General features: G+C 41.5%; 91 protein-coding genes (2 of these 91 cut by a window edge). 69 read left to right on the top strand and 22 right to left on the bottom strand.

Annotation, left to right across the window (positions count from 1 at the left end; genetic code table 11):
• The 4 genes from ACFOSV_RS06015 to rlmF form a co-directional block, all read left to right on the top strand.
• Positions 1-46, top strand: the 3' portion of a protein-coding gene (locus tag ACFOSV_RS06015; RefSeq protein WP_377904407.1) for a M14 family zinc carboxypeptidase. 1,436 nt of this gene lie to the left of the window's left edge; 46 of the gene's 1,482 nt are visible here — the last part of the coding sequence; its start codon lies beyond the left edge, outside the window; the stop codon is at positions 44-46.
• Between the two features lie 84 nt (positions 47-130).
• On the top strand, positions 131-862 hold the full coding sequence (locus tag ACFOSV_RS06020; RefSeq protein WP_377904409.1) for an SIMPL domain-containing protein: 732 nt from the start codon (positions 131-133) through the stop codon (positions 860-862).
• A gap of 38 nt (positions 863-900) precedes the next feature.
• Positions 901-1,422: a CIA30 family protein gene (locus tag ACFOSV_RS06025; RefSeq protein WP_377904411.1), complete on the top strand. Its 522-nt coding sequence runs from the start codon at positions 901-903 to the stop codon at positions 1,420-1,422.
• Positions 1,423-1,441: 19 nt separating this feature from the next.
• Complete coding sequence (rlmF, locus tag ACFOSV_RS06030; protein WP_377904413.1) at positions 1,442-2,380, top strand: 23S rRNA (adenine(1618)-N(6))-methyltransferase RlmF; 939 nt, start codon at positions 1,442-1,444, stop codon at positions 2,378-2,380.
• Positions 2,381-2,422: 42 nt separating this feature from the next.
• On the opposite strand, the gene ACFOSV_RS06035 is transcribed toward rlmF, so the two are convergent.
• The 10 genes from ACFOSV_RS06035 to ACFOSV_RS06080 form a co-directional block, all read right to left on the bottom strand.
• Positions 2,423-3,550: a glycosyltransferase gene (locus ACFOSV_RS06035; RefSeq protein WP_377904415.1), complete on the bottom strand. Its 1,128-nt coding sequence runs from the start codon at positions 3,548-3,550 to the stop codon at positions 2,423-2,425.
• A complete protein-coding gene (locus ACFOSV_RS06040; protein ID WP_377904417.1) occupies positions 3,526-4,686 on the bottom strand; it encodes a glycosyltransferase family 4 protein in 1,161 nt (386 codons plus the stop codon). Before ACFOSV_RS06040 ends, ACFOSV_RS06035 begins: the two co-directional genes overlap by 25 nt.
• Positions 4,673-5,578 carry a class I SAM-dependent methyltransferase gene (locus tag ACFOSV_RS06045; RefSeq protein ID WP_377904419.1) on the bottom strand — a complete coding sequence of 302 codons (906 nt, stop codon included), beginning with the start codon at positions 5,576-5,578 and terminating at the stop codon, positions 4,673-4,675. Before ACFOSV_RS06045 ends, ACFOSV_RS06040 begins: the two co-directional genes overlap by 14 nt.
• Positions 5,579-5,581: 3 nt before the next feature.
• On the bottom strand, positions 5,582-6,706 hold the full coding sequence (locus tag ACFOSV_RS06050; protein WP_377904421.1) for a glycosyltransferase family 4 protein: 1,125 nt from the start codon (positions 6,704-6,706) through the stop codon (positions 5,582-5,584).
• 71 nt (positions 6,707-6,777) lie between these two features.
• Positions 6,778-8,199 (bottom strand): O-antigen ligase family protein, encoded by a 1,422-nt coding sequence (locus ACFOSV_RS06055; protein ID WP_377904423.1) that lies wholly within the window; start codon positions 8,197-8,199, stop codon positions 6,778-6,780.
• Positions 8,190-9,125: a glycosyltransferase family 2 protein gene (locus ACFOSV_RS06060; protein WP_377904425.1), complete on the bottom strand. Its 936-nt coding sequence runs from the start codon at positions 9,123-9,125 to the stop codon at positions 8,190-8,192. The genes ACFOSV_RS06055 and ACFOSV_RS06060 overlap by 10 nt, the downstream gene beginning before the upstream one ends.
• Positions 9,109-10,398: an oligosaccharide flippase family protein gene (locus tag ACFOSV_RS06065; RefSeq protein ID WP_377904427.1), complete on the bottom strand. Its 1,290-nt coding sequence runs from the start codon at positions 10,396-10,398 to the stop codon at positions 9,109-9,111. Before ACFOSV_RS06065 ends, ACFOSV_RS06060 begins: the two co-directional genes overlap by 17 nt.
• 12 nt (positions 10,399-10,410) lie before the next feature.
• Positions 10,411-11,478 (bottom strand): exopolysaccharide biosynthesis protein, encoded by a 1,068-nt coding sequence (locus tag ACFOSV_RS06070; protein WP_377904429.1) that lies wholly within the window; start codon positions 11,476-11,478, stop codon positions 10,411-10,413.
• Positions 11,478-14,066 carry an SLBB domain-containing protein gene (locus tag ACFOSV_RS06075; protein WP_377904431.1) on the bottom strand — a complete coding sequence of 863 codons (2,589 nt, stop codon included), beginning with the start codon at positions 14,064-14,066 and terminating at the stop codon, positions 11,478-11,480. Before ACFOSV_RS06075 ends, ACFOSV_RS06070 begins: the two co-directional genes overlap by 1 nt.
• Positions 14,067-14,194: 128 nt before the next feature.
• Positions 14,195-15,199 (bottom strand): radical SAM/SPASM domain-containing protein, encoded by a 1,005-nt coding sequence (locus tag ACFOSV_RS06080; protein ID WP_377905304.1) that lies wholly within the window; start codon positions 15,197-15,199, stop codon positions 14,195-14,197.
• A gap of 145 nt (positions 15,200-15,344) precedes the next feature.
• Between ACFOSV_RS06080 and gldB the strand changes: the two genes are divergently transcribed.
• Entirely contained in the window at positions 15,345-16,358 is a 1,014-nt protein-coding gene (gene gldB, locus ACFOSV_RS06085) for a gliding motility lipoprotein GldB (protein ID WP_377904433.1), read from the top strand.
• Here the strand turns inward: gldB and ACFOSV_RS06090 are convergent.
• From ACFOSV_RS06090 to nth, 3 genes are read right to left on the bottom strand one after another with little or no spacing between them, the layout of a single operon-like run.
• Positions 16,321-17,541 (bottom strand): glycosyltransferase family 4 protein, encoded by a 1,221-nt coding sequence (locus tag ACFOSV_RS06090; RefSeq protein ID WP_377904435.1) that lies wholly within the window; start codon positions 17,539-17,541, stop codon positions 16,321-16,323. The two genes, gldB and ACFOSV_RS06090, sit on opposite strands and share 38 nt — an antisense overlap.
• Positions 17,538-19,316 (bottom strand): asparagine synthase (glutamine-hydrolyzing), encoded by a 1,779-nt coding sequence (asnB, locus tag ACFOSV_RS06095; protein ID WP_377904437.1) that lies wholly within the window; start codon positions 19,314-19,316, stop codon positions 17,538-17,540. Before asnB ends, ACFOSV_RS06090 begins: the two co-directional genes overlap by 4 nt.
• A 3-nt stretch (positions 19,317-19,319) precedes the next feature.
• On the bottom strand, positions 19,320-19,988 hold the full coding sequence (gene nth / locus ACFOSV_RS06100) for an endonuclease III (RefSeq protein ID WP_377904439.1): 669 nt from the start codon (positions 19,986-19,988) through the stop codon (positions 19,320-19,322).
• 129 nt (positions 19,989-20,117) lie between these two features.
• On the opposite strand from nth, the gene ACFOSV_RS06105 reads away from it, so the two are divergent.
• Positions 20,118-21,236, top strand: a complete 1,119-nt coding sequence (locus tag ACFOSV_RS06105; RefSeq protein WP_377904441.1) for a P1 family peptidase — start codon at positions 20,118-20,120, stop codon at positions 21,234-21,236.
• Positions 21,237-21,273: 37 nt separating this feature from the next.
• Here the strand turns inward: ACFOSV_RS06105 and ACFOSV_RS06110 are convergent, their stop codons facing one another.
• Positions 21,274-21,585, bottom strand: a complete 312-nt coding sequence (locus ACFOSV_RS06110) for a 3D domain-containing protein (RefSeq protein WP_377904443.1) — start codon at positions 21,583-21,585, stop codon at positions 21,274-21,276.
• A 210-nt stretch (positions 21,586-21,795) separates the two neighbouring features.
• On the opposite strand from ACFOSV_RS06110, the gene ACFOSV_RS06115 reads away from it, so the two are divergent.
• The 44 genes from ACFOSV_RS06115 (at position 21,796) to ACFOSV_RS06330 (ending at position 67,591) form a co-directional block, all read left to right on the top strand.
• Positions 21,796-22,155 (top strand): cupin domain-containing protein, encoded by a 360-nt coding sequence (locus ACFOSV_RS06115; RefSeq protein WP_377904445.1) that lies wholly within the window; start codon positions 21,796-21,798, stop codon positions 22,153-22,155.
• A gap of 14 nt (positions 22,156-22,169) precedes the next feature.
• On the top strand, positions 22,170-23,699 hold the full coding sequence (locus ACFOSV_RS06120; RefSeq protein ID WP_377904447.1) for an amidase: 1,530 nt from the start codon (positions 22,170-22,172) through the stop codon (positions 23,697-23,699).
• A gap of 150 nt (positions 23,700-23,849) precedes the next feature.
• Positions 23,850-25,076, top strand: a complete 1,227-nt coding sequence (locus tag ACFOSV_RS06125; protein WP_377904449.1) for a S8 family peptidase — start codon at positions 23,850-23,852, stop codon at positions 25,074-25,076.
• Between the two features lie 123 nt (positions 25,077-25,199).
• Complete coding sequence (locus ACFOSV_RS06130) at positions 25,200-26,009, top strand: peptidylprolyl isomerase (RefSeq protein ID WP_377904451.1); 810 nt, start codon at positions 25,200-25,202, stop codon at positions 26,007-26,009.
• A 34-nt stretch (positions 26,010-26,043) separates the two neighbouring features.
• Entirely contained in the window at positions 26,044-27,432 is a 1,389-nt protein-coding gene (locus tag ACFOSV_RS06135) for a sulfatase family protein (RefSeq protein ID WP_377904453.1), read from the top strand.
• 35 nt (positions 27,433-27,467) lie between these two features.
• Positions 27,468-28,157 carry a hypothetical protein gene (locus tag ACFOSV_RS06140; RefSeq protein WP_377904455.1) on the top strand — a complete coding sequence of 230 codons (690 nt, stop codon included), beginning with the start codon at positions 27,468-27,470 and terminating at the stop codon, positions 28,155-28,157.
• A 54-nt stretch (positions 28,158-28,211) separates the two neighbouring features.
• A complete protein-coding gene (locus ACFOSV_RS06145; protein ID WP_377904457.1) occupies positions 28,212-29,000 on the top strand; it encodes a hypothetical protein in 789 nt (262 codons plus the stop codon).
• Positions 29,001-29,088: 88 nt separating this feature from the next.
• Positions 29,089-30,159 (top strand): DUF3500 domain-containing protein, encoded by a 1,071-nt coding sequence (locus ACFOSV_RS06150; RefSeq protein ID WP_377904459.1) that lies wholly within the window; start codon positions 29,089-29,091, stop codon positions 30,157-30,159.
• Positions 30,146-30,763 (top strand): DUF6434 domain-containing protein, encoded by a 618-nt coding sequence (locus ACFOSV_RS06155; protein WP_377904461.1) that lies wholly within the window; start codon positions 30,146-30,148, stop codon positions 30,761-30,763. Before ACFOSV_RS06150 ends, ACFOSV_RS06155 begins: the two co-directional genes overlap by 14 nt.
• Positions 30,764-30,890: 127 nt before the next feature.
• Complete coding sequence (locus ACFOSV_RS06160; RefSeq protein WP_377904463.1) at positions 30,891-32,795, top strand: adenylate/guanylate cyclase domain-containing protein; 1,905 nt, start codon at positions 30,891-30,893, stop codon at positions 32,793-32,795.
• A 253-nt stretch (positions 32,796-33,048) separates the two neighbouring features.
• Positions 33,049-34,692 carry an arylsulfatase gene (locus ACFOSV_RS06165; RefSeq protein WP_377904465.1) on the top strand — a complete coding sequence of 548 codons (1,644 nt, stop codon included), beginning with the start codon at positions 33,049-33,051 and terminating at the stop codon, positions 34,690-34,692.
• Between the two features lie 35 nt (positions 34,693-34,727).
• Entirely contained in the window at positions 34,728-37,184 is a 2,457-nt protein-coding gene (locus ACFOSV_RS06170; protein ID WP_377904467.1) for a CehA/McbA family metallohydrolase, read from the top strand.
• A gap of 47 nt (positions 37,185-37,231) precedes the next feature.
• Positions 37,232-38,926, top strand: a complete 1,695-nt coding sequence (ggt, locus tag ACFOSV_RS06175) for a gamma-glutamyltransferase (protein ID WP_377904469.1) — start codon at positions 37,232-37,234, stop codon at positions 38,924-38,926.
• Positions 38,927-39,056: 130 nt separating this feature from the next.
• Positions 39,057-40,376 (top strand): APC family permease, encoded by a 1,320-nt coding sequence (locus ACFOSV_RS06180; RefSeq protein WP_377904471.1) that lies wholly within the window; start codon positions 39,057-39,059, stop codon positions 40,374-40,376.
• Between the two features lie 31 nt (positions 40,377-40,407).
• Entirely contained in the window at positions 40,408-41,286 is an 879-nt protein-coding gene (locus ACFOSV_RS06185) for a dioxygenase family protein (protein WP_377904473.1), read from the top strand.
• A gap of 4 nt (positions 41,287-41,290) precedes the next feature.
• Positions 41,291-43,324 carry a S9 family peptidase gene (locus tag ACFOSV_RS06190; protein ID WP_377904475.1) on the top strand — a complete coding sequence of 678 codons (2,034 nt, stop codon included), beginning with the start codon at positions 41,291-41,293 and terminating at the stop codon, positions 43,322-43,324.
• A 59-nt stretch (positions 43,325-43,383) separates the two neighbouring features.
• A complete protein-coding gene (locus tag ACFOSV_RS06195) occupies positions 43,384-45,402 on the top strand; it encodes a S9 family peptidase (RefSeq protein WP_377904477.1) in 2,019 nt (672 codons plus the stop codon).
• Between the two features lie 105 nt (positions 45,403-45,507).
• Positions 45,508-45,951 carry a nuclear transport factor 2 family protein gene (locus ACFOSV_RS06200; protein ID WP_377904479.1) on the top strand — a complete coding sequence of 148 codons (444 nt, stop codon included), beginning with the start codon at positions 45,508-45,510 and terminating at the stop codon, positions 45,949-45,951.
• A gap of 36 nt (positions 45,952-45,987) precedes the next feature.
• Positions 45,988-46,722: a hypothetical protein gene (locus tag ACFOSV_RS06205; RefSeq protein ID WP_377904481.1), complete on the top strand. Its 735-nt coding sequence runs from the start codon at positions 45,988-45,990 to the stop codon at positions 46,720-46,722.
• Positions 46,719-48,539: an ion channel gene (locus ACFOSV_RS06210; RefSeq protein ID WP_377904483.1), complete on the top strand. Its 1,821-nt coding sequence runs from the start codon at positions 46,719-46,721 to the stop codon at positions 48,537-48,539. The genes ACFOSV_RS06205 and ACFOSV_RS06210 overlap by 4 nt, the downstream gene beginning before the upstream one ends.
• Position 48,540: 1 nt before the next feature.
• Positions 48,541-50,376: an ion channel gene (locus tag ACFOSV_RS06215; RefSeq protein WP_377904485.1), complete on the top strand. Its 1,836-nt coding sequence runs from the start codon at positions 48,541-48,543 to the stop codon at positions 50,374-50,376.
• A 1-nt stretch (position 50,377) separates the two neighbouring features.
• Positions 50,378-51,166 carry a DUF6090 family protein gene (locus ACFOSV_RS06220; protein ID WP_377904487.1) on the top strand — a complete coding sequence of 263 codons (789 nt, stop codon included), beginning with the start codon at positions 50,378-50,380 and terminating at the stop codon, positions 51,164-51,166.
• A gap of 86 nt (positions 51,167-51,252) precedes the next feature.
• Positions 51,253-51,909 carry a DUF6090 family protein gene (locus ACFOSV_RS06225; protein ID WP_377904489.1) on the top strand — a complete coding sequence of 219 codons (657 nt, stop codon included), beginning with the start codon at positions 51,253-51,255 and terminating at the stop codon, positions 51,907-51,909.
• Positions 51,910-52,701 (top strand): DUF6090 family protein, encoded by a 792-nt coding sequence (locus tag ACFOSV_RS06230; RefSeq protein WP_377904491.1) that lies wholly within the window; start codon positions 51,910-51,912, stop codon positions 52,699-52,701.
• On the top strand, positions 52,702-53,505 hold the full coding sequence (locus ACFOSV_RS06235; RefSeq protein ID WP_377904493.1) for a DUF6090 family protein: 804 nt from the start codon (positions 52,702-52,704) through the stop codon (positions 53,503-53,505).
• Positions 53,498-54,211 carry a DUF6090 family protein gene (locus ACFOSV_RS06240; RefSeq protein ID WP_377904495.1) on the top strand — a complete coding sequence of 238 codons (714 nt, stop codon included), beginning with the start codon at positions 53,498-53,500 and terminating at the stop codon, positions 54,209-54,211. The genes ACFOSV_RS06235 and ACFOSV_RS06240 overlap by 8 nt, the downstream gene beginning before the upstream one ends.
• Positions 54,208-54,975, top strand: coding sequence for a DUF6090 family protein (locus ACFOSV_RS06245; RefSeq protein ID WP_377904497.1), 768 nt, complete (start codon positions 54,208-54,210; stop codon positions 54,973-54,975). Before ACFOSV_RS06240 ends, ACFOSV_RS06245 begins: the two co-directional genes overlap by 4 nt.
• Positions 54,972-55,742 carry a DUF6090 family protein gene (locus ACFOSV_RS06250; RefSeq protein WP_377904499.1) on the top strand — a complete coding sequence of 257 codons (771 nt, stop codon included), beginning with the start codon at positions 54,972-54,974 and terminating at the stop codon, positions 55,740-55,742. The genes ACFOSV_RS06245 and ACFOSV_RS06250 overlap by 4 nt, the downstream gene beginning before the upstream one ends.
• Positions 55,743-55,865: 123 nt before the next feature.
• Complete coding sequence (locus ACFOSV_RS06255) at positions 55,866-56,594, top strand: DUF6090 family protein (RefSeq protein WP_377904501.1); 729 nt, start codon at positions 55,866-55,868, stop codon at positions 56,592-56,594.
• On the top strand, positions 56,587-57,327 hold the full coding sequence (locus ACFOSV_RS06260; protein ID WP_377904503.1) for a DUF6090 family protein: 741 nt from the start codon (positions 56,587-56,589) through the stop codon (positions 57,325-57,327). The genes ACFOSV_RS06255 and ACFOSV_RS06260 overlap by 8 nt, the downstream gene beginning before the upstream one ends.
• A complete protein-coding gene (locus tag ACFOSV_RS06265) occupies positions 57,311-58,054 on the top strand; it encodes a DUF6090 family protein (RefSeq protein WP_377904505.1) in 744 nt (247 codons plus the stop codon). The genes ACFOSV_RS06260 and ACFOSV_RS06265 overlap by 17 nt, the downstream gene beginning before the upstream one ends.
• 131 nt (positions 58,055-58,185) lie before the next feature.
• On the top strand, positions 58,186-58,716 hold the full coding sequence (locus tag ACFOSV_RS06270) for a VOC family protein (RefSeq protein WP_377904507.1): 531 nt from the start codon (positions 58,186-58,188) through the stop codon (positions 58,714-58,716).
• A 112-nt stretch (positions 58,717-58,828) separates the two neighbouring features.
• Complete coding sequence (locus ACFOSV_RS06275; protein WP_377904509.1) at positions 58,829-59,551, top strand: hypothetical protein; 723 nt, start codon at positions 58,829-58,831, stop codon at positions 59,549-59,551.
• A 2-nt stretch (positions 59,552-59,553) separates the two neighbouring features.
• A complete protein-coding gene (locus tag ACFOSV_RS06280; protein ID WP_377904511.1) occupies positions 59,554-60,276 on the top strand; it encodes a hypothetical protein in 723 nt (240 codons plus the stop codon).
• Complete coding sequence (locus tag ACFOSV_RS06285; RefSeq protein ID WP_377904513.1) at positions 60,273-61,028, top strand: DUF6090 family protein; 756 nt, start codon at positions 60,273-60,275, stop codon at positions 61,026-61,028. Before ACFOSV_RS06280 ends, ACFOSV_RS06285 begins: the two co-directional genes overlap by 4 nt.
• Complete coding sequence (locus ACFOSV_RS06290; protein WP_377904515.1) at positions 61,025-61,747, top strand: hypothetical protein; 723 nt, start codon at positions 61,025-61,027, stop codon at positions 61,745-61,747. The genes ACFOSV_RS06285 and ACFOSV_RS06290 overlap by 4 nt, the downstream gene beginning before the upstream one ends.
• On the top strand, positions 61,744-62,511 hold the full coding sequence (locus ACFOSV_RS06295; protein WP_377904517.1) for a hypothetical protein: 768 nt from the start codon (positions 61,744-61,746) through the stop codon (positions 62,509-62,511). Before ACFOSV_RS06290 ends, ACFOSV_RS06295 begins: the two co-directional genes overlap by 4 nt.
• A 2-nt stretch (positions 62,512-62,513) precedes the next feature.
• Positions 62,514-63,239, top strand: coding sequence for a DUF6090 family protein (locus tag ACFOSV_RS06300; protein ID WP_377904519.1), 726 nt, complete (start codon positions 62,514-62,516; stop codon positions 63,237-63,239).
• Positions 63,236-63,934, top strand: a complete 699-nt coding sequence (locus ACFOSV_RS06305; RefSeq protein WP_377904521.1) for a hypothetical protein — start codon at positions 63,236-63,238, stop codon at positions 63,932-63,934. Before ACFOSV_RS06300 ends, ACFOSV_RS06305 begins: the two co-directional genes overlap by 4 nt.
• The gene (locus ACFOSV_RS06310) at positions 63,931-64,629 is read left to right on the top strand and encodes a DUF6090 family protein (RefSeq protein ID WP_377904523.1); all 699 of its coding nucleotides are present in this window, start codon (positions 63,931-63,933) and stop codon (positions 64,627-64,629) included. The genes ACFOSV_RS06305 and ACFOSV_RS06310 overlap by 4 nt, the downstream gene beginning before the upstream one ends.
• On the top strand, positions 64,626-65,324 hold the full coding sequence (locus ACFOSV_RS06315) for a DUF6090 family protein (RefSeq protein WP_377904525.1): 699 nt from the start codon (positions 64,626-64,628) through the stop codon (positions 65,322-65,324). Before ACFOSV_RS06310 ends, ACFOSV_RS06315 begins: the two co-directional genes overlap by 4 nt.
• A gap of 7 nt (positions 65,325-65,331) precedes the next feature.
• Positions 65,332-66,075, top strand: coding sequence for a DUF6090 family protein (locus tag ACFOSV_RS06320; protein ID WP_377904527.1), 744 nt, complete (start codon positions 65,332-65,334; stop codon positions 66,073-66,075).
• Between the two features lie 48 nt (positions 66,076-66,123).
• Entirely contained in the window at positions 66,124-66,834 is a 711-nt protein-coding gene (locus tag ACFOSV_RS06325; RefSeq protein WP_377904529.1) for a DUF6090 family protein, read from the top strand.
• A gap of 1 nt (position 66,835) precedes the next feature.
• A complete protein-coding gene (locus ACFOSV_RS06330) occupies positions 66,836-67,591 on the top strand; it encodes a DUF6090 family protein (RefSeq protein ID WP_377904531.1) in 756 nt (251 codons plus the stop codon).
• Between the two features lie 168 nt (positions 67,592-67,759).
• On the opposite strand, the gene ACFOSV_RS06335 is transcribed toward ACFOSV_RS06330, so the two are convergent.
• Positions 67,760-68,716, bottom strand: a complete 957-nt coding sequence (locus ACFOSV_RS06335; RefSeq protein WP_377904533.1) for a hypothetical protein — start codon at positions 68,714-68,716, stop codon at positions 67,760-67,762.
• 352 nt (positions 68,717-69,068) lie between these two features.
• On the opposite strand from ACFOSV_RS06335, the gene ACFOSV_RS06340 reads away from it, so the two are divergent.
• From ACFOSV_RS06340 to ACFOSV_RS06400, 13 genes are all read left to right on the top strand, one after another.
• On the top strand, positions 69,069-69,806 hold the full coding sequence (locus tag ACFOSV_RS06340) for a LytR/AlgR family response regulator transcription factor (RefSeq protein ID WP_377904535.1): 738 nt from the start codon (positions 69,069-69,071) through the stop codon (positions 69,804-69,806).
• A gap of 20 nt (positions 69,807-69,826) precedes the next feature.
• The gene (locus ACFOSV_RS06345) at positions 69,827-71,305 is read left to right on the top strand and encodes a sensor histidine kinase (RefSeq protein WP_377905306.1); all 1,479 of its coding nucleotides are present in this window, start codon (positions 69,827-69,829) and stop codon (positions 71,303-71,305) included.
• 97 nt (positions 71,306-71,402) lie between these two features.
• Positions 71,403-72,134 carry a DUF6090 family protein gene (locus ACFOSV_RS06350; protein WP_377904537.1) on the top strand — a complete coding sequence of 244 codons (732 nt, stop codon included), beginning with the start codon at positions 71,403-71,405 and terminating at the stop codon, positions 72,132-72,134.
• Positions 72,131-72,895: a hypothetical protein gene (locus ACFOSV_RS06355; RefSeq protein ID WP_377904539.1), complete on the top strand. Its 765-nt coding sequence runs from the start codon at positions 72,131-72,133 to the stop codon at positions 72,893-72,895. The genes ACFOSV_RS06350 and ACFOSV_RS06355 overlap by 4 nt, the downstream gene beginning before the upstream one ends.
• Positions 72,892-73,629, top strand: coding sequence for a DUF6090 family protein (locus tag ACFOSV_RS06360; protein WP_377904541.1), 738 nt, complete (start codon positions 72,892-72,894; stop codon positions 73,627-73,629). Before ACFOSV_RS06355 ends, ACFOSV_RS06360 begins: the two co-directional genes overlap by 4 nt.
• Before the next feature lie 102 nt (positions 73,630-73,731).
• Complete coding sequence (locus ACFOSV_RS06365) at positions 73,732-74,394, top strand: DUF6090 family protein (RefSeq protein ID WP_377904543.1); 663 nt, start codon at positions 73,732-73,734, stop codon at positions 74,392-74,394.
• Between the two features lie 131 nt (positions 74,395-74,525).
• Positions 74,526-75,059, top strand: coding sequence for a DsrE family protein (locus tag ACFOSV_RS06370; protein WP_377904545.1), 534 nt, complete (start codon positions 74,526-74,528; stop codon positions 75,057-75,059).
• Between the two features lie 215 nt (positions 75,060-75,274).
• Positions 75,275-75,460 (top strand): hypothetical protein, encoded by a 186-nt coding sequence (locus ACFOSV_RS06375; RefSeq protein WP_377904547.1) that lies wholly within the window; start codon positions 75,275-75,277, stop codon positions 75,458-75,460.
• 156 nt (positions 75,461-75,616) lie between these two features.
• The gene (locus ACFOSV_RS06380) at positions 75,617-76,081 is read left to right on the top strand and encodes a hypothetical protein (RefSeq protein ID WP_377904549.1); all 465 of its coding nucleotides are present in this window, start codon (positions 75,617-75,619) and stop codon (positions 76,079-76,081) included.
• 226 nt (positions 76,082-76,307) lie between these two features.
• Complete coding sequence (locus ACFOSV_RS06385; protein WP_377904551.1) at positions 76,308-77,024, top strand: DUF6090 family protein; 717 nt, start codon at positions 76,308-76,310, stop codon at positions 77,022-77,024.
• Positions 77,025-77,032: 8 nt separating this feature from the next.
• Entirely contained in the window at positions 77,033-77,713 is a 681-nt protein-coding gene (locus ACFOSV_RS06390; RefSeq protein WP_377904553.1) for a DUF6090 family protein, read from the top strand.
• 199 nt (positions 77,714-77,912) lie between these two features.
• On the top strand, positions 77,913-79,226 hold the full coding sequence (locus tag ACFOSV_RS06395) for a polysaccharide deacetylase family protein (protein ID WP_377904555.1): 1,314 nt from the start codon (positions 77,913-77,915) through the stop codon (positions 79,224-79,226).
• Positions 79,227-79,357: 131 nt separating this feature from the next.
• Positions 79,358-80,107, top strand: a complete 750-nt coding sequence (locus ACFOSV_RS06400; protein ID WP_377904557.1) for a hypothetical protein — start codon at positions 79,358-79,360, stop codon at positions 80,105-80,107.
• 144 nt (positions 80,108-80,251) lie between these two features.
• On the opposite strand, the gene ACFOSV_RS06405 is transcribed toward ACFOSV_RS06400, so the two are convergent.
• The 4 genes from ACFOSV_RS06405 to ACFOSV_RS06420 all read right to left on the bottom strand — a co-directional run bounded on the left by ACFOSV_RS06405 (position 80,252) and on the right by ACFOSV_RS06420 (position 86,515).
• Positions 80,252-81,727 (bottom strand): hypothetical protein, encoded by a 1,476-nt coding sequence (locus ACFOSV_RS06405; RefSeq protein WP_377904559.1) that lies wholly within the window; start codon positions 81,725-81,727, stop codon positions 80,252-80,254.
• A 1-nt stretch (position 81,728) separates the two neighbouring features.
• On the bottom strand, positions 81,729-83,915 hold the full coding sequence (locus ACFOSV_RS06410) for a hypothetical protein (protein WP_377904561.1): 2,187 nt from the start codon (positions 83,913-83,915) through the stop codon (positions 81,729-81,731).
• Positions 83,916-83,980: 65 nt separating this feature from the next.
• The gene (locus ACFOSV_RS06415) at positions 83,981-85,309 is read right to left on the bottom strand and encodes an adenylate/guanylate cyclase domain-containing protein (protein WP_377904563.1); all 1,329 of its coding nucleotides are present in this window, start codon (positions 85,307-85,309) and stop codon (positions 83,981-83,983) included.
• A 3-nt stretch (positions 85,310-85,312) separates the two neighbouring features.
• Complete coding sequence (locus ACFOSV_RS06420; RefSeq protein ID WP_377904565.1) at positions 85,313-86,515, bottom strand: FIST signal transduction protein; 1,203 nt, start codon at positions 86,513-86,515, stop codon at positions 85,313-85,315.
• A 397-nt stretch (positions 86,516-86,912) separates the two neighbouring features.
• Between ACFOSV_RS06420 and ACFOSV_RS06425 the strand changes: the two genes are divergently transcribed.
• Complete coding sequence (locus tag ACFOSV_RS06425; RefSeq protein WP_377904567.1) at positions 86,913-87,617, top strand: DUF6090 family protein; 705 nt, start codon at positions 86,913-86,915, stop codon at positions 87,615-87,617.
• A 62-nt stretch (positions 87,618-87,679) separates the two neighbouring features.
• Here the strand turns inward: ACFOSV_RS06425 and ACFOSV_RS06430 are convergent, their stop codons facing one another.
• On the bottom strand, positions 87,680-90,715 hold the full coding sequence (locus tag ACFOSV_RS06430) for a WD40/YVTN/BNR-like repeat-containing protein (RefSeq protein WP_377904569.1): 3,036 nt from the start codon (positions 90,713-90,715) through the stop codon (positions 87,680-87,682).
• A 450-nt stretch (positions 90,716-91,165) separates the two neighbouring features.
• Here ACFOSV_RS06430 and ACFOSV_RS06435 point away from each other — a divergent pair, with 450 nt between their 5' ends.
• Entirely contained in the window at positions 91,166-91,468 is a 303-nt protein-coding gene (locus ACFOSV_RS06435; protein WP_377904571.1) for an EthD family reductase, read from the top strand.
• A gap of 157 nt (positions 91,469-91,625) precedes the next feature.
• Here the strand turns inward: ACFOSV_RS06435 and ACFOSV_RS06440 are convergent, their stop codons facing one another.
• Together ACFOSV_RS06440 and ACFOSV_RS06445 are read right to left on the bottom strand one after the other, a co-directional pair.
• Positions 91,626-93,257: a M28 family peptidase gene (locus ACFOSV_RS06440; RefSeq protein ID WP_377904573.1), complete on the bottom strand. Its 1,632-nt coding sequence runs from the start codon at positions 93,255-93,257 to the stop codon at positions 91,626-91,628.
• A gap of 18 nt (positions 93,258-93,275) precedes the next feature.
• Positions 93,276-96,563, bottom strand: coding sequence for a S41 family peptidase (locus tag ACFOSV_RS06445; protein WP_377904575.1), 3,288 nt, complete (start codon positions 96,561-96,563; stop codon positions 93,276-93,278).
• A gap of 284 nt (positions 96,564-96,847) precedes the next feature.
• Here ACFOSV_RS06445 and ACFOSV_RS06450 point away from each other — a divergent pair, with 284 nt between their 5' ends.
• From ACFOSV_RS06450 to ACFOSV_RS06465, 4 genes are all read left to right on the top strand, one after another.
• Complete coding sequence (locus tag ACFOSV_RS06450; protein ID WP_377904577.1) at positions 96,848-100,735, top strand: sensor histidine kinase; 3,888 nt, start codon at positions 96,848-96,850, stop codon at positions 100,733-100,735.
• A 111-nt stretch (positions 100,736-100,846) separates the two neighbouring features.
• A complete protein-coding gene (locus tag ACFOSV_RS06455) occupies positions 100,847-104,104 on the top strand; it encodes a sensor histidine kinase (RefSeq protein WP_377904579.1) in 3,258 nt (1,085 codons plus the stop codon).
• A 6-nt stretch (positions 104,105-104,110) separates the two neighbouring features.
• Positions 104,111-111,121, top strand: coding sequence for an ATP-binding protein (locus tag ACFOSV_RS06460; protein ID WP_377904581.1), 7,011 nt, complete (start codon positions 104,111-104,113; stop codon positions 111,119-111,121).
• Positions 111,108-115,343: the 5' portion of an ATP-binding protein gene (locus ACFOSV_RS06465; RefSeq protein ID WP_377904583.1), read on the top strand. The gene runs 3,390 nt beyond the window's last position; 4,236 of the gene's 7,626 nt are visible here — the first part of the coding sequence; it begins with the start codon at positions 111,108-111,110; the stop codon falls past the right edge of the window. Before ACFOSV_RS06460 ends, ACFOSV_RS06465 begins: the two co-directional genes overlap by 14 nt.

A 115,343-nucleotide genomic window follows, 5' to 3' on the forward strand; every position in this document is an offset into this window, starting at 1 on the left:
CCTCAATGAACCTACTGAACAGACATTTATGCAGCGAGTGTATTAATGTTAAATAAAGTTTCCAAAGAAGAAAGACCCGTCTATTGGCGGGTTTTTTGTTTTCACTATTTTAGTCCAAACTGCAGAAAATATGAAAAACAATGCCTCTCCTTTTTTATTCGCTTTGGCGATCGTGGTTTCATCCATTATTCTGGGATATGCCGTAATCAACCGAAACCAACCTCAGGGCACCATCAATGTAACAGGACTCGGTGAAAGCAATTTCACATCAGACCTGATTGTCTGGGAGGGTAATTTTAGCAGGGAAAGTACCAATTTGCAAAACGCCTACTCTGATCTAGACCGAGATCGCAAAGCAGTAGAAGCCTATTTAAATTCAAAAGGAATTGATAGCAATCAAATTGTATTCAATGCAGTTTCTACCAATCAGCAGTATCGCCAGAATTATTCAGACGATGGAAGGTACTTGGGGCAAACCTTTACCGGCTACCAACTCAGCCAATCCCTAAAAATCGAATCCAAGGAGGTAGAGAAAGTGGAGAAAATATCTAGAGAAGTGACAGAGCTCCTGAATCAAGGAATTACATTTTATTCCCAAGCTCCACGATATTATTACACCGAATTGGAGTCGCTGAAACTTGAAATGATAGCCAAGGCTACTGAAGATGCACGAATCCGCGCGGAGCGAATCGCTGAAAACTCCAAAGGAAAGCTAGGCGACTTAATTTCTGCAAACATGGGTATTTTCCAAATTACTGGGCAAAACTCAGGGGAGGATTATTCTTGGGGTGGCACTTTCAACACTGCGGATAAAAACAAAACAGCATCCATCACGATGAAATTGGTTTTCGAAGCCGATTAATCATTCGAACAATTTGGCTTCCATAAGATTAAACCTTTGTGAAAACATTGCTCCTTCTTACTCTTATGCTTAGTCCTCTTGTTCTCGTAGACTTTTCAAATGATCCTGAAACATCCAGATGGTACATTGTGGACGATGGAGTAATGGGAGGCAGGTCCCAAGGTAATTTTTCTATTACAAAAAAAGGAGTGGCTGTCTTTGAGGGAACCGTGTCATTGGAAAACAACGGGGGATTCTCTTCGCTACGTTATCGACTTCCAAAAACTCAGGAAATCACTCAAAAATCTGCGAAACTCTATTTGAAAGGTGATGGGAAAAACTATCAATTTCGAATTAAACGATCCTCCCGAGATTACCATTCCTATATCTTTGATTTCCAAACAAGTGGAGAATGGGAAGAGGTAATAGTACCACTGGAAAAGATGTATCCAGCTTTCAGAGGAAGGAATCTCGCAATGGAAGACTACCCAGCGGATCAAATTGAGGAAATCACATTTCTGATTGGGAATAAAAAGCCAGAATCCTTTCGGCTTGAAATTTCCAAAATCGAATTATTCTAGGCAAATACTATCTTTGGGCATGCCCTCTGGAAAAAAGCCCACTCAAAATAAACTACACCCAAGAAACCTCCATAATTCTCGCTACGATCTGCAAGCGCTAGTGGAAGTTTTACCCGAGCTCAAGCCCTATATCTTCACGAACCAATACGAGACCGAGACCATTAATTTTTCGGATCCGAAAGCCGTCAAAGCACTAAACAAGGCATTACTAAAAAAACACTATTCCATCAATTTCTGGGACATCCCTGATGGATTTCTCTGCCCACCCATCCCTGGGCGTGCTGACTATTTGCATTACCTAGCTGACCTTCTATTTCCCAAAACACCTCACCTTCCGAAAAATTCAAAAATCAAAATTCTGGATATAGGAACCGGGGCAAACATCATCTATCCACTTCTAGGCCAAGCAATCTATGGATTGAAATTTGTAGCTACTGAGACGAATGCGTCTGCCCTAGCCAATGCGCAGGAAATCATTTCAAAAAACCCGAATCTTGAAAAATATATCGAAGTGCGAAAGCAGGACTTTGGTCACCAGATTTTTAAAGGAGTGGTAAAGGACAATGAGCGTTTTGAAGCAGTGATGTGTAATCCGCCTTTTCATAAATCGGCAGAAGAGGCTATGGAAGCAAGCTCACGCAAAGCCAAAAACCTCTACAATGATCCCAAAGCCAAATTGAACTTTGGTGGAGGCCCAGAGGAACTATGGTGTCCGGGTGGGGAATTTACATTCATCAAAAATATGGTGAAGGAAAGCTTGGTCTATCAAAATCAGATTCTTTGGTTTACTTCCATCGTATCCAAGTCAGAAAACATCATCCCTATTGAGCGGGTCATGCAGCGGAGCAAGGTAAATTATTTTAAATGGGTAGAAATGGCTCAGGGAAATAAGAAAAGTCGATTTATCGCCTGGACCTTTCAAAGTAAAAAGGATCAGAAGGAATGGATTACTCCTTAATCTAGAATAGACACAATTAAATTGTATCAAATATTTCTTATCCTATTTTTCGCGACTGAGCTGCTGAAAGACCTCGATATACTGTTCGGTCACATAATCCCAATCGTACTTCTTGGTCAGGCCATTTCGGGCCGAAGCACGCAATCGGGCTAATTCATCTTCACTTTTTTCTGACTTATCCACAACCTCAGTGACAGCACTAGCCATCTTTGCAAAATACCAACCATGCTTCCCGTTTTGTAACATTTCCTGATTGAAGGGAGTATCCAAGGCTAAAATCGCACAACCATACCCTAAAGCCTTCAACATGGCTGGGTTTGTTCCTCCATATTCATGTCCATGAAAATATGCGAAGCAATGTGAATACAAAGCTGCCAGTTCATTCGGATCATTCACATAGCCGGTAAAGATCAATCTAGGGTCCTTCAGGTTCTTCAATCGATTGGCCCATGGATCATCAAAAGGAACATCCCCAACGACCACTAGTTTTCGCGCAGTATTTGAAGCCAAAAAACCTTCGATGATTAAATCCGCATTATTGTCCGGAACCAGCCTCCCCACAATCAAAAAGTAGTCTCTCGATTTTAGACCCCAATGCTTAATCGGCTTCTCTGCGACATCTTCTTTGGGATTAGCTCCATAGGCGATCACCTTCGAGTCGGTCTGAAACTCGCGCAAATACACCCGACGCATTTCTTCCGAATCATTGATAACTTGATCATAAAGCCGGGTCGACATCTTTGAAGCCCAGTAGAAATATTTGCTTCCAAAGCCTTTCCACTTTGGCCTCAGCCACTCCAAACCATCTACATTGATGGCTGTGGGTTTCCCAAAAAGCTTGGAGAAAATCCCAAAAGGGCCATTACCACTATTGACAACGAAAATGACATCTACATCCGAAAAGCAAGCATGAAGCATGGAGCAAAATGTGTGAGTCAACTGGGTCAAACTCTTTTTCTCAATAGCAGGAGTATAAATACATTCGATACCATTTACATACCTTGGCCGATCGGAAAAAAGAGCCCTATGATTATACACTCTGACATGAATTCCTCGACTCACTAAACGTTCACCTAGCTCCTTAATCATAGTATCATAGCCACCGTAGACGTAAGGATACCCTTTAGCCCCCATGATAGCCACCTTTAGCTTTTTATCAGGTGTCTCCATAGATGGTCTATCGTTTCTTTCACAAAATTCTCTTCGCTGTATTCCCTCAAAACTCGTTCGCGTCCCGCTTTTCCAAAGGATTTTCTTAATTCTACGGACTTGATCAACTTACTAAGTGCATTCCGCGCTGCTGAGACATCTCCCATGGGAATAATAAATCCGGTAAGGCCTTCCTCTACCATTTCACTTGCTCCGCCTGATGCGGTCGCCACCACGGGCTTAGCTGCCGCCATAGCCTCCAAGATTACTGTCGGAAAAGAATCTGGTAAAATAGATGGAAGCACAAAAATATCCGTTGCATTCAAAATAGCTGGAATGTCCTCGCGGAAACCCAAATTGAAAATGGTATTTGATAATCCTTCATCTCGAATGATATTTTCAATGGATTCTTCTATTGATTCATAGCCTGGAAAAGGATCACCAACCATTAAAAACTTACAGTGTGGATAAGTCTTGTGAAGTTCCTTTGCAATGTCCACGAAAAATAGTTGCCCCTTGCCAGGATTTATTCTTCCAATCATCGTAATGACTAAGTTATCCACATCGATATTTAATTCTTCAATGGGCAAATAATCGTCCCTAAAGAACTCAGAATAAGGAATTGCATTGTGGATAACTCTAGGTTTGGCGATTTTCAACTTCGATTTCCAGTGTTTTTTAACAGCTTCAGATACTACCACAGGAGCGGGAGTACTTTTATCCAATAATCTTCGCAAAAAGCTGACTAATACCCGGGGACCTGGAAGTATTTCATGGATATGCCAGATATGGGGAATTCTTTTTTGGCTCGCCCAATAAGCCCCAACTACCACGGCTAGAGTATTGGAGTACACCAGTTCAAATTCATATTTCTTATCCAATTCATTCAAGAACTGATACGCCTTGCGATTCATCTGCCACCGGTTATGGAGACCAGATGGACTTAAATATTTTCTTCTGAGAATCCCCAAGTTTTGGATAAAAAAAGTAATCCCAGATTTCTCTAACTCATCGCTAATTGGACCTGGACCAGTAAGAATTACTATTGGATACAACCCTTCGGATTGGTAGATTCTAAGAACTTGCAAAATGATTTTACCAGAACCATAAAGCTCAGAAGAGCTTTGAAGAAAAAGTACATTTCTAGTTTTGGTCATTAGCTTGAAGATAAATACCCAAGATTCCTCCGCGGTTAAAAAGACAGGCACCTAACTCCAAAAGTAAGGCCAAAGGAGTCAAGCAAATAACCATAACTAACAAGAATGGATTTTTTTTCCCTTTCAGGGCAAGAATCAAATTCCCTTTATATCCACCAAGCGCAAGCAGTGCTTGCAGCATTCCAAGAAGACCGAGGTGGATGGAAAATTTACGGCTTGCTACTTTGTGAAAACCAATCTCTGCTAATCCATTCAGCAAGATGGGCTCAGTCCAGTGAGTCAAATGCTTTGGAATATCCCAATGCATCCAGTTTTTCCCGGCTATTCCAGCCTGCCATGAATTTTTCCTAGGAACCTCCAGATACACCATTCCATTCTCAGCCAAGTTTTCATTGAGGAGTTCTTTCAAAAGATGAAGCGGATCTGGCAAATGCTCCAAAACATGATTGAGCGAAATCAAATCAAAGGGTGCACCCATGACCTTGCCTTTATCATAAAATTCCGAAAGCACTTTTACCCCATACTTATCTCGGGCAAAATTAGCCCGATCAGCGGCCGTCTCTATTCCTAATCCGACCCAGGATCTTTGCTTTGCCACCCAAAGAAATTGCCCCTTTCCACTCCCAAAATCCAAAAGGCTGGGACTGGTCGATTTCAAGAGTTTCTCAGCTTTTTTCAAAACTCTCCTTGCCTCTCGGAATATAATTCGTTCAAATATTGACTTTCGATTATCTACGACCGCATACACCGCATCTTCATAAAGCGCGTCAGCATCCACTTCTTGGGAAAAAAAAGTCCAGGTAGTTTCACATAAAGTACAGGTGACAAGGCTATTCTCCTGAGGAGATCCGGAAGGTTTTTGGGAACAAACAGGACAAAGAATTTGCCTCATAAATTAATGCGCAGCCGACAAAATTCGCTGCTGAAAAGCTCGAATAAATTTCTCTGGACCAAACTCCTTACTACGCTCCAAGCCTTTTTTCTGGAGCGTATCGCGTAAAATCTGATCTTGGCTCAAAAGTATCATTTTTTCGCTCAAATCGGCAACATCCCCCGTTTGGGTCACCAATCCTGCGCCCCCTGCGACCTCCACCAAAGCCGGCTGATCAGAATGGATCACCGGGACTCCTTCGGCCATCGCTTCCAGTACGGGTATCCCAAAACCTTCATTTTCTGAAGGAAAAACATAACCAAATGCCGCAGAATACAAGGCTTTTACTTGAGCATCTGTCACAAACCCAGGTAAGACGACCTTTTCCACCAAGCCTAGTTCTTCCACCAATTTTTTAACCACGGGAAGGTCGTTCATTTGTACGCTTTGCCCAGCGCCACCGGCTAAAACTAGCTTAAAGTTTGATCGAGTATTTTTGAGCATTTCAGCAAAGGCCTTGACTAAAACAGGAAGATTTTTTCGCTTATCGAAAGTGCCGATATGTAAAAAGTATTCTCCCTTTTTCAAGGTTTGACTTGCCAAAAATTCAGCATCTATTGCATCTCCAAGGGTCTTTTGACTTTGATAAATCACGGTAACTGGATGATTTAATTTCAGATGTTTTTGAAGGGCACGTTTAGAAAATTCTGTAGTCGTAATGATTTCTGTCGGCTCTTTCAGTCCCTTTTTTACCAGATTCAAAAAGTACTTTCTCCACCACACCGGATAGTTTTGCGGCATTTCCCAGAAGAAAGCATCATGAATCACCGTCATCCTTCTGCATGGCAAAGCTGCTGCAGGTGACACGAAATCAGGACAAATCAAAAGATCCGGCTGATGTTTCTTGACCAAATCAGGAAGCTGAAATTCCTTCCAGCGGAAATAATCCAAATGGTAATTCAATCGCTGGATTTTGTTTTTTGGAAAGCGGTAAGTAGAGTCTTGAGCCTGGATATCAGGATCATGGGTGAATATCCACTCGATATCTGGATGCGGATAGGCCGAAGACGCATTGGCCAGCTCTAGCATGTAGGTCTTGATTCCCGTGGTGGCTACGTTGAGGTATTGGAGATCGAGGAGAACTTTCAATGGAATGGATTTTTCCAACCTGTGCATCAAACTTTACAAAAAAATAAAGACAACCCACAGATGTGTTTAAGCTAAGTTATGGATTGTGAAAGATTTACCAATCTTTTCTCCTGTAAAACCAAGCGACTATAGGCGTTCACAGAGTATCCCATCATCCACCAGGTCAGCCAGGAAACATAGGTATAAAGCTCGGCATTGGCCGTGAAAAGCGGGAGAAGTAAGCCAACTTTTACTGCTGCTGCCACAAAGGCCAACCTCGCCTCCATGACATCATCAGTGCGATAAAAAACACGCAAGCTCAATACGATACCTGAGAAAAGAATAAAGATATATAGAAACATACCTAGCCAGCCAAGCTGCACACCGTAGATCAAAAACTGGTTTTCTCCGCCAACTCTAAGCTCGGTATTTACTGCACCTGAATTTCCACTCGTGGCCAAACCTATCCCCAGCGGATTGGCAAACATGGAGTCCAAAGCCAAAACCCATTCGATAACGTGTCCAATACTGGAGGTATTCTGAAAAGTAATCGTATCCACCACAAAATAGAAAAACTCAGTTGAGGCAAAGAACAACACATAAACCACAAAAGAACAAAGTGCCAAAAAACCGGCTGCGATCAACCTATAGAGCCCGAAAACCAAGGCCAGAAAGAAAATCATAATAAAAAAGGCTCCAAACGCCGCTCGGGAAGCAGAAAAAACCAAACTCCCCAACGAGCAGAGCATGATCAGAAGATAAAACCAATGGTGTGACTTTTTGGTAGTTAAGTACCAAATCAAACCTGAGGCGAAGCCCATCAATACCGAGCTTGCCATCTCCAGGGGATCAGAAAAGAAACTCGCCAAACGCATGGTCACAGCCTGTGTTTCGAAGGTCCAAGTCAGTCCAAAATTCCCTGATGGCTCAATATCATTAATTGCTTGATTGTAAAGTGCGTAACCCGTCAATTGCTGCAAATGGGTGTTGAGAACAAAGTTTTCCAGCAAGTTGACCGCAAAAGCTCCAATGGCTATCACAAAAATGATTACAAATATTCGTTTCAGTTCGAGAGTTGAAAAAGTAGTGTTCCTTCCCAAAAAATAGACCACGGCAGGCATCAGGATACTCTTAAAATAAAGTGCCTTATTCACAAAACTTGCCCCTCCCAAAGGCAGGAGCAAATACAGAAAGGTCAAACTTAGAAAGGCCAAAATAGCCCAATCGGTGACTTGAAAGCGAAGGGGGTAGTCCTTCAAGTTTTTTTGATAAAACAGAAAAGTCAAGAGCGCGATCAATAAAGTAACCTCCTTGATCACCTGAAAGACCGTCACCAAATCGGGAGACCGGCTCGCCAGATGAATAACGCTGAGACTCGTGATATAAAAAGGAAGGTAGGCAGCCAAAAAAAAGATGAAATAGGCCCACTTCCCTTTGAATACCATCTCTTGGGCAGCCCAAAGAAATCCTATGCCAATGGCAGCAGCAAATATGAAAAGAAATATTATCGCCATTCTTTTACCTCAAGAAGGGTATCGGTGAGTCCGTCTCGGAAACCATTAAATACAGCATTCAACTTTTTAAACCGACCTCTCAAACAAAAATAAACCATCCAAGCCAAAAACCTGAAGCTGTGGTAAATGACAGCTAAGAAATAATGTGCTCCACCTGAATGCTTCCTAATCAAGTAGAATTGATTCCGCGCATGAAAGTAAAACACCCGGGGCGAAAGTGTACCCTCAGACCCTTTTTGCTTTGAAGAAGCTCCTGCTTCATGATAGATTTTTGCAGCTTCGCAAAGGGCAATTTCAAATCCTGCTTTGCGAATTCGAAGAGACCAATCCACATCCTCAAAATAGGCGAAGAAATTATCATCTAACGTCCCAACCGCTTCTAACGCTTTTTTGGAAATCAATAAAGCACATCCAGTAGCCCAATCCAAGTTGTTAGATTTTATCTCATATCCATCCAGTTTTTTTCGATCTCCCAGAGTCATTGCACGACAGAATAGGGAGTTCCATTTTCCTCCTGCCGACCAAATTTTACCTCGATCATGGAGAAAACAAATCATCGGTTGGACTACTCCCAAATTTGGGTCTGACTGCATGGTTTCCATCATTTTCTTCAGGAAATCTGGCTCCACAAGGGTGTCATTATTCAGCAAAAGTACATGGCTGAAAGCCTGGTCTAGGGCTGCCTGTATTCCCAGATTATTTCCTCCAGTAAAACCCCTATTTTTTCGACTTTGGATCAGTTCTATCTCAGGAAATGCTGATTTGAGCACTTCAGCCTCCTTGTTTTGCGAAGCATTATCCACCACAAAAACCTGAAAGTCCGGGAAGTCAACTTTGCGCAGCGAATCCAGGCAGGACCGGGTAAAGTCAAGGCCATTCCAATTCACCAAAATAATGGCTACGCGTACATCAAGTGTAGAATCCACGAATCAAGGCAGGGTTTCGTCGATAAATCAGAATCAAGCAAATCACTAGCACTACAAACTCAGTGCTGATGATGGCATAGCAAAGGCCTATTCCTCCGAAAATCGACGTGAGAATAGAAGACACTACGATCATATACAAGCACATCATCCAGGAGGCTTTAAAAAGCAAATCTTTCAAATCTGCCACCAATAGCATCACTACATTTCCAACATTTAAGCAAGCCATAAATGGCACAGCGGACAAAATCTTCAAATACACAACCGATTCCTCGAGCTTTTCTTTGGCCAGAACCTGAATAATCCATTCAGCCATAAAATAGGTACTGAAACTGATGAGCGCCCCAATGAGTAAAACCCGTAAATACACGTTTTTCAGAAAGCGATAAAAGGAATGGGGGTCACTTTGATAAAGCTTGGCTGAATTTGGATACACAGCCTGAATAATCAAGGCTGGAAATAGGCGCAAAACCATTACAACCCGCTCTGCCAAACTATACATTCCCAAGGTCTCTGCAACAGAAAAGAAGCTCAAAATAATCAGTCCTCCATTGATAGAAATATGGCTAGCTAGATTGCTGAAAAAGAATAGGACGTTCGACTTAAGGCTTTTGAAAATGGAGGAGAAATCAGGTCTATAAAACTTGATTTCCAGAATCTGATGAATATAAAACAGCAGAAAAAGATTGATGGCAAGCCCGAAAGCACCTAGCATAAAATTGATCCATTTACTTTGCTCAGGGCTATGAATGAATAGCACTATGCCCATCAAAAAAAGTAGTTTGCTAAAGATATTAGCGATACTAATCAGCTTCATTTTCTCCATGCCTTGGAAAAACCAAAGTGGCAAAGTCGCTTCCGAGAATAGTAGCAGCACGGAGTACGCTAGGATCATTTGGTACTCCTTGAAAAGATCGAGTCCAAAAACTGCGACAAAGACTCCAAGGGCACACAAGGAGGCTAGTAGTACCTTGCCGGAAAAGACATTCGAAACCACATGAGACAGTGCATCTTTATTTTTCTGATTGACTGCGACATCCTTTGGGGCACTGAGGTTGTACCCAAAACCCACTACGATATTGAGCAGGATAATCACCGATAGCGCTAGGTTCACCAATCCAAACTGATCCACGCCGATACTCTGAATGAGCAATGGCATAGAAATGATGGAAATCAGAACATTCGATGACTGGATAATCGCCAAAAAGAGAAAATTCTGAATCGAACGATTTCGGATCAGATTGCTAAAGGATAAAAAGGAGATTTTCTCAAACATGGCAGCTCATGATTAGCTTTCCTGCACATGCTTTTGGAAGAGTCTTCGGAAGTAGAGGAATACCACCGCAAATAGACCTGTAAGAATGGAGCCTAGCACCATGCCTTTGACTAGTCGGGTTTCGGTTCGTGGCAAAGGTAGCCGTGGTGAGTCGATCACCTGAATCAAAGGTGAATTATTCCGATGATTGACCTTTGCGATTTCTAGATTCTTCACGATTTCACCATACACAGCTCCAGTGGCCTGTACATCAATTTGACGCTTTTTGCTTTCGACCGTCCCTGAAGATAACAAGGGGTTCGCATTTGGGATTCGATCGGATGCCATCGCGTACTGCTCCATGCTTTGATCCAAAATTCTTCGAACGCTATCTGCTTGAGTTTGTAAAATTTCTAGGTTTTCGCCTGTCTTTTTGGTCTTCGTTTCAAAATAAAAGGCATTGACTTTTTCTACCAGGGTCTCATTAAAGACCTTTGCAAAAGTCTCGTCTTTAGACGAAATAGATACCTGCAAAATAGTGAGCTTTCGATCGGGCTTGGTCACTCCGAGCTGATAGTCCCGGATGAGTTTTGACACCTCTTTGACCACAGAATCTTGAGAAACGGTAAAATTCTCTCGAGGAACTGAAAAATCCATGGACGGGATATCCACTTTGCTGGCCCACTTTTTATCGAGTTTCTCAAAAGCCACAAACCGATCAATCAACAGCTCATTCTCATCAAAAGGACTCAAAAGCGTCTCGGAGAGCATTCGATCTGATTTGTAAAGCTCCATGATATTGTCTCCCTGAAAAAGCCCAGAAGTTCCTCCCAGCGAACCGAGATTTACCCCGACCAAAGAGGCTAAACCTGCCATTTGCCCTCTTCCTCCTGAGTCACCTTCTTCTAGCACAAATGAAGTTTCGGCATGAAAAACCGGCTTTTTGAAGATCGAATACAATGCTCCCAGGCCCAGACCTAAAATTCCTGCAGCCAGAAGCAACTTCCATTTACCTAGGAAAAAGCGAACCCACTCCTCAAGATTTTTTACTACCTGCTTGAGTGTAAATTGATTGTCCGAAAAATGCTTTGATGTCGCCATTACCAGTTGATTTGTGAAATGACCAATCCTAAAGTTGCTAGCCCAGTGGTGATCCCGACAATTTCTCCAAGACGAAGAGGTACTTTCGGACCCTTGGTGGGCACAATGACTTCAGCTCCGGGCTCCACAGGTGGGAAGTTTCTAATGCCCAAGAATCCCTTCGTGCGCTTCACTGCTCCATTTGCATACACTACGTAGGTTTGCTTGCGGTTTGCTCTTCGCTCAAAACCTCCCGCTCCATTGATATAGTGCTTCAGACTCTTGCCTGCTTCGTGGCGGACAGTGGTAGGATACACCACGTCTCCTCGCATGCGCACCGTCTGGAGCAGCTTTGGCACAGATAAAATATCTCCTTCTTCCAAAATCAAATCGTCTTCAGAACCCGGGTTTTTCATAATAGCTTCAAGGTCTATGGCCACGGCTTCAGTTTCTTTAAGCTTTACAGCAAATCCAGGGGTTTCTGCCGCGATTTGATCCAAGGACTCTTTTTTGCTTTCAGCAAGCTGATTATCTACGGGAGAGGATGCCACGGGATATTCTTGTCGCAATCTTTTCAAAAGCTCATCCTGAGCCTCAGAATTATTTGGAGCTGATTCCAAAAGCATTTGAAGCTCGTCCAGATTTCGCTGGCGCCGCACCTGTTCGGACTGGGTGTTGAAAAATTCCGTTCGTCGGATCAATGCTGCTCCTTTAGCATAGGCAAATTGATTTAAGCCACCTGAGCGCCTTACCAAATCTGATATTCGTTCATTAGCACTTTCTATAGCAAAAATCCCAGGAGAATTCACTTGGCCTTCCACTGCCACAAGTTTCTGCATGGAATAATTAGCCCGCTTTCGAATGATCACCTGATCAAAAGGTCGAAGCGAAATACTGGATTCTGTGGTTTTCAAATCTAGCCTAACCTGCGTTGGAATGATTTCAGAAAGTGTCCCCAAATCCTGATCTTCCAATCTTCTGGCGATTTCCAGATCGTTAGCATTGGCAGATTCTTGCAGGCCTCCGGCCAAAACGATCAATTCCTCAGTCTTCATTCCTTCAGAAAAAGGGTAGATCCCAGGTCTTTTTACCTCACCCAAAACCTGTACATATTGTTCATCCTTAATATCATAGATACTGGATATACGCACCACATCCTCACGTTTCAAAGAAATATCTGAAACCGTGCCGTTCAAAAGTCCATCCAGATCCACCTGAATCATTTCAGTACTGAGATCCTCATTGGTTCTAAGGATACTTGCCTGCGTGCGGTAAGCATCACCACGAAGTCCTTCAGCCTTCTCTATCAGCCCTTTCACAGTTAGGCCATCGCTCAGTGCAAAGGTCCCCGCTCTATAAACCGCTCCTGTGATTTGAACTCGATTAGTGTAGCGATCCAGGATTCTTCCCACGGTGATTTCATCCCCACCCTGCAGTAAAAAAACATTAAACTGGTCTTGATATACATTTGAAATGGATCGCTCATTTTTGGTGATTCTAGAGATCGTTACCTGATCTTGAAATGCGATATCCGTAAATCCTCCCGCATAGTAAATCAAATCCTGGAAAGTATCACCGTCCTGGATTTCAAAAGTCAAAGGTCGCTTTACTTCACCATTGATTTTGGCTCGAGAAATAAAAGGTGGTACCAAAATCACATCTTGATCTTGCAATCTTAAATCTAGACTCGCCTCTCCCTTAATGAGCAAATCATACACATCTACCTCAGCCAAAAGTTGGTTATTTCGGAGGACTTTAATTTTTCGCATGGATCCGTTCATATTCGGACCACCTGCTGCATAAAGCGCATTAAAAACTGAACTGAAAGCGCTAAGTGTAAAAGTCCCTGGAAGTCTTACCTCTCCCAAAATATTCACTTGAATTGTTCGTACATTCCCTAAAGAGATCTGTAGGAATGTATTTGGATTACTTCCGGAAAGGCCAGTGTAATAACGCGAAACACGGTTTTTTATAATACCAGTGGCTTCTTCAATGCTTTTGCCCGAAACGGAAATTGAACCAATATTATCCAAAAGTATAAAGCCGTCTGGATTGACGGTGGCTTCGTAATACTGCTCAGATTGACCGTAGATATCTACATAAAGTAGATCCCCTGGGCCTAGAATATAGCTTTTAGGGGTGGCTTGATTCAAACTGGGCTCGAAAGTCAGATTTCTTCCAGATTGATAAAAAAGAGAACTTCCGAAGATCTGAGCCTCCTCCTCACTCAGTGGCTTGGCTGTTCGAGAATTAAAAAAGTCCTCTTCAATTTCTCGCATTCCAAGTTGACTGCGGGAATCACGATTAGAAATTCGGCTATTTCTTTTGAAACCAAATCCGTCCAATTCGAGCTCTTTCAGTCTCTCTCGCAGTTTTTCCGCCTGAATTGGAGGCATTCCTCCTTCCTGCTGGGCTCTTTCCAAAAACTCCTCTGGAGTTAGTCCGGCCTGAGCCGCTCGATTAATCAGGTTTTCAACCTCTTCATCACTCATGGTATCCACATTGATTTCTGAAAAATCAGCAGATTCCTGAGCAAAAGCTTCAGGAGTACTTAGTACGCAAAAAGCTAGAAAGGCAAAAAAACACCAAAAACGTAGTATATAAGGCATATTTATAAGCCGGTATGATTATCTACCGGGTGTTTGTAGATCGTTTGCAAAGTTTAAAAATCCATCTAATTCTGAATTCTACCAAATTTGGTTCCAAAAACCTCCAAATTAACTAAGTCTTGAAGGTACTATTCGGTGCAGTTTCGGCAAATATCGATCTCTGTTCGATCAGAGAGAAGTTGATTTCTAAACTGAAAATAGGGTACTGAACGCCAAATTTCCCTCAAGGTCATTTGGTCCAGCCCTCCCATCACATGGCTGGCATCCTTGTCAAAGCAACAAGGGACAATTTTGCCATCCCAAGTTGAAACAGCCCCCTGCCACATCCTCCAGCATTTATTTTGGATTTTCTTCTTGAGTCGCCAGGTTCCGTCACCATTAGGAAGATAGCGCGAATATCCGAGATCACTGGGTATAAGCTCCGAACCGTTTTGGTAATCGTAGATTTGAGTCGTTTTGAGCTGGAGCTCGTCCACGCCCATTTCCTCTGCCCAACGCTTCAAATCAGGTAGTTCATGTTCATTTTGTCCCGTAACTAGAAACTGGAGGACGACCCGAGGATAAGTCATTTTTCTTTCTTTTCTATGCTGCAAAAGGAGCTTTAGCCCCTTTTCCACCTTTTCTAAGTTTCCACCAACCCTGTACTTTTCATACACCTCCTGCGTCAACCCATCCATGGAGACGATCAGTTGCTTCAATCCGCTATCCAAACAAGCTTGGACATTTTTCTCGTCGAGATAGTGGGCATTGGTGGAAGTTGAGGTAAAGATTTTACTTTGATCCGCCGTTTTCACCATTTCAAAAAATCGAGGATTTAGAAAAGGCTCACCCTGAAAATAAAGATGCAGCCAAGTCAAGTGTTTCTTTCCTTGCTGGATTACCTGATCGTACAGGTCATTCTGGAGCATTCCGGTGGGTCGTGTAAAAGATCGCAGTCCAGAAGGGCATTCCGGGCAACGGAGATTACATGAAGTGGTGGGCTCGACACTAAGGGTGGTGGGCATACCCCAAAGAATGGGTTTTTGAAGCAATCGAGATAGCTGAAAAGAAAGACCCAATTGAGCATAATTAACCACCTTTCTTATGGTCAAATACCGCGCAAATGCCAAAAATGTCAGCCATTGATTTTTCACAGGAGTAAATAACGCAAGAGCAAGAGGATTAAAAAAATGTGATTTCAAATGTCATCTCCATTGTTTTTGGCGTTAGAAAGCTTTAAACGACATTGGAGGAGAAACTCAAGATTCCTTACTTTCGCTTTCCTAAAGCCAAATTTTAATGAAGCCATTTCGATCCACTTTCAGTAAAATTCTTCCCTTTTCACTGCTACTTATCTTCTCCTGCGGGCCTGAAGAGCAAAAATGCGAATTGGACGAAGAGATTTTGTCAAGTGATTTAGAGGTTCAAATTACACGATTGGAAGATGATTTTTTCACGGCAAATACCCCTGAGGATTTTTTCTTTCTTATGGAAAAACATCCAGAATTCACGTCCATTTACCTACAGCCTGAGCTTTATCTCAATCAGGACTCTTTGGTCAGCTCCCTGATTCAAGTGCATCAGGACTCGGCTATGCTGGAACTTTACAAGGCGGTGAAGACAGAAATTCCCGATCTAAGTCAAGTGGAAAAAGATCTGGAAAACGCATTCAAATACATTCAGTTTTACTTCCCCTATTTTATTCCTCCAAAAGTCTATTCCTTTGTCAGCGGGTTTAATTCCGATTTGGTGATTACTCCCGAATTGATTGTAATTGGACTGGATTACTTTCTACCCATCACTCATCCATTTCAGCCGGACTTACCGCGCTATATGGCCGATCGCTATGACATTCCGTATTTGGTACCCATGATTGTAACGGCCATGTCCTCTCAATTTAACGAAGTGGATCTAAGTGATCAGTCTCTCCTTGCGGAAATGGTTTATTATGGCAAGGCCTATCATTTTACCAAGAGTATCCTGCCCTGTACTTCCGAAGGCCTGATCATCGGATACACCGAGGATGAAGTCGGAGAAATTTATGCCAATGAGGAATACATCTGGGCACACTTTGTGGAAAACGAACTACTGTACGAAACAAACCCCTTTGAAATCCAGAAATATCTTGGCGAGGCTCCTAGCACAGATGCCATAAGTACCAAGGCCCCAGGTCGAATCGGTAGGTGGCTGGGCTGGAACATTGTGGATGACTACCAAATTTCAAATGATGTGAACCTGGCAGACCTTATGGCAGAAAAGGATACGGAGAAAATCTTCAGGCAATCCGGATATAGGCCTCGCGGGCTGGAGTAAGAGGATATTTCTCTGGCTCTAGAATATATAAAAGTCGCTCCACAGCGATTTGATGAGTAAAAAATTGTCTTGATAACTTCAAAGCATTCTGCTGCATGGCTTGAAGCCGTTTTGGGTCACATTCCACCTCCTCAAGCTTGAGATAAAGTTTTTCCCATTTCCTATGGAAAACAGAAAAACCAAGTTCATTCTGCTTCACCAGCCTATGCACCCACCCCTTGTGATTAATGAGAATGGCCTTACCCGCGGCCAAAGCGTCGAAAAATTTATTGGGTGAATTCGTACTCAAAACAGGCAAATCTGCAAAAGAAATCCAGGCGAAATCAGCCATACCCAACACCTCATTTACCTTTGCCTTCGACCCAAAAGGAATAAAATGTACCCTTGAGAGTCCCCTTTCTTCGGCCATGCGCTCTAGACTTTCCTTTTCGCTCCCTGCTCCCATTATCAAGAACTGCCAAGCCTTGCCTTCAGCCTGTGCATAATCTGCAAAATCTAAGAGTTCTTCTACAGCATTCACTCGACCAATAGCTCCTGTGTAAGCGATCGTCAATTGCTTTTCCAATCCATATTTTTTCAGGACATCATCGCGTTTTTCTTGCGGGAAAAAAGTTTCAGGATTTGAAAAATTTGGGATTAAATGAACGGATTGCTCGGGACAGGTTTGATGAATGTGATTTACCATACCTGGAGAAAGCCCAACTAATTGAAGCGCGTTTTCATAAATCCTTTTTTCCTGCCTTTTCAGATAGTTAATCAAGAGGGGATGGCGTATGACACCCACTTGAATTGGGGCCTCTGGCCAAAGGTCACGAACTTCAAAGATGTAGGGTACCGCAAACTTTTTCTTTGCCCAAAGGCCAATCCAACCCGTGGTCAAAGGAGTGGACGAGATGTAAAAAAGATCTGCTCTGGGAAGTTTTCGAAGGAGGTTTTTTGCTAGTCTTACAAAGCTCAGGAAGGCAAAAATTCTGCGTATAAATCCAAATTCCTGGGTATAGGATACTGGGAGATAATGGACAGTAAAGCCATTCATCCGCTTCAAATCATATTTCTCTCCTCCACCGGAAATCACCTCCACCTCGTGGCCAGCCTCAGCAAGCCCCTTGGCGAGATAGTAAGATCTCGTAGCTCCCCCTTCTTCTGGCGTTCTGAAATATTGATGGATGTAGATGATTTTCATGCGTTTCGCAAGTTCACCCATTCTGCCAAAAGAAATAAATTATATAGCATCAAAAAATCCGATTTAACGAATTTTTCTGGGGTTTGAGTAATTTGAAAAATTTCATCGGCCAGGTCCTTTTGGTGACTTTGACCAAACTTTTTAAGGATAGAAAAAACTCGCTTTGCTACTGGTCCTCCATCTAGAAACCACTCCAATAGAGGAAGTCCAAAGCCCAGTTTAGGCCTATTTGAAATTTCCTCCAAACCATGCTGATTTAAGAGCTCATGAATCCATTTTTTCTCAGTGAGCAAGTCCTCATTTTCCACTTTTCTCCAAAAATCAACCAAATCCGAATCGAGATATGGTGACCGCCCCTCTATTCCATGTGCCATCAGGGATTGATCTTGAATTTTCAAAATATCCTCGACTAGATAGACTTTTCGATCAAAGTCTAGAGCACGTTTATATGGCGGTAGGTTTTTGACAAAAAATCGATCAACATACTCGTAAACCTCTTTTGGCACTGGTCTCAGTCCAGAAAAATTGAGGAACGTATGATTTTCGCTTGACTTGATGCTCTTAAAAAACTTGGAATACTCTCTTGGTAATGGCAGATTTTGCATGAACGGTTTGGCCCACAGCAACCAATCCTTATGCGCGAGATAAGTTTGAAATGCCGAGTGCCGCCTGTAACCTCCCCAAAGCTCGTCTGCTCCTGCACCTGAAATTAAAACTTTGATGCCTTTCTCTTTGGCTTTTTTCCCCAAAAACCAGAGCAAAAACCCAGCAGAATCACCCACGGGCTGATCTACACTCGCGAGAAATTCGTCCCACTCGGAAAGGAAGATTTCCTGTGTAATAGGAACAGACACCAAATCACACGGAAACTGCTGAGCAAAGGCTTTGCTATACTTGGCATCTTGATATTTGCCCTGATATTTTGGTTCTACTTCCAAAGTGAATGCTGGAAGTCGCTCACCAGTTTCTTTGTGCCAAATCGCATAAAGCAAACTGCTATCTGCACCTCCACTGAGTAGCATCCCTGCTGGTACATCTGCCTGAATCTGGCGAGTGACCGCATGCCTGAGTTTCTCTTCAAAGGTCTCCAAAGTCAAGTCTACTTTCGGGCTCTGAGTTTCAGGCAAAGGATCGAAACGAAAACTGAGATGATTCTGTATGCTACTAAATTGACCCGGTCTCCAGTTTTTTATTCCATTGAAAAAAGAGTGCCCATGTCTCGGAGCCCGCAAATACGAATAGTTTGAGAAAGACCTGGGGTCCACAGGAATGCCAAAGACCTGGGCGATCCCACTAGCTGTGGAAGAGATACAAAGGGTATCAATATCCTGTTTGAAATAAAGAGGTTTTTCACCGCTTGGATCTCTTGCGGTAAGGATGGATTTATTGACCACATCAACTAAGATGAAGGAGAACATACCTTTCAGTCGAGACATACCTTTTTCCCCAAAGGATCTTAGCCAAACCAATAAAACCTCGGTATCCGAATCCGAAACAAAGGTATGGCCCATGGTAGTCAGGAGTGCTTTAAGTTCTTTTGAGTTGTACAGCTCTCCATTCCAAATCAGGAATGCATGCTGATCAGAAGTCCAAAAAGGTTGATCTGCGGTCGGGCTGGGATCAGATACTCTTAGCCTATTCACCCCAATCCAGATCCCCGGCCAAGGTGAAAGGGAGGCTTCCTGATCAGGACCTCGATGCCTTCCTGCTTCCAAAAGAATCTGTATGTTTTCCTCCTTAGCCTCTTTGCCCCAGAGCAGGTGAATTCCACACATGGGCTATGCTTTTTTTGATTTTAGATTCACCCCTTGATTTTTTTCAAAATACCTACAGAGATGGGTGATGCTACATTCTTGGCACTTTGGTGTTCGCGCTAGACAAGTATATCGCCCGTGAAGAATCAGCCAGTGATGTGCCACATGCACATATTGTTCTGGAATATGCCGAATGAGTTGCTTTTCTACCTCCAACGGGGTTTTAGCTGTTTGGGTAACCAATCCAAGCCTTTTAGACACCCGAAAAACATGAGTATCCACGGCCATATTGGGCTGATTCCAAACCACAGAAGTGATCACATTGGCTGTTTTTCTACCCACTCCGGGAAGCTTGACCAATTCCTCCACCGTAGAAGGAACTTGACTATTAAAGTCTTCCACCAGCATTTTCCCCAGACCCAAAAGGTGTTTGGTTTTATTATTCGGATAGGAAATGGACTTGATATATGGGAAAAGCTCATCAAAATGAGAGCTCGCCAAGTGTTCTGGAGTAGGAAAATCCCGAAAAAGTGCCTCCGTGACAATATTCACTCGCTTGTCCGTGCATTGGGCCGAAAGCACCACTGCGACCAAGAGCTGGAAAGGGTCATCATATCTCAACTCGGTTTCTGCTACGGGCATGTTTTCGGAAAAGTGATTGATAAATGCGGCGTAGCGCTCTTTTTTAAGCATTATAGAGAAAATTAGTTAAGAGGAAGTGAAGATAAAAAAAATCCGATTTTGAACAGGTAATCCTGAAGTATTTAAACTTGGAAATCCTAGATTTTAGTTTTTTTCACAAAATCAGATTAAACTGGATTCATGAAAGCTCATCAATTCCTCCTCCTTTTTTTGATTTTTATGCCACAGCTAAGTATGAGCCAAGAGAGGCCGAGAGACCTCGGTATTCCTTTTGGCATTCTTCCCGTCGGAGACCTGAACTCAATAACAGATGTCAGCGGGGTGAAAGTAGGTCACTTCACCAAAGTGGAGGGCGAAAACATTCGCACTGGAGTTACAGCCATTCTCCCGCATGGAGATAATATTTTTCAGCAAAAAGTACCTGCCGCGGTCTTTGTCGGCAATGGCTTCGGCAAATTAGCTGGGACTACGCAGGTGATGGAATTGGGAAATATCGAAAGTCCCATTATCCTGACCAACACACTAAGCGTAGCTGCAGGGATGGAAGGAGTAATTCGATACACCCTTTCACAAAGCGGAAATGAGAGCGTAGGTTCTGTGAATGCCCTAGTGGGAGAAACCAACGACGGCTACCTGAATGATATTCGTGGCATGCACATTTCTCCAGATGAAGTCATTCAAGCCATTTCTTCCGCTCAGTCGGGTCCAGTGAAAGAAGGAAATGTGGGGGCTGGCACCGGAACCGTATGCTTTGGCTGGAAAGGTGGAATAGGTACTTCGTCAAGAAAACTTCCCGAGTCTCTTGGCGGATATACTGTAGGTGTTTTGGTGCAAACCAATTTCGGGGGCAATCTTCAAATCGCAGGAGTGCCAGTGGGTGAAAAACTGGGTAAATACCCTTTCCGAGATGCGCTGGAAAAAGCGGATGGGAGCTGTATGATCGTGATTGCCACCGATGCCCCAGTTTTGGATCGAAACCTGGAAAGAATGGCCAAACGGGCAATGATGGGCCTAGCAAAAACAGGAGGAATAGCATCCAATGGTAGCGGAGATTATGTGATTGCTTTCAGCACAAATGAAGGATTGCGAATACCTTATGGAAACAAGGGACTAATAAACTTCAACGAACTTCCCAATGAGGCCATGACCCCACTGTTCATGGCCGTAATCGAGGCCACAGAAGAGGCAATCATCAACTCATTGTTTGCAGCAGAATCAATGACCGGAAGAGATGGAAATTCTGTTGAGGCATTGCCAAAGGAGTACATTTTAAACTTGATAAACCTAAAAAAGGAATAATCAATTTGAAAGCAATTGATAAGAGTTTTTAAGGCTACTACTTGCGATTGGGAATCCAGCGAATTGTTACCTCTTGGACGCCCCATTCTCTCGCCTTTTGAAGATCTTCTCCCATATAGATATCAATCCTTTTGGTATATCGACCACGCATTTTGTCCATAACTAGAAAACTGCCCTCCAGCCCATCAATTTTCACCTCATGTCCATGGTTCAAACCAGAATCGAGCAAATCTCGGGAAACAGCAATCGCCAGCATACCCGGTTTTAAGGTATCTCCCCAAGCTGCAATGTTGGGTTCGCTATCCGTTTGAGCCTCTAGCGAATTGTATGCTGAGGCCTTTACAACCATTGTGCGTTCTTTCGGGCGACAATAAACTATTGTGCAAAGCAATAAGGCAAATGGAAAAAAATGTACTTTGATTTTTCTGATCAGATTCAAACTCAAACTTTTTGTTAACTCCCTTCAATATACATGGAACTGTAGTCGAAGCCCAGTCCTAGATTTATATTCCTTTTCAAAATTTAAACTAAATTCGGATGATCCACATATTTAATTCTCATGAATAAAGTCAATCTCAACGAAAAATTTGATCTAATCAAAGAGCACTGGACTCCCAAAATCATTGGAGAACTCAATGGCCAAGATGTGAAACTCGCCAAAGTAAAGGGAGAATTTGTTTGGCATGATCACAAGGGAGAAGATGAGCTTTTTTTGATTATCAAAGGAACACTTCGGATCGAGTTTAGAGACCGTACGATTACACTAAATGAAGGGGAAATGCTCATAATCCCGAGAGGCGTAGAACATAATCCGATTGCTGAAGAGGAAGTTTGGCTACTTCTTTTCGAACCGCAGGGCACCAAACATACGGGAGATGTGATGACGGAAAAGACGGTTCAAAAATTCGAGAGGATCTAACTTCTTCTACTGCTATGAAAAAATCTACTCAGCTTTTGTCTCTCATTTGGCTCATTTTAGTTTCGGCTTGTTTGCCAGATAAGAAAAAGCTTGATCTAGACCTAGAGTCACTTTCTATTTCGGCTATCCATGAGAAATATGCTTCAGGCCAATTAACGGCAGTTGCACTGGTGGGAGCATACCTCGCTCGCATTGATTCGGTAAATCCAAAAATTAATGCCCTTACGATCATCAATCCGAAAGCCTTGGAAATAGCCCGATCACTCGATGCAGAGTACAAGGAAACTGGAATCCTCCGCACACTTCATGGGATTCCCATGATTGTCAAAGACAATATCAATACGATGGGCATGCCGACTACAGCTGGTTCGCTGGCCTTAGCAGATTTTTATCCAGAAAGTGATGCTTTCATCATCCAAAAACTGGAAGATGCTGGTGCAATTATTTTGGCCAAATCCAATATGGCTGAATGGGCATTTTCTCCCATGCATTCGGAAAGTTCTACGGCTGGCATCACGCGGAACCCCTACAATCTTGACTATGTGCCGGCAGGTTCCAGTGGAGGTACAGGAGCCGCTGTCGCAGCAAATCTGGGTACTATTGGACTTGGAACTGATACCGGAAATTCCATCCGTGGTCCTTCTTCCCACAATGCCCTCGTAGGATTTCGTACTACACTGGGACTCATAAGCCGTGAAGGGATCGTCCCACTTTACCTTCGGAATGACGTAGTTGGACCAATGGTCAAAAGCGTAGAAGATGCCACTAGAGTCCTGCAAGTTATGACTGGAATCGATTCAAAAGATCCACTTACGGCCAATTCAGAAGGAAAAGTAGAAAGCAATTATGTCCAATATCTCGATGAGGAGGGATTGAAAGGAGCACGAATTGGGGTCTTTCGAACTTTAAGCGAAAATGATCCAGATCCTGAAATCTCAGCGCTTTTTAATCAGGCTATCCAAGATATGGAATCCATGGGGGCGGAAATCGTGGATGCTGTTGAGGTTCCCGGCTTTAATGAGCTAAGACAAAATCAGTGGTGTCCCACTTTTAGAAATGATTTAGAGGATTTTCTTCAAACTTATGTGATACGCGACTCCATGAGCACTTTAGAAGATGTGATAAGAGTGGGTAGCAAAAATGAATTTGCCAAGTCCAGAGTAGAATATATGGCCCAAATAAATCCTCTGGAAAATACCAGTCGCCCTTGTGGGAATGCTTACGAGGATGAGCGCAGAATGGCTTTTCGCGAAGCCATTGAAGCTACTATGGATTCGCTAAAACTTGATGTACTAGTCTATCCTTCTTGGAACAACCGCCCAGCCCTAATAGATAAATTTATGGAAGAGTATAAAGGAGACAATTCCCAGATTATTTCTCCGCACACCGGGCAACCTGCATTCACCGTTCCGATGGGATACACCACAGGAAATTTACCGGCAGGGATTCAGTTTTTGGGCAGAATGTATGCGGAGCCTACTTTAATTAAGCTTACCTATAGCTACGAACAGGGAACAAAACATCGAAAAAGCCCCGAAATGTAGGAGAAAAAACTCATTAAAGATAGTTGTGATTTTTTTTTGCAAATCAACCTGATGGAATAAAAAATTTTACCATATATCATTGTTATCGACCATTTATTTGCTCTATATTGCTTTCAACCATTTAAAATTTTAACCATCAACCAAACACTAATGAACAAAACATTAAAACACTTCTCGCTCTGTGCGGGCATTATGGTGGGTACTCTGGGAGCATCCTGCGTAGAACAGACCGAGTCTCCTTCCCTTTCTCCAAATGTCGTAGAAGTAGTACAATTCGGCAATGGGGATATTATCCCCGGTAAATACATAGTCAGGTTGAAACCAGAAGGATTGAATTTCAGGAAGACGAAGGATTACGCAGCTAATCAAGCATCCATGCGTAAGATCAGTACCAATATTCTTTCGAAGTACCGAATTGCCGAAGCTAACCTTGATCACGTCTATGGAAATGCTATTGAAGGCTTTGCTGTAACTCTTACAGATGAAGAATACATGTCCTTGTCCCAGGATCCAGCTGTGCAGTTTATTGAGCCAGACCGGATTGTTCAACTGGCACCACCTCCAGGAAAAGGACCTGGTTTCGGTGACGGCGGTGGTGGAAGTTCTCCTTCTCAAAGCACTCCTTATGGAATCACTCGTGTGGGTGGTGGAGCAACTTATACAGGCTCTGGCAAGGCCTATGTCATCGACTCAGGAATCGACGCGAGTCATCCTGATCTTAATGTGAATGTGTCTGCAGGCTTTAATGCCTTTACCAAAGGAAGAGACTCAGACCTTTCGAGTGACGGAAGTGGTCATGGAACCCACGTAGCAGGAACAATTGCGGCAATTGACAATAATATTGGAGTAATTGGTGTAGCCGCAGGAGCTACTGTTGTCCCTGTAAAGGTTTTAGATAGTCGTGGTTCAGGGTCTTATTCAGGTGTCATCGCGGGAGTTGATTTTGTAGCTGCCAACAGATCCATTGGAGATGTAGCCAATATGAGCCTTGGTGGCCCTCCATCTGCAGCTCTTGACGATGCAGTTGTCGCACTAGGCGCAAGTGGAGTAAAAGTTGCATTAGCAGCGGGTAACGAAGCCCAGAATGCAAATAATAGCTCCCCAGCAAGGGCAAATGGGACTAACGTGTACACCGTATCGGCGATTGACAGCAGCGATAGATTCGCTTCTTTTTCAAACTTCGGCAATCCACCAGTTGATTTCGCAGCGCCTGGAGTAGGAGTTCTTTCTACCGTACCAGGTGGTTATGCCAGCTACAATGGAACCTCTATGGCATCTCCTCACGTTGCAGGACTGCTTCTCACTGGCACACCGAAAGCCGGCGGAAATGCTATCAATGACCCTGATGGAAATCTTGACCCAATCGCGGTGAAGTAACCACTAGTTTAAAATTTTTCAAAAAGAGCAAACCTGAATAGGCTTGCTCTTTTTTTTGAATGGATGAATAAAGCTTGCTTAATTCGCACTATATTTTCCCATTTCAAAAAATCTCTGAACTCTATGAGAATCATTACATCACTTTTTTTAATCAATATTTTCTCTGTGTTTCTTTTCTTTTCAACTGTTGAAGAAACCAAAGTAGAGATGGTCACTACCCATGGAACCATAGTGGTGAAACTCTATGATGAAACACCGCTTCATCGAGATAATTTCATCAAGCTTGCCCAAGATGGCGTGTATGATTCCTTGCTTTTCCATAGAGTAATTACAGGTTTTATGATCCAAGCGGGAGACATCAAAAGTAAAAATGCTGCTCCTGGGGAAAGACTAGGCTCCACAGATTTAGGCTATACCGTGCCTGCAGAAATTCGTCCAGATTTATTTCACAAAAGAGGAGTCCTGGCCGCTGCCCGAAACAACAACCCCACTCGTGCCTCTAGCAGTACGCAATTTTACTTGGTACAGGGAATAGTGCATAATGACAGCCTTCTGGACTACGAGCAGGGTAGAATTAATACTCGCCTTCGACAGCATGCCATGATGAATGATCCTGAAATCAAGCCGCTAATGGACTCCCTCTCTGCAGCAAATAGAAGAAGGGATGTCGCCGTCGTAAATCAGATTACAAGCCAATTAGACAGTATAGAAAGAAGCTATTCGAAAATCGATAAATATATAATTCCAGAAGCCCATCGACAGGTCTATAAAGAGATAGGAGGCAAGCCACATCTAGATCAGAATTACACTGTATTTGGCGAAATAATCTCCGGTCTTCAGGTGGTCGATAGCATTGCTGCTGTGCAGACTGACAGCCGAGATCGACCGATAGCAAATGTGAGAATCCTGAGCATGCGTATAGTCGAAAAGTAATTTGTATCTTATTAGCCAGACTAATTTCTGGACCATGAGATCATTCTTATCCTTTTTGGCTTTAGCATTGTTCCTTGCCTCTTGTTCTCAAGACAACATTGCACCAAAGTCTGACAACTTCCCCAACATCGTCTACATTTTCACGGATGACTTAGGATATGGAGATATTGGAACTTTTGGCGCTACAGATATCAAAACTCCGAATATCGATCGTATTGCAGCTGAGGGGATCAAGTTTACCCATTTCCTTTCGGCCTCGCCCGTTTGTAGCCCGAGTCGCGCAGGATTGCTCACAGGAAGAATGCCACAGCGAATGGGGATCAATTCGGTTTTCTTTCCAGAAAGCTTCACCGGTATGGCCCCTGAGGAAATCACTTTTGCCGAAGTACTCAAGGAAAAAGGGTATCGCACCGCCCATGTAGGAAAGTGGCATTTGGGCCATATGCAAAAGTACCTTCCCCTGAATCAAGGATTCGATAGTTACTTTGGTATCCCCTACTCTAATGACATGGCGTCAGTAGTATATATGCGAGATAATGAGGTCGAAGAATTTAACCCAGATCAGACTTATACCACACAGCGATATACCGAGGAATCTCTGAAATTCATTGATCAAGCCGCAGGAGAGCCTTTTCTACTTTATCTCGCCCATAATCAACCCCATGTACCCATCTATGCCTCTCCAGAGTTTCATGGAAAATCGAAGCGTGGGCTTTATGGAGATGTGATCCAGGAAATCGATTGGAGTGTGGGACAGATTCTAGCTAAACTGGAGGAGAAAGGCATTCTGGAAAATACTCTAGTCATCTTCTCTTCGGACAACGGCCCTTGGCTCGTGATGGAAGATCATGGGGGCTCCGCTGGCCCACTCCGTGAGGGGAAGCAATTCACCTTTGAGGGAGGAGTACGTGTACCTACGGTGGCCATGTGGAAAGGAAAAATCGAAGCGGGCCAAGTTTATGAGGATATGGCAAGTCAAATGGATTGGTTCCCTACCATTTCTGCGATCGTGGGGGCTCCACTTCCTCAAGATCGGGAAATCGATGGGGAGGATTTAAGTGTGGTTCTGTTTGAAAATGGAAAGAGGGAAGGCGACCAACATTTATACTACATGTTGGATGATCTACGAGCATACCAAGAGGGAAACTGGAAAGTGAAATTGCCATTTAAAGGCTCAAAAGGTGCTCCTTGGTCGAAAGGAGTCCCTGCCCATGACACTTTATTATTCAATCTCCAGAATGATCCGGGCGAAACCACCAATTTGGCAAAAGAAAACCCAGAAAAGGTGGCTCAGATGATTCGGTCGATGGATTTGGCAGTTAAACAACTAGGGCCTTTGCCAGAAAGCCTGGTGATTCGAACACCACAGGATAGAAGTCACTATGAATATCTAGAAGGAAAAGTAAAGTCAAAGGAAGAGTAAATCATTTTAGTTTCATCAGCCAAAACCCCTAAAAAATGAAGTTTCAAAACACAGGTTATTACTATCTAGGGTTTTTGATAATGACCTTCATTGGCTTTTGGCCGTCCTATTTTTCGAAATTTTTTGATGGCACTGCCGAATTCAATCAATACTTTCATTTCCATTCCCTAACTGCGATCCTGTGGGTCGCAATGCTGGTAATCCAGCCAATTTTGATTCAATCGAAGAAATATGAACTTCATAAAGCTGTAGGTAAATTTTCTTACCTATTGGTTCCCATTCTCTTTGTTTCAGTGGCACTTTTGGCAAATAATCGAATAGATCCCGAACTAGAGTTTGTAGGACCAGAGGTGTGGATTCCGTTTAAGGATTTGATAATATTTTCCTTAGGCTTTGGCATAGCCATAACGTTTAAAAATTCTATGCCCATACATGCTCGAGGGATGATTGTGGCTGGAATGGCTTTGATCGAACCGGTGATGGCCCGTGTGATGTTCAATGTATTAGAAATCCAAGGCTTGACCGGCTATTTGTCGGCAATATCAGTAGACTACATTATCCTAGTGGTTTTAATCATTTTGGAGCGCAAAGAGACCAAAGGGCGATGGGTATTTCCACTTGCTTTAGCCACCTTCTTATTTATCCATGCGGTGGTTCTTTTTAAAATTAATCCGGAATTCTGGGAATCCTTTGCTCGCTGGTTTGTCACTTTACCACTAACTTAATCTTTGTATTGCCTATATTTCTTAAAGGACATTTATCATCATTAAGCTGACCCAATGAAAAAATTACTATTTACTTCCTTTTTGGTAGTCCTTAGCCTCAATTTGGCCTTCGCGCAAGATGATGCTGCAGAACTTGCTAAAAAACTAGCAAACCCAATCGCATCCTTGATTTCTGTGCCATTTCAAAATAATACGGATTATGGAATCGGTGAATTCCGTGGGACTCGAAATACGATGAATTTCCAACCCGTCTTGCCGGTGAAAATCAACGACAATATTAACCTGATTACACGAGTTGTATTGCCGATCGTCACTCAATACAATATCACAGCACCCGGAGAAAAACAAGCAGGCTTAGGAGATGCCGTGATGTCGGCCTTCTTTTCACCAGCCAATTCAGAGAAACTCACCTGGGGGGTAGGCCCTGCACTTTTGCTCCCTGTTGGAACCAATGATTTCTTGACCACAAAGAAATTCGGAATGGGACCTACAGCAGTAGCCCTCAAACAAATGAATGGCTGGACTGTGGGAGGACTGATCAATCAAATCTGGTCAGTGGCAGGGAATGAAGACAGGCCTGATGTTAGTCAAATGTTTTTACAGCCATTTGTAGCGTACAACTGGAAATCTGGGGCTGGAATCGGGGCAAATTTAGAATGGACCCAAAATTGGAAAGCCTCTACCACTACCGTTTGGTTAAATCCGACCATCTCAGCTGTGACCAGTCTGGGTAAGCAAAAAACTCAATTTGTGATAGGCCCTAGATTCAATCTGGCAGCACCAGATGGAGGGAAAGCTGATTGGGGATGGAGAGCCGTAGTGATTTTCCTATTTCCTAAATAAGGATATTATTCATAGCTTATTCGCTCATTCTTGATAGGCTTAGGGTTTAATTCTTAAGCTTACCTTCTTTCATTAATAATGACCCACTATGAAATACCTATTCACCCTACTTTTTCTGATTTTTCTCTCATTTTCAACAAGTTTTTCGCAGTCTGTATTAGATCTTCAAAAATCCACCCTAGAGCTGATCGATACCTTTGATGAAGACCTGAAAGCTCAGGCTATGCTCAATTTTGAAGACTCAATGCGCACCGAATGGACCAACTTGCCCTTGGGTCTTGCGCCCAGAGTTGGAGCCAGATTTGGGGATTTTTCTGATCAAAGCAAGTTAAAATTCCATAGACTTTTGACCACAATGTTTAGCTCTCAGGGCTATTTAAAATCTTTTGCAATCCTTCAATTGGATGATATTCTCCATGAAATATTTGAAATCAGCTATCAAAAAGGAGAAGTCCCCGAAAATACCATTAAGATGATCCGAGGGCTGAATTGGGACTATGGCAATTACTTCTTTGCTGTCTGGGGCGACCCCGCTGAAGATGATATTTGGGGATTGAAATTCGAGGGGCACCATTTATCCATCAACTTGTCCGTTGCCGGGGACAGCTATTCTATGACACCATTATTTATGGGAACGGATCCAGCAGAAGTAGAAGTAACTCAATATTCGGGTCTAAGGGCATTGAGCAAAGAGGAGGATTATGGCTTCTGGCTGATTAATCTTCTTTCAGAAGAGCAAAAAGCAAAAGCTGTCTTGAGTCGTGATGTTCCTGGGGATATTTTGACTGCCCCAGGTTCAGAGCAACGACTCAGCGAATACCAGGGCATTCAAGCCTCTGATTTGGACGAAGGACAGGAAAAAATCCTGCATTACATCATCGAGGAATTTATAGGTAATCTAGAGCATCAAAATGCCGAAACGTATCTAGCCCGCCTCCACGCTACCCCAAAAGATCAAATTTATTTTGCTTGGATAGGGAAATTTGAGCCAAGAAATCCGCACTACTATTCAATTCACACACCAGATTTCATTATCGAGTATGATAATGTTGGTTTCCTAAATAATGGTAATCATATCCACGCCATCTGGCGGGAAAAAGGAAATGATTTTGGTGTCGATATCCTTGCAAAACACCGCATGGATCATGAGCACGAGTAAGACAGAAAATCGACCTAAATTTTCAGAAATTAAGACTGGCCAAGAATTCAAATCTTGGTATTGGCTTAAAGCTGAATTGGTAGACATCTGCAAAAAACTCGGCCTCTCCTACACCGGCGGCAAGTTTGAATTGAGGGATAGAATCGCGCATGAATTGGATCATCCGGGGACTCCTTTTCCCAAAAAGCCAAAGAAAGCAACTACATCTAAATTCAACTGGGCAAGAGAAAAACTGACCCTAGAGACTGTTTTGACGGATAATGTATCCTTCGGCCCAAATTTCAGGAATTTTATGAAGTCCCAGGTTGGAGATCATTTTTATTGCCACAGTGATTTTATGGATTGGGCAAATTTGAATCCGGGCAAGACACTAGGCGACGCTGTAGAGGCATGGAATAAACTAGAAAAGCGAAAAGAGGATCCAAATTTCAAGCGAGTCATTCGACCTCATAATATGTTCAATCAATATTTGAGGGATTTTTTTGAGGCAACCGAGGGGCTAAAATTGAAAGACGCCAAGAAATGCTGGGCTGCAAAAAAGACGCAAAAGTCAGCAGATGGGGTGGTCAGGTTTGAAAAATCTGATCTTCAATTTTTAGAGTGAAGAGGGCAAAAGCTTGGGACAAAGTCAAATTTGGCTGGAGGTAAATTGTCTGCTTTGATTGAAGCAAGAATATTCAATTGGTTTAAGATAAATTCCTTAAATTCAGGTGAATTAGATTTTTTGAGGCATGCGAAAATCACTGTTTTTTCTTCTTTTCCTGATTTCTCCTATTATTTCCACTGGGCAAAGTTTGGATAGTCTCGTAAACCAAGCTTACCAAGCCTATTCGGATTATGAGTATGAGCGAGCCATTTCTTTGGCCGATGAGGCCATCATTCTAGCCGAACAATCAGGCAACACTAAAATCCTTACTCAAGCTACCCTTTACAAAGCATTAACAACTCAGGAAAAAGATCCAAGTCTTGCTGATCCAAAGGCCATTTTAGCCTTGATCGAAAAGATGAAGGAACTTGGACTTGATCAAGACCGAGCCAGAGCTCATGGATTTTTGGCAACACAGTATGCAGCATTTGGCGACATCGATGAGTCTGCAAAAAACCGATTGATCGCTATGGACATTTACAGAGAAATTGGAAATCTCAGCGGTGTATCGGCTAGCCATAGTAGTCTTAGCCTACTTTACTACGATCAGCATGAGTACGATTCGGCCTTTTACCATGCCCGAAAGTCTGTCGAGATTGACAAAGGCTTTGACGATCCTGCCGAAATCCAAGGAAGCTATAATAATCTAGCTATCATTTTTGAACATACAGGGCCTATTGATTCCGCCATTTATTATCACAAACTATCGAATGAAGCGGCTGTTCAAACAGGAAATCCATATGCCATTGGGATTTCTCTCAGTAACCTGGGAAACAATTACGCGATCAAAGGCGACTACAAATTAGCTGAAGAAACATTGCTCGAAGCGCTTCGAATCCGGGATTCTTTAGGCTATGCCCGGGGCCTAGCCTATACACACAATCGCTTGGCAAACCTCTATCAACAGATCAATGAGCTAAATAAAGCCAAATATCATGCGGATCAGTCCTTGATCAATGCCGAAAAAGCCAATGAGGTTAAAGTCTTGAGAATGTCCTATGAACGACTGATGGAAATTGCCGAAAAGACCGGGGATTATCGCTCAGAACTAGAGTACATGAAGAAGGCAACCGCCCTAAAAGACAGCATTCTTAGTGAGTCCAATACCAAGGCCTTGACCCAAATGGTCTTGAATTATGACTTTGAAAAAAGACAACTCCTGGATAGCATTCAAGACGAACAGGCAAGAATGGAAAGGGAACTGGTCTTTAACGAGCGACTAGAAATAGCACGGAATCGACAAATCATCTTTGTGATTTCTGGATTGCTGCTTGGAGTGATTGCCATTGGCTTTTATCGTCGCTCCCAATACATCAAAAAGTCATCCGAGATCATTGCAAAGGAGAAAGAGCGTTCGGATGAATTACTCCTCAATATTCTTCCTGCGGCTGTAGCCGAAGAACTCAAAGCTACCGGACATTCTGAAGCTAGGCAGTTTGAACAGGTCACCGTGATTTTTACAGATTTTGCAGGCTTTACCAAAAAAGCGGCAAATCTTTCAGCGGATGAATTGGTGAAGGAATTAAATATCTGTTTCAAAGCCTTTGATACCATCATTGATGAATACAAGCTAGAAAAAATCAAAACTATCGGCGATGCTTACATGGCTGCCGGAGGTTTGAATTCAGAATCCACGGTGGAAAATGTGGTGATGGCCGCGCTAAAAATGAATGCATTTATTGCCCAACGAAACCACAACTCTAAGATCAAGGCCGGGGTAAAATTTGACATGCGCTGTGGAATCAACACGGGGCCAGTCGTCGCAGGAATCGTCGGTATCAAGAAGTTTCAATACGACATCTGGGGTGATACAGTGAATGTGGCTCAACGAATGGAAAGTAACTGCGAACTCAACCATGTAAATATTTCAGAGGCCACCTATGAGCATGTGAAGGATGATCCTCGATTTAGATTTGAATACCGAGGCAAAATAGAGGTCAAGGGCAAGGGAGAATTACCCATGTGGAACGTAGAGGAAGCAGAATCTTAGTCCTCAGAAGCAGTGGATAGTGGCAGTGGCAAAACCCATCTTAGGTCCAAGGATTCGGAAGTAGTGGCAGCACGCCATGCCATCCCTCACTTCGCCGAGAATCAGATTTATTAAATATCACCCAGAATCCGCGTACTTTTCTGCGCACATTTGCGGGAAAAAATAGAGTCTTATAGCCGAGGGCAAAAAACCCATACAATATTTAATTGAAATATTTCCCTAACTTTTAATCCTAAGCAAAGCATTCAAACCAATGAGAAGAATTCACTTTTTGATCTGTGCATGTATCTTTTCTTTTTTCGCATGTACTCCTAATACAAAAAACCAAGAGACTCGAAAAAGGCCAAATATCCTGCTGATCGTCGCAGACGATTTAGGCTATGCTGATTTGGGAAGCTTTGGAGGGGATATAGACACGCCCAATCTAGATGAACTTGCGCGGAAAGGGATCCGGTTTAGCAGGTTTCATGCTTCTCCCTTCTGTGCCACGAGTCGGGCGATGTTCCTGACTGGTAACGACAATCATATCGCAGGTATGGGCGTTCAGGGTTTGACGGCTGACACCGTGGGATATGAAGGACACCTGACGGATCGAATCGTTCCATTTCCTGCAGTATTAAAGAAATCAGGTTATTCCACATTTATGTCAGGAAAGTGGCATCTTGGCTTAAGACCTGAAGACAATCCTCATCAAAAAGGATTCGAACACTCTTTTGTCCTTGTCGAAAGCAGCAGCAATCATTACAGCTCAAAAGGTATATGGAAAAAGAATCCTATTTCACCCTATACAGAAGATGGGGTGGAAACTACATGGAATGAGGGGGATTATTCGACAGACGTTTATACCGATAAGCTGATATCCTACATTAGCGAAAGTAAAGAAGAAAATCGTCCATTTTTTGGCTTTGCTGCTTACACTTCCCCACACTGGCCCTTACAAGTGGATGAAAAATATTGGAAAAAATACGAGGGGCGCTATGACGATGGCTATGAGGTACTGAAAGAAAAGCGTTTTGAAAGCTTGAAAAAAGCATGGATGATCCCCGAAAATGCGGTATTGCCTCCTTCCCATCCTAGGGTCAAAGCTTGGGATAGTCTTTCTCCGGAGGAGCAAAAAAAGGAAGCCCGAAAAATGGAGCTCTATTCAGGGATGGTGGATAACTTAGATTACAATATCGGTAGGCTAATCACACACCTGAAGGAAATCGGAGAGTACGAAAATACACTCATCGTCTTTATGTCTGATAATGGCGCGGCCGCAGAGGATTTTTATTACAACGATGGTGTTGGTCCTTTTCTTAGGGAAAGGTACACCGATAACTATGAAGATATGGGCAAGGTGAATTCCTATATCGCCTATGGCCCGCAATGGGCCGAAGCAGGCAGTTCCCCTTTTAAATATTACAAAGGCTTCACCACGGAAGGTGGCATGAATGTTCCCATGATCATTTCTGGACCAGGCGTAGCAAACCAAGGAAGCATCAATGACTCCTTCTTTACGCTCTTGGATTTGGCACCGACTTTTTATGAAGTTTCAGAAACCACCTACCCAAATGACTGGAATGGCAAGGAAGTTAAGCCACTGCTTGGAGCGTCATTATTACCCGTTTTGACCGGAGAAGCCCAATTCATCCATTCGGAAGACTATGTCTTTGGGATGGAGCATGGTGGAGATGCTATGCTACGCAAAGGAAAATGGAAAATACTAAATGTTGATTACCCCTTTCAAATCGAAAATTTTGCGCTCTATGACTTAAGTACTGATCTAGCCGAGCAGGTTGATTTGAAAGATCAAAACCCCGAAAAGTATCAGGAAATGCTAGCTGAATGGGAAAAATGGTCGCAGAATGTTGGAGTCATATTACCCACTCCAAGATCACAAAAAAGCGACGAGTAGAAATTTTTAAAGATTAATCACAAGATCAAAACCACATGCGATATACAAGGCCCTCATTTTTAATAGTTCTAATTTCATTTACCGCATTTCTATTCTCCTCAAGTATCGCTTCCGCACAGTGGACCAACCGATACAGCAAGCTAGATGACTTCGGCCATCATGTTTATTTGGAGGAGCATGAACTTCCAATTTTAGCTTATGGCCCTACTGACCCAGCGCCTGCACCCGATGGGAAGCACCTTGCTTTTGCTGCAAGAGGATGGGTCTGGAATCTAAATTTGGAGACAGGGGATGCGATCAGGTTGACAAAAGGCCCGGGAATCGATGCACGTCCACGTTGGTCCCCTGATGGAAATTGGCTGACATTCGTTCGGGATGAAGGTCGAAATACAGCCATTATTGTTTTGGATTTAAAAAGTGGAAAAGAAACCCGGTTCGATACTGAAGCCATTGAGCTTGATCCCGAGTTTTCTACCAATGGAGAGTGGGTTTATTACTCGTCAGGAATCAGTGGTTCGATCAATCTCCGACGCAGAAATATTGCAACAGGAGTGGATGAGCAATTGACTGATCTGAGGCAAGTCGAACGAAATTCACGTAGCCTGGCAGGCGGAACAAGTTTGATGTACCTCCACGGACTCGGTGCAAATCGCGTACTTCGCATCAAAGACATGCAATCTGGGGCAGATACGATTGCCCTTGCGCAGACCTTGACATATCATTTCACCGCTGACGCACACCCTGATCAGAGACTGATCGTATACAGTGCTCCGATTGACAATGACTATCACCTTTGGACCATGGATCTAGACGATCCAAGGGCCAAACATCGCTTGACGGAGGGACACCCATTCGCGCTTACCCCAGCTTTCAGTGCGGATGGAAACCAAGTGTTTTTCGTTGAGCTAGACGAAAACCGTCAGTTTCGACTCATGCGCATTGATACCTACGGTGGAGCTCCTGAACAGGTCTTGATCAAAAATTGGGAGCTTGGAGAAGCGAGTGGAAACTTAAAAATACAAGTGAGTGATACGAGTGGAAAACCAACAACAGCGCGTGTTTCTATTGTTCGTGAGGATGGGTCTCCTGTTGCCTTCCATGAGGATGCCACCTATGCTGACCCTCAGACAGGTCGACACTATTTCTATGTTGAACGAGAAAGTGAGCTCAATCTACCCATCGGCAATTATGAAATTTCAGCTGCTCGCGGTCCCTTGACTCCAGTTGTTAAATCTACCATTTCAGTTGAAGAAAATACCTCAAAAGAAGCAAGTCTAAGTCTTTCACCAATTTGGGATGCATCAGCTGCAGGCTATGTTTCAGCCGATCATCATGTGCACCTGAATGGGGATGGGCACCATCGAGCAAAGCATAAAGATGCCCTAAGAGCCATGGCTGGAGAAGATCTGGACTTGCTTGCTCCCATGTCTTGGAATCGATGGGAAAGACGAATAGACGCTTCCATTCTAGGAAAAGAAACCATTCAGGATGGTCGAATAGTTGTCCAAAGTCAGGAGGTTCGCTCTCATTTCCATGGTCATGTCAGCTTACTTGGCGTGGATAAACCTTATTCTCCATGGTTTTGGGGACCTACAAATCCAAAACTAGGTGATCCAGATCGAAGCAATGGGGAAGTTGTGGACTTTGCAGATCGCATGGATGGGTTTACGACCTATGTTCACCCGATAGAAAGTGACTCTGATCCTTTCGAGCAGCTCGCAAGTGGTCCTATCCCTATCGAGCTAATTTCAGATGCAGTCTTGGCCGATCGCATCGGATTGGAAATGGTCTGTGCTTGGACCAGCCCTTTGGGGAATAGTGAGGTTTGGTATCGTCTGCTAAATATCGGAAACCCTGTTGCAGCGATGTCAGGAACCGACATGTGGGTAGACTTTCATCGAACCATGGCTGCTGGTACCGGGAGAAACTATGTGCGCTTGGATGGGGAGGAGATTTCATCCCGGTCAGTCCTAGAGGCCGCAATGGCCGGTAAAGGATTTGTGACCACAGGCCCAGCTTTACTTTTTCGAGTCGGTGAAGATGCTCAACCTGGAGATGTGATTGGCAGTGGAAGACAAAACTGGACAGCTACCCTTGCCAGTACGAATAATATCGACATCGTAGAACTTGTAGTAAATGGCAAGGTTGTCGAGACTTTCGAAGGAATTAAAGCAGGTGAGACGCGTGAGTATCAAGGCGAAATAGTGCTTCCAGAAGGAGGTTGGATAGCGATTCGAGCTTATACGAGCGAACTCAAAGAAGATACTTGGCCTACCATGCATGCTAGGCCTTTTGCGCATACTTCCCCCATTTGGATTGAGTCAATAGGAAGCACTGATCCTGATTCCAGAGAGAAAGCTGCGGCAGATCTCATTCGGGCCATAGATGCATCAGAAAGCATTGCGAAAAGAGCCTATGGAGAAATCGAAATGAATCGAATGATGAACCGATTCGAAGAAGCTCGAAAAAAATTAAGGGGAATGATGGACTAAATGCCTTTGAACCCAATCATTAAATACACCCTAACATCAAGGTCTATATGAAATCAAAAATTTTACTGAACCTTTCTCTTTTTGCGCTCCTAATTTCATCTCTCGGAACCTCCCTGCATGCGCAAACCTATGGCAAAAATGGGATGGTGGTTTCCGACCATCACTTAAGCTCGGAAGTAGGTGTTTCTATTTTGAAAAAAGGAGGGAATGCCATCGATGCAGCGGTAGCCACTGCCCTTTCCCTAGCGGTCACGCATCCAGAAGCTGGGAATATTGGCGGGGGTGGATTTATCGTTTTCATGAAAGCGGACGGGGATGTCACCACTTTTGATTTCCGGGAAAAAGCACCTTTGGCCGCAAGTCCCACCATGTTTTTAGATGAAAACGGAGAAATCCGAGACAACTCTAATCACAAAGGTTTGCTTTCCGTTGGAGTTCCTGGAACCGTCGCTGGACTATACCAAGCTCATCAGAAATATGGAAAATTACCTTGGGGAGAATTGGTGCAGCCAGCGATTGATCAGGCAAAAAACGGCTTTCCAATGTCATTTGGCTTATATCGGGCAGCTTTGCAGGTATCAAAAAGAGATTCCTCCTACGATATTTTGCAAAATTTTTTCCGTGGGCCTGATGGAGAAGTGGTCGCCCCAGGTGAGCTCTGGAAGCAGCCAGCTTTGGCACAAACATTAGAAGCCATTCGGGATCAGGGAAGAGATGGTTTCTACAAAGGAGCTGTTGCCGAAGAGATCGAACGCTATATGAAAGCCAATGGAGGAATCATTACACAGGAAGATTTGGCAAAGTATGAGGCCGTGGAGCGAAAGCCAGTGAAGACCACATTCAAGGACTTTGAGATCTTCTCCATGCCTCCTCCAAGTTCGGGAGGAGTAGCCCTAATCGAAATAATGAATTTGATGGAAGAAGCGGATATTTCCAAAATTGAATTCAACTCCACCGCCTATGTGCACCTTGTGGCCGAAGCTATGCGACGAGCTTTTGCGGATCGGGCGGAGTTTCTAGGTGATCCGGATTTCAATCCTGAGATGCCGATCGATCATTTGATTTCTAAGGATTTTGCTAAATCTCGGTTTGAGAATCTCGACTTAACACAAGCTTCAAAAAGTGATTCTTCTAAGTTTGGACAACTCTATGGAGGGGATCATACCACTCACTTTTCGGTGATCGATAAAGATGGAAACGCCATTTCGCTTACATACACCTTGGAGAATAGCTACGGAGCCGGAATGGGCTCGGATAAACTTGGATTCATCTTCAATAATGAAATGGGTGATTTCAATCCAGTTCCAGGAATTACCACTTCTACGGGACAGATCGGTTCTGATCCCAATTTGGTAGCTCCCGAGAAACGTATGCTATCTAGCATGACACCCACCATTGTGGCCAAAGATCACAAGCCCTACTTAGTCATTGGAAGCCCAGGAGGACGGACCATTATTAATACGGTCTTCCAAACGGTGCTCAACGTCCTGGCCTATGACATGCGGATTGATCGCGCTATTGAAGCGATGAAGATTCATCATCAGTGGCTTCCGGATCGAATTCTTTATGAACGAAACCTCCTTTCACCCGATACTCGGGATGCATTGGAAGCAATGGGTCATACGCTGATTCCTACTACAAATATTGGGGTCCTCATGGGCATTACTTATGATGCTCGTCTAAGGGCATATGTTGGAGCAGCAGATTCAGCAAGTGAAGACGGTGCTGCGAAAGGATATTGATGGAAATCCGAAGGACGGTTGCTGAAATACAAAGGACGATTTACGAAGGTCGAATGATGAAATGCGACGTTCAGTTTAAAAGCGTAATGAGAGACGCAAAAAGAGAGTAAAAAAATATAGAAAATAATATATGAGCCAAATCAAGGAGGAAGGGTTAAAACGGGAATTAGGCATCTGGGATGTCATCACTAATGTTCTCAGCATTTCCATAGGAAGTGGAATTTTTCTGTTACCGGCCTTAGTCTACGCGATTTTGGGACATGCCAGTATTCTGGCCTATTTGCTCTGTGGAGTGATATTTTTATGCCTAGGACTTTGCTTCGGAGAGGTGAGTAGCCGAATCGAAGACACGGGTGGAGTCTATGTGTACATCGAGCGGGCTTTCGGTCCACTCGCAGGTTTCGTGGCCAATATCTTGTATTGGTTTGGTGTGGGAGTGATGGCTTGTGGAGCTCTGCTGAATGCACTAGCCGATATTGCAGCCTCTTTTTTCCCAATTTTCGAAACATTCGGAGCTCGATTGACCCTATTTTCCTTGATTCTTGGGATCATTACTTTTCTCAGCATCAAGGGAATAAAAGACAGTATGATTCTGATTCGCACGCTGACCTTTCTTAAAGTGACTGCATTAGTAGGTTTGGTGATTTTTGGATTTTCCTTTGTAGACCAAGTTAATTTATCTTGGGAAGGCTGGCCCAAATTCAATCAACTCGGCGAGGCCTCACTTCTTTTGATCTTTGCGTTTTTGGGAGGAGAGCTATCACTTTCCGTATCAGGTGAATTAAAAAATCCTAAGCGAACAGCTCCACTTGGATTTATCATTGGAATCATAGGAGTCGTTTTGGTTTTTTGTTCACTACACCTTGTAGTCCAAGGGGTTTTGGGCGAAGCACTTATCGCTAATCAAGAAGCTCCTTTGGCTCAGTTGGCTAAAACCATCTCGGGAAAATTGGGCTTTACATTGATTTTGATCGTCTCCTTTATCGCTGTCTGGAGTACATTTAGCTCCATCTTTCTCCTGAAATCCAGAATTGTATTCGCCGCGGCCATAGATGGTTTGCTTCCTGATATTTTCTCAAAGTTGCACCCTAGGTATGGAACTCCAGTCTTTGGAATCCTCTTTTTGGCCGTTTTAGATCTTGTTTTTGCAGCATCAGGTAGTTTCCGATATCTTCTCATCCTAGTCACTGCTGCCTCTATTGTAGTCTATGTAGGGGTGATTTTGGCTTTTTTCAAGTTTAGAATCAAAGAGAAAGTTCGCAGCGAAAAAGTGTTCTATGCCCCTGCTGGTTACGTTTTGGGGAGTTTTGCCTTGGTGGCTTTAGGATGGATTTTTTTCCAGTTGGCGCAAAATGAATTGGTAGCCGTGGGTTTATTTATAGTTTTTCTTGCCATCCTTTACTATATTCTTAACTATTTCAAAATCAGTAAGAAAAAGGAAATAGATTAATATTTGTAACCCAAATCTAACCCAGAAGACTATGAAACGAAGACAATTTATTTCCGCAGCGGCATTGAGTGTCACTGCGATGAGCACATTTGGCTTTATCAAATTTGATGGAGAAAAGTATGTAGGAGATTGCGCAACCACTTCGGATATTTTAGGCCCATTTTATAGACCAGGAAGCCCAATGCGCTCAAACCTTCATATCCCAGGTGAGAAAGGAGAGAAAGTAACCCTGAGTGGCAAAATTCTTCATCAAGATTGTACCACACCTTATAAGAATGCCAAGGTAGAACTTTGGCACTGCGATGCTACAGAAGTGTATGACAATACTTCGGATGAGTTTCGCTACAGAGGTACTGTGATGACAGACGATGAAGGCAACTATACGTTTGACACCATCCTTCCTGTTCCTTATGATGCAGGCGGCGGATTAATTCGACCAGCTCATTTCCACTTGATGGTAACTGCTGAGGGATACCAATCTTTGATAACCCAATTGTATTTCAAAGGGGATGAGAATGTCGCCGGTGACCCATGGGCTTCACGTTCGACGGATCGAGTTTTAGATGTAGAAAAGCTTGCAGATGGCTCTAATAAAGTCATTTATAATGTGGGGATGGCCCCCACTTTGGCAGTTGAAACAGCTTCCTTAGCAAAGCTAATCGGCACCTACCAAAATGAAACTGACCCAGAAAGTACCATTGAGTTATTTGACTATGAAAATGACCTTTGGATAAAGAATGAAGCATTTGGCAGCAAATTCTCCTATCGTGGAAACAATGTTTTCGAAAGCCCTAATAACCCTGAAGGGCTTGAAGTCTATATGACATTTGAAATCATCTCCTCGAATAGTATCAAATTTAGCATAGGGAGAGAAAATGGTGAAAAGAGAACATTTATTAAAAAAAGCTAGAAATATGAGAATACAATTTTTGGGCATTGCAATTTTTGCAATCCTTTTTCAAACCCAGGTTTTTGCCCAACAAAAAACCAACCTCCAACCCCTGGATCTTTTTGATCTGGAATATGTCACTGATCCTCAAATATCTCCCGATGGCTCGAAAATAGTCTATGTGAGAACTTTCAAGGATATCATGACCGATCGTGATTATGCAAATCTCTGGATCGTAAATAGTGATGGCACTCAAAATCGTCCTTTGACGCAGGGAAACCAACGTGACTATGCGCCAAGATGGTCAAACGATGGAAGCAAACTGGCCTATTTGTCCAATCAGCAGGATGATAAGACCAAGCTTTTTGTGCATCATTTTGATATGAATGCGGACATTGCCTTAACCAATTCGGCTATACCACCGTCGGCAGTTTCTTGGTCGCCAGACGGTACCCAACTGGCTTTCACTCAATTTGTATCCGGTGCCCCCAAGTCACTCTTGTCTATTCCGTCTAAGCCGGCCGGGGCCGATTGGAATGAGGCTCCTATCTATATCGATGAACTGAATTATCGTGGAGATGGTGGTGGATACCTACCTAAGGGTAATCGCCATATTTTCACCATCGGGCTTGACGGAGGTACAGCCCGACAGCGGACTTCCGGAGATGATAATTATGGCTCTCCCATTTGGTCTGCCGACGGGAAGTCCTTGTTTTTCTCCGCAAACTTGCACGAAGACAGTGAGCTGGAACCCGCCAATTCTGAAATCTACCAGCTAAATCTCACAAGCGGAGAGGTCAAGGCTTTGACTGATCGATTTGGTCCAGACTCCAATCCAGCGCTTTCACCCGATGGAAAGATGATTGCCTACACTGGTAATGACGATACCTATCAAGGCTACACGGTCACACAACTCTATGTGATGAATACTGACGGAAGTGGAGTGAAAAGCTTAACTGCCGAACTAGATCGGGATGCCAGCAATCCTCAGTGGGAGGCAAATGGAAAAGGAGTTTACTTTCAATATGATGAATTTGGAGATACGAAAATTGCACATGTCACTCTGGAGAGAAAGGTAAAAACCTTGGTAGAAGGACTAGGGGGACTTGATTTAGGAAGGCCATATAATGCCGGTACATTTACGGTTTCTAACAATGACCGCTTTGCTTATACTTTGGGCGGTGGAGATCATCCGGCAGATTTGGCGGTGTCTATAGATGGAAATACCAAACGAATCACCGAACTCAATGCGGATGTTTTCTCCTATCGGCAACTAGGGAAAGTCGAAGAGCTTTGGTGGAAATCCTCCTTCGATGATAGAGATGTTCAAGGCTGGGTAGTGACTCCTCCGGATTTTGATCCAGGGAAGAAATATCCATTTATCCTAGAAATTCATGGTGGTCCATTTGCCATGTATGGGCCTTCTTTCTCCTACGAAGTGCAGCAATATGCCGCTGCGGGTTATGTGGTATTGTACACCAACCCACGTGGAAGCACAGGATATGGGCAGGAGTTTGGCAATTTGATCCACCACGACTACCCCAATCATGATTATGAAGATCTTATGTCCGGAGTGGATGCGGTGATCGAGAAAGGCTATATCGATACGGATAATTTGTTTGTCACAGGAGGTTCTGGAGGTGGAGTACTCACAGCTTGGATTGTAGGTAAGACAGACCGTTTTAAAGCAGCTGTGGTCGCTAAGCCAGTGATCAACTGGACGAGCTTTGTGCTACATGCAGATGCACCGGCATTCTTTGCCAAGTATTGGTTTGGTGCGATGCCTTGGGAAGATATCGAGAATTATTGGAGGAGATCTCCTCTTTCCTTGGTGGGAAATGTAACCACCCCAACCATGCTGCTCACGGGTGAAAAAGACTTCCGAACACCGATTTCAGAGTCGGAACAATATTATACTGCCCTCAAACTTCAAGGAGTAGAATCTGCGATGGTTCGCATACCAAATGCATCACACGGTTTGGTAAATCGACCCAGCATGCTACTGAGTAAATCAGCTTCGATCTTGAGTTGGTTTAATTATTATCGAGATCAGGAGTAATCTAATCCCAAAGTTTGCTAATAATCAGAGGTCTACTTTTTTACAAAAAAAAGAAAATCATGAAAAATTCTATTCTCATTTCGCTTTTATTGCTCTTTGCGCAGCTTTCACTGGGTCAAAACACATGGACAGCTGAGAAAGTAATGGAATACAGAAACATCACTGATACCCACATTTCCCCAGACGGGAAATTCGTGGCTTACGTGGTAAACGAAGCACTAATGGATGAAGAAACTTCGGAGTACAATAGCCAAATATGGGTCGCTGCCACAGACGGATCCATGGATGTGCAATACACCCGAGGGGATAAGTCTTCTTCCTCTCCCCAGTTTTCTCCAGATGGACAGCAAATCGCCTTTTTGTCCAGTCGGGCCGATGGCAAAAGTCAAGTGTTCGTGATGAGACTGATGGGAGGAGAAGCGAGGCAAGTCAGCCATGTGGAATCCGGGGTGAGCAGTTTCAAATGGTCTCCTGATGGACAGAAAATCGCCTTTATCATGAGTGACCCTGAGACAGAAGAGGAGAAAAAACAAAAAAAGGGTAAGTCTGATGTCATTCTTGTGGACCAAAATTATAAGTACAACCACCTATATACCCTAACTTTTCCTGAGGACCCCAGAGAAGAGACCGTTACTCGGCAATTAACAAGCGGAGAGTTTCATGTAAATGGCTTCGACTGGTCACCAGATGGTTCGAGGATCGTCTTTTCCTTTGCCAATAACCCTACCATTAATGAAAATCTATTGGCCTCCGATATTTCCATCATTCCCTCAGATAGTGGACAGGTGACTCCTATTGTAAAAAGACCTGGGGTAGATCAGAATCCAGTCTTTTCGCCAGATGGCAACTGGATTGCTTTCGAATCTACTGGAGGTCAACCCGAGCGTGTGGGACTCTCGGACATTTACAAAGTATCAGCAAATGGAGGCGAGTTGATTGAATTACAAAAGTCTCCGGATCGGAATGCCAGTATTCAAGCATGGTCGCCAGACGGAAATGCCATCCTCATATCAGAGAGCTACAAGACCTCTCGGGTATTGCTAGCCATACCCTCCAACAAGGATCAAGACTTACCCGAAGGAGATTACATGGCATACTCTGAGTCCAAATTACCCATCATTACCGCTATAGAGGGCGCATCGGGAGCATTTTCTGTAAGTGCCTCTGGAAATAGCATCAGCTTCACATATGAGGATCTTAATACTCCAGAAGAAGTTTTTGTGGCTGGGCTACACGGTGAAAACGCGACAAAAGTAACTCGCATCAACGCGGATTTTAATGCCCCAGAACTTGGTAAAACGGAGATCATCACTTGGAAGTCCAAGGATGGTCTAGAAATTGAAGGATTACTCACCTACCCGGTAGACTATGAAGAAGGGAAGAAGTACCCAATCATACTTCAAATTCATGGAGGTCCAGCAGGTGTTTTCTCTCAGACCTATACCGGTGCGCCCTCCATTTACATGACACAGTTTTTTGCTCAGGAAGGATTCATCGTACTCAGACCTAACCCTAGAGGAAGTACTGGCTATGGGAAGCAATTCCGCTATGCCAATGTGATGGATTGGGGTTTTGGAGACTATGAGGATCTCATCACTGGCGTAGACCATGTACTGGATATGGGAATCGCTGATGAAAACAATCAGTTTGTAATGGGATGGAGCTATGGCGGCTATATGACGAGTTGGATCGTATCGCAAACAGATAGATTCAACGCCGCGAGTATGGGTGCCGGTTTACCCAATCTGATTAGCATGGTCTCCACGACTGATATTCCAGATTATATTGTCGTTCATGCCGGGGATAAGGAGTATTGGGAAGACTATGAGGAATATGAAAAACACTCAGCGATCTACTATATGCAAAACGTAGTAACGCCTACACAGGTGATTCATGGGGCTAATGATTTACGGGTTCCACTGGCTCAAGGACAGGAGTTTTACAATTCACTCAAGCGAAAAGGTGTGGATACAGAAATGATCATGTACCCACGAACACCGCATGGACCAAGGGAACCTAAATTCCTAATGGATGTATCTCCACGAATCTTGACTTGGTTTGAAAAGTATATGGAATAAATCCAATCCCGGCTCCTATGAGTCGGGATTTTTTGGTTCATACTTCTCGCATTTTGCATTTTTTTGAGGCGAATTGTACTATATTAAAAGTATAAAATATGCCTTATGAAACATTTTTTCTCTTTAGCTCTCGCATTGCTTTGTTTTTCAGCCTTCGGCCAAAGCTCTGAAATTTCGCAAATCAAAACCCAAAGAGAGGCCTCAAATGAGGCACTCAAAGCAAGAGACGATGCCCGCTATTTAGATTTTCTCACCGAGGATGTTTTGATCACCACGGGTGCAGGGACTTTAATTTCTGGCAAAGCCAATCTCGATTCCTATGTGAAAAAGGCGAGCGGTCCTGCCATGTATTGGATCAGAACCCCAGATGAAATCCTGGTCAATCCAGAAACCCAACTAGCCTGGGAAACTGGAACATGGAAAGGCTACTACTTCGATCAAAAAGACCCCATAGTACAAGGCAACTATTCTGCCCAATGGACCAAAAAATCGGGCACTTGGCTGATCCAAGCTCAACTTTTTGTGACTTTACCTCAATCAACCCAATAATCAAAAAAAACTTATTAGGGAAAATCAGCTAGCATTATGTCCGAAAATCAGGCATCTGATATAAAAAATGAGGGATCTCCCTTTAAAAAGAAGAGGAATTTTAACTCCTATTTCAAAGAGTTTTTTATGCTCTTCTTGGCTATCATCCTGGGTTTTTTTGTAGAAAACCAAAGAGAAACTTATGTAGAGCGCCAAAGTGCTAAGGTGCTGGCTCAGTCTATGATTGAGGATTTGGAGCAAGACAAAAAGGCCTTAGAGGAAGCTATCCAATTTATTGAAGCTAAAGATCAAAAGATTGATCAATTGATTGAAATGCTCCGTTCTCCCTCTTCATCATGGGATACTCTAGCAATCTATGAGAATATGACACTGGTTTTTTCCACCTTCCCTTTTTCTCCAACCGATGGCACATATTCCCAAATGAAGTCCTCCGGTACGCTGCGTTATTTTGACCAAGAATTGGTGAATCGGATGAACGCATACGATAATCAGTTGAAGAAAACTCTTTTCCGAGATGAAGTGGTGGAACTAGCCGAGTGGGAATTGGTTCCCCTGGCCGCCACCCTGATTAACTTTGAAGTGACGGGGGAATTACGGTTTGGGAAAGCAGCGACCAAGGATATGTACCTTAAAATCAGGGATCAAGATGACCTCGATCTATTTATCAATAAGATCACGGTAGTCCGGACCATGTCGGGACGATCGCTGCAGGAATATAAAGCACAACTCACTTTGGCCATTGAGCTAATTCAATCCTTAAACGAAAGATGAAAAAGCTTCTTTTACTTCTTTTTTTTATAAGTACGACCTGTTTTTCACAGGACATTGAATTCGAAGAGTTTTCTTATTCGGAATTCTTTCAAATGATGGAAGACTCAAAAGATTCTGTTTTTACCTACGAGAATGCCATAATCTCTTTTAATCCAGAAACAGACTCCGCGTTTATCAACGATTTGAATGATGGCTTATTTACCTATTCTATCCAAAAAAATGCTCCCCAAAGGACGATAAAGCCTGAAATCCGATTAACAAATGTCCATTTTTTAGAACAAATGGATGGACTAAGTAACATGATCTCAAAGGGTGTATTACAACACTATGTTTTTGAAAAAAAAGTGAGGCTTAGGCATTGTGGTGAAATCACCTTCAATCAATGCACATTTAAAGCAGGGATTGAAGCCGTTGCAAATGGACCAGGACTCCAGCATGCTATTAAGGCTTATCCTAATTTGGATGGGATCAAAATTGTTAATTCTACTTTTTATGACGCATCGCGGTTCTTTCCGAGCTTTTATCCAGGTGACAATATTACCAGGTTAATTCTTAGTCTTAGAAACAACATCTTTTACCTCAATGATAAGGAAGATGAATCTTTTGGACGAAATGTATTTATCTATGGGAGAGGCACCTTTAATAATGTATTTGAGGACAATCAACTCTACGGGAAGGGGAGAATATTTTTTGTATCTGAAAATAACCAGTTGACCAGTTTTACCAACAATCAACTAGATAGCGTGATTGCCGAGGTAATCATAACAGATTTAATTGGTATCAATCAATTGACTATAACGAAGAATGCATTTGGCCCCTATGTACAACTTGCTATCGACGAGCTCAGCGCCAAATATAAAATAGGTTGGGACCAATTCGCTGGCAAACTTATCAGTAATCAAGATTTTGGGGAGTATGGTAGTAGGTTTGAAAACATCCCTTTTAACGATGAAAATCTGCTTGCACCTTATTTCGATTCTATTCGAGTAGTGGATCAAGAGGTCTATCGAGGGGAAAATGCGATTAGAGGGATTCTCTATAATCATTACACTGCTACCTTCGATCATGAAAACAAGAATGCTGTTTATGTAGAAATCAAAAACCTGGAGACAGAAAGACTGAAGTACCTTTACGATACAAATCCCAACTTCGATAATTTCTTTACTTTACAAATAAATCGCTTCTTAAAGGCCTTTTCCCTTTATGGAACGCGTCCTGCAAGAGCCATTATTTTTTCCGTTTATGTCATCCTCGCTTTTGCCTTGATCTACCTCTTTTTTCCAAATTCCTGGGATAAACATGGCAAAAACCGGATTATGAATCGGTATAGATTTTTTACCAAGTATATGAATCAAGATGCTGGAATGCATGATGTGTATTTGGAAGAGCAGCGGAAGGAATTGTTGGAGGCAGAAGATTTTAAAGCCTATATGGAAAATGCAGAAAAATATATTCCTAGATTTTTTATAGCTACGGCCATGCCTCTTTACAAATGGGCCGTCTCAGGAACTCGTCTTTCAGCTTCCCTGCTTAAGCGTGTGGATATTATGAAAGGCACCTGGCAAGATCTTCCACCTCATCAACGCTTTTGGAAATCGGTGCTTTTGATCGGTGCTTTTATCATTTCGGTGCTCTATGATCTACTGATCAAAATCCTAAATGCAGTCATGCTCTCCATCAACACCTTCACCACTTTAGGTTTTGGAGAGATTCCTATTAAAGGATTACCCAGATATCTAGCCATTATCCAGGGGTTTATCGGCTGGTTTATGTTGACTATATTCTCAGTTTCTTTGATTTCTCAACTATTGAATTAAGATGAAAAAGCTTCTTTTACTTCTTTTTTTCATCAGTACGACCTGTTTTTCTCAGGACATTGAATACAAGGTGTACTCCTACTCTGAGTTCTTTAATTTGATAGCCAATGAAAAGGACTCTGTATTTAGACTTTCAAATGCCTTAATCAAAATAGATTACCAAACGGATTCAATTTCTGCTATTCGCAATGAGTCCTATGAAATGAGAAATGTCCCGTTCAGAAAAGACACATTAGTCATCGATATCCCTATCTATCTGGATAATGTGCATTTCGAAAATCCAATTTTCCGGAGATCGGGAGAAGTTGGCTTTGGTTACCTAAGCCTGATTCACTTTAAAGAGAAGGTGGAAGTCAGAAATACAGCCGCCTTTAATGTCTCAAATTGCAGATTTGATAAACCTTTTAAAATAAGTGGATCTGGCTTTGTCTGCTCGGAACTGGTTACTGTTGAAAACAGGTATAATATTAAGGACAGAATCAGCTTCGAAGATTCTTATTTTAAGGAGGGCTTCGTGCTATTTTTCAATTGTAATTTTCAAGATGAAATTGTTAAAACAATAGTTTCATTAGGAAAAAATACTTTTCACCCTAATCCAGAAACCAAAGAAACGATCTCTATAAATGGAAATCAATTTGGCATGTTTGACCTTTACCTTAACAATTTTAAAGAAAACGCCTTAGCATCAATTAGTTCTACTACTGGAGATTTTGGTCTATTTGAAAATGACTTCAACACCAATGTAGTTGCATTAGAATGGAATTCTTCGGAAGCAGAATTGTTCTTAGTTCGAAACATTTTTAATAATCATGTATTCATTTCCTCTCCTAAATCTACTACTAGCACTATTGATCTAGCACAATTTTCAAAAGGAATCATTCCTCTCGATGCATATACGGCTTACCTATGGTTTGAAATTCAAAATGAAGGAACCAATAAAAAATTTACTCCAGAGGATTATTATTTAAATGACTCGCTAATCAATGAATTTTTAACCAAGCAGGTGATTGAAAATGAAGAGTACTACAACTTCCATATGGGGGGACTAGGAGCATTTTTCGATTTTTTTAAAAAGGGATATAACAACAAAGCCGCCAACCAATTCTATTTACAATTAAAAGATCTGGAAACAGAGCGCCTTAAATATGAGTATCAAAAAAACCGAACTTTTGATTCTTTCTTTAAATATCAGATTAACAAGTTTTTAAAAGTTTTTTCGGACTACGGAACAAATCCCGCAAAAGCTGTCACATTTTCATTATACGTAATTCTCTTCTTTGCTCTGATCTACCTCTTTTTCCCAAATTCTTGGGACAAACATGGCAAAAACCGGATTATGAATCGGTATAGATTTTTTACCAAGTATATGAATCAAGATGCGGGAATGCATGATGTGTATTTGGAAGAGCAGCAGAAGGAATTGCTTGAAGCTGAAGATTTTAAAGTCTATATGCAAAACGCGGAAAAATATATTCCTGGATTTTTTATAGCTACAGCCATGCCGCTTTATAAATGGGCCGTCTCAGGTACTCGTCTTTCAGCTTCCCTGCTAAAGCATGTGGATATTATGAAAGGCACCTGGCAAGATCTCCCACCACATCAACGTTTTTGGAAATCGGTGCTTTTGATCGGTGCTTTTATCACCGCAGTACTTTATGATCTACTGATCAAAATCCTAAATGCCATCATGCTTTCCATCAATACCTTCACTACGCTGGGTTTTGGAGAGATTCCCATCAAGGGATTACCACGATACTTGGCGATTATTCAGGGCTTTATCGGCTGGTTTATGCTGACCATTTTTAGTGTTTCACTTATCTCTCAATTGCTGAACTAAAATGATATCATTTTTTAGAAAAATCCGACAGAAACTGCTTACTCAGAATCGAATAACCAGATACTTGGTCTATGCTCTTGGTGAGATCTTGCTAGTGGTCATTGGTATATTGATAGCACTTGGGATAAACAATGCAAATGAAACAAGAAAAGCCAATCGACTAGTAGAGAACATTTTACTTGACCTCCATGGAGCCATTCGCTCGGATACAACAAGCTTTACAGGGCAAATTGAAACTTTACAGATCGCCCTTGCTTCCACCGAATTATTGAAAAAAGTCATCTCAGGAGAAGTCGACTATTCTAGTGAAATGGACACTGCTTTTTCAAAAATTGATCTCATCTTTTCTAGTCAATCTGATTACACCATATTCGAACGCTTAAAAACTACCGGAATCGAATTGGTGTCAGAGGACTCCTTAAAGGATGAAATCATTCATTATTATGGGGACTCCAAAAACTTCGTCAAATACTCTGAAGAAGTGGAAGCATTGGCAAATCAGGTCTTCCCAAAATACTTTACTGCCTATTCATTTGGTGTATCAGCCACCCCCGCAGACATAGAAGAATTACGGAATGCCAATGAATTTAAAATTCTTTTGGACTATGCAAGGGATGCCTCTACCATCTTAATCTCTAGAACCATCCATAGAAAGCAATTGGGTGAAGCCATTTTAGTGCGATTAGAAAGGTATTTGGGTACCGCCTTAGACAAGCGCTCTGATCCTTATCTTAGAACCATGCCTTACGATACCGTGCTAGACAAAAGTTCAAATCGACCACGTTTTTAGCTCATGATTTATTTTCTGTAGATATGCTAAAATTTTTTAGAAAAATTCGCCAAAATCTCCTTGAGAGTAACCGATTCAGTAAATATATGCTTTATGCAATCGGTGAAATATTCTTAGTGGTGATTGGGATTATTATAGCAGTAAATATCAATAATTGGAACGAGCAGCGAAAGGCGAAAACACAGGAAATTAAAACACTAAAAGAGCTTAAAAGCGCCCTGCAAGCGGATTTAGTTGATATTGAGTTTAATATCAACTGGCACGAGAGCGCAAGAAATGCCTGTGAAATCATCTTAGAGGTGATTGACAAAAAGATTCCTTACACTGATTCATTAGCCTATCATTTTGGAAGTATGACTCGGTTTTCTCAGTTTCTACCTGACCTAGGCACCTATGAAACCATTAAAGCCAGTGGCCTAGGCCTCATCACCAATGATTCTTTGAGACTCGAAGCAGCTCATTATTATGAAAATGACATCAAGCATGCTTTAGGATATGAAGCAATCAATAGATCACTATTTCCTTTGAACATGGAGATTTATAGAAAGCATTTTTACGTCCAAGAACTCCTCAATTCTGGTATCCCCAAGAACTATGATGCCCTCATAAATGATGATGTATTCATATCTTATCTCTTTGAAACAAAAGGTTTACGCGAGAATGAGGTACGGATATTTAGTGATTTGGTAGTGAAATGTAAGGGACTAATAAATCTTATTGATCAAGAATTAAAGAAAGAATAAATGGTCTCAATCTTTCGAAAAATCCGTCGAGCTCTTCTTGAACAGAACAAAGTGACTCGTTATTTGGCTTATGCCGTGGGTGAAATTGCCTTAGTTATGATAGGTATTCTTCTGGCACTTCAAGTGAATAACTGGAATGAAAACAGGAAGGATAGAATCAAAGAACAGAAGGTATTACTAGAGCTAAAAACCCTATTCGAAGAGAATATCGCACAATTGGAAGACAAAATCCTGATTCGAAAAAATATCATCCAAAAAGCCGGAGAGGTCATTTCCTATATTGACAATAATGAGGAAGTTCAATTGGACACCTTAACCCAGAAACTTAGCGCCATCATTTTGGCACCGACCTATGACCCCATAGATAATGGGCTCATGGATTCGGAAAACCTTCAACTATTAAGCAATGATTCGCTCAGACGAATGCTAAGCAAGTTTCCCTCGGGGATAGCCGATCTCAAACAGCAAGAGGATGAATTTGTCAAGCTTTACTTCAATAGTATCACGCCATTTTTAATCCAAAACGGATTAGCAAGAGATGTGCATCAAAGCTTTTATGGTGATGCTGCAAACCTTACCTACATGCTGGATAATTCGGTCGTGAATCAAATAAATCTGGGTAAGTCTAAAAAGAAAACAAATGTTATGGGCATCTTAAACGATGTGGAATTTGAATCCATATTAGCCACCACGCTTTCAGTAAATGTTGGGGTTAATTGGGAATCAGAAAGCTATAGAAAACAGATGCTAGAAATCCTTAACTTCATCACAAGTGAAATTGATCCTGACTAAATGATCTCATTTTTTAGAAAAATCCGGCAGAAACTTTTATCCCAAAACAGGGTCACTCGGTATCTGGTCTATGCCTTGGGGGAAATAGTCTTAGTCACCATAGGGATTTTGATCGCGCTTCAAGTCAATAACTGGAAAGAAGCGCGAGCTTACAGCCAAAGAGAAACCACTTTCTATCAGTCTATCTTGGTTGAACTTGAAAATGATCAGAAGAAACTTGAATCATTAACAGAATTCTACCAAAATCGAATCGAAAATCTTAAATGGCTTTTGACCGCAATCCGAAATCCACGTCAACCCATTTCCCCAGATGAATTCGGAAAGCATACCGAACCCTTGTATTACAGCGAGACTGCGATCTCCTTTGACGCTACCTTTGAGGCCGCCAAAAGTGCGGGCGCTTTTGATCAGTTTTCCAATAAGCAGCTTCTGAAGCTGCTCGTTGAATATTACTCCAGTTTCAAAGACCTAGAAAATGTCCTTACGTCGATTTTGAGATTTTTAGAATTCCGCTTCGAACCTTTAATGGCATCCGTTCCTAATAATTTCTTGAAAAAAGAGTCTGCAGAGCAAGTTTTAGTGAGTGGTGGAAATCCAGATTTTTATGCTCTTCTGGAATCGATCAGTGATGAAAGAGGGGTCGACCCACAGGAGGAGATTTCTTCCTTCCTCCAACAAACTGAATTTGAATCCTATGTAATCGGGGACCTAGGGCGATCATTCAACATGATCAGTCAATTGGAGGCTCGGATAGCTCGATTAGACTCACTCAAAGTTGAAATAAAAAAGCAACTCAATGATTAGTTTTTTTAGAAAAATCCGACAGAAACTTTTATCCCAAAATAGGATCACTCGGTATCTGGTCTATGCCTTGGGTGAAATTGCCTTGGTGATGATCGGTATTCTTTTAGCACTACAAGTGAATAATTGGAATGAAACCAAGAAAAACCGAGCCTTTGAAAAGGAGATATTAGGTCTCATCGATCAGAATCTTATGAAGGATTCCATTTTGATTACTGCCGAATTATCTGATGCAAGAATGGGCAATACCCTCACCGATTCTTTGCTAAAGCAAATCAATCTTCGAAACTACGATGAAAGACTAAACGACTGGATGGGGAAAATCATCACCTTTCAGCGATTCAAATCTCAGTCTAGTGCTTTTGAAGTGCTAAAGTCAAAGGGTATTGATAACATTTCCAATAAAGAGCTTCAGCTTGTCTTGATGGAATATTATGATCAAACTCTCTTTAAAGTTTATCAGGCAAATGAAGATGTGCAACACTTTTTCGAATATGATTGGGTCCCGGTGGCTAAGGCCCAGTTTAGTTCCTTTATTTACTTAGAAAAAATCGAACCTCGTAATCCGGAAGAATTTTTTGATGATCCATCCACACCCGTCCTTTTTAAAATGTATCAAGATAATCGAAGTGGATCGATTCGTAGAATGGAGAAAGCTTTGGAGGATATATCCACACTTAGAGTGCTTATCAAACAACAAAGCTTATGATCTCATTTTTCCGCAAAATCCGCCAAAAACTTCTAGACCAGAACCAGGTCACGAGATACCTTATTTATGCCTTAGGTGAAATTTTGCTGGTAGTGATCGGAATCCTGATAGCCTTACAAGTGAACAACTGGAACGAAACCCAAAAAAATAAGGCTACCGAACAAAAGTTATTAGGAGAACTTAGAGATGATTTATCGGCAACTTTGGAAGACCTCAAAACTGATATTGTCATTGCTTCAGATCATTTGACATTGGTCGATTCTATCTACTCCTCTCTTTACCTGGCGGAAGAACCAGCAGCAGATGTGACGATTGATTTCTGGTTTCTATATAAAAGAGGATCTCTATTCGCTAAGATTTCGTCCTACGAATCCATAAAAAATGCAGGGATTGACTTAATCAGAGATGATGCCCTGAGAATTCAAGTCACGAATTTTTATGAAATGAACCTGATGCGGATTGTAAATCTAGAAGGCATTATTGCTAAGAATAGGGACGAAATTCAAAATATATTAATCTCCAGAAACTTCGAACAAAGCTCTTCCTGCGATACATGCACGAGTCTCACAGAGTTACTGTCAGCAGAAAATCTTGACAAAAATGTTCTTACCTCCATCAATGCAAAGGCTCTCTCCGGGGATACAGAATTCAAACAAAGTTTAAAGCTCCATTTTATCAGATATAATACCCTGAAAAGATATTATCTAGATGCCGAGCGCGATATCGAGCTAATGATCAACCGCTTAAATGAATATTTGAAATGATTTCTTTTTTTCGAAAAGTTCGTCAAAAACTCCTATCCCAGAACCGGGTCACTCGATATCTAATTTATGCCTTGGGAGAGATTTTGCTTGTGGTGATCGGGATTCTGATTGCCTTGCAAGTAAATAATTGGAACCAAAACCGTATTGAGAATAATGAACGACTTGAGTTGCTCAACCAACTTCAATGGGACCTTAATGTGCTGATTACAGCTATTGAAGAGGAAAAACTGGCATCTAAGAATCGTCTCATCTACAATAAAAGACTACTTAATTATGCCGCCGGTACAGAAGATATTCCTGCTGATTCATTACAATTTTTACTGACAGGGATAGTATCCTATTCCGAGCTTGTCAATTTCAAAACGGCCTTCGATCAGGCGAAGTCCAGCGGAAAGCTTAGCCTTATAAAAAGTGATAGCTTGTTTAATGCGCTCAGTGGCCTTGAATACAGCTTTAATGGCCACAGCAAAGTCGGAGAAAGTATCCTCAGGATAAGTACAACCAAAGATTATGTGGATATTTTAGTTAGGTCTGACCTGGTAAGAGCTGTGGACCAGTTAGATTATATTGAATATTCCATTGCTCCTGATATGCATCCTAATCTGGACCTTAAAACAACTGGAGAAGCATTTTTCCGGGAAGAAGAAACTTATAAAAACCTCTATCAGATCCATATAACAAATTCATTTAACCATCTGTGGTTACAGTCCATTGAAAAAAACGCAAATAACGTATTGAAATATATAGATAGGGAGTTGAAGCCATGATGCTCTATCTAATCCGAAATATCCAGTCTGAATCAAAGCCATACCTGATGCTTGGATCAGAATGGATTATTGCTTTCGCACAAAAGCAGTTAAATCCTTTAATCCAGGAAATACACAATTCATATGCTAAAATTCTTCCGACAAATTCGAAAACACCTCGTGGAACAAAATAAAGTCCGAAAATACATTCTTTATGCCGTCGGTGAGACCTTGTTAGTCGTGATCGGGATCCTGATAGCCTTACAAGTGAATAATTGGAATGAGAATAGAAAGCTGGAAAAAGTATCAGACCAAACCCTCCAAAGTCTGGAGGAAGAAATTAATGAGGCTCGCTCAAATCTTAAAGAAATCATTGCTTTCAATGAACGTATTTCAGAATTATCCAGGGATTTCTTATCAGGAGAGCTGCCCATGGATTCACTCGAAAAGGATCCATCTCAAATTTTCCTTTTGACCACCTATGCATCCAGTACTTTAAATTTTGCTATTACCGAGCAAGAACTGAGTTCCGAAAGAACTATTCTTGGAAGGCAAAGGCTGAATGAAAAACTACGTATTTCACTACAGGATTATTTGAGGATGGGAGACCTAGTAGATTTGCTCAGCAATTTCTGGAACAATGAAGTGCTGCCTTATTTTATCGAAAAGAAAATGATGGTGGTTTACAATCGATTTCTGAAAGATGAGCCGATCAACATAGAGGATATTCAACAAATAATAAATGAGGACAAGTTTGTTAATTTAGTGGCTACCACTAATTCGATGAATTATCAATTTCTTTTTTTTTTGAAAAAACTCGATAAAGATTTGGAGGAGGCATTGGTATTAATCCGAGAAGAAGAAAATGATTAGCCTTTTTAGAAAAATCCGCCAAAAGCTACTTGCCCAAAATCGGGTGACACGATACCTAGTTTATGCTCTTGGAGAAATTCTGCTGGTGGTCATAGGGATTTTGATTGCATTGCAAGTGAACAACTGGAATGAGGAAAATAAAACCCAACAAAAAGAAAAATTATACTTAAGCAGGCTAAAAGAAGATGCGAAATGGAATATCGATGTTCTAGATAGTCAAATAAAATTCTATCAAAGAAATACCATGAACCTAGATTCTATTGGTTCTTTTTTGTCAAGTGGGGCACCAAAAAATGATAATTTAAAAATCCCTGCTAATCCTTCCTTCATCAGCGCATGGAAGCTTAAAAATTCTACGTACACCGAATTGGTCTCCTCAGGTACCTTGGGGACTCTTTCTGATGTAAAATTGCGAGAAATGCTGGATGAAATAGCAAGCTTCGAAACTATTACTATTCGTACACTCAACTATTGGCGAGACTTGTCTGTCGCAGATGCCGATCTATTTCGTCCTTATCGAATTCAAGAAACCTCCATTGTCAATGGAGATACCGTCAAAACAGTAAGCTTGAATTACGAACAAATGCTAGGGAAGCGCGAAGTCATCGCCGGAATACAGTTTTGGAGCTTTGCCAACCAAAAGTTTGCAGCCGGGATAGAAGAGTATAAGGCTTACTATATTCGACTTCTTGAGCGAATAGAATGTCTCGAAAACAATGCTTGCTCGAATTAATACGATGATCTCATTTCTCAGAAAAATCCGCCAGAAACTACTTCAGCAGAATCGGGTAACCCGATATCTGGTTTATGCTGCCGGAGAGATTTTTTTGGTAGTCATCGGAATTCTAATCGCTCTGAGCATTAACAATTGGAATGAAAGTAATCAACTCGAAAGGGAGGAACTACAGCTCTTGGAGGAAATGGCGGTGGAGCTAGAAGAGCAACAAAAAGATCTCATTTTCAATATCGGATATCACGAAACAGCAAAAAATTCAGCGGAATTACTCTTAAGCCTGCTTCAGAATCAGGGTGAATATCACGATAGTTTAAAGCAGCATTTTCTGAATGTCTATCAATTCACCGTCTTGAATAATAGGCAAAATGCATTTGCGGCACTCAAATCCAAAGGCATAACACTGATTCAAAATGACAGCCTTCGATTTATTATTTCCGGCTACTATGAAGAGCGCATACCATTCCAGATATTGGCTCAGGAGGTCACGATGAAACAAAACGTGGAGCTTTCTCACCAGCATCTTGAACTATTCAAAGGGTTTAGCTGGAGCGCTCCCTTCGAGCCTTGGGATTTTGAAGAGCTCAAAAATAATAGGGCCTACCTTTCTTGGCTCAGTTATGTCATAGGAAACAGAAGCTTTGAAATCAGCAGTTTTAACCTGACCCTCGAAAGAAATCAACAACTCATCGCCGCAATTCGAGAAGAACTTTCTCGAAAAAAATAAAAAGCGTAGGGCCTTTACCTTTTTAAGTGTCAGCGGCATAAGGTTTTGGAGATTTTTCCATTAGTTAAAGTATTTTTTTGCAATTTAAAGGACCATCGGGTTGCATGGATTTTTTATTAGAACATAAAAAAATGAAAACACTACTTTTTCTCTCGCTTTTCAAGCGAATCACCCCAGTAATTGTGGTTTTGATACTACTAGGATGTCAGCAAAATACAGCTGATAGTCCCAAAACCCCTCAGTTTAACCATTTGTATTTGCACGTGTCGGACATGGATAGATCATTGGCTTTTTATACCTCAGCCTTCGATTTGGAAGTGACCAAACACATTAAAAAATTAAAGCGAACCTTGGATGATGGCCAAAGTGTGCAACAAGAGATCAATTTGGCCTTACTAAAATTTCCAGGCCATTATTTCGCACTGGAAATTGGAGAAACCCTTGACTCTTTAGCCAGTAATACCAGGGCCAGCTATGCGCATGTGGGTATTGAGGTAGAAGACATTAAGTCCGCCAGTGAGCGAATAATCCAGGCGGGAGGAGTATCGTCAAGGCCAATTACCCAGGTAGAAACGGAAAGCATCCAAGCCAAAACAGCGTTTTTCACTGGGCCTGATGGTGAAACCATTGAACTAATGCAAATCATATCAGGTAGTTTTTAATATATGAAATCAAGCATGACCCGTAGCGACACACAGAGGGATGATTATACTAGATGCGAAGATTCCTCCCGATAGCTATCGGGATGACCATTGAAAATCAAAATATAAACGGATGAAAAGAGTCCTCTCTACCCTCAAAGAAAAATGGCCGGAATACATCCTGGAGATTCTGGTGCTAATTATAGGTATTTATGGAGCTTTTGCATTGAACAACTGGAATGAAAACCGATTGAACAGGATTGAGGAAGAAAAAATCTTGGCTAATCTTCAAACCGAATTCAAGAAAAGTCGAATACTCCTTGTTCGAAAGCTAGAATTGAGTCAGGGATCCTTTCAATCAGGAATTCGAATCATCGAATTAATGGGCGCACCAAAAGAAGTAATTTCCAATACGAATGTCGACAGTTTATTTTTCAGGATGCTTCCGGGAACGGGTAATTTCTTACCTGCCAAAAATGCCATTGATAATATCCTACAATCAGGAAAGCTTAATTTGATTTCGAATGACAGTCTCGTTGATCTACTCTACGACTGGGAGGCTTCTGTTTTGGGATATACGGCTTCAGAAGAGAGTGGAGATGTTCTCGTGCGGGAACAGTTGGTTCCCTCGTTCATTCCTTTTATATCCATGAAGCAAATGGACCATTATGGAAATGATCTACCCTGGACTGGTGCGACCAAGTTAGAAACCAACTACCAAGGCCTTTTCCAAAATCTGAACTTTGAAAACCATCTGGATAACTATCTGTATGGTCTAAACGGGAGGATAAATAGCTTAAAAGAAATGGATGAACTCATTACTAAGATCCTTCACCTTGTGGAAAAAAACCCATAAACATGAAAAGACTCTTCCTCATCCTCAAAGAAAAATGGCCGGAATACATATTAGAAATTCTGGTGATTACCATCGGTATTTTGGGGGCCTTTGCGCTGAATAGCTGGAATGAAAATAGGCAGTTAAGAATTAAGGAACAGGACTATTTAATTAGACTTCATGACGAGATTATTTCCGAAGTTGCTCATTATTCTAATTTAAAAGCACAATTTGAAAAAAAGGAAACTAGTCTCAAACGGGTTATAAGAGTCTGGCAAACCAATGAACCAAGATTAATTGATTCCATGGAATATATCCTTGATTTTTTAAAAGCTGGAGATATCAGTACAGTTTACAGGGAGCCAATTATTTGGCAACAAATCATGGAATCTGGGACCTTAGGTGTTATCAGAAATACTCAACTAACAGACAATCTGGTCTCATATCACAATGGCATAAAATCCTATTCAGAAAATTATATGCAGTTCCCATTCCAGATGACCAAATTGGCCAGGGAGAAATGGCCCAAAGCTTTCATCAGTATGGATCCTGACAGTTATTTTGGCTTTGATATTCATGAAAAGCCAAGGGACGAGGTCTTCCAATTTATTTGGGATCACAAAGATGAATATCTTGAAATTTGGACAACTATAGCTTTCAGCTCACAGCAGCAACAATTAAGCCTAAAGAGGATTATGGATAAGGGCGAAAAAATAATTTCAGATTTAGAAAGTGAATTAAAATGAAACCTATCCTCTCTATTCTTAAAGAAAAATGGCCAGAGTATATTTTAGAGATTCTGGTGATTACCATTGGTATTTTGGGGGCCTTTGCGCTGAATAACTGGAATGAATTGAGAAATCAAAAAAAAGAGGAGCGGGCAATTCTGCAAAACCTTCAATCTGATTTAGGTAATACCATTGCAGAATTTGAATTCCTAAACAATCTCCGACAAAACGCCATAGATGCTAGTATTCAGATCTTCGAAATTTCCTCGGACGATGTCAATGGTCCAAAAAATAAGCTAGACACTCTTTTTGCCAAAACAATGGTACGCCCTACCTATAATGGGAAGATGGGCACATTGGAGCTATTGTTTTCGACAGGCAAAATAAGTCTAATTCAGAATGAAGAATTAAAGACCAAATTAATCAACTGGCCTGGAATGATCGAGGATTTCAAAGAAGAAGAAGTCTATGCGAATGAAATTTTTATGGGGATATACATTGAGGAGATTTCCAAGTATATAGTAATCCCTGAATTGTTCAACACTCTCGATAACAATTCATTTATCAGTGATTATACTGAAAATCTGAAATTCAACACAGAAAAACTCCCAATGCGAACTGACTACAGTCAGCTTTTGAAAAATCAGGAGTTTTTGAATCATTTGGCTCTGAGAAATACCAATTTCCTTGTTTCTTACCACGAAGCCATTTCCCTGATTGATTATGCCCGTCAATTAGAAGAGCTGATCGAAAAAGAACTCAGAAAATGAAACGGATTCTACTCACCCTTAAAGAAAAATGGCCAGAATACCTCTTTGAGATTATCGTTTTGGTGATTGGTATTTATGGTGCCTTCGAATTGGCAAACTATGGGGAAAACAAAAACCGGAGAAGGTCTGAAATTGAAATTCTGAAAGGATGTAGGACAGAACTTGTCGCTGATTTGGCAGAGATTAACCTGAATCTGGGCGAACTCAATAAAAGCCGACGCTCCTTAAAAATACTTATCGATGTTTTAGAGAATGACGGTCCTTACCATGATTCCCTTGCTTTTCATTTCAACTACACCTTCCTGCCCATTCACTTTGTACACTCCACCAGTTCATTCGAAACCGCTAAATCCAGAGGCCTTGACATTATTTCCAATTCAGAAATTCGCTCAAAGCTTATTGCAGTCTATGATTCACAATATAAATTCTTCTTAAAAGGTGAAGAAGAAGAATTGGCAGAAGTGCAGCACTACCTGAGGAATATCCTTCCGGGCAGATTCGCTTCAGGTTGGAATTATGGTGCAAAAGATACCTTCGAAGGAGAAATGGTTCCATTGGATTTTGAATCGCTCAAAACTGACCAAGAATTCCTTTATTTTATCAAAACCCAGGAAAACAGAACTAAATCCTTCACTGGGTATTTTTATGGAAATTTGAAAAATTCAGTAGAATCTATGATTGGGGTTTTGGATCAAGAGATCAAAAGATTAGAACAATGAAACGCATCCTCTCCATCCTCAAGGAAAAATGGCCGGAATATATACTGGAGATTCTGGTGATTACCATTGGTATTTTAGGGGCCTATGCCTTAAATAGCTGGAATGACCAAAACAAGGCAAAAGCCCTAGAAAAGGAATATATCGTCAGATTAATTGAAGACTTAGCCAAGGATACTGCCAAATTCAATATTGAATTAAAAAACACTCAAATTCGATTTGAGGAATCTCAAGTACTTTATGAAATTGTCACTGCGGAAAAACCTTCCATCCTGGATACCGCCAATTTTTTATTATCCATCCAAACCATTGGGCGAACCAATCGACCAGTCATTCATAGGGATACTTTTGAAGATTTGATTAGTACAGGCAATGCCAACATCATTCGGGACAAAACGGTTTTTAATGCAACTAGCAGCTATTACGGTAATATCGCTGAGGAATGGTTTGACGAATATATTGACAGAATGTGGAAAGGCTACCTACCCAAAGGTATAGATGCTTTACCCTTGGCTACCCTCCTCCAGGTAATTACCGAAGAAATGAATATCACGTATGGGATCAAGGAAATTGTCCCTGTGAAACTAAAAGTATCAGATTCAGAATTCAAGGTAATCCTCGATAAAATCAGAAATTCAGAAGAATTCGAGTTCGAAACTAAGAATATCACCAGATCACACCTTTTGCATATCTCCTTCCTCCAGCGCACAAAAGTCGATGCAGAGAAGCTGATGAAAGTCCTATCTGATTACTTAAAAACTCTTTAACCATGTTTTCATTTTTTAGAAAAATCCGTCAAAAACTTTTAAAGGCTAACACCATTACTCGCTACATAGCTTATGCACTAGGTGAAATATTGCTGGTGGTAATTGGGATTTTGATCGCACTTCAAGTGAATAATTGGAATGAGGATAGAAAGGCGGAAATAGCTCAAAAAGAATTGCTGACAAATTTTATGGTTGATCTGATGGCAGATTCAGTGCTACTTGGTGATTACGAGAGGGATTTATCAACTGTAGTTCAATCCCATCGAGAACTATATTTGGTACGAAAGGGAATTCTGGAACCTACTGATATTAAGAATCCAGTTTCGATCAGGGGTTCGATCAGATACCATTCCATAACTCTTAGCAACCATCCTAATATCGGCACTCAAGTAAGTGATGAAGAAATTAGAAAGCTGATTCTTGATTACTATCAATTTCTCGCGAAAGTTGAAAATTCTTATCAGCAATATGACAAGGTGGTCAAAGAAACCGTCAGGCCATATCTAGCAAAAAATCTTACCCTGAACCCTGATTTTCTTTTTGACAATGACGAAAAAGATAAATCTGCTTTAGATCGAGAACAATTCTTCAAGGTAATCCTACAGGATGACTTTGGACAAGTGCTTTTTGAGACAAATCTAAAAGCAGAAGAAACCATGGAATATTTCGACGAGCTGAAAAGTAGGAATTACGCCCTTCGGAATTTGATTAAAAAGGAAGTGATATGAACCGAATCCTCACCTTGTTAAGAAAAAAATGGCCAGAATATTTTCTTGAGATTCTGGTAATTACTATCGGTATTTTGGGAGCTTTTCTCCTTAATAGCTGGAAAGAATCACGAGCACTTGAAGTCCAGAATAGGAAAATCTATGGATTTATAAAGGACGATCTTTTATCTGATATTTCAGAAATCGATTCTGCCCTTGAAGGATATCAAATCAGTATGAAACATATGCTTGAAATGATTGAAGGTCGTGCTTCCCAAGAGGAATTAATCTCCGATCCAATTTTTGCCAAATCATTCTTAGGCTATGAAGATCTCATGATAGAGCAGCGGGGTCTAACATTACTTGAGAATTCGGTAGACTTGGATGACGAAGAAAGTATGAGACTATCGAATCTAGTGAGTCATTTTTATACCGAACACCTAGTCGAAATCGATATAGCCAGCGATGAGCTCGCCAATAACTTTCGCAATAACTATGATTATTGGACGCAACAAGATTGGTTTTTGGAATTCGCATTTGGAGAAAACGATAGAACCGCTTTTTCAGATTATGCTATTGATAATATGGTATTTAGAAAAAGGGTGGGTGCCTATTATATTCTTTATGACATATATGTATCTGAACTACTTCGTTTTCGATCAGAAGCCCTAACAATTATCGAAGAAATTGATAGCTATTTAACCCCCCAAGAATGAAACGCATTCTCTCCATCCTCAAAGAAAAATGGCCAGAGTATATCTTGGAGATTCTGGTCATTACGATCGGTATTTTGGGTGCCTTTGCACTGAATAACTGGAATGAAAATCGAAAAGAGACCTCCTCAAGGAAGGAAATGCTCAATTCATACCGAAATGAGCTAACCGACAACATTACTTTTTTAGAGGACCGAATTACTATCAAAAATGAACCGATATTGAACCGATTGGATGCTTTCATACAATCGAATGTCGGATTGGAAAAGGATGAAGCTGGAAGATGCATCGTGGATGTCTTATCTTTTCCCCCTTCTGTACCCGAGGTATCTGTCCTGAATGAGTTGCTAAACTCGAACCTGTTCAAAAATCAATTAGAAATTCTAGATTTATCAAGAAAATTAAAGCTAACGGTTAATCAGATCGAAAACTCTGAAAATTTCCTAAATCAAAACTGGGTAAATGAAATCAGTCCATTTATAAATCAAAACAACCTAAATGTAATCAGCTACTCAGTTTTACGGGATCTTCCTTATAGTGTGACAGATGAGCAACTAAAAACAGTAAACTCTCCGCAGTTCAAAAATCAGGCAGTAAATAAATACTTCCTATTGTTTGAATGGATCGAGATTCAAAAATTAGCCTTAGGCCAAATGAAGAATATTTTAGAATTGGTAGAAGAAGAACTCGCGAAATGAAAAGAATCCTCTCTATACTCAAAGAAAAATGGCCAGAGTATATCTTGGAGATTCTAGTCATTACGATCGGTATTTTAGGTGCCTTTGCACTGAATAATTGGAATGAAAATCGATTGAGTGAGCGAGAAGAAAGAATACTGTTATCCAACATTCGAGAGGATCTCATCAATACCATCAAAAAATTTGAAAAGGACACTGTATTCAATGCCCAAACCATCCGTAACGCAGAAAGGATTGAATATTATATTCATGAAAATCAACCTTATTCAATCGAACTCGATAGTTGTTTTGCATCATTAGGCGGCTGGAAAAGCCCATATGCAATATCTTCAGCCTATCAATCCCTAAAGTCGCAGGGTATAGATCTCATAGAGAATAAAGCACTTAGAAATTCAATTGTAAATCTTTACGACGGAATCTTAATTTTTGTAGAAGATGATTATGACCATGTGGAATGGTCTTATTATGAATCGGTCTTTATGCCCTACTCTTCCAAAAATATTAGAAGAGTGAATGAAGCATCTTTTCCAAGTGCTAGACCAAACGATTTTGAAGCCATCAAACAAAGTCAAGAATTTCAAAACATCCTGAGCACAATTATCAGGTATCGAAAAGCAGGAATAGAAATTTATGGGGATGCAATCGAAGAGATAAAACAGGTGATTTCAATGATAGATCAGGAGTTAAACGAATAATCAACCAATGAAAAGAATCCTTTCCATCCTCAAAGAAAAATGGCCCGAATATATCCTGGAAATTCTGGTGATTACCATCGGTATTTTGGGGGCCTTTGCGCTGAATAATTGGAATGAAAACGCAAAAAATAGAAGCCTTGTAGAGGATTATTATTGCAGATTTTTAGCAGACCTTAAGCAAGATGAAATCCAACTGAATATCCTTCTGGAGGAAAGCGAACTTCGATTGACGAAAAGCAATGAATTACTTCGAGAGTTACTTTTAGATTCTCCTGAAAAGGAAAAATCCATCCAGTTAATGCTTCAAGCAACTTCAAAGATAAGTTACGAGTTCACCCCCATTTCTGCTGGGTATAGCGACTTAAAGTCTAGTGGAAATCTCAATACATTTACAGATCAAACTATCGTGGATCAGGTAGGGATATATCTTCAAGAAGCAGAAGGCCTGGCGAATAATATCTCCACCAATGGCCGAATTGGCCTTGATGAAATGTTTGAAATCGATGACTTTTATGCCATAGGTTTTATTGATAACACCTTTATGAAAGAAGGACTTGACACCACAATTGTCCAGCAAGAGTTACTCGACCGAAATCCACTAACCCCTCTTCAACTGAAAGAACTCAAACATGTGGCATCCTTACTGATCGCCGTAAATTATAGAAATAACCTACACTATGGTTCTATTTTGAACAAAATCAAGGACCTTACTCCACTTCTTGAAAACAAGTGCACTTTGTCCCAGAATTGATTTTCCGCGAAATATATGATCTCATTTTTTAGAAAAATCCGCCAAAAAATGCTCGCACAAAATAAAGTGACACGATATCTGGTATATGCCTTGGGTGAGATTTTGCTTGTAGTGATCGGAATTCTGATTGCATTGGGAGTCAATAATCAAAATGAATCAAGACGAGAAGCTGCCAAGGAACACCAAATTATCGGAGCCCTTCATTCAGAATTTGAGGAAAATTTGAATTCATTAAACTATGACATTGATCGAATAAAGGAGATGGTAAGTGCCCAAGAGCTTATCCTAAGTTTAATAAACTCTAGGGATCTACCCTCAGACGATGTATTGGATAGCCTATTGAGTCTTGCGCTGATCAATATGACATGGAATCCAAGCTCTTATGTACTCAATGATCTCAAAAACTCAGGCCAAATCTCCAAACTCTCTAATCCGCAATTACAGTCCCTTTTATTTGGCTGGGAGCGACACTATGAAAATGTAATTGAGTTTGCCGTAGATGATCTTCGAAGTAGCAATTCAATGTTGGAATATATCAAGGAGAACGGCTCTATGAGAAATGTGGATTCCGGATACTTGAAGAATCAAGGAAAACAGTATTCTAGGTCAACATTTGAGTTAAGTAATTCTGTGCTATTGTACGATATCAACTTCGAAAATGTCCTTGATGACAAATACACCACGAGCGTTTTACTTTTAAATCAGTATGAAAGTTCTATAGAATTGATTGAAAATATCTTGAAGGCCACTTCTCCTTAACATGATCTCATTTTTTAGAAAAATTCGTCAAAAGCTTCTTCAGCAAAACAGGGTCACTCGCTACCTGGTCTATGCTCTTGGGGAAATTGTACTTGTCACCATAGGTATCCTGATAGCTCTGCAAATCAATACTTGGAATGAACAAAGAAAGGATAGCAACAGAGAAAAATTAATCCTTCAAAATCTTCACTCCGAGTTTATTGGAAATAAGGAGAAAATACTAGCAACTATCGAACTGCACGAGGCCATTCTGGGTACTACCAAGGGTCTCATGAAGTTATTTAAACAGCCCGATTCGATACTTAATACTTACAATTTGGATAGTCTTCTGGAGCGAAGTATAAGTTTCCGGGACATTAGCACTTCTCAATCTGCGATTGAAGATCTCATCTCTTCCGGGAATCTGAACCTCATTTCATCCGAAAACTTGAGAAAGCTAATTTTTGAGTGGAACGGTGAGATTGTGGAAAAGGATGAAAGCTTCGAAACCTTGGATGAAACTGCGCAAACATTGTTATTGCCTTATTTGATGAAGAACACTTCTCTTAAAAATATCGACCGCTTTGGTTTTTTGGACTGGGAAGAAGAGTCAAAATTCGAATCACAGATAAATAAAATATTTCAGGACTTGGAGTTTGAAAACCAGCTAGACAGTCATGCATGGGGAATAGCTAATTATTTGAATGCTTTATACGTACTTCATGAGATCAGTGATAAAATTATTTCAGAAACAGTGTCAAATATAAAATCAGAGTGATGATTTCAATTTTTCACAAAATCCGTTAAAAGCTTCTAAGTGAAAATAAGCTCACTCGCTACTTGATTTACGCATTCGGTGAGATCACCTTGGTCATGGTCGACTATCCTTCTTACCCTTCAAGAAGGATAGTTGACCATGCTAGATTTGTGTTAAGTTTGATGCTAATTAGTTTATTGTGAAAGACAGCATAAGATTCTTTTTACCCGCTTCTGGCACTTCTGAGATCAGCACATAATTTCCCGGTAGTAGTTCAGCTTCGAAGTAGCCTTTTTTATCTCCATCCAGATTGTTCATGCCTCCAAGAAATGTAAAGCCCTGAGGTGCGGGAGTCCGGAGACCAGTAGGATTCATCCAATTCAACCAGTACTGCAGGGTGTCTAAAGAGGCTCCATTCTCATAGCGCACTAAGTTCACGTCGTGACCAACAAAGTGCTCGTAGACTTTTTGGTCTTGAAAGCTTACTTCCAACACCTGATTACCCTCGGTTGGGTCATTGGCTAGTTGGATTCCATCTGTGCTAGATATTGAAATTGAATTGTTGTGCACTGGGGCAGTCATGGAGCTTGGAGAATCGAGTACGATTATTTGCTTAATCATTCCATGAGACGTATGCCATTCCCCATTCGCGGCTTTTACATAACATTCCATTAGGTAAAGCCCAGGACTTAAAAAAATCGTGCTTTTAGCCGTTTGCCCTGGAGATATCAATCCAGTCCCGCCGTGGTACTGGACTTGAAAAAACCATTCAGGTAATTTGCCAAATGCAGCAATCGCCTCTTCCATTTGACCTTCGATAATGTTTTTCATACCAATTTCAAAAGGTGGAAGTACTTCTCGCTTATTGTCTTCAATTGTTTTACCCTCAGGGTAATAGTCCATCAGAATAAAGTGCACCTCTGCCGATTCATTTTCATAAACCAACTGATTCCAACCAGAGTACAGGGTGTCCGCCACAATAAACTCCATTCCTCGAGTTTTCACCTCAACTATGCCTTCTTTTAAGGGATCAATTTGCTTCTGTTTCAAATCTTGAGATGAATCTTTAGAGTCCTTTGGACTACAATATGCGAGAAGAGTGAGGCCGAATACGAATAGTAAAACCTCTTTTACTTGTTTGATCATAGGGTTTTCAAATAAGTCTAAACACCTCATTATGAGGATTGAATACCTGATTTTAAATGGTTTTAAAAAAACTTGAAAATCCAACCTGACCCTTGGATAGCTTGGTTACATAGATTGCTGTAGTTTTTTGATAGGCAATCATAACGGGCAAAAAATTCGCTGAAGATCAAATCATCGCTGGATTCATACCAATCATGTACTAATCACTACCAGAAAAGTACTTTTCTTCCTCAGCGCCCTACCTGGTTAGGTAAACCACACTCATTTAGGTTAATTAGACATCTGGTTATTGATGAAATTGAATCCGACAACACGTTTTCAAATCTTCCAGAAATCTGTATATTAATTTGGTATGATAAGAGTCATTATTGTAGATGATGAGACCAACGCAATTAAGAATCTAACTTGGGAAATTGAAAAATTTTGCAAGGATGTAAAGGTTTTGGATAGCTTCACAGACCCAGTTGAAGCGGTGTCAGCAATTAATTACTTGAAGCCTGACTGCGTTTTTTTGGATGTAGAAATGCCAGGCATGGACGGATTTGAGTTACTTCATCAGCTGCACTTTAGAAACTTCGATTTGATCATCACTTCTGCATACGATCGATATGCATTGAAGGCCTTCCGTGAACATGCAGTAGATTATTTACTCAAGCCTGTAGACTCAGACGATTTAGTTCAGGCTTTAGATCGGATCAGAAGTCACAAAGAACGTCATGGTCTAGGCACAATGATCAAGGACATGATGCTGGATATCAAAGAAAAAGAGAGTAAAAAAATCGCCTTATCAATGGCGGGAAAGACCTGTTTTATTGAAAAGAATGATATCCTTTACTGCAAATCTGACGGGAATTATTCAGAACTCTTTTTTTCTAATCATAAAAAAGAGCTGTTCACCATCCGACTGAAAGAATTGGAAGAAATTTTGGGTTCAGGCTTTTTCCGAGTGCATAATTCCTACATCGTCAGACTGGCTTCCATCAAAGAATTTGTCAATCAGGATGGAGCTCATCTTACGCTTTCAGATGGCTCGACAGTACCCATATCCCGATCTAAGAAAAGTGAATTACTTCAAATCCTGAATAGTTGAGATTCTTTGAAGATTTCTATTTGCATCCTTTCTCGAATGGATTTCTACAGTTCACCCTTGGTGCATTATTTATATTAACTGCTTTTCATTTCTTTCTATTTTTTCAACAAAAAGACAAAATTTATCTCCTCTATAGCGGATATACTTTTTTCATCATCCTTTCCCAGTTCAACCATCTTTCAGAGGGATTCCTTTTTGATTTAGGAGGAAACTCTTCTTGGATTATGGATTACCCCATGATTCACACTGAGGTCTACTACTTATTATATGTCCTATTTGGTCTAGAATTTTTGAACATCAAGAAGGAACTACCAAGGTGGTATTCAATTATTAAGACCTGTCTTTGGATTATTATCGGATATTGTACTCTCCTTTTTTTGTATTATTTGCTTATTGATCCTCGGATTGAGGAAGTCCTTCTAAAAGGTTATTATTTTTTCACGATCCTTATGTCTTCTCTAGGAATTGTCACCTATATTCCATTTTTCAAGGTTCGAACTCCACTGAAATACTATATGATTTCTGGTTCTTTTCTTCTTTTGATTTTTTCTTTGACATCTCTTCATATTCATCAAAATCTGAAAATTGCTGGGCTTTCCGTAGAACCCTCCTATAGTATCCTATATCTCGGTTTTTTGCTGGAAAATGTTCTTTTTTCACTTGGGCTAGGACACAAGCAAAAACTTATTTTGAAAGAGAGAAACGAGTCACAGCAAAAGCTTATTTCTCAATTCGAGGAAAATGAGAAACTTCGAATTCAGATTCAAAAACGACTGGAGGCTAGCGTTAAAATCATGGAAAGCCAAGCGGAGGAGGAGAAGGTAAAGACCCTTAAGGCGAGTTTTGACAAAGAAATTGCAGAGTTAAAACTATTGGCACTTCGAAGCCAAATGAACCCTCACTTTATCTTCAATTCACTCAATTCCATCAAGTCCTATATCATCGACAACAAGCGGGAAGATGCGGTTTATTACTTGAATAAATTTGCCAAACTCATTCGTAAGATTTTGGCCTCCACCCAAGAAAAGGAGATTAGTCTCGCTGAAGAGCTAGAAACAATGAGGCTTTATGTCAATATTGAAAACCTAAGATTTGATCAGAAAATTGAGTTTAAAATCGAAGGTGAGGAAGAGGTGGACACTGCCGCGATCAAAGTTCCTTCACTCCTGCTTCAGCCATTTTTAGAAAATGCTATATGGCATGGCTTATCTCCAAGTACGACCTCACCAATGCAGCTCAAAATTCGTATAGGTAATCTATCAGAAAAGGTACTTCTTATAGAAATTGAGGACAATGGAGTTGGAATTAACTTTTCAAAAAAGAATAGGACAAAAAAAGTGCATAAAAAAGATTCTCTTGGGCTGGCCATATCTAAAGAAAGACTTCGCCATTTTTCCCAAAAATATGGGATTCAAGGTTCAATCAATGTCTACGACAAAAAAGAAGTAGATTCACTAAATTCAGGTACAATCGCTTCTATACAAATCTCAATCATGTAGTAATGCGGATTGAAAACTTTAACTGTACTGCTAATACAATTTGCGTATGATCTCATTTTTTAGGAAAATCCGTCAAAAACTTTTATCCCAAAATCGGATGACTCGATATCTTATTTATGCTCTGGGGGAAATTGTATTGGTCACCATAGGCATCCTGATCGCACTTCAAGTCAATACTTGGAATGAAAACCGAAAGGAAACCAAACTTGAAAAAGAATACTATTGCAGGCTTTTAGAAGATGCTGAGCAAGATTTGGAACAGCTCAATCAGTTTGCTAGTCTAGCCGAAGACCGACTCAAGGCCTCCAATGAGGCTGTCCGTCTTCTGCAAAAACCCAATGCCAAAAAAGTAGAAGTTGGCGAACAATTGGGCCTTTCCATATTGGCTATTTACTCGGATTTTAGCCCGACTAGTTCTGCCTTTGACGATCTGAAATCCGGAGCTAATCTGAATCTCATCCAGGATAAAAATGTCATTAAGTCACTTAATAACTATTACAAAAAAGTAGAAGGCTATCTCAGCATCATTCAGGTTAATGCCAATATTGCCCTAGACACATATTATTTGGAGCGAGACCTTTTTGAAAGCGGTCGGATTCATTCCCAAATGTTTAGCGAAAAACTAATCAAGGGTATGGAAAAGGATGTGTATGAATCCATGAATTTAGACTATGAGGAAAGTTTATCTGAAAGTATGAGCTTCAAACTTCTAAATGGAGGATTGACTTACATTTCTTGTAATGCCAGACAATTGCAACTTTATGCCCAGATTAGGGAAGAGGTGGAGCGCCTAATTCTAGTTTTAGAGCCGAAATGCTTGGAAAAATGATAACTCTGTTTCGCAAAATTCGCCAAAAACTACTTTCCCAGAATCGGGTTACTCGCTATTTGATTTATGCTTTAGGGGAAATTCTGCTGGTAGTGATAGGGATTTTGATTGCCCTTCAATTAAATATTCAAAAAGAGTTAGCCGATGAAAAAAAAGAAACAGAGCAGCTTTTAATTGGGGTTCAATCAGACTTGAAATTGGAAGCTAAGCGTATTGATTTTTTGATTGGCTATTATGGTGACATTACAGATGGTATTCAGAAAATCCTTTTGAACTACCAAGGGAAGGAAGTCAATACCAATCAAGAGCTCGGCGAATATTTCTTGAACACGTTTGAATTCAGAAAATTTTCAAAGTTTAATACCAGCTATCAGACACTTTATGGAAGTGGTCTTCTTCAAGAAATTGAAGACAAAAAACTATCCGAGGAAATCATCACGCACTATTCCATGCAATATTTAGAGTGGTCTCTAGAGATTTATCAACAAAGAGCTGGCACGTTTGATTTTAACAATACTCCACAATTTGATCCTCTGGATAAACTTCAGGCTGGTACCTATTATCAATCCATTCCTAATTTCCGTTTAGAGCTCGAGGACAATTTTAGAACAGATTTTAAAGAATTTATCAAAGAACCTGAAGTATTAAACTTTCTCGTAGATCTCTTGCACCAGAGTGAACTGGTTTTTACCAACCTGAATACCTATAAGGAATCCAATCTTACATTATCAAACCAAGTTCAAAAATACCTGGAGCAATGATTAGTTTTTTCCGAAAAATCCGCCAGAAACTCTTGCAGCAAAATAGGGTCACACGATATCTAATCTATGCAATTGGCGAGATTGCACTAGTGGTGATAGGGATTCTGTTGGCCCTACAAGTCAATAATTGGAATGAAAAAAGAAAGGAAAGAGAAAAGGAAATTCAATTATTAACAAATCTCCAAGTTGAATTTAAGGACAATCTAAAGGACTTGGATTCGGTTTCGGTTGAAGTAGATAAGGTAATCTCCGCTTTAGAGAGAATGTTTAACTCGTTTTCTAAAAATCCTGCAACGGACATGAAAGACTCCGTAGATTCATGGATTTCTTCTGCTCTCTATTCTCCCAATTGGAAGCCCAGCCAGTATATTCTAAATAGTTTAACCAACTCGGGAAGCATTACCAACCTAACAAACGATCGATTAAAGCTCTTGCTTTATCAATGGTCAAGGCAACAAAATGAAATGTTGGAGGTCCAGTCAAGGACAGAAAAAACAGGAGAAGAAATTATCTTCTACGTCAAGGAATTTGGCTCCTTAAGAAATGTGGATACTTCCAACCCCACTTTCAACTATAATCCCTCAAAACTGGAGATTAGTAACAACCACTTGTTATCAGACGCTCAATTCGAAAACTTAATTGATGATAAATTATACATGTACAAAAATACCAAGCGCTGGTTAGTAGCTTCAAAAGAGACTTTAATCCAAATGATTGAGGAGTCAAACCCCTAAAACTTTTCTATATTCAGCTTTTTCCGAAAAATTCGCCAAAAACTCCTTTCACAAAACCGAGTCACCCGATATCTAATCTATGCTGTAGGAGAAATTATTTTGGTGACCATCGGAATCTTGATCGCCTTGCAAATCAATACTTGGAATGAACAGAAAAAAGCTTCCGAAAGTGAGCAGGAGATCTTAGCCAACTTAATTGGTGACTTCTTATACAATGATTCGATTTTGATAAATTCACTGGAAATTAAAAAAGAAGTATTAGATAAAAATTTTCAAATTCTAGACTATACCGGAACCAAACCCAAACCCGCTACTAGAGAAGAATTTGATGCGTTATTGAGCTATATCTATACCGTAAAACCCTTCAAACCGCGTAATGGATTTTTGGACGAAGTCCTCAGCTCGGGTAGGTTAGGTGTCATTCAGGACGCCAACTTGAGAAACAAACTTTCGCTCTGGAAATCTATACTCGAAGATGTGGAGCAAGCAGAAAATTCGGCATTCGTTTTAGAATTCAAACTCATTGACTTCATTATAGAAAATGGAGTATGGTTGAATATTGATAAACTGTCAGTCAATCCATTTGCCCAAAGTTTCCCAGAAAGTGGGTTTGATTTGGATAACAGAGAGCTTTTGAATTCACTGGAATTTGAAAATTTAATTGAAAACCGATTGATTTTTTCCAATGCATTGAATTTGAAGTTAGAGTCAACAAAAGAACTGAATGAAGAAATAATCGCCCTATTACAAAAAAACCTGAAATGATTTCGGTAAATGGTGAACCGATCCGAAATACAACTGTCGACACAAAATTAGAAATTAAGAAAAAGAAACCGACCAATTAAGCAGTGAGCGAAGTCTATTCCTTTTACCTTATCCACCCAAACCGAATTTTTATGAAATCTCTACTCCTCACCCTTGGTTTTACCCTTCTCTTAGCTCAAGTGACCTTTGCACAGCAAGAAGTATTTCCAGTCATTAAAGGCTATGGTTCAGTGATCGACATGCCATTCGAAACCATCAAACCTGACCCTTCACTTCAATACAAATTATTGGCAGAAGCCTTCAGCGGCCAGAAAGATAAAACGGAATTATACGATCCACTAGACTACTTCGCACGAGTGGTCAATGCGCATGCCCATGCGGGAGTGCCAGCTGAAAATTTCAAAATGTCTATTGTACTGTTTTCGGGCTCTGTTTTCACTACGCTCAATAATGCGGAATTCCAAAAACGTTTTGGAACTGATAATCCCAACCTAGAACTTATTCAAAAATTTCAAGATGCTGGGGTGGACGTTTTTGTATGTGGGCAATCTATGATGAAGCAGGACATTATGCCAGAAATGCTGATCGAAGGCCTAAAAATAGGTTCCTCTCGGATTACTGTCGCATCTGAGCATTTAACCAATGGTTTCGTATCCATTTATTAGGCTCGGGCCTGCATTCTGCTTTAAGCATAATTAGCTAAATTATAGAGACAAAAATTAGTAATCATAATCACCCCGACCACAGAAACCGAAATGGGGGCATTAGCAATATCGAATATCGATTTACGTGAATCGATTCGATAATTCACATAGTACCTCTTTTCAAAGGCTGAGGGGAGTTTTTTAATTAAGTACACTTAAATTTTATACTTATGGGAATGTTTTGGGATTTAATCCAGCAAAATGAAATCGACGAGCAAAAAGCGAAAGCCGATACACTCGAGGCCAGAGTAGAATACCTAGAAGAAGAGCTGAGCAAAACCAAAGCCCTGCTTTTAAAGACCCTTCATATTTTAGAAGAGCGTAGCGGGCAAGACATCGATGGGGATGGTAAACTGGGGTAAAGAATAAAAATACCAATTAATTGGGCCTTGAACTGTATTTTTTTACCACGTGGAAAAATGAAAATACCTCTTTTTAAACCATCTATATACTGATATGGATCGGTCAACAAAGAAAAATGAGCTCGCTATTTTAAATTTTAACCTTTAATAAAAAGTATGAAAATAGTCTATTTTTTTTTCCTTGTTTTCACATTGTCGATTAGCGCACAGGCGCAAAATGACAATCCCCCACAAACTCAATCAAATTCCGCCTCAGAATCTAAAAGGCTGAAAAACATCTTGAGTGCAAAGATAGGTCTCACCGACCCCGTTCTTGCCCTTACTTATGAACGATTATTAACCTCTAATTTGGGCATCGAAGTTCAACTTGGCTTTTTAGGAGGCTCGATTGGACCCAAGGTTTACCTCCCGGCATTTAGATCGGAAAAAGTCAATTTTCACACCGGAGTAATAATCGGCTCAGGATATTTTGCCGGTGGCAGCTATGGTTATTTACCGATAGGGATCAATAGAATTACGAAAAAGGGTTTTGTTATCAGTTTAGATGTAGGACCCCAATATTTAATTGATAGTGAAGAGTTTTTGCCAGGAGCCACATTCAAGATTGGGAAAGCCTTTTAAATAGGCTTAGTTTGGCTGTTGAAGAATGATGAGCCTCAACTCCTCAACCATTTTTATGAACTAGGGACGGCCTTGGTTGAGACTTTTTCCCTAGTTTTTTAACTCCTTATCGTATTTAATTCAGATTGAGGTATGGCTCATTTGAATAATCCAATTAACTTATTAACAGTAAGACTTTTTTAAGTAGAATTGAATGCTTTTCTTTTTCCGAAAAATCCGTCAAAAGTTGCTCCAACAGAACCAGGTCACACGATATCTCTTATATGCCCTTGGGGAGATCATTCTCGTAATGATAGGTATCCTCCTTGCCTTGCAAGTGAACACTTGGAATGAGCAGCGCAAATCAAAGGCTCTTGAGCAGAAAACTCTCAGACAATTGAATGCAGATCTGAGACAAAATTACAGCGAAATAAAAAGTATCCGTGACGGAGTTGAGATAGAGATCGAAGCTGGAGAAAAAATTCTACATTATTTAGAAACTGAGGAGCCCGTGACTGACTCACTTCTTACATGGATCCAGGATTTACTGGCATCAGGAATCTTTAACAATGCCAATACAACCTACACGAACTTACAGAATGGTGACGGTAACTTGATTTCAAATGATTCATTAAGACTTAGAATCACATTAATGTATGAGGAAGATTTCACTAATATTTTTAACCGAGAAGAGAGGCTTTACACAGATTATCTGCCAAAGTTAAGGGAAGAATCTCTGACGAAATTTAAGCCAGGGCCCATGCTGAATAAACCACCTGATTCACCTAGGGACTTTATTCTTAGCACTCCAACAAACTATTCCCTTTTAAGAAAGGATCAATATTTCAAAAACGTAATTTTTGAATTAACTAACTTCAGAAAGCTCAGATTACGATTTCTCAATGAAACCCTAATTGACCTTGAAAAGCTAATAGATGACATCAATCAAGAGCATAGCCGATAGACTACCCTATGAAACGAATCATCACCATACTCAAAGAAAAATGGCCGGAATATATACTTGAAATTCTGGTGATCACTATTGGAATCTATGGGGCTTTTGTTTTAGATAATTGGAATGAAAGCCGTAAGGCCAGAGTAGTAGAGATCAAGTTTTACGAGGAATTGAAAAAGGATTTAGAGTTTAATCTTATTGAAATCGATGAGATAAGAGGAAGGCTAAGAGGAAATGTAGAGGGCCTAGATTCAATGGCTTGGTATCTTGATAATCACTCGATGCAAGGAGTCCGTTTTGACTCCATAATTATTCAAACTACACGTACAGGAATTGTTAATAACGCGAATTCCACGTATCAGTACATGAGAAATGAGGGCTTTAGCTTTATCTCCAATAACTTTCTTCAAGCAGGAATCACTAAGATGTATGAGCAAGGGATGTATAATATGGCCTTTCGAAATGACTATCACCAAAGCCTATTGGGACAATTGGAATTAGAGTTGGATAAGAATTTTGCTTTACGATCAACCGCAATAAACCCACAACAACTAAAGTCCAACCACTACTTTAGAAATTTGATAAAAAATAACAGGCGCTATGTTGATCTTCGATTGAATCTATCTGCCAGAACACAAGATCAACTCAGGGCCCTCATTGGAGAAATTAATGAAGAAATAAAAAGACTAGCGGAATAAAACCCATCCTTCCCAGTCTAAAAGTAAAATGGCCGGAATATCTAACGGAAAATGCAGTATCGACAATAGTTATCTCAGTGTATCTAGGATAGAGGATTATCACACAAATAAAACGTTGATATAAAAGTCCTGCTTTTTAGTATATGAAATCAGTAAGTTGGTACTTATTCGATTTGAAACTTTAGAGTAAGCCTATCAAATGAAAAATCATCAAATTTTACTCATACTAATTTCTGTTTCACTGTTCTTTTCATGTGCACAAGAAACGCCTGAATCCATACGATCCGAGATTACCAAGTGGCCAGATAACAAAACTGGAGCAATTTCAATCACCTTTGATGATGGGATCATCAATCAATTCACCATTGCGAAGCCCATTCTTGACAGCCTAAATTTACCTGCCACATTCTACATCCTCACGGGGAAAGTAGAAGGGTCCGCAAAGGGTAAATTTATTGGAAGAGATCCCGAAGATATCATTCGTGAAACAGCTCAAACAAAAACCGATTCTACTAATTTCTTCGAGCGAGCTTCCCTCATTGCCTTCACTGGAACCACTGAAGCTGAAGATTACCACGCAAGGGCTGGGTCCCTTTTTGAGTCAGGACGAGTTGATGAGGCTCATGCATTGATCGATGAGGGATATGAAAAAATCCGAAATGGGACCATTGGAGAATTGGGAGAAGTAATCTTCCATAATAATCCTGAAGATACGACCACTTGGGAGCAGTTTAGATCTTATGCCGCTCAAGGCCATGAGATTGCCTCACACACAGTGACCCACCCGCGTCTTGCTGTTTTAGATGAAGTGAATATGCTTTATGAACTGGAACAGAGTAAGTCAGACCTGTTAAAGTTCATGGGAGAAGAATCCATTTTCTCAGCCGAAGGGCCATATGGCACAGAAAATGAACGGGTAATGGAATATGCCTATGAGATTTACCCTGCCTTAAGGAACAGAATGCCAGAGTCTTGGTTGACTGAAATAAACCGCGGAAGCCGGGCCCAACCTGGAGAGTCAGATAGAGAATATGTACAATGGCAGAGAGGAATCCTCTCTCGTCACAGCTTCGAGGACATGAAATCCTGGATAGATACTACCCTAAATCACGATAACATTTGGTTGGTTTTGGTAATCCATGGAGTTGAGAATCTGGGCTGGGAGCCCAAAACAAGAGACGAACTCAAGGAGTACTTTTCCTTTATGAAAACCACTCAAAACGATCTTTGGATCGATACCTTCCGTGAAGTGACCAAATACATTAGAGCAAGACAAAATTCCACGGTAAAGAGTTCTCTTGCCGATGGAAAGATTACCATTTCCTTAGAATCAGATTTAGATACAAGGATCTATTCTGTTCCTCTGACGATAAAAACATATGTACCGGAAAGCTGGACTGGAGCAAAAAATGGAGGTGGCGAAGACTTCAATATTCACAAGGATCAGAATGGGAGATTTATCTTAGTACCATTGACCCTTGAAGAGGGCCAAACAATGATCATGCAAAATTAAAATAAATGGTATTTGCCTCAGTTTTTTCTCCGATTGAAACCTCAATCCTAGGCTAAGTATAGAAAGTCAACTTCTGCGTAGCGATAAAAGTATCTTTACTTTATCTTAAGTAAATTTTACTTCTAGCCAGAATGATTTCATTTTTTAGAAAAATCCGACAAAAGCTCCTTTCGGAGAATCGCGTAACTCGATACCTGATCTACGCCATTGGAGAGATCGCTTTAGTCATGATCGGAATCCTATTGGCTTTAGGAGTGAACAATTGGAATCAAGACAGAATAAGTCGGGCTCGTGAAGAAATAATTCTTCAAGGATTATATCAAGAATTTGAAGCTGCAAAGGTTGAATTACAAGCAGATCTTACCGCCCGAGAGCGGTATCTAAGTGTTAGCAGTGCACTTCAACATAATCATTTGACTGGCGAACCCTTGAATCTTCCTACGGACTCCATAAAACCATTTATCTTGGGGCTAATATCCACAAGGTTTTATTCCACCGGACATCCAATTTTGGATGACCTTTCCTCTTCAGGTGGGCTCGAGCTGATTCAGTCTGACTCGGTAAAGCTCCTTTTAGGGGAATATATTGAAGAGAAAAATAGGTATAACGCCGTGGAAGAACGAGAGGCAAAATTCACTTATGAACAGTTGTACCCCTTTCTTTCGAATAGTATTAATCTGACTTATGTCTATAATGACATGATGATGCCCGATGAACTGGATAACAGCTTGGCATCGATGCAGTCCAACAACCAATATGGAAGCCTGATCTACTTCCGGATGCAAAGAGTCTCTACCGCTAGGGCGTACGGGATTAGAGTGGAAGAAGCAATTGGCAGGGTACTATCTCAAATCGAGAGTGAGCTAGATGGTAAGCTCTGATTAAATCTCGATGGCAATCCTACATGGAATTCATTAATTGCATTGGGGTGATTAGGGTTTTGAAATCCAAAATAAGCAGCAGACCCAAGAAAAAAGCGAAGACTAAATCTTCGCTCACTCTTCCCAAATATGAACCATTGGGTATTAGTTCACAATATTCATGTATACCGCATATAGGGTTTGGCTCGGTCGGGTATTAACTATCATACCCTTATATTTAGTATAAGGACCATCAGAATCAATACCTCCATACATATATCCCACTAGGACAGGTCCAGTTTCATTTCCAGCAAACACTTTATTCAAATCTAAAATGGTGTTTGAGTCACCGTACAAAAATTTCGACAATCTCATGAAGGCAGCATTTGAACCTAGGTAACCTGGCATCATTTCATTTGGCGGCATTTGAATTAATTCAACTATAGACGAATCACCATCGGTGTAATAGGTTGAAATTACATTAGAAAAAGGTAGTCGCAAGCTGAAATGCGGCTGATACACCCCTCCAGAATCCGGGTTATACGCCTTGTAGGTGATGCCACCAAGAATCGAAATTCGATTTATTTTTGAATCTCCAAAAGTGAGTACAGATTCGACTTTAGCAGCGGAATAAAGGTTAAAGAATTGTAATGATTTTTCTTCAAGGGTTGCTGTAGGCTGTCCAGATCCCAGACTATTTAAATAAACAGGGGAAGGATAGCCCAAGCCATACTTATTAAAAACACCTCCCAAAATTACTGCACCAATGGAGTCAGATCCTGAAGTTAACACCTCTGCCAATGTATAATCCCTTCTGTGAAGCCTTACAGAATCCACAATTGAGTCCTTTCCTGAAACAATCCAATTCCCGGGGGAGCCTGTTACATTGAATTTTCGGAGAGCAGAGGTATAGGTCCCATTATTCCCCGAAGAATAGAATCCCTCGTAGTTTTGGCCTCCCGCCAAATAAATATTTCCATTCGAAACTACCATCTCACCTCCTGTAACTTTTAAAAAGGGATCACTGGTTTCTTTGACAATAACTTCATCGAATGTGGTTGCGGTACCAGCGGTCAGAACATAGTTGATCAAATTAGGGATGTTTAATTCAAAATACTTATCAGACGTCCAATCACTATAGGTAGTATCACTATAAGTAAATCCCCCTGAAATATGAAGAATATCTCCATCCTGATAATGAAGCATACTTCCTGCGGACAAATAACGCTTGTAATCATCTGGAATGGGATATCCAACTGAGGTTTGATTTTCAAGATTAATCACCCAGATGGAATCATTCGCCGTTAGCTTTTGAAAGGCAATTGGATCAGAGCTCATACTGTGTAATCCAGATTTTCTACCACCTATTAATACCCATTCATCATGGTAAGTGGCGAATGCAGCGCTTTGAAGGTCTGGAATATCAAAACTTAAATCTACGGGTTTAAGGCTTAACTGAATAAAATCCTGGACTTCGGTAGGACCTGGCCCCAGATTCATCATTTCCTGGGCTTTTGCAACAAGAGAAGATGGTTGAATAAATTCGGTTTCAGTCGAATCTAGAGCCTGCTCTGAACATCCTAGGATTATCCATACCAAGCTTCCAAATATCAAATGTGTGTTTCTAAAAGTTTTCATCATTTCATTGAGTTACTCCCATTTTTTGTTTTGCCCAGAGCACTAAAAGTGCCTGTTGATTTTTGGATAATTCTCTTGTGACAGGCATATACATATAATTACCCCATGCTTCTGGAGTAACTAGGTTGAGCATAAAGCCCATCGTACTTGGGTCAGACCAACTACCCGAATCAAATGGCAGAATGGCATTCATTATGGGAAGGACGCTATGATAATTTGAAAGGATTTCATCATACAAGACATCCCAAGTAAGTGGCTCAGATTTGTCGAGATACTTCTCCAGATAGGCTTTCTTTGCCAGAACACGGTTGATCACCGAATATCCATTTGCCGCGAAATAAAGCCCTTCTGCTGGTGAGCCAGGTTCATTGTATTGCTCAGGAGTAACCCCTAGAACGTACTGAGTACAACCGGGCTCCAATGCACCAAACTCAAAAGGCACACCGTCATAAAAGGTGAAATCGGATAATTCATTGGTGTTGCCATTTCTTACCTTTCCGTCCACTGAACCCTGAAGGGGTTTCCCACGATAAAAGCAGCGAATAAGTACTGGACCTCTATCTGGCCCATCCGACTTATACCCTTCAGAAGCTGCTTGTCCTTGTTCTGCATAGGACCCTTGCTGATCAGAAAGAAGCAAATAATCATCTTCGATCAGCAGTTCGCTGTATGAGCTGGTATAGAGCCCAAATCGCCCTTTGGAAAAGTCAGACACCCCACTTGGGATTGGAAAATCCATCACCCCACCCCTTGCCAGAAAAGTCTCTACATTGTAGTCATTCGTATGATCAATCTGGCCAATTTTTATACCAGGGGAACCATCATCCGGAACAAAGAATAAATACAGAAGCCCGAAATCATAATTCTCCCAGCTCAGAAAAGGAGGAATGGAAGTGATTCCTCCATAATCGCTATATGGGCCAAAACCTTTTCCGTACTCACAAATCGTGTTGATTATATCCAAGCTAATGACTTTATCAGTCGGATTGACATGTACGAAAGCTGGAGGCAACTGAACTGTCTTTGGGAAGGTCAGTGGCACATTGTAACCTAAAGGCTGAGGAGCATCGATATTACTATAATTAATGGTCGGATTATTTTTTATCCCATTTTTAAGAATTCTGCCAACGTTATGTGTAGTCATATCCACCCCCTCTTTGAAGGGACAAAGCGATCCGGAAAAGGCTACCCGAGCAGGATTTTTCTTGACAGACGTTCGATTATTACCGATTGGCTTGGTGGGCATTTTGGAGTAATCTGGATTTCTTACTTCATAAACTCTATGTAGTAAAATCTTCATAGAAAGCTTATCCACATTTTCTCCGGCATATTGATTCCAGTCCTGTTGAAGTGCAGAATCCACCTTATTTGAATCTAAGGTGATAGTAGATTCAAAGTAGGTTCCCCCACTCATCGGCATGAGAAGACCATTATTATAATTCAGTGTTTTACAAAGTGAAAGCCATGTGAAAGCCGACTTACATGGCACACCTGTGAAAAAAGTCTTTTTTTGCCCACTTGTTGAATCATAAATTCCAGCCTTAGAATAAAACATTTGAGTGCAGGTATCACCAATGCTATCCACATCACAGAACATTGCACTAGTCTTGCTATTAGGGTTAAAAAAATCTGTGTGAAAAGAAAAGGATTCTCCCAGTAGCTGAGCTAAACCAGCCGGGCAACCAGAAGAATTACCAGGAGTATAGGTAGAAACATTGCCATGACCATCCGGCACCTGAATTCCTGTGATCCGAATATCCTCCACGTAGACACTTAAATCTCCAAAGTAATTCCAGTAACTAGGCTGAACCATTGCATCAATTAGCATAGGCTGGGGACCCTCCCCATCAAGTGGGATAATTTCATAAAGTGGAATAAATTTATCGTCTAAGCCAGACTTACCTAAATGATGGATGGCCCACTTTTCATAGTTTTCATTAGATATTGTATCGATATCCACATATTGATTATAATTCTCATATGGAGAATCTGAATCCAACTTAACGGTAAACCCCTTACTCTGTACTGTAGAGACCAAAGAGGATATAATGTAAACTCTTGGCGGAGTATAGGGCAAAGCGGCATCCTGATTATAAATTTTTAAAGGAGAAAATTTCCCGTTATTCCCGGTTGGGACATCGAGAAGTACACTTCCGTGAAAATTGATCCTAGGAAAATCGAACTGGCTCATAACTTGTAGTTTATGTTAAAAAAAGGCCTTTTCAGTTGATTTTACCTGGTTAAAAATCTCCTGATCTAGCTTAAAAATGGCTCCGCGAAATACATTCCGATCTCGCCTTTATTTTTTACAGGGATATCCCCCCTAAATTCACATTCAAAATAATCCTTAACCAAGTCATAGGTAGAGGCGCTAATGTTTACTTTGCCAGCATATCCATTAGACTCCATTCTAGAGGCTACATTCACAGTATCTCCCCAGATATCGTACGCAAACTTCTTGATTCCAACAATTCCTGCTACAACTGGACCACTATTAATACCTATGCGAACCTCAAAATAAGGTTTATTTGTCTTTTTTCGCTCGACTTTGGCCTCTTCAACAAAATCTCGAATCTCGATGGCTGCTCGAACCGCCGCCAATGCATGATCCTCTCGCTCCATGGGTAATCCTGAAGCACACATATAGCTATCACCAATAGTCTTTATCTTTTCAATGCCATGTTTATTGGTGATCTCATCCATTTTACGGTAGTAAAAATCAATAAGCTCAACCAGCGCTTTGGAGGAAAGACCCTCACTATATTTGGTAAAATTTATGAAATCAGTGAATAAGACAGAAACCATATTGAAATCCTTCGCCTTGACACTGCCATTTTTCTTGAGCTCTTGGGTAGTCTCCCAAGGAAGAATATTTAGCAAAAGATTTTCACTAGTTTCCTTTTCTTTCTGTAGTTGTTCGGTTCTTTGAGCGACTAATTTCTCGAGTTCTTGCTGCCTATCCAGTTGATTCTGTACCGTAGAAACTACTCCACCGATAGCATCTAAAATATTCAGGTGATAGGGCAAAATACCTTTCCCCTTTTGAAGCAACTGGCTTCTACGTCCTGCAAAAAAATAACCCATCACCTCTTTGTTATGGATGATGGGCGAAAAAATCAGATTATCTATTTGAAGCTCTGATTGTAAATAGGTCTGGAATTCGTTCAGTTCGTCCTCAGCATTCACTATTACCCCTTTTTTCGAATCAAAAACATCCTGAGGAACTTCAATGACCTTCTCACGGACACTTTCCGTATCGTACTGACCAAAGCCTTTCAGATAGCGCAGTGTGAAATTCAATTTGTCCTTGTGTAAGGGAAGCAGGATAGCAGCAACATCCATTTTCAAACGCACATTGATGCTTTCAGCTAGGCTTTCAAACAAGCCATCTTCGTCACTTTTGGCATCTACGTCCTGAAGCTCCGCAATGACTTTGAGCCCTTCGCTCATTTGTAACACATCCTTGGAAAGATCCGCTGTACGGTATTCAAGACTCATATACGCCTTAGAAAGCTTTTGGAGCCTATCTTTGTAGTAATTGATTTCTTTTTGCGCAAGCGCCAGCTTTTCTTCCGGTGAGGACATAAATTATTTTTCTGCCAAGAAACAAAGAACACCTGTCCAATCAAGCGGCTGTAAAAATTCTCCTACTCGGGCTACCTCTACACCTGAATAAAATCCAGCTAGAGGAATATCTCCCACAGCTTTTTGAACCTCCTCTGCATCTTCAAACCCAACTCCTGAGAAAGGCCTTGCCCTACCTCCGCAGTTGATATAAAATGAATATACCGGATTGAGATTTGATATTTGATCTTTTACCCCAGAAATAACGGATTGCAAATAATCCGGCTCTAAATTTCGGCGCATTAGCTGGACCTCCGAACCATTGGTCAAGTCAGGTTCGAACATGACCAAGGCCTTGTTTGGCTCATCCACCGCCAGAGTTAATCGATTTGCAAAGTCCTTTTCTTGAAAATCCCCGAATTTATCTCCTCGATTGATCCCAAGTGTAACATTCATGGCAAAATCCTTAACATCAACAACTTCCTTGCCTCCAAGCAATTCGTGGATCTTGTCTACAGCAGGTTCTCCATCAATTTCAAATACTACTGGACCCTCCGCTTTAGTGATGGTCAAGTAATCCGAACAAGGATGGCATCCATGAAGAATAGTCGTATCAAACTGACAATCTCCTGAAATCAGAATGGCTAAAACATGCTGAGAAACCACCTTATTATTAACAAATTGGTAGCATTGACTCAATCGCATGTCAGCCAAAAACCCACCACCTGCACAAGGGATGCCCTTGGGCAAATGTGGTTCTAGAGCTGCAAACAATGGAGTTGCAAAATTCAACATGGGTGGATTTTGTTGTTTGCTGGAGTCATAAAACACCATAGCAGCTACAGGATCCTTAACACCACCTGCTTTAATTTTTTTACCTAGGGCGTCCCCGGCTTTGAATTCATTCAGATTGATGTCTCCTTCTGCGTACACATCAAACTTTATTTTGTCAGAGCTAAAAATGGTTACTCCTACCTCAAACCCATCGTATCCGATAAAGTCGTTGGTGATAATTCCAAAAGAGGTCCCCCCCGCTTTTTCACAATCTGGAATGATGGCATTCACTCCATCTAAAAACTCCTGAGGGTTGTGTTTTCCTCCACAAAATATAAGGGCAAAATCACTCCTTTCAATTTTTCCATTCGCGAGGGCTTTCTCTGTTGCTTCCTTTCCTGCAGCGAAGGAATCTGTCTGGTTGCTATGGCCAATGCCAACCTTTGTTTTCATAAGTAAGTCTTGGTTTAAAAATATTATTATTCAAATAAAAAACATGCTAATTAGAGTATTTCTATAAAATACTTAACTATCAATCTACTTTTAAAAAGAAAATATACGGAATAATCTCTTTCTAACACCTCTTTTTTTACCAATGGCCATTTTATGGAGCTCGATATAAATCCTTAGGATGGGAGAATTATTTTTCACTCATTTTGTGTTGAAGTAGGCAATATTTTAGCTTGATCACATAAAGCTGTCTAGCCAGCTCAATTTAGAAAAAGGAGTATATCAGCGTATTTCATTTTTAATTTTTGGAGACAATTTTGAGCTCATAAAAGCCTATAATTCTTTTAAAACTTCAGCTTAGAAAAATCAACGAGTCCTATTAATTCCTAATTTAGGAAATATGAAACGTCTGCTTTCCACACTAAAGGTAAAATGGCCTGAATATATACTCGAAATTCTGGTGATTACCCTAGGTATCCTAGGGGCTTATGCACTTGAAGATTGGAGTTCCGATAGAAAACTGAAAGAGACTGAGATTAAAATTCTCAAAGAAATAAAGGCCAATTTAGAATTGGATTTGATAGACCTTAACGCCAATAGAGAAGGACATGTTGAAAATTTGAATGGATTGGATTCCCTCAAAAGAGCCAAAGAATTCCAACTGAGCAAGGAGCGCGTAGGGAGAATTATTTTCAACGGATTTCGTGATTATATCTATACCCCACAGCAAAGTGCCATTCAAACCTTGACATCAAAAGGGGTGGATTTAATTTCTGACGATTCTTTGCGAATTGATATTCTAAGACTATACGATTTCTACACCACTTCCCTTGTGAAGGTTGAGGAGCAATACCAGCCATCTCAATTCACAGGTGATTATGTCTATTTACAAAACCAGTATTTCATCCGAATGGATATTAGTCCCAATGCTTCAATCGTTGAACCGATTTTTTCAGGATATGATTGGTTGAAAAACCAAGATGTTACGATTCGGATTGACCGAACGATAACACAGCGCAGATGGATGATGGCACAATACGATCTCTGTATCCGTCTGGTCCAAGAAACCATTGATCACATCGATCAGAAATTGGCAGTACTGTAATCAGCATCCTTTTCTATATTTTTCTTGACCTAGTTAGGCGTACTTCAGGAATCATAGTATTCTTACTTCAGACTTTCCCATCGTATTTTCAAAGCATCCAAAGTCTCCTCCAAAGTACTTACCGCATCAATCGTTTGAGTGGTAGGCTGCACATCCGCCGCCTGCAAAAGATTTAACATAAAGAGAAATTTTTCCTGCAATCCAACCAAGGTTTCCCGACTAGGATCTACATGGCGGATACTTCCATACATGGTATCTGGATCACCAACAGCCCCAGTTCCTCGCAGCACCATTTGAGACTCAGGTGCTGAACTATTGGAATCAATTGCCTCCTTGATCTCTTCAAGGTCATGATATCCTTTGTAGCATTGCATGCTAAGCTCTGTCTGCAATCGTAGAGCTTCTTGAGTAATTTCCACCCTCGGATCCAAAATTATCTGAATTGGCTTTTCTTGTGAAACCCCATCCACAGTTAAGCGAACCGCGTACGTCCCTGGATGGACAAATGGCCCACGAGGACCGCTTGGAGTCTTTTTATAAACCGCTGCTATTGAAAACTCTCTTTGACTTCCTTTAGGAGGCTCATGTCTCAAATCCCAGATAAATCGATGATGTCCTGTCGAGGTCCCCAAACTTTGCTGAGGCTTGATCCAGTAGGTTGGATGAGGAAGTGCCGTAGTATCAATCTTTTCTGGCTCATCATCCCTGGCATAAGTTCTTATTACATTTCCTTCACTATCTAAAATCTCTAGTTTGACATGCTCAACCTCTTCGTTTAACTGAAAATCCAGAATGGCACCATCAGGAGGATTTTCACCTGTTGGCTCCTCTGGTGGGAGCGGGGTGTCAGAAAACATATTCCATCGAACTCTATATGTATCGGAGGGAGAATAGAGGTAAGCAGCGGATTTTCCTGCTTTAGCAAGTTCCCTCAAAGGCGACACATTATCCAAAATCCAAATTGATCGCCCATGTGTCCCTACCACCAAATCATCTTCATGAATCACCAAATCTCGAATAGAAGTGGCTGGCATATTATTCCGTAGGGATTGCCAGTTTTCTCCATCATCGATGGAAAAGTATACTTCTCGTTCAGTACCTGCATAGAGCAATCCCTTCTGTTTAGGATCTTCACGGATCACATTCACTGGACCATTAGGATTCATCCCTTTGGTAACCAAAGTCCAAGTTTTTCCACTATCACGAGTACGATAAACATAAGGCTTCATATCATCCTTTCGTATTGCATTAATTGCGATATAGGCTGTGCTTGGGTCGAAATGACTAGCGTCAATCTGAGAAACCTTATCCCAAGTGCTCATAGAAGGAGGCGTGACTTCCAACCATTCCTTTCCACCATTTTTGGTCACATGAACGCGGCCATCATCTGTTCCAGCCCAAATTGTGTTGACGTCTAGGGGCGAAGGGCCAACAGCGTAAATCACCCCGCGTCGGGCCATAGTCTCCATTTCTTTGGTTTTATACCGCCCCACACTCGCAGGCACCTCAGGCTGCTCATAAGTCAAGTCGGGGCTAATAATTTCCCAGCTATTGCCTCCATTCATAGTCTTCCAAAGAACGTTTGTTCCAAAGAGGAGCATGTTATCGTCCGCTGGATGATAAAGCAAGGGCATCGTACGCACAAAACGGTAATCCCCAGATCGCAAAGCCTCCGGCCCTACATTGCTAGATTGACCAGTTCTTTTGTTAAACCGTGTGACTCTTCCTCCATAAATGATATCTGGATCCTTAGGGTCCGGTGCCACATAGGCATATTCATCCGCTCCAACACCCATAAATTCCCGAAAGCTAATTTGTCCACCATTTCCTCGACTGGCTATGCCAATTGCTCCACTTTCCTGTTGTCCACCATATACCCAGTAGGGAAAGGCATTATCGGTAGTTACATGATATAATTGGGTGGTGGGCTGGTTGTACCAAGAACTCCAAGTTCTACCTGCATTAACTGTAATCACTGCTCCTTGATCTGCCACAAAAAGCATAATGTCTGGATTAATGGGATTAATCCAAATCCTATGATAATCATCCCCTCCTGGCGCTCCTTTGAGAGAAGACCAGGTCTTGCCTCCGTCCGCAGAGGTATAAGAAGCAATATTGGCAACATAAATCCGCTCCGGATTTTTGGGATGAATTTTGATCTCGGCAAAGTCTCCTCCTCTCCCCCAGAGTCTCCGGTCTTCATGAATTAATTCCCAACTTTCACCCGCATCTGTACTCTTATAAATTCCCCCATTTTGTCGGGCATCTACCGTAGCAAACATAATGTTTGAATTGCTAGGAGCGATACCTACGCCGATTCGACCAAGGCCTTCGTCTGCCCCTGGAAGCCCTTTTGTAAGCGGTCTCCAAGTTTCCCCACCGTCAGTACTTTTGTACAGACCACTATTCGGTCCCGAAAAGGCTGCATTCTCCCAGGGTCCTTCTTGATGTTCCCACATATCTGCAAAGAGGATCTCGGGATTATTGGGATCAAATTCTACTTGTATTGCCCCAGTGTTGTCATTGATATAAAGTACTTTCTTCCATGTCTTTCCTCCATCGATCGTTTTGAAAACTCCCCTTTGCTCATTTGGACCATAGGGGTGCCCCAATCCCGCGACAATTACGATGTCCGGATTAGTCGGATGAACGATCAATCTTCCAACTTGCTGCACATCTTCTAGACCTACATGTTCCCAAGTGTCGCCTCCATTTACACTTTTAAAAATGCCATCCCCAACACCCAGATCTGGGCGATGAAGGCCTTCTCCGCTACCTACATAAATAATATCAGGATTGCTTTCAGAGACGGCAATATCCCCTACCGAACCTGTTGGAGCGTCGTCAAAAATCGGATTCCAAGTCCTCCCATAGTCGTCAGTTTTCCAAACACCTCCATTGTTCACACCCATAAAAAAGACATTAGGCTGGGAAGGGATACCCACTCCACCTACGGTCCGACTGGCCCTGAAAGGCCCTATCATTCGATAGTCTAGATCTTGATAAGATGAGGATGGAATCTGCTGTGCAGAAAGTATACTGACAGAAAAAATCAAAAGTAGAGTACCAAGGACACGGGAAGAAAATGAAAAGGTCATATGCTGGGGAAATGGTTTACCGAGTTTACCAATAATGCCGGATAAAACCTATGCGACTGAATCCTAGTGGAAAGCTTATTCCCAAATTTTGGTCTGCCTTTTCAATTCAGTGCCAGTTGCCAATCATTTCTTACGAAAAAGGTCTTCCCACCTCAGCTCCCTTTATTAAGTCCTACTCTCAAATTCAGCCTCATTTTTTGACTTTAAAAAAGATAGACCTGCATTTATGAAAGATTTCTGTAACTTGATAAAGCTAGGAATTCAATCAACATTCAATTTTTAGTAAAAAAATTAGCAGTGTTAATATTTTTTCCCCGCTGCTAAATCAATATGAGCCCCTGTTATTGCAGCACTTAATACGCTGAAGGGACTTGAAATTTTCCCTTAAGGATACCATTCCGGGAATTTAGGACCGATACCAAGCTTACATTTTAAACTAAATAAAAAATCATGATCAAAGTAACTGTCCTTTACGGGCACCCCACAGACCCAGAAGCTTTTGAGAGCTATTATGCAACGAAGCACATGCCATTGGTAGGCAAAATGACAGGATTTGAAAAAGCCGAGTTGACCAAGTTTTTACCCAACCCAGATGGTTCTAAAGCCGATTACTACCGAATGGCAGAACTTTATTATGCTAGTCCAGAGGCGATGCAAAAATCCCTGGGATCAGATGAAGGAAAAGCCACAGTAGGTGACCTAGGAAACTTTGCTACTGGAGGAGTCAAAATGCTGGTCGGTGAAGTTGGCTAAGCAGTTTATAAATTTCTTGTAAAGACAAAAATGCTGTCTCAAGCAGTAAATAAGCAGCCTTATCAGGTTTTAGATTGAATTGGTTCTTACCAATTCAAAAATAATCCCGATTCTTTCGAACCGGGATTATTTAATTCTTGGTACTCCAATAACTCTTTTAATTATCCCCTATCCCAAAAAGATCACCCGGATTCCATTCCGGTCTATTCGGGCTTTGAGCGATGGAATAGCTAATTAGGAAATTCAGCTGCACATAGGTTTTTGCAGCAGCAAAATCGAAAATCCCATCCATGCCATCAGCTGCACGATGGTAATACTTTGCTCTCCACTCTTTGATAAATGCATCCAGATCAAAGCCTGGGATATTGGTTTTATTGCCGTATTTGATATGCAAAGCTGGAATTCCATTGGTCACGAAACTGTACTGGTCACTCCGCACAAATCGGTTTTGCTCAGGCTCGGGATCATCTTCGATTTCTAGACCCAGATAATCAGCCGCGAATTTCACATTTCCCATGATATTCGAATGCTCCGCTCCCAAGGGAACTACTGAAAGCAATGGCGCGATCAGGGTAGGCATATCGGTATTTACATTGCCCACAATGGATGATTTTGGAACAGTGGGGTTAGAAGCAAAATAGGCAGATCCTACTAGGCCCATCTCCTCAGCAGTCACCATTACGATCAAAATAGAACGCTTCGGCTTTGCGTTACCTTTGGCATAAATCCGAGCGATTTCCAGCAAAGATGCCACACCCGACGCATTGTCATGGGCGCCATTGTAAATAGAATCACCATTTTCCACTCGACCAATTCCTACATGATCCAGATGAGCAGAATGAACCACATATTCCGACTTCAGTTTTGGGTCCGAACCCGGAATCAAACCGATCACATTATCACTTTCAAACTCAGTAAATGTATTGGTGTAACTCGCTGTGAGTGAAAAAGGAAACTCAAATGAAGCATTTTTGCGAGACTTGATCGATTCTAGGGTTTCTTGCAGACTTTTTCCTGAATTCAAAAAGAGTCGGTTTAGAAAGCTTCGATTAGAAGTCAACGCGAAATTCAAATTCCCATTAAAGCCTCTTCCATAGGCTACAGTCATCTCAGGATTAACTGCCACATTGGATTGGATGACTGGATTAGGGTTGGGAAATGAATTCATCGGATAAACCAACATAGCCCCAAAAGCTCCTTTTTCATACGCGGTATTCAGCTTATTGCCGGGACTATTGAAGTGTGAGACTAGCGTAGAAGCAGGAATTCCATCTGGCACTCCGGCAACCATCACTACAACTTTGCCTTTGACATCTATATTCTCATAATCCGAATAAAAACCAGGAATATCCACCCCATACCCAACAAAAACCAGCTTACCCTCTCCCTTAGCCTGAGCAGCCATAGGATTAGCATATGGGAGAAAGTCTCTGCCAAAAACCAAAGAATCAATATTCCCATCCTGATCGGAAAGGAATGCTTTGGATTGTGAATTATCGACTACAGTGTTTCTCAGGATCAACTTTTGTGTGTATTGCCCCGGATCTCCGCCCGGTGCCACTCCCATTTTTTTGAATTCATTGATCACATAATCCACGGCGAGTTGATAGCCTTCGGTTCCTGGCTTCCTCCCTTTTAGTTTATCATCCGCCAGATAGGCAATATGATTACGAATGGTGGTCGTATCAATTTGGTCCATGGCACGCTTCACAGAGCCTGGAACAGCTACATTTTGGGCGAATGCTCCAAAGGAAACGCCACATAGCAAAAGGAAGAAGTACTTTTTCATCAGAAGAATATAAGGGAGTTATTTACCGGATCCATTTTTAAAACTTTTATCAGGATATGCAGGCGGCTGCGGCACCGGTCTAGGTTCGGTGCGAATCAACTCCTTAAGATGTTCTATCGCAGCATCGAGCTGTGCATCTTCTCCTTCAAAGGTGGCCTTGGGCATATTCTTCACCTCGATGTCTGGCACAAAACCCACTCCTTCGATCAGCCATTCTACACCTTCGCTCTGGTCTCCCTCGACCACTCCATACACCCCATTCATCGGCGCTCTTGCGATGCCATTATCTGACAGGGTATTGGCTCCTGAAAGCCAAACTTCTCCCCCCCAAGTACGCATACCAATAGCTTTGCCTAGGCCTAGTCTTCGGAAGCCTTCGGCAAAAGCTTCCCCGTCAGAGGCCGTAAACTCATCCACCAAAATCACCAAGTGACCTCTGAAAGCATAGGGCATGTTCCAATAGGGCTCGCCAGTTCGGCTTTTCCAATAGAAAAACACCTCCCGGATCAATTTCTCCAAAATGAAGGAGTCAATATTTCCTCCACGATTCTGCCTGACGTCGATGACTAGGCCTTTTTTCTTGAATTGAGGGTAAAAATCCCTGTACCATTGGCTGATATCATTGGATCCCATGGCACGAAGATGGACATAGCCCAATTCTCCTTCAGAATCAGCTTCAGTTTTCATTCTTCGCGTCCACTCCCATTCGTTATAGCGGAGGTTTGATTCAGCACGAGTGGAAATGGGTACAAGAATCTGGTCGGATTTGGCTTTGCCATCGGCAGCCAAAACTGAAATTCGGACTTGCTCCCCAGCTTTGTCTCGAAGTAAGTAATGTATATCAGGCACACTCATCACAGAGACTCCGTCAATATGTGTGATCACATCTCCTTTGTCCACATCTATATGAGCATGTGCTAGTGGGGACATCTCATCCGGATAGTCGGGATCAGACTGGAAAATATGCTCAATGGTATAGCCTTGAAGTCTTTCATTTCTCGAAAAAAGTGCCCCAAGCATACCAAAACTCACATTATCCTCTCCTTCTCTCAAATCTCCACCACGTACAGAGGTATGCAATACGCTCAATTCTCCTACCATTTCACCGATCACATCTGACAGTTCTGCTCTTGAACTCACACGATCCACAAGCGGCAGATACTTCTGATACATCGCATCCCAATCCACTCCGTGCATATTTCGATCATAGAAATAGTCCCGCTCCATTCTCCAGGCATCGGTGTAGATTTGCTTCCAATCCTCTCGGGGGTCAATGCTGAACTTCCAGCCGCTAAGGTCTAATCTAAACTTGGATGGATCAGAAATAGGAGAAGTCCCTAGCTCGATCACATGGTGACTGTTTCCTCGGGTAGCGAGGATATATTTATTGTTTGCAGAGGCTGTGTAGCTATTGATATTTTTTAGAAATTCTGTGGGTTTACCCTCATTGCCGATCGGCATCATCATGATCGTTGGGTCATCGCTAGAGGGAGCTCCTCCGCCCCAATATACCCCTACGCCTGGTCCCACTTGATGGTAGTAAAGCGCCTTCTCGGTGACGATCAGGTTTTTGTAATTCCCCGCTGGCACAGGCACTTCAAAAAGTCTTTCCTGAATTCCATCTACTTCGATGCTTACTGATACCTCGTCTTTTTTCTCCTCTTTTTTGGGTTCAGTCAATTCTGACGAAGGAAGAAATGGAGATTTCAATCCCTTTTTTAGCGCTAATTGATAAATTTTCATCTGCTTTTCCCAGAAAGGCTCCGGCTGTCTCTGTCCCCATGGGCTGCCTACTTTCGATTGGAAATTTCGATCTGAAAGGAAATAAAGCCAATTGCCGTCATGACTCCACTGAGGGCTGAGGGAATTGGTCCGATCCGTGGTGACGGCCAGATTTTTGGCAGCAGCCAAGTCATAAATAAAGAGCTGCGAAAACGTATTGCTGGCAGCCTGTCCGTAAGCGAGAAACTTGCTATCTGGCGACCAAGAATAAGAAGTGGTCAAATCTTCATCGGAGGTCGTGACTTTGGTGTTTTTTCTAGTTGCTATATCCAGAATCCAAATCTGATTATTCAAGTCACGATAAGCAAGCTTGCTGCCGTCGGGAGAAGGTAGTAAGTCAAATCTCAACGTTTCTCCATCTTTGGTGAGTTGCTTTCCTTCATCCAAACCTAGACTAGAGTACTGATGAATTTCAAACTCTGAACTTTCGTCTGAAAGGACTAAAATCTCTTTGCCCTCGGCGGAAAAAACAGCGTCTCGGTATCTCACACCATCTTTTCTACTCAGTCGAATCTCTCTACCCTGCTTTGAAGGAAAGACAAAAACCCTTCCCCGAGCAGTCAAAGCCACCCGCTCTCCATCATTGCTCACCGAGGCACTCGTGATGTATTGCTCGGGATTACTTACCCAGTTTTCCCTCAGCTGATCAAAATCTGAAACCAAGTTAATGGCAAGGCTTTGGGAAGCATTGGAGGATAGATCCATCATTTTCAGATCAGCACCCACTCGGTAAACCATTTTACCTCCGGATACAGCAAACTCACGAACGTCCAATGTTTCTTCCTTGGTGATTTGGGTTAAACCAGAACCCTCCGGGCTCATAGTCCAGACATTCATAATCCCATCTCTTGCAGATAGAAAATAAACCTTCCCATCTACTGGGCTAGGGTGATGATCTTCTCCATTATAGTCTTTAGTAAGTTTCACCGCTTCATCTTCTCCTTCGGAAAACTTCCAGATTTGCCTCGCGGTACCCCCTTCGTATCGTTTGGTCACATTATTATGAAAAGAAGGATTCACGAAATAGAGGTCCTTCCCATCCTCCGAAAAGTTGCCTTCAGCCGCAAGCGAAAGTGGCATGACTTGCTTTTCCAGTGTGCTCACATTTACCACCACTGTTTGCAATCGAGGCAAAGTCGAATACTGAGTAGTCATGTAGGCCACATGCTGATTATCCTTCCAATCTGTGGGAGTAGAAGAAGATGCCTCATAAGTCAATCGCTTGGGCAAGCCTCCGGAAATAGGGATAACGTAGACCTCGGTAGGACCCTCATAGCTAGCAGCATAGGCTACCCACTTGCCGTCTGGGGAAAGCTTCGGATCAGATTCATCCCCTGGATGTGAGGTCAGGCGCGTGGCTTCACCTCCGGAAGTGGACACTTTCCAGATATCTCCTTCAGACACAAAGACGATTTGATCTCCTTGAAGGTCGGGATGCATAAAATAGCCAGATGGGTTTTGAGCCTTAGCAAAGCAGACTGCTCCTGCCCAGATAAGTAGCGAAAGGGTGTATTTTAAATTCATATTTTAAAGGTTCAGATTGAAAAAATACAATTTATTACAAGTTTTCGAGTTGAAATTCTTTCAAAATCACTTATTTTCAGAGAAATAAGTTCTTTGTTGAATTAGTAAGATTTTTAGGCGTATTGCAAGTTTTCAAGAGTTCAGATTTACCGCCAAACAGCTTGAACTTGATTAAAACCGATTCCAAGTTAAGCCTGAGAAATTACTTTTTCGGTATAGTTTCATTCAATTTCCTTTACAAATACAGAGTCTTCATTTTTTGGCTCAAAATAATTTTCAGTTCTATGGAGCACAAAACTTCAAACATCAACCTCCGCCTATTTTTAGTCCTATTCAGTTTAGGCTCGATTTTGACGGCAGGAAAAAGTCAAGCACAGGAAATCAATCTAGAAACGATCTCGATTTCTAATGGTCTAGCCTCACCAACAGTGATGGACGTAATGCAAGACAGTCATGGGCTAATCTGGCTAGGCACTGCCAATGGCCTTCAGCGCTATGATGGATACAGCTGGAAGACTTACAGAAATATCATAGGAAACCCAAATAGCCTGCAACATAATATGATATTTGATATTGCTGAGGATGCAGATAAAAACCTTTGGATTGCAAATGAAGCTGGACTCACTTATTTCAATCGGGCCAAAAACACTTTCAAAAATTACAAATTAGATTCTATTTTTCAGGCGGCAGGTGTAGGTAGAACACTGCAAGTATTACCTGATTCTGAGGGTCGTGTTTGGGCCACCACATTAGGCCTTGAACTGATAAAATTTGATCCCGCTTCCGATTCGTGGGAGCTGGCACCTTATGCTAATATTAATGGAAAGGTAGCCGTACACTCAAATATATCCATGTGCGTTTTTGAAGATCGGGATGGAGGAATTTGGGCTGGATCAGGAACCCACGGGCTAATTTATTTACCCAAAGGAGCTTCAGAGTTCAGTCCTATAAAGTTTGATATAGAAAACACATTAAATAGTTTTGAAAACACCATCTCTGAGCTGTACCAAGATAAAGATGGGATCCTTTGGATTACCAGTAGACAAGGGGTTTACAAATATGACATAGCCAATAATAAGCTTCGTGAGATCATTAATTATAAGGACGGAAACGACGATATAGCCACTTTTCTTAATTCCATAAAAGAGGATTCGGACGGGAATATTTGGATTTTGAACAATTACCGTGGATTCTTAAAATTTAAAGGCAATAGTGATAGCTATTCAGAAGTTTTTATTCCGGGAAATAGGCGAATCAACACTGGGTTTTGGACAAATCGATTTACTGAACTTTTTATCGACCGAAGTGGGATTTTTTGGTTCGGCTCTAGAACGAAGGGGCTATTCAAATACGATCCAGTCAACCAACCATTTAAATCCTACCGACACGATCCAGAAAACCCCAATTCTTTAAGTTCTGGAGGTGCATTTGGGCTTTTCGCTTCAAAGATTTCTCCCGGTAAGATCTATGTTGGAACAAGAGGAAACGGAATAAACATTTTCAAAGAAGCTGACGCGAGCATTCAGAAAGTGAATTTTTCATCTGCTAATGATATGTTTGGTGGATCCGCACGGTCGATTTACGAACAAGATGACGGTACTCTTTGGATAGGAACTTGGGGAGATGGGCTTATCAAAATGAATGAGAATTACCAAGAAGTCAAGCGATACCAACGAAATGCATCGAATCCAGAAAACAGCCTGCCCAATGATCAAGTACGTGTGATTCGAGAAGACCGATCTGGCAAAATTTGGGTAGGTACCAATGGAGGCCTGACTGTCCTTGATCCAGAAAATGAGACTTTTGATAATATCGTCAGTCAATATAGCCAAACCTACTCCAAGGAAATTCTGGAGCAAATCCAAGGCTGGCTTAATAATGATGAAGAAATAGCGATTATTGAGCGAGTTGGACAAAGCGAGGAGCTAACTCAGGGTTTCAATATTACAGAGAAAGGCACCTACTATTTAGTCACTGTAGGTGAGGGTGATGCAGCTAGCATGGCGGATTACGGCTGGCTTCAAAACGCTACAGGTGAGACTGTTATCGGAATGGAAACAATTGACGATTCATTTTGGGCTGGAGGAGGTCTTAAAAACAGACTGATGATTGCCCAAATCGAATTGAATCCTGGATCCTATTCTCTTAGATACACTTCTGATGATAGTCATCATTTCGATAGTTGGAATGTTCCTGAACCCGAATTTCTTCCACTTTATGGTGTCGCAATTTTCGGCCAAGATGAAGAAGTTAAAAGTTCATCTACAGTGGTCAATGTGAATGAACAAAATGCAGAAATCGTTATTCAAGACGCCAATATTTCAGATATAGAAATTGGAGAAAAATATATCTGGGTCGCTAGTTCAAATGCAGGGGTAACCCGAATAGACCCAGAAACCAACACCGTAAAATACTTTATCAGTGATCCTACAGACCCAACTACTCTCAGCGATAGACAGGTGTATGATGTGCTAGAAAAGGATGGGTTACTATGGATGGCCACGTATGGAGGTATCAATATCTTGGACATTGAGACAGATGAAATCAAATACTTCACAGAGCAAGACGGGCTTCCTACGAATTTCATAGAAACTGTCTTGCCTGGCGAAAATGGAGAAATGTGGTTTTCAACCCAAAATGGGCTAATCCAAATGATGCAAAATGAGGCCTTGGAAAAGATCACATTTATCAATTACAATGAGGATGATGGCCTTGGCGGAGAATCATTTCTGTCACTAGCAGCCGACAAGACACCAGGCGGAAATTTCTACTTTGGAGGAGACCATGGACTAACCACATTTTCCACCATCGCCTCGAATAAGATCCCGCCTTCGGTGATCATTTCCAATCTTCTGATCTCCAATCTTTCAGTATATGACATGGGTGAGTCTTCGCCTCTTGACGTCGACTTGCTGTCGACGGAGGAAATTACCCTTAGACATGATCAAAATGACCTCAGTTTTGAGTTTGCCGCACTGCATTTTGCTAACCCTTCCAAAAACCAATATGCACACATGCTGGATGGCTTGGATCAAGACTGGATCTATGACAACCGGAACTTTGCCGCTTACACTAATCTAGAACCGGGTACTTATACTTTCAAAGTGATTGCTTCCAATGCCTATGGGGTATGGAACGATGTGGGCAAGTCTCTTCAAGTAGTAGTGCTTCCTCCTTGGTGGAAAACTTGGTGGGCCTACACCCTTTATGCCGCCATACTTGGTTTTATGATTTTCATGGCCTACTCTGGATTAAAAAGACGAATAAAAATGGAGGAAAGAGCTCATGCTTTGGAGCGTGAAGTTGCTCAATCCAAAGAAATTGAGAAGGCCTATCAGGATCTAAAGGCAACTCAGTCACAACTCATCCAAGCGGAAAAAATGGCTTCGCTCGGAGAACTTACCGCAGGCATCGCACACGAAATTCAAAACCCCCTAAACTTTGTAAACAACTTTGCTGAGGTGAGCAATGAATTGATCGACGAAATAGAAGAAGAAAGAGGAAAAGCCCCAGAATCAAGGGATGAGGGGTTGATCACAGAGGTTTTGGCAGACCTCAAAGAAAACCTCTCCAAAATCAACCATCATGGCAAGCGGGCAGACGGCATAGTAAAAGGAATGCTAGAGCATAGCCGAAGTAATGCAAGTGATAAAAAGCCCACAAATCTAAATGCATTAGCAGATGAGTTTTTACGCTTGAGCTACCATGGACTTCGAGCCAAGGACAAGAATTTCTCTGCTGACTTTGATACCGATTTAGATCCCAACCTCCCTCGAGTAAATGTAGTCGCGCAGGATGTGGGTCGGGTAATCTTGAATTTGATCAATAATGCCTTTTATGCAGTGGGAGAAAAGGCAAAAAAGATAGAATTGAATGGAACCTCTGGGACCTCCTATCATCCCAAAGTTTCTGTTCAATCTCGACTCGTTGATTTGGCGGGTACTGGCGGGGTAGAACTTTGTATCAAGGATAATGGTGGAGGGATACCAAAGGCAATAAAAGACAAAATCTTTCAGCCCTTCTTCACTACTAAGCCCACTGGTAGCGGGACAGGCCTTGGTTTAAGTTTGAGCTACGATATCATCAAGGCACATGGCGGTGACCTAAGGGTAAAAAGTACAGAAGACGAGGGTACTGAAATGATCCTCTTTATACCAATAGAAAGCGACTGATGACCCTAAATGGATGTTGGCTTCAGAATTCTGGAAAAGCGAATACCCTAAGATCCAAGCAAAAGAGAATAAAAGTCCCCAAAAAGGTATTGAACTATTAATTATACAATTATGAAAAGCAACTTTTTGAAATATATCTTGGCTTCGAGCTTCCTGTCGCTTGCCTTTTTGTGCGAAGAGGCTTTCGCTCAAATCAATGCGTCCAAAGGTGTACCCAGCTTCACCAACTACGTGGTGGGTGATCTTGGAGTAGCCGGACAGCAAGTTTGGAATGTAGGGCAAGATAAAGATGGCTTTATCTATTTGGGTACTTCCAGTGGTCTACAGCGCTTCGATGGAGTCAACTGGAAGATACTTTCCTCTCCAATTCAAGATTTTAATACCACTGTAAGGGCAACCTATCTAGCGTCTGATGGCACCTTCTATTACGGGTCGATTGGAGACTTTGGATATGCTACCAAAGACTCATTAGGAAATACTATTCTTAAATCGGTGATCGCTGACTTGCCTGAAGAATTTCTGTTTAATGATGTTTGGACCATTCGCGAGGTAAATGGGGACATCTACTTCCAAACAAGGCAAGCTATTTTTATCTATACTCCTGGGAATGAAGAGGCAACTGGAAGGATTAGGATTTGGAAGCCAGATACTGTGTTTATGTATGGTTTTGCTTTGGATGGAGTGTACTACGCCCATCAAATGGACTTGGGAATTTTTCGGGAAAAAAACGGTGCGCTTGAGCTAATCCCAGGTAGCGAATTCTTGGGAAGCGACCGGGTGCAAACCTTACTCCCTTATAAAAAGTCTGGAAATTTTTTGATTGGGGCATTTGGTGGAGGCTTGTTTCTTTTTGACGGTGAAAATTTCGAACCTTTTAAAACAGAAATTGATGAATATTTTAAAGATGGTGCCCTCTACAAGTCTTTAGCACTACCAGATGGAAACTATGCTCTAAGTGTTTTAGGTTATGGCTTTTTTATAATTGACCAAAATGGCAAAGCGCTTGCCCAATTCAATACCAACAACTCCATCACGGATCAAAGTGTCTATGCTTTTTATTTGGACAATACTCAAAACCTTTGGGTAGGCACCAATGCAGGCGTATCAAAAATAGAGCTTTTTTCTCCGGTGATGAGGTTCGACTCGGAGGAATATGAAGTAGGGAATGTGTTATCTCTAAACGGCTTAGATGATCGACTTTATATAGGTGGCTCTACCAAAGTATTATTCATTGACAAAGGGGATGGAGCGATTAAGCGAGTAAACGGACTTCCCAACAACCAATACTTCGATTTAGTCTTAGATGAAGATAAAATTATTTCTTCAGGCCTGGGAATCTATGAGATACGTGGGGATAAATCGAATCAGATAAAGGTAACCGAATCATTCCAAAACTTAAAAATACTGATATCGAAAAAGTATCCAGGCTATATTTTTATTACAGGACAATTTGGCATTCACGTTTTCAAGCGAACCCAAAATTCTACTGGAACTTATGTCTATTCCGATATAGGACCTATCCCACAAGTAGAGAGAGCAATTTATTCCATCATAGAGGACAAGGAGGGGGAAATATGGGGCGGTACCCAATCTGGTGTACTTTATAGAGTTCAAATCCCCAAAACGGCTTCAGGGAATTTGGATGTGGCTAACTCTGGGGTGACTGAGTATAATGATGAAGACGGAGTTCAAGGGATTTCAGGAACTGTGGTAAATGTGCAAGGAAACCCCTATACCTCAGGGATTAATGGATTCTATTATTTTGATCATAACACTCAATCTTTTATTCGAGACGAGGTTTTTAGCTTCTCGGAGGAGGTGGCTGATATTAATCTAGATGGTTATGGCTTGGGCTCCAATCAATACGGGGATGTCACCTTAGACTTCAAAGGTGAAAAAAGACTTGCCAAACCACAGGAAGATGGAAGTTATATCCTACAAGAGTATCCTTACAACTTGATTACTGCGAGCTTTACTGGTTCTTGGTATACAGAGCCTAGCGGAGTCTTTTGGTTTGGAACAGATGAAGGGCTACTGCGTGTGGATCCTAATACCAGCTATAAGACAGATTATCCTACACCGCTATATTTCACTTCGGTCACCTCAAATGAAAAACAACTCACCTCTCCAGAGTATCATGGGGAAGCATATCCGGAACTAGAGTATAAAGGCAACAAAATCCGCTTTGGCTATGTGGCTCCTTTCTTTGTCAAGGAAAATCAGATAGAATACCAAACCTTCCTCGAAGGGTTTGAAGAAGATTGGTCTGAATGGGAAACTAATACCTTCCGAGAATTTACTAACCTGCCATATGGGGAATACTCTTTTAAGGTGAGAGCCAAAAACACCTTTGATACAATCTCCGACGAGATCGCTTACTCATTTGTAATCCTTCCTCCATGGTATGCCACCTGGTGGGCATTTGTGCTTTATTTCTTTGCATTTGGACTTATAGTCTACGGAGTCGTTAAATTTCAGACAGGACGAGTTTTGGCACGAGAAAAAGCAAAAACTCAGGAACGCGAGCTGGCTCAGGCCAAGGAAATCGAAAAAGCATATAAAGATTTAAAAGCGACACAAGCGCAGCTGATCCAGTCCGAGAAGATGGCCTCCCTTGGTGAGCTTACGGCAGGAATCGCCCATGAGATTCAAAACCCATTGAACTTCGTGAACAACTTCGCTGACCTAAACCAAGAACTTATCGATGAATTGGAGGAGGAAATAGAAAAAGGAAACCTTGCAGAAATCAAAGAGATTGCAAAAACGATCAAAGAAAACGAAGCCAAAATCAAGCAACATGGCAGGCGAGCGGACCTTATCGTCAAAGGTATGTTGCAGCACAGTCGGGCAAATTCTGGAGAGAGAAATGAAATCGATCTAAATTCTTTAGCAGAAGAATTTTTAAAGCTTTCATACCATGGACTTCGGGCCAAAGACAAATCTTTCAATGCAGACTTTAATCTAGATTTAGACCCAGCCATTCCTAAAATCAAAGTAGTCGAACAGGATATTGGCCGGGTTGTATTAAACTTGATCAATAATGCCTTTTATGCCATTAATAGCCGGGCAAAATCCAATGGTGCTGATGGATATAAACCAATGGTGAGTGTTCACAGTCGCCTAATCCAACTCGGGGATCAACCATCAGGAATAGAGCTATCTATTGAAGATAATGGTGGAGGAATACCGAAAGCAATCAAAAATAAAATCTTTCAGCCTTTCTTCACCACCAAACCCACAGGAAGTGGCACCGGTCTAGGCTTATCATTGAGCTATGATATCATCAAAGCCCATGGCGGTGATCTTCGAGTGAAAAGCAAAGAAGGAGAAGGTACGGAGATGATCATCTTTTTGCCGATTGAACCTTAATTTGGAATGAGTAAAGTAAAAGAAAGAGAGTCAGCGGCGAGAAAAGTGTACATGGAGTTTTGGGACAGTTACCAAAGTGGTGATCTCGAAGCTTTTGCCTCCACATTAGATCCCGATTTTAAAATGATCGGCACTTCCGAATCGGAGCTTGCTCATTCCAAGGAAGAGGGGATCTCATTCTTCAAATCCCAGATGGAAGAGGTACTTGGTAAGGCAGAGATGCGCAATCGAGAGATAGAGCTGATGCCAATAGACCAGTTGATTTTGGTCACTGAGCATTGTGATATTTATGTGTTGATCGAATCAGAATGGACCTTTTATTCCAAGATTAGAATATCCTCCCTATTGCGAGAAAGTGACACTGGGTGGAAAGTGTTGCAGCAGCATGGCTCTCTGCCAGATATGCGCGTGCAAGAAGGAGAAACAATGGCTCTAGATAAAATTGCCAAAGAAAATCTGGAGTTACGTGATGCGATCAAACGGCGAACGATAGAGCTGGAGAATAAAAGTAGGGAGCTCGAGATTGAAGCTGCTCTAGAACGAGTACGAGCAGTGGCTATGGGAATGAAAACCCCAGATGATATGCTTCAAGTCTGTCGGGTTATTGCAAGTCAATTGGATTCACTTGGTGTCAGACATATTCGAAATGTGCAGACAGCCATTATCGAATCTAAGGAAGAAATCTACCTCTGTTACCAATTTTTCCCGAGTTACGATCAGGACATTATCGAGCGAACTGAGTATCCCAAAAACCCAGTAGAGCAAGAAATGGTGGATCAAATGCTAGCAGCAAAGGATAATCATTTCATGGGCGTCTTAAAGAATGAAGAACTCAAAGATTTTCGGGAACACCGCAAGAATGAAAATTACCTGACTGATCCACTTTTGGATGAGGTTAATGACCTAGGATATTGCTTTCTTTCGATCGGCGAAGGAGGGCTAGGACTTACGCTTTATCAATCTTTGGATGAACAATCCCTTGCCTTATTCAAGCGCTTCCACCAGGTGTTTTCCTTGGCCTATCAACGCTTTCGCGATATTCAAAAAGCTGAAGCTCAAGCTAGGGAAGCCCAAATAGAGGCAGCTTTGGAACGGGTTCGCTCGACTTCTATGGCCATGCATAGCAGTGAAGAGCTTCAAGGGGTGATCCGTGAGGTTTATGAACAACTCAGCAAGGTGGGTATCAAATTAGACCACGCTGGATTTGTGGTGGATTATGAGGCATTTGGCGATTGGCACTTTTGGATCGCTGATGAGGCAGATATCCCCTCAAAAATCACTCATCCGTATTTCGAATCAGTTTGGGCAAATCAATTCAATGAGGCTAAACAAAAAGGAATAGAATCCTTCAGCACTCTCTTAGATTTTGAAGAAAAGAACCGCTTTTATCGTGAGCTATTATCTCACGTACCCAATCTGCCAAAGGCTTCTATGGACTTTTATCTGAGTTGCCCCGGGCTCGCTATAACGACGGTACTCTTCGATAAAGTCTCCCTTTACATGGAGAATTTTGAAGGTATACCTTACTCAAGCGCGGAAAACGAAATTTTGCTAAGATTTGGGAGAGTTTTTAAACAGGCCTATACCCGCTTCCTTGACCTCCAAAAAGCTGAAGCCCAAGCGAGAGAAGCTCAAATTGAAGCAGCTTTAGAAAAGGTGCGAAGTCGTTCATTAGCCATGCACAAAAGTAATGAGCTCAATGAAGTGGTTTCTATTGTTTTCGAAAAACTGAAGGAGTTACAAATTCCTGCAACAGCGGTTGGTATAGGTATCGCCATTGAAGGGTCTAAGGATTTGGATTCTTTTGTTTGTGGGCAAAATGAGGATGGTTTAGTGATCACCAATTACCGCCTCCCTTACTTTGATAACCCTGTCCCAAAAGATTTAAATCATGCACTTAATGAGCAATTAGATTTTTTCGTGGGGCATTATTCAAAGGCTGAAAAAGATGCTTTCTACAATTATGTAATTGAACACACCGCGGAATTCAAGCATTTGCCAGAGGATATATTGAGGATGATTTTTGAAAGCACCACCTACAGCATTACCTCGGTGGCAGTTAGAAATGCAGTTTTTAATATCAATGATTTTGAAGGCAAGGTATTGGCTCCATCAGAAATAGAAATCATCCAACGATTTGCGCGGGTATTTGACCAAGCCTACACCCGATTTCTAGATCTTCAAAAATCTGAAGCACAGGCGAGAGAAGCCCAAATAGAAGCCGCTCTAGAACGGGTCCGTTCTGCCTCAATGGCCATGCACAAAAGTGATGACCTTTTGTTGGTGATTAAGGCCGTTCACGAACAAATCACAGAACTTGGGATTAAAGTTGACGCCAGTAATTTCCAAACTTACATTGAAAATTCTCGAGATTTTTATTTGTGGGCAATCACTACCACCCATTCCTATCAACAAAAAATAAGAGTCAATCACATAGATTTTGGCATGACCAAACAAATGTGGGATGCATGGGATAGGGGTGATTCTTTTGCGGAAATGCAATCCGATGCGGATGAAATGTATCGTTGGTGGAATAAAGCATTTGAAGTCACCGAACTTAGTCATACACCAGCACACCGACGGAAAATTATTCTATCTGCTCCCGGATGGAATTCAATTGTAGCTAGAAGAAATACGGTTGGTTTACAGCTACATCGCTACAATTTAGAAAGGTTTACAGAACAAGAAAAAGATATTCTAGACAGGTTAGCTACGGTTTTCGAACAGTCCTACACCCGATTCCTAGATCTTCAGAAATCTGAAGCACAGGCCAGAGAAGCACAAATAGAAGCTTCACTTGAGCGGGTAAGGTCACAGGCCATGGCTATGAGACAGAGTGACGATTTGGTAAATTGTACAAGAATTATCTTTGATGAATTAGAAAACCTGAACCTTTCCATCGAGCGAAGCGGGATCGGGATTTTCGATCCCGAAACTAGGGACTGTGAGCTATGGACCACGGTCATAAACGAAGAAGGTAAAAAAGAATTAACCACGGGGATTACTTCACTTACCGTCCATCCCCTATTCATTTCCACTTTTGATTCATGGCTCAGCCAAACTCCACTTTCATACACCCTGGAGGGCCAAGAGCTTCAAGACTATTACAACTTAGTCTCCAAAAGCAAATTTGTCCTGGCAGATAATATTGTGGAAAAGTCCACTTCGCTTCCAAAGGAATATTACCATTATTCTCCTTTTGCTGCCGGGGGCTTGTATTTTTTCGCCGATACCGAACCTACTAATGAAGACAAAAAAATTATCCGAAGGTTCGCAGAAGTATTTGACTTGACTTATACCCGATTCCTTGACCTGCAAAAAGCAGAAGCGCAGGCTAGAGAGGCGCAGATAGAAGCCGGCTTAGAACGGGTTCGATCAGCTTCAATGGCCATGCATCGTAGTCAAGAACTTGAGAAAGTAGTTGAGGTGACATTTAGTCAATTGCAAAGCTTGATGCTTCCCATAGATGGTTGTCAGTTAATCACCTTTGAAGATCAATCAAAGGACTTTCACTTTTGGTCAGCTACGCCAGACATGATTTATCCGACTCGGCTAAATATCCCTTATTTTGATCACCCTATTTTTTCAAAATTTTGGAAAGCTCGCGAAAGAGGGAAGTCTTTCCTGAGTTTTGATTTAACTCGTCAAGAAACACTCGATTTTTATAATCACTTGTACGACAATACAAATCTTGGTAGTTCTGTCACCAAAGAAAGATGGGGAAAAATTCAATCCATTAAGCATGGTTTTAAAACCTCCTGGGGCATTCAGAAAAACACAGGTCTTTGGGTTTTCAATTTTTCTAATCACCCATTCACGAATGAAGAAAACTCGGTAATTGATCGCTTTGCCAAAGTTTTCGAACAGTCTTATACCCGATTCCTTGACCTTCAAAAAGCAGAAGCGCAGGCCAGAGAGGCACAGATTGAAGCTGCACTGGAAAGAGTCAGGTCCAGATCAATGGCGATGCATTCCAGTTCTGAACTTGGTGATACCGCTTTGGTAGTTTTCCAAGAGCTGAATAAGCTAGGCATTGATTCAGTTCGAGGAGGAATTGCCTTGATAAACGAAACGCTTGATCAAGCTGAGCTTTGGCTAGTCACAGAAAAAGACGGTAAAGCAGAAACCCAAATCCTAGGACGGGCAAGAGGCAAGGATCATTATTTCTACAAAAATTATCTGGAAGCTTTTCGCCGAAAAGAAGATTACTCTTTGTCAGAATTTGCCGGCAAGGAACTAGAAGAGTATTATCAAGTTGCCTCTCAATTCTTGAATGTACCCATACCAAAGAAATTTCCTGAGCGTGAATTCTATTATGGTTTCTACTTTAATGAAGGTGCCATTAATGTGATCGCACGAAGAGCTTTGGAGCCAGATGAACTATCCATTGGCCTCCGATTTTCAAAAGTTTTTGGCCTTGTTTATCGTCGATTCCTTGACCTGCAAAACGCAGAAAAACAAGCTAGGGAGGCACAGATTGAAGCCGCACTTGAACGAGTGAGATCCAAAGCCATGGCCATGCACAATACCGGTGATCTTGCAAATGCCAATAGTATAGTGTTCGATGAATTAAATCTATTAGGGATAGCTCCTTTGAGATCTGGGATAGGATTGATTGAGGCTGAAACTGGGCAAGGAGAGATGTTTAGTACCGTTCCATCAGGAGAGGGAAATACGCTACAATTGGTAGGAAAAATATCTTTGACAAACAATCCCATATTGGAGTCAATATTCGATCATTGGACAAAGAAGCAAGTATATACTCCTACACTAAATGGACAAGAATTAAAGGAATATTATGATCTCATTCTTGCGAGCTATGGTGACTTGCCGAAACCAAAGTTTTCAAAAAATGAAGTCCAATACGGTTACTTCCTACCCTTCAAACATGGTGATTTTTATGCGTGGACTCAAGATCCATTTAACGAGGATGAGCTGAAGGTGATTAAAAGGTTCGTTAGTGTGATTGACCTTACTTACAATAGATACTTTGACCTCAAAAAAGCCGAAGCACAGGCACGGGAAGCACAGATTGAAGCAGCTCTTGAGCGAATAAGATCCCGCTCCATGGCCATGCATAAGACCAGTGAACTATCTGAGGTTATCTTGGTACTCTTCAAACAATTCGAGCATTTAAACTTAGTTGTTGATACATGCTACATCGATATCTTCGATGAGGCTAACCGAGGGTTTAATGTCTGGATCGGAGCAAGTACTGCAATCTATCCTAAGCAAGTATGGCTACCCTACTGTGATCATCCCATCCATCTTTTAAATAAGAATGCCAGAAAAAATGGCATTGAGTTTTTCACCTTCGACGAAGACAAACGCTCAAAGGAGGCATACTTCGAGCATTTTTATCCCAAGGCCGAAGGCATAGATGTTCCAGAAGAGCGTAAAAAATATATAGCGCGAGGCATGGGTCTGACTGGTTCTGCTACCCTAGGCATCCACTCAGGTATCACGATGTTCAATTACCAGAAGAACATTTATTCTGAGGAAGAAAATAACATTCTTAAACGAATGAATAAGGTCTTTCAACAGACCTACACCCGATTCCTTGATCTTCAAAAAGCAGAAACACAGGCACGGGAAGCAGTAAAACAGTCTTCCCTAGATCGAGTAAGAGCAGAAATTGCTTCTATGCGAACTGCCAAAGACTTAGAGCGGATTACACCACTAGTCTGGAAAGAATTACAATCCTTGGGAGTTCCTTTTTTCCGCTGTGGAGTGATGCTAGTCAATGAAGAAAAAGAAGTGCTAGATTTCTACCTGTCCAATCCCGAAGGCAAAGCTCTTGCCGCCTTGCATTTAGACTATGACAATTCGGAGATTACCCGGAAAGGAGTCAAGCATTGGAGAGAGCAGACCACCTACATTGAGCATTGGACGCAAGAACAGTTCCTCGCTTTCACGAAAAGCCTCCTGGAACAAGGGCAGATTTCAAACATCAGCACCTATCAAGGAGGAGAAAAACCTCCTACTTCACTGACATTACAATTTGTCCCTTTCACTCAAGGAATGGTTTATGTGGGTTCCGAAACAGATCTGAGCGCCGAAGAATTAGACTTGGTCGCTGCTTTGGGGAGATCTTTATCCGTGGCATACGCTCGATATGAGGACTTTACTCGTCTCGATATGGCCAAGGCCAAAGCCGAGCAGGCATTGAAAGACCTTAAATCAGCTCAGGAACAACTGGTGCAGCAAGAAAAACTCGCCAGCCTAGGTCAGCTCACAGCTGGAATCGCTCATGAGATCAAAAATCCATTAAACTTTGTCAATAACTTCTCAGACCTCAGCCGAGAGCTGATCGAGGAAATTTTGGAAGAGAGAGCCAAAAACCAAGAATCAAGAGACGAGTCGCTGATAGATGATATTTTAGAAGATATCAAGTCAAATCTACAAAAAGTACATGAGCACGGTTCACGTGCAGACGGGATTGTCACTTCCATGCTTCAACATAGTCGTGCCTCAGGGAGTAAGCGGGAACCCAAAGCATTTAACCCAATGGTGCAAGAATTTGTCAACCTGTCCTATCATGGCATGCGAGCAGGAAAGGCCCCTATCAATGTGAAAATTGACTTGCAGTTGGATCCCCAGGTCGGGGAGGTCTCCCTGATTTCAGAAGATTTTTCACGAGTAATTTTAAACCTCTGCAACAATGCATTTGATGCTATGCGAGATAAACTTTTAAAGAGTGGGGACCGAAGAGTGGAGGCCGAAGATGGCAAAAGCTACTTACCAAAATTGACGGTAAAAACGGTTTTACAAAGCGACCAAGTGCTACTTTCCATAGCTGATAACGGAGGTGGAATCCCAGAAGAGATCAAAGATAAAATCCTTCAGCCCTTCTTTACCACCAAAAAAGGCACTGAAGGCACAGGCCTCGGGCTTAGCATTACCCATGATATCATTAAAGCACATGGAGGAAAATTAAGTGTAGAAAGTGAAATCAATAAAAATACCTCCTTCACCATTTCAATACCCATAAGTCAATCCGTTGATGGAAAAAAATAAAAAACGCCAGCTGGAGGAAACCTACCAGAGGTTTATACATGCAGGTCTTTCGGGATCTGAACCCAAAAATCTAGTAGAATTTATCGACCAAAAAGTTGTGGGTTTTGGCACTGCTATAGACGAGAAAATTCGAGGTATTGAGGAGGTGCAAAAGCTACTAGAAACTCAAAAAACCCAAAGCGAAGGACTTACGATCACATGGAAGGTAACACCCGTAGATCATTACACCACCGAGGATGAAAACACTGCAATTTTTGTAGATGAGGTGCTTATTGTAGTTAAATCAAAAGATCAAGGATTTGAGTTTTTAGCTCGTTTTTCCATTATCCTAGAGTATATCAAAAATACCTGGAAAATCATTCACTGGCATGGATCCAAGCCTGAGGAGGTAGAAAGTGAAAAGGACACCTGGGGAATAGACATGTACAAGCAACAAGCTGAGAAGCTTCAAAAGCTAGTGGATGAAAAAACGACTGATTTAAAAGAAAAAAACCGAGAACTCGAAATTGAAACGGCTTTGGAACGCATCCGAGCCAAAGCTATGGCGATGCATCATTCCACCGAATTGTCATCTGTCGTGGACACTTTATTGCAGGAGTTCACCAAACTAGATTTCAGATTGACCTTTTGTATCATCAATCTGATCGATGAGCAGGACAGGAGCAATACGGTTTGGGCTGCAAATCCAGAAACTGGTAAAGATGCAGAATCCTATTACATGAAATTTGAGGATTATCCCTTTCACCATGCCATGTGGGATGCATGGAAAGCTCAAGAAAAGCGGTTTGTTTATACCATAGCTGGCGAAGAGAAGAAAATTTATGATGAGTATCTCTATTCGGAGACTGAATTCCGTCGATTTCCCAAGCATGTCCAAGATGCCAACAAAGCCCTAGAACGGTATGTTGCCGGATTCACTTTTTTCGAGTACAGTGGACTTCAGACTGTCAGCGAAGACTTTATTTCGGAGCAGGATCTAGCTATTCTCGAGCGCTTTGGGAGAGTTTTTGAGCAGGCATATACTCGGTTTTTAGATTTAAAAAAAGCAGAGGAGCAGGCTAGAGAAGCAGAAATCGAATTGGCTCTAGAGCGTGTACGAGCAAGAACCATGTCAATGCAGACTTCCGAAGAACTTGCAGATGTAGCATTCATCCTCTTTGAGCAACTCAGAAGCTTGGGAGGTAACCTGTGGGGCACTGGCTTTGGTCTTTGTGAAGAAAATTCGGAGAAAGATGAATTTTGGTTTGCCAATGACAAAGGAATTTTTCCTCCAGTGGCTATACCCAATACTACTGATCCAGCGCATAAGCAAATGTATCAGGCCTGGAAGGAAAAAATGGATTTCCTTTCTATAGAAAAGTCTGGAAAGAATTTAGAAAGCCATTATGAATACATGCTATCACTTCCCGAAGTTCGACCATTTTTTCAAAAAATCATTGACGAGGGCCTTTCTTTCCCAGAAAAGCAACAGTGGAATGCCGCATATTTTTCGAATGGATATTTACTAATCATTACACTAGAACCTTATCCCGAAGTAGGAATCTTTAAGAGGTTTGCCAAGGTATTTGAACAATCCTATACCCGCTTTATAGATCTGCAAAAAGCAGAGGCTCAAGCTAGAGAAGCACAGATCGTTGCATCCTTGGAGAGAGTTCGTGCGGCAACTATGGCAATGCACCAATCAAACGAGTTGGGTGTGGTACTTTCCAAACTTTTCGAGCAGTTTGATGTGCTGGGAATCAAACCTAGTCACGCTGTTTTGACACTAATTAATCAGGAGAAAAATACACTGAATTTTCGCACCACTGGAAAAAATGGATATCAGGTCTTAGGAGAGCAAGAGGTTGATTTAACAATTGTAGATGCCTGGTTAGATACCGCTGAAAAGTGGAAAAAAAGCGAGCCTAATGCTGTCAATGTAAATGAATATCCTCCTGAAATACTTCCAGAGGTTTGGGAAGTTTACAAAGACATTTTGGACTCCATGCCCAAAAATGCTAGGCCGGAGGTCAAGGATTTTCCAGATGGTCTATTTATCACAGAAGGCTATTGCAAATTTGGATACATTGGCTTTGCGCACAATCGAAGGCCCACATCAGAAGAAAAGGACATAGTTCGCAGAATAGCAGCGGAGTTTGGCTCATTATATCAGCGCTTCCTTGACCTTCAAAAAGCAGAAGCTCAGACTAGAGAAGCTCAAATTCAACTTGCTTTGGAACGGGTCCGCGCTCGAGCCATGGCTATGCAAAATAGCGAGGAACTGGCCGATCTTTCGCAGGAACTGGTCAAGCAGGTAAAGGCCTTGGGCGTAGAGACTTGGTTTTGCGCTTTCAATATTTACCAAGAAAATGGTCTAGAATCGATAGAATGGGGTAGTAATGGTATGGCCACTTTTCCCAGATATAAAACTCCCAGAGAAAATGTCTTTTTGGAATATTTCGAAGCAGGCCAAAAAGGAGAAACCCTATTGATCAATGAAATCGGAGAAGAAGAATGCCCAGCACATTACGAATACTTATGCAGCCTTCCTGGTGTGGGTGAGCAATTGCTCAAAATGAAAGAAGAAGGGATACCTTTTCCAAAGTATCAGATTGATCATGTTGCTTTCTTCAAGTTCGGATATATTCTATTCATTACTTACGACGCAGTACCCGAATCTCATGAAGTATTTAAGCGTTTTGCTAGGGAATTTGAACAAGCTTACACCCGTTTTCTAGACCTAAAGAAAGCAGAAGCTCAGGCCAGAGAAGCACAAATAGAAGCTGCCTTGGAACGAATAAGATCCCGCTCTATGGGCATGCAAAAAAGTGAAGACCTGGCAGAAGTAGTTCGGCAGACCACAATGGAGATCATGGAGTTGGGAATCCAGGTAAGTAATACTCAAATTGGAATTGACTTTACAAGCGATCCAAATGTTGGAATGAATAATTGGGTCTCCGTTGAAGGACAGCGGTATCTTAAAAAATTCCATATCCCTTACATAGATCATCCGGTCACAACAAAATTTTATGAAACGCTTGGGAACGATCTTGGTTTTTTCACAGCGAAATATTCCAAATCAGAAAAGAACGCATATTTCAAATTGTTATTCGAGCACTCTGATTTTAAGGAAACTCCTGAGGAAAGAAAGAATTACGTTTTCAACACTCCGGGTTGGATAATCTGCAGCGTGATTTCAAAAAATTCTTCAATGCAATTTGCGCGATACAGTCTCGAGGAGTTTACCAATGAAGAAATAGAGGTATTTAAGCGTTTTGGAAAGGTTTTCGAACAAGCCTATACCCGTTTTCTCGATCTGCAGAAGGCTGAGGATCAGGCCCGAGAAGCTCAAATAGAGGCTGCCCTAGAGCGGGTAAGATCCAGAACTATGGGAATGCAAAAAGCTGCGGAACTAGGAGATGTAGCCCAGCTTCTTTTTGGTGAGTTGAACACATTGGTGGATGACTTATGGACCTGTGGATTTGTACTTTGTGAAAAAGACCAAAAAGAAGATGAATGGTGGCTCAGCTTGGACAATGGACTGATTCAACCCTTCTCCCTTCCAAATTTTGGGGACTTTGCTCATGAAAGCCTTTACGAAGGATGGGTAAAGGGCGAAACTTACAGAACCGTCACCCTAGAAAATAAGCAACTCCAAGCGCACTATGATTGGCTAATGGATATTCCGATTGCCAAGCAGATCTTTCATGATATGGAATCCTCGGGGATACCCCGACCCAACTGGCAGCGTCTGCACGCCGCTTATTTTAAGACCGGATATCTAGTCATCATCACAGAAGTCCCATGTGAAGGAGATGAAATCTTCAAACGCTTTGCTCAAGTATTTGACCAGACTTACACGCGCTTTCTTGATCTTCATAAAGCTGAAGCACAAGCAAGAGATGCTCAGATTGAAGCAGCAATGGAAAGAATCAGAAGTCGGGCTCTAGCCATGCATTCTTCTGATGGTCTAAAGGATGTTATCATTGAATTAAGGAGACAAATTGACTCATTGGGTGAATTGGATTTGGAAGCTAGCGTGATTCATCTTTATCCTGAAGGTGAGCCTATGTTCGAATCAATAGCGGCGGTAAGACCCCCAGGTGAATCCGGTGAAATAGTATTAGCAAACGTACATTTTCCCGTTGATGCTATGGATCAAGTAGAATACATGATCCAAATGTACCATTCCGAGATTTCAGAATATACCATTGAATTTAATAAGGAAATGGCTGAGGAATGG

Source organism: Algoriphagus namhaensis (assembly GCF_042649705.1).
Taxonomy (GTDB): domain Bacteria; phylum Bacteroidota; class Bacteroidia; order Cytophagales; family Cyclobacteriaceae; genus Algoriphagus; species Algoriphagus namhaensis.

Bases quoted from the DNA above. Each gene is read 5' to 3' on its own strand.
- ACFOSV_RS06020 (WP_377904409.1), top strand. From the start codon at position 131: ATGAAAAACAATGCCTCTCCTTTTTTATTCGCTTTGGCGATCGTGGTT.
- rlmF (WP_377904413.1), top strand. From the start codon at position 1,442: ATGCCCTCTGGAAAAAAGCCCACTCAAAATAAACTACACCCAAGAAAC.
- ACFOSV_RS06035 (WP_377904415.1), bottom strand. From the start codon at position 3,550: ATGGAGACACCTGATAAAAAGCTAAAGGTGGCTATCATGGGGGCTAAA.
- ACFOSV_RS06040 (WP_377904417.1), bottom strand. From the start codon at position 4,686: ATGACCAAAACTAGAAATGTACTTTTTCTTCAAAGCTCTTCTGAGCTT.
- ACFOSV_RS06045 (WP_377904419.1), bottom strand. From the start codon at position 5,578: ATGAGGCAAATTCTTTGTCCTGTTTGTTCCCAAAAACCTTCCGGATCT.
- ACFOSV_RS06055 (WP_377904423.1), bottom strand. From the start codon at position 8,199: ATGGCGATAATATTTCTTTTCATATTTGCTGCTGCCATTGGCATAGGA.
- ACFOSV_RS06065 (WP_377904427.1), bottom strand. From the start codon at position 10,398: ATGTTTGAGAAAATCTCCTTTTTATCCTTTAGCAATCTGATCCGAAAT.
- ACFOSV_RS06070 (WP_377904429.1), bottom strand. From the start codon at position 11,478: ATGGCGACATCAAAGCATTTTTCGGACAATCAATTTACACTCAAGCAG.
- ACFOSV_RS06075 (WP_377904431.1), bottom strand. From the start codon at position 14,066: ATGCCTTATATACTACGTTTTTGGTGTTTTTTTGCCTTTCTAGCTTTT.
- gldB (WP_377904433.1), top strand. From the start codon at position 15,345: ATGAAGCCATTTCGATCCACTTTCAGTAAAATTCTTCCCTTTTCACTG.
- ACFOSV_RS06090 (WP_377904435.1), bottom strand. From the start codon at position 17,541: ATGAAAATCATCTACATCCATCAATATTTCAGAACGCCAGAAGAAGGG.
- asnB (WP_377904437.1), bottom strand. From the start codon at position 19,316: ATGTGTGGAATTCACCTGCTCTGGGGCAAAGAGGCTAAGGAGGAAAAC.
- nth (WP_377904439.1), bottom strand. From the start codon at position 19,988: ATGCTTAAAAAAGAGCGCTACGCCGCATTTATCAATCACTTTTCCGAA.
- ACFOSV_RS06105 (WP_377904441.1), top strand. From the start codon at position 20,118: ATGAAAGCTCATCAATTCCTCCTCCTTTTTTTGATTTTTATGCCACAG.
- ACFOSV_RS06110 (WP_377904443.1), bottom strand. From the start codon at position 21,585: ATGGTTGTAAAGGCCTCAGCATACAATTCGCTAGAGGCTCAAACGGAT.
- ACFOSV_RS06115 (WP_377904445.1), top strand. From the start codon at position 21,796: ATGAATAAAGTCAATCTCAACGAAAAATTTGATCTAATCAAAGAGCAC.
- ACFOSV_RS06120 (WP_377904447.1), top strand. From the start codon at position 22,170: ATGAAAAAATCTACTCAGCTTTTGTCTCTCATTTGGCTCATTTTAGTT.
- ACFOSV_RS06125 (WP_377904449.1), top strand. From the start codon at position 23,850: ATGAACAAAACATTAAAACACTTCTCGCTCTGTGCGGGCATTATGGTG.
- ACFOSV_RS06130 (WP_377904451.1), top strand. From the start codon at position 25,200: ATGAGAATCATTACATCACTTTTTTTAATCAATATTTTCTCTGTGTTT.
- ACFOSV_RS06135 (WP_377904453.1), top strand. From the start codon at position 26,044: ATGAGATCATTCTTATCCTTTTTGGCTTTAGCATTGTTCCTTGCCTCT.
- ACFOSV_RS06140 (WP_377904455.1), top strand. From the start codon at position 27,468: ATGAAGTTTCAAAACACAGGTTATTACTATCTAGGGTTTTTGATAATG.
- ACFOSV_RS06145 (WP_377904457.1), top strand. From the start codon at position 28,212: ATGAAAAAATTACTATTTACTTCCTTTTTGGTAGTCCTTAGCCTCAAT.
- ACFOSV_RS06150 (WP_377904459.1), top strand. From the start codon at position 29,089: ATGAAATACCTATTCACCCTACTTTTTCTGATTTTTCTCTCATTTTCA.
- ACFOSV_RS06155 (WP_377904461.1), top strand. From the start codon at position 30,146: ATGAGCACGAGTAAGACAGAAAATCGACCTAAATTTTCAGAAATTAAG.
- ACFOSV_RS06160 (WP_377904463.1), top strand. From the start codon at position 30,891: ATGCGAAAATCACTGTTTTTTCTTCTTTTCCTGATTTCTCCTATTATT.
- ACFOSV_RS06165 (WP_377904465.1), top strand. From the start codon at position 33,049: ATGAGAAGAATTCACTTTTTGATCTGTGCATGTATCTTTTCTTTTTTC.
- ACFOSV_RS06170 (WP_377904467.1), top strand. From the start codon at position 34,728: ATGCGATATACAAGGCCCTCATTTTTAATAGTTCTAATTTCATTTACC.
- ggt (WP_377904469.1), top strand. From the start codon at position 37,232: ATGAAATCAAAAATTTTACTGAACCTTTCTCTTTTTGCGCTCCTAATT.
- ACFOSV_RS06180 (WP_377904471.1), top strand. From the start codon at position 39,057: ATGAGCCAAATCAAGGAGGAAGGGTTAAAACGGGAATTAGGCATCTGG.
- ACFOSV_RS06185 (WP_377904473.1), top strand. From the start codon at position 40,408: ATGAAACGAAGACAATTTATTTCCGCAGCGGCATTGAGTGTCACTGCG.
- ACFOSV_RS06190 (WP_377904475.1), top strand. From the start codon at position 41,291: ATGAGAATACAATTTTTGGGCATTGCAATTTTTGCAATCCTTTTTCAA.
- ACFOSV_RS06195 (WP_377904477.1), top strand. From the start codon at position 43,384: ATGAAAAATTCTATTCTCATTTCGCTTTTATTGCTCTTTGCGCAGCTT.
- ACFOSV_RS06200 (WP_377904479.1), top strand. From the start codon at position 45,508: ATGAAACATTTTTTCTCTTTAGCTCTCGCATTGCTTTGTTTTTCAGCC.
- ACFOSV_RS06205 (WP_377904481.1), top strand. From the start codon at position 45,988: ATGTCCGAAAATCAGGCATCTGATATAAAAAATGAGGGATCTCCCTTT.
- ACFOSV_RS06210 (WP_377904483.1), top strand. From the start codon at position 46,719: ATGAAAAAGCTTCTTTTACTTCTTTTTTTTATAAGTACGACCTGTTTT.
- ACFOSV_RS06215 (WP_377904485.1), top strand. From the start codon at position 48,541: ATGAAAAAGCTTCTTTTACTTCTTTTTTTCATCAGTACGACCTGTTTT.
- ACFOSV_RS06220 (WP_377904487.1), top strand. From the start codon at position 50,378: ATGATATCATTTTTTAGAAAAATCCGACAGAAACTGCTTACTCAGAAT.
- ACFOSV_RS06225 (WP_377904489.1), top strand. From the start codon at position 51,253: ATGCTTTATGCAATCGGTGAAATATTCTTAGTGGTGATTGGGATTATT.
- ACFOSV_RS06230 (WP_377904491.1), top strand. From the start codon at position 51,910: ATGGTCTCAATCTTTCGAAAAATCCGTCGAGCTCTTCTTGAACAGAAC.
- ACFOSV_RS06235 (WP_377904493.1), top strand. From the start codon at position 52,702: ATGATCTCATTTTTTAGAAAAATCCGGCAGAAACTTTTATCCCAAAAC.
- ACFOSV_RS06240 (WP_377904495.1), top strand. From the start codon at position 53,498: ATGATTAGTTTTTTTAGAAAAATCCGACAGAAACTTTTATCCCAAAAT.
- ACFOSV_RS06245 (WP_377904497.1), top strand. From the start codon at position 54,208: ATGATCTCATTTTTCCGCAAAATCCGCCAAAAACTTCTAGACCAGAAC.
- ACFOSV_RS06250 (WP_377904499.1), top strand. From the start codon at position 54,972: ATGATTTCTTTTTTTCGAAAAGTTCGTCAAAAACTCCTATCCCAGAAC.
- ACFOSV_RS06255 (WP_377904501.1), top strand. From the start codon at position 55,866: ATGCTAAAATTCTTCCGACAAATTCGAAAACACCTCGTGGAACAAAAT.
- ACFOSV_RS06260 (WP_377904503.1), top strand. From the start codon at position 56,587: ATGATTAGCCTTTTTAGAAAAATCCGCCAAAAGCTACTTGCCCAAAAT.
- ACFOSV_RS06265 (WP_377904505.1), top strand. From the start codon at position 57,311: ATGCTTGCTCGAATTAATACGATGATCTCATTTCTCAGAAAAATCCGC.
- ACFOSV_RS06270 (WP_377904507.1), top strand. From the start codon at position 58,186: ATGAAAACACTACTTTTTCTCTCGCTTTTCAAGCGAATCACCCCAGTA.
- ACFOSV_RS06275 (WP_377904509.1), top strand. From the start codon at position 58,829: ATGAAAAGAGTCCTCTCTACCCTCAAAGAAAAATGGCCGGAATACATC.
- ACFOSV_RS06280 (WP_377904511.1), top strand. From the start codon at position 59,554: ATGAAAAGACTCTTCCTCATCCTCAAAGAAAAATGGCCGGAATACATA.
- ACFOSV_RS06285 (WP_377904513.1), top strand. From the start codon at position 60,273: ATGAAACCTATCCTCTCTATTCTTAAAGAAAAATGGCCAGAGTATATT.
- ACFOSV_RS06290 (WP_377904515.1), top strand. From the start codon at position 61,025: ATGAAACGGATTCTACTCACCCTTAAAGAAAAATGGCCAGAATACCTC.
- ACFOSV_RS06295 (WP_377904517.1), top strand. From the start codon at position 61,744: ATGAAACGCATCCTCTCCATCCTCAAGGAAAAATGGCCGGAATATATA.
- ACFOSV_RS06300 (WP_377904519.1), top strand. From the start codon at position 62,514: ATGTTTTCATTTTTTAGAAAAATCCGTCAAAAACTTTTAAAGGCTAAC.
- ACFOSV_RS06305 (WP_377904521.1), top strand. From the start codon at position 63,236: ATGAACCGAATCCTCACCTTGTTAAGAAAAAAATGGCCAGAATATTTT.
- ACFOSV_RS06310 (WP_377904523.1), top strand. From the start codon at position 63,931: ATGAAACGCATTCTCTCCATCCTCAAAGAAAAATGGCCAGAGTATATC.
- ACFOSV_RS06315 (WP_377904525.1), top strand. From the start codon at position 64,626: ATGAAAAGAATCCTCTCTATACTCAAAGAAAAATGGCCAGAGTATATC.
- ACFOSV_RS06320 (WP_377904527.1), top strand. From the start codon at position 65,332: ATGAAAAGAATCCTTTCCATCCTCAAAGAAAAATGGCCCGAATATATC.
- ACFOSV_RS06325 (WP_377904529.1), top strand. From the start codon at position 66,124: ATGCTCGCACAAAATAAAGTGACACGATATCTGGTATATGCCTTGGGT.
- ACFOSV_RS06330 (WP_377904531.1), top strand. From the start codon at position 66,836: ATGATCTCATTTTTTAGAAAAATTCGTCAAAAGCTTCTTCAGCAAAAC.
- ACFOSV_RS06335 (WP_377904533.1), bottom strand. From the start codon at position 68,716: ATGATCAAACAAGTAAAAGAGGTTTTACTATTCGTATTCGGCCTCACT.
- ACFOSV_RS06340 (WP_377904535.1), top strand. From the start codon at position 69,069: ATGATAAGAGTCATTATTGTAGATGATGAGACCAACGCAATTAAGAAT.
- ACFOSV_RS06350 (WP_377904537.1), top strand. From the start codon at position 71,403: ATGACTCGATATCTTATTTATGCTCTGGGGGAAATTGTATTGGTCACC.
- ACFOSV_RS06355 (WP_377904539.1), top strand. From the start codon at position 72,131: ATGATAACTCTGTTTCGCAAAATTCGCCAAAAACTACTTTCCCAGAAT.
- ACFOSV_RS06360 (WP_377904541.1), top strand. From the start codon at position 72,892: ATGATTAGTTTTTTCCGAAAAATCCGCCAGAAACTCTTGCAGCAAAAT.
- ACFOSV_RS06370 (WP_377904545.1), top strand. From the start codon at position 74,526: ATGAAATCTCTACTCCTCACCCTTGGTTTTACCCTTCTCTTAGCTCAA.
- ACFOSV_RS06375 (WP_377904547.1), top strand. From the start codon at position 75,275: ATGTTTTGGGATTTAATCCAGCAAAATGAAATCGACGAGCAAAAAGCG.
- ACFOSV_RS06380 (WP_377904549.1), top strand. From the start codon at position 75,617: ATGAAAATAGTCTATTTTTTTTTCCTTGTTTTCACATTGTCGATTAGC.
- ACFOSV_RS06390 (WP_377904553.1), top strand. From the start codon at position 77,033: ATGAAACGAATCATCACCATACTCAAAGAAAAATGGCCGGAATATATA.
- ACFOSV_RS06395 (WP_377904555.1), top strand. From the start codon at position 77,913: ATGAAAAATCATCAAATTTTACTCATACTAATTTCTGTTTCACTGTTC.
- ACFOSV_RS06400 (WP_377904557.1), top strand. From the start codon at position 79,358: ATGATTTCATTTTTTAGAAAAATCCGACAAAAGCTCCTTTCGGAGAAT.
- ACFOSV_RS06405 (WP_377904559.1), bottom strand. From the start codon at position 81,727: ATGATGAAAACTTTTAGAAACACACATTTGATATTTGGAAGCTTGGTA.
- ACFOSV_RS06410 (WP_377904561.1), bottom strand. From the start codon at position 83,915: ATGAGCCAGTTCGATTTTCCTAGGATCAATTTTCACGGAAGTGTACTT.
- ACFOSV_RS06415 (WP_377904563.1), bottom strand. From the start codon at position 85,309: ATGTCCTCACCGGAAGAAAAGCTGGCGCTTGCGCAAAAAGAAATCAAT.
- ACFOSV_RS06420 (WP_377904565.1), bottom strand. From the start codon at position 86,515: ATGAAAACAAAGGTTGGCATTGGCCATAGCAACCAGACAGATTCCTTC.
- ACFOSV_RS06425 (WP_377904567.1), top strand. From the start codon at position 86,913: ATGAAACGTCTGCTTTCCACACTAAAGGTAAAATGGCCTGAATATATA.
- ACFOSV_RS06430 (WP_377904569.1), bottom strand. From the start codon at position 90,715: ATGACCTTTTCATTTTCTTCCCGTGTCCTTGGTACTCTACTTTTGATT.
- ACFOSV_RS06435 (WP_377904571.1), top strand. From the start codon at position 91,166: ATGATCAAAGTAACTGTCCTTTACGGGCACCCCACAGACCCAGAAGCT.
- ACFOSV_RS06440 (WP_377904573.1), bottom strand. From the start codon at position 93,257: ATGAAAAAGTACTTCTTCCTTTTGCTATGTGGCGTTTCCTTTGGAGCA.
- ACFOSV_RS06445 (WP_377904575.1), bottom strand. From the start codon at position 96,563: ATGAATTTAAAATACACCCTTTCGCTACTTATCTGGGCAGGAGCAGTC.
- ACFOSV_RS06450 (WP_377904577.1), top strand. From the start codon at position 96,848: ATGGAGCACAAAACTTCAAACATCAACCTCCGCCTATTTTTAGTCCTA.
- ACFOSV_RS06455 (WP_377904579.1), top strand. From the start codon at position 100,847: ATGAAAAGCAACTTTTTGAAATATATCTTGGCTTCGAGCTTCCTGTCG.
- ACFOSV_RS06460 (WP_377904581.1), top strand. From the start codon at position 104,111: ATGAGTAAAGTAAAAGAAAGAGAGTCAGCGGCGAGAAAAGTGTACATG.